At 70.6% G+C, this 109,168-nt stretch carries 114 protein-coding genes, 4 tRNA genes, 2 pseudogenes and 1 riboswitch (2 of these 121 running past the window's edge); of the genes and pseudogenes, 70 read left to right on the forward strand and 50 right to left on the reverse strand.

Annotated elements, in window-relative coordinates; all coding sequences use genetic code 11:
* The 5 genes from gyrA to ACGFH8_RS07875 all read left to right on the forward strand — a co-directional run.
* A protein-coding gene (gene gyrA, locus ACGFH8_RS07855; protein ID WP_393365086.1) for a DNA gyrase subunit A crosses the window boundary here: on the forward strand, positions 1-497 show its final stretch. 2,026 nt of this gene lie to the left of the window's left edge; only the last 497 of its 2,523 coding nucleotides appear in the window; the start codon falls outside the window, past its left edge; its stop codon occupies positions 495-497.
* A gap of 4 nt (positions 498-501) precedes the next feature.
* Positions 502-1,410, forward strand: a complete 909-nt coding sequence (locus ACGFH8_RS07860; protein WP_393365088.1) for a DUF3566 domain-containing protein — start codon at positions 502-504, stop codon at positions 1,408-1,410.
* 151 nt (positions 1,411-1,561) lie between these two features.
* Positions 1,562-1,635: transfer RNA gene (locus ACGFH8_RS07865), tRNA-Ile, on the forward strand.
* Positions 1,636-1,678: 43 nt separating this feature from the next.
* Complete coding sequence (locus ACGFH8_RS07870; RefSeq protein WP_209444550.1) at positions 1,679-1,807, forward strand: DLW-39 family protein; 129 nt, start codon at positions 1,679-1,681, stop codon at positions 1,805-1,807.
* A 42-nt stretch (positions 1,808-1,849) separates the two neighbouring features.
* Positions 1,850-1,925, forward strand: a tRNA-Ala gene (locus ACGFH8_RS07875).
* Positions 1,926-1,980: 55 nt separating this feature from the next.
* Here ACGFH8_RS07875 and ACGFH8_RS07880 read toward each other — a convergent pair.
* The 3 genes and pseudogenes from ACGFH8_RS07880 to ACGFH8_RS07890 all read right to left on the reverse strand — a co-directional run bounded on the left by ACGFH8_RS07880 (position 1,981) and on the right by ACGFH8_RS07890 (position 3,283).
* Entirely contained in the window at positions 1,981-2,409 is a 429-nt protein-coding gene (locus tag ACGFH8_RS07880; RefSeq protein WP_393365090.1) for a tyrosine-type recombinase/integrase, read from the reverse strand.
* A 368-nt stretch (positions 2,410-2,777) separates the two neighbouring features.
* Positions 2,778-3,104: pseudogene (locus tag ACGFH8_RS07885) on the reverse strand (site-specific integrase); the annotation flags it as partial.
* Positions 3,101-3,283 carry a helix-turn-helix domain-containing protein gene (locus ACGFH8_RS07890; protein ID WP_334626924.1) on the reverse strand — a complete coding sequence of 61 codons (183 nt, stop codon included), beginning with the start codon at positions 3,281-3,283 and terminating at the stop codon, positions 3,101-3,103. The gene ACGFH8_RS07890 and the pseudogene ACGFH8_RS07885, both read right to left, overlap by 4 nt.
* Positions 3,284-3,688: 405 nt before the next feature.
* On the opposite strand from ACGFH8_RS07890, the gene ACGFH8_RS07895 reads away from it, so the two are divergent.
* The 4 genes from ACGFH8_RS07895 to ACGFH8_RS07910 all read left to right on the forward strand — a co-directional run bounded on the left by ACGFH8_RS07895 (position 3,689) and on the right by ACGFH8_RS07910 (position 7,213).
* Complete coding sequence (locus tag ACGFH8_RS07895) at positions 3,689-4,351, forward strand: HAD family hydrolase (RefSeq protein ID WP_393365092.1); 663 nt, start codon at positions 3,689-3,691, stop codon at positions 4,349-4,351.
* A 341-nt stretch (positions 4,352-4,692) separates the two neighbouring features.
* Positions 4,693-5,412, forward strand: coding sequence for a hypothetical protein (locus tag ACGFH8_RS07900; RefSeq protein ID WP_393365094.1), 720 nt, complete (start codon positions 4,693-4,695; stop codon positions 5,410-5,412).
* 225 nt (positions 5,413-5,637) lie between these two features.
* The gene (locus tag ACGFH8_RS07905) at positions 5,638-6,369 is read left to right on the forward strand and encodes a hypothetical protein (RefSeq protein ID WP_393365096.1); all 732 of its coding nucleotides are present in this window, start codon (positions 5,638-5,640) and stop codon (positions 6,367-6,369) included.
* Between the two features lie 211 nt (positions 6,370-6,580).
* Positions 6,581-7,213: a LysE family translocator gene (locus ACGFH8_RS07910; protein ID WP_393365098.1), complete on the forward strand. Its 633-nt coding sequence runs from the start codon at positions 6,581-6,583 to the stop codon at positions 7,211-7,213.
* Positions 7,214-7,288: 75 nt separating this feature from the next.
* On the opposite strand, the gene ACGFH8_RS07915 is transcribed toward ACGFH8_RS07910, so the two are convergent.
* Together ACGFH8_RS07915 and ACGFH8_RS07920 are read right to left on the reverse strand one after the other, a co-directional pair.
* Positions 7,289-7,792, reverse strand: coding sequence for an O-acetyl-ADP-ribose deacetylase (locus tag ACGFH8_RS07915; protein ID WP_393365099.1), 504 nt, complete (start codon positions 7,790-7,792; stop codon positions 7,289-7,291).
* 38 nt (positions 7,793-7,830) lie between these two features.
* Complete coding sequence (locus tag ACGFH8_RS07920; RefSeq protein WP_393365100.1) at positions 7,831-8,271, reverse strand: DUF4259 domain-containing protein; 441 nt, start codon at positions 8,269-8,271, stop codon at positions 7,831-7,833.
* Here ACGFH8_RS07920 and ACGFH8_RS07925 point away from each other — a divergent pair.
* A complete protein-coding gene (locus ACGFH8_RS07925) occupies positions 8,264-8,563 on the forward strand; it encodes a hypothetical protein (protein ID WP_393365102.1) in 300 nt (99 codons plus the stop codon). The two genes, ACGFH8_RS07920 and ACGFH8_RS07925, sit on opposite strands and share 8 nt — an antisense overlap.
* Here the strand turns inward: ACGFH8_RS07925 and ACGFH8_RS07930 are convergent, their stop codons facing one another.
* Positions 8,564-9,403, reverse strand: a complete 840-nt coding sequence (locus tag ACGFH8_RS07930) for an inositol monophosphatase family protein (RefSeq protein ID WP_393365103.1) — start codon at positions 9,401-9,403, stop codon at positions 8,564-8,566.
* Positions 9,404-9,484: 81 nt separating this feature from the next.
* Here ACGFH8_RS07930 and ACGFH8_RS07935 point away from each other — a divergent pair, with 81 nt between their 5' ends.
* Complete coding sequence (locus ACGFH8_RS07935) at positions 9,485-9,985, forward strand: YciI family protein (RefSeq protein WP_393365105.1); 501 nt, start codon at positions 9,485-9,487, stop codon at positions 9,983-9,985.
* A 76-nt stretch (positions 9,986-10,061) separates the two neighbouring features.
* On the opposite strand, the gene ACGFH8_RS07940 is transcribed toward ACGFH8_RS07935, so the two are convergent.
* Complete coding sequence (locus tag ACGFH8_RS07940) at positions 10,062-10,862, reverse strand: MBL fold metallo-hydrolase (RefSeq protein WP_393365106.1); 801 nt, start codon at positions 10,860-10,862, stop codon at positions 10,062-10,064.
* A pseudogene (locus tag ACGFH8_RS07945) lies at positions 10,837-15,374 on the reverse strand (HAD-IC family P-type ATPase); the annotation flags it as partial. The pseudogene ACGFH8_RS07945 and the gene ACGFH8_RS07940, both read right to left, overlap by 26 nt.
* A 217-nt stretch (positions 15,375-15,591) precedes the next feature.
* Between ACGFH8_RS07945 and ACGFH8_RS07950 the strand changes: the two are divergent.
* From ACGFH8_RS07950 to ACGFH8_RS07970, 5 genes are all read left to right on the forward strand, one after another.
* A complete protein-coding gene (locus ACGFH8_RS07950; RefSeq protein ID WP_393365108.1) occupies positions 15,592-15,852 on the forward strand; it encodes a hypothetical protein in 261 nt (86 codons plus the stop codon).
* A gap of 58 nt (positions 15,853-15,910) precedes the next feature.
* The gene (locus tag ACGFH8_RS07955; RefSeq protein ID WP_393365109.1) at positions 15,911-17,299 is read left to right on the forward strand and encodes an MFS transporter; all 1,389 of its coding nucleotides are present in this window, start codon (positions 15,911-15,913) and stop codon (positions 17,297-17,299) included.
* Between the two features lie 51 nt (positions 17,300-17,350).
* The gene (locus ACGFH8_RS07960; protein WP_393365111.1) at positions 17,351-18,004 is read left to right on the forward strand and encodes a GAP family protein; all 654 of its coding nucleotides are present in this window, start codon (positions 17,351-17,353) and stop codon (positions 18,002-18,004) included.
* Positions 18,005-18,080: 76 nt separating this feature from the next.
* The gene (locus ACGFH8_RS07965) at positions 18,081-18,275 is read left to right on the forward strand and encodes a hypothetical protein (RefSeq protein WP_393365113.1); all 195 of its coding nucleotides are present in this window, start codon (positions 18,081-18,083) and stop codon (positions 18,273-18,275) included.
* A 95-nt stretch (positions 18,276-18,370) separates the two neighbouring features.
* On the forward strand, positions 18,371-18,919 hold the full coding sequence (locus ACGFH8_RS07970; RefSeq protein WP_393365115.1) for a YbaK/EbsC family protein: 549 nt from the start codon (positions 18,371-18,373) through the stop codon (positions 18,917-18,919).
* 68 nt (positions 18,920-18,987) lie between these two features.
* Here ACGFH8_RS07970 and ACGFH8_RS07975 read toward each other — a convergent pair whose 3' ends face one another.
* From ACGFH8_RS07975 to ACGFH8_RS07990, 4 genes are all read right to left on the reverse strand, one after another.
* Positions 18,988-19,623, reverse strand: a complete 636-nt coding sequence (locus ACGFH8_RS07975; protein ID WP_393365117.1) for a DsbA family protein — start codon at positions 19,621-19,623, stop codon at positions 18,988-18,990.
* A gap of 20 nt (positions 19,624-19,643) precedes the next feature.
* On the reverse strand, positions 19,644-20,072 hold the full coding sequence (locus ACGFH8_RS07980; protein ID WP_357066208.1) for a SufE family protein: 429 nt from the start codon (positions 20,070-20,072) through the stop codon (positions 19,644-19,646).
* A 71-nt stretch (positions 20,073-20,143) separates the two neighbouring features.
* Positions 20,144-20,569, reverse strand: coding sequence for a CBS domain-containing protein (locus ACGFH8_RS07985; RefSeq protein WP_252416973.1), 426 nt, complete (start codon positions 20,567-20,569; stop codon positions 20,144-20,146).
* A gap of 57 nt (positions 20,570-20,626) precedes the next feature.
* Positions 20,627-22,396: a proline--tRNA ligase gene (locus tag ACGFH8_RS07990; protein ID WP_393365119.1), complete on the reverse strand. Its 1,770-nt coding sequence runs from the start codon at positions 22,394-22,396 to the stop codon at positions 20,627-20,629.
* Positions 22,397-22,552: 156 nt separating this feature from the next.
* Between ACGFH8_RS07990 and ACGFH8_RS07995 the strand changes: the two genes are divergently transcribed.
* Complete coding sequence (locus ACGFH8_RS07995; protein WP_393365121.1) at positions 22,553-23,083, forward strand: SigE family RNA polymerase sigma factor; 531 nt, start codon at positions 22,553-22,555, stop codon at positions 23,081-23,083.
* Entirely contained in the window at positions 23,080-24,252 is a 1,173-nt protein-coding gene (locus ACGFH8_RS08000; RefSeq protein ID WP_393365122.1) for a TolB family protein, read from the forward strand. Before ACGFH8_RS07995 ends, ACGFH8_RS08000 begins: the two co-directional genes overlap by 4 nt.
* Before the next feature lie 58 nt (positions 24,253-24,310).
* Here ACGFH8_RS08000 and ACGFH8_RS08005 read toward each other — a convergent pair whose 3' ends face one another.
* Both ACGFH8_RS08005 and ACGFH8_RS08010 read right to left on the reverse strand, forming a co-directional pair.
* Positions 24,311-25,471: a hypothetical protein gene (locus ACGFH8_RS08005; RefSeq protein ID WP_393367014.1), complete on the reverse strand. Its 1,161-nt coding sequence runs from the start codon at positions 25,469-25,471 to the stop codon at positions 24,311-24,313.
* Entirely contained in the window at positions 25,357-26,496 is a 1,140-nt protein-coding gene (locus ACGFH8_RS08010; RefSeq protein WP_393365124.1) for a transporter substrate-binding domain-containing protein, read from the reverse strand. The genes ACGFH8_RS08005 and ACGFH8_RS08010 overlap by 115 nt, the downstream gene beginning before the upstream one ends.
* 241 nt (positions 26,497-26,737) lie before the next feature.
* Between ACGFH8_RS08010 and ACGFH8_RS08015 the strand changes: the two genes are divergently transcribed.
* The 3 genes from ACGFH8_RS08015 (at position 26,738) to ACGFH8_RS08025 (ending at position 28,930) form a co-directional block, all read left to right on the forward strand.
* Positions 26,738-27,505 (forward strand): SGNH/GDSL hydrolase family protein, encoded by a 768-nt coding sequence (locus ACGFH8_RS08015; protein ID WP_393365125.1) that lies wholly within the window; start codon positions 26,738-26,740, stop codon positions 27,503-27,505.
* A 2-nt stretch (positions 27,506-27,507) separates the two neighbouring features.
* Complete coding sequence (locus ACGFH8_RS08020) at positions 27,508-27,954, forward strand: hypothetical protein (protein WP_393365127.1); 447 nt, start codon at positions 27,508-27,510, stop codon at positions 27,952-27,954.
* 73 nt (positions 27,955-28,027) lie between these two features.
* Entirely contained in the window at positions 28,028-28,930 is a 903-nt protein-coding gene (locus ACGFH8_RS08025; protein WP_393365129.1) for a sulfurtransferase, read from the forward strand.
* 82 nt (positions 28,931-29,012) lie between these two features.
* On the opposite strand, the gene ACGFH8_RS08030 is transcribed toward ACGFH8_RS08025, so the two are convergent.
* The 3 genes from ACGFH8_RS08030 to ACGFH8_RS08040 form a co-directional block, all read right to left on the reverse strand.
* Complete coding sequence (locus ACGFH8_RS08030; RefSeq protein WP_393365130.1) at positions 29,013-30,197, reverse strand: hypothetical protein; 1,185 nt, start codon at positions 30,195-30,197, stop codon at positions 29,013-29,015.
* The gene (locus ACGFH8_RS08035) at positions 30,194-30,742 is read right to left on the reverse strand and encodes a SigE family RNA polymerase sigma factor (protein WP_393365131.1); all 549 of its coding nucleotides are present in this window, start codon (positions 30,740-30,742) and stop codon (positions 30,194-30,196) included. The genes ACGFH8_RS08030 and ACGFH8_RS08035 overlap by 4 nt, the downstream gene beginning before the upstream one ends.
* A 67-nt stretch (positions 30,743-30,809) precedes the next feature.
* A complete protein-coding gene (locus ACGFH8_RS08040; protein WP_393365133.1) occupies positions 30,810-31,391 on the reverse strand; it encodes a TetR family transcriptional regulator in 582 nt (193 codons plus the stop codon).
* 86 nt (positions 31,392-31,477) lie between these two features.
* Here ACGFH8_RS08040 and ACGFH8_RS08045 point away from each other — a divergent pair, with 86 nt between their 5' ends.
* Positions 31,478-32,656: an FAD-dependent oxidoreductase gene (locus tag ACGFH8_RS08045; protein WP_393365135.1), complete on the forward strand. Its 1,179-nt coding sequence runs from the start codon at positions 31,478-31,480 to the stop codon at positions 32,654-32,656.
* Here the strand turns inward: ACGFH8_RS08045 and ACGFH8_RS08050 are convergent.
* On the reverse strand, positions 32,653-33,882 hold the full coding sequence (locus tag ACGFH8_RS08050; protein WP_393365137.1) for an MFS transporter: 1,230 nt from the start codon (positions 33,880-33,882) through the stop codon (positions 32,653-32,655). The two genes, ACGFH8_RS08045 and ACGFH8_RS08050, sit on opposite strands and share 4 nt — an antisense overlap.
* Before the next feature lie 82 nt (positions 33,883-33,964).
* Between ACGFH8_RS08050 and ACGFH8_RS08055 the strand changes: the two genes are divergently transcribed.
* The 3 genes from ACGFH8_RS08055 to ACGFH8_RS08065 all read left to right on the forward strand — a co-directional run bounded on the left by ACGFH8_RS08055 (position 33,965) and on the right by ACGFH8_RS08065 (position 36,928).
* Positions 33,965-34,564, forward strand: a complete 600-nt coding sequence (locus tag ACGFH8_RS08055; RefSeq protein WP_393365138.1) for a TetR/AcrR family transcriptional regulator — start codon at positions 33,965-33,967, stop codon at positions 34,562-34,564.
* A gap of 71 nt (positions 34,565-34,635) precedes the next feature.
* On the forward strand, positions 34,636-35,973 hold the full coding sequence (locus tag ACGFH8_RS08060; RefSeq protein ID WP_393365140.1) for an acetyl/propionyl/methylcrotonyl-CoA carboxylase subunit alpha: 1,338 nt from the start codon (positions 34,636-34,638) through the stop codon (positions 35,971-35,973).
* A 43-nt stretch (positions 35,974-36,016) separates the two neighbouring features.
* On the forward strand, positions 36,017-36,928 hold the full coding sequence (locus ACGFH8_RS08065) for a hydroxymethylglutaryl-CoA lyase (RefSeq protein ID WP_393367016.1): 912 nt from the start codon (positions 36,017-36,019) through the stop codon (positions 36,926-36,928).
* 54 nt (positions 36,929-36,982) lie between these two features.
* Here ACGFH8_RS08065 and ACGFH8_RS08070 read toward each other — a convergent pair whose 3' ends face one another.
* Positions 36,983-37,543 (reverse strand): snapalysin family zinc-dependent metalloprotease, encoded by a 561-nt coding sequence (locus tag ACGFH8_RS08070; protein WP_393365141.1) that lies wholly within the window; start codon positions 37,541-37,543, stop codon positions 36,983-36,985.
* Positions 37,544-37,712: 169 nt separating this feature from the next.
* On the opposite strand from ACGFH8_RS08070, the gene ACGFH8_RS08075 reads away from it, so the two are divergent.
* The 3 genes from ACGFH8_RS08075 (at position 37,713) to ACGFH8_RS08085 (ending at position 43,293) form a co-directional block, all read left to right on the forward strand.
* Complete coding sequence (locus ACGFH8_RS08075; RefSeq protein WP_393365143.1) at positions 37,713-39,245, forward strand: acyl-CoA carboxylase subunit beta; 1,533 nt, start codon at positions 37,713-37,715, stop codon at positions 39,243-39,245.
* Positions 39,246-39,320: 75 nt separating this feature from the next.
* Positions 39,321-40,469, forward strand: a complete 1,149-nt coding sequence (locus ACGFH8_RS08080; protein WP_393365144.1) for an acyl-CoA dehydrogenase family protein — start codon at positions 39,321-39,323, stop codon at positions 40,467-40,469.
* Positions 40,470-40,602: 133 nt separating this feature from the next.
* Positions 40,603-43,293 (forward strand): ATP-binding protein, encoded by a 2,691-nt coding sequence (locus ACGFH8_RS08085; protein WP_393365146.1) that lies wholly within the window; start codon positions 40,603-40,605, stop codon positions 43,291-43,293.
* Positions 43,294-43,532: 239 nt separating this feature from the next.
* On the opposite strand, the gene ACGFH8_RS08090 is transcribed toward ACGFH8_RS08085, so the two are convergent.
* Positions 43,533-44,039, reverse strand: a complete 507-nt coding sequence (locus ACGFH8_RS08090; RefSeq protein WP_393365148.1) for a MarR family winged helix-turn-helix transcriptional regulator — start codon at positions 44,037-44,039, stop codon at positions 43,533-43,535.
* Between the two features lie 99 nt (positions 44,040-44,138).
* Between ACGFH8_RS08090 and ACGFH8_RS08095 the strand changes: the two genes are divergently transcribed.
* Both ACGFH8_RS08095 and ACGFH8_RS08100 read left to right on the forward strand, forming a co-directional pair.
* Positions 44,139-44,720 (forward strand): YceI family protein, encoded by a 582-nt coding sequence (locus tag ACGFH8_RS08095; protein ID WP_393365150.1) that lies wholly within the window; start codon positions 44,139-44,141, stop codon positions 44,718-44,720.
* Between the two features lie 294 nt (positions 44,721-45,014).
* Entirely contained in the window at positions 45,015-46,493 is a 1,479-nt protein-coding gene (locus ACGFH8_RS08100) for a glutamate--cysteine ligase (protein WP_393365152.1), read from the forward strand.
* Between the two features lie 172 nt (positions 46,494-46,665).
* On the opposite strand, the gene ACGFH8_RS08105 is transcribed toward ACGFH8_RS08100, so the two are convergent.
* On the reverse strand, positions 46,666-47,874 hold the full coding sequence (locus ACGFH8_RS08105; protein WP_393365154.1) for a hypothetical protein: 1,209 nt from the start codon (positions 47,872-47,874) through the stop codon (positions 46,666-46,668).
* Positions 47,875-48,301: 427 nt separating this feature from the next.
* On the opposite strand from ACGFH8_RS08105, the gene ACGFH8_RS08110 reads away from it, so the two are divergent.
* The gene (locus tag ACGFH8_RS08110) at positions 48,302-48,985 is read left to right on the forward strand and encodes a PASTA domain-containing protein (RefSeq protein WP_393365155.1); all 684 of its coding nucleotides are present in this window, start codon (positions 48,302-48,304) and stop codon (positions 48,983-48,985) included.
* 157 nt (positions 48,986-49,142) lie between these two features.
* Entirely contained in the window at positions 49,143-50,054 is a 912-nt protein-coding gene (locus ACGFH8_RS08115) for a PASTA domain-containing protein (RefSeq protein WP_393365157.1), read from the forward strand.
* A gap of 7 nt (positions 50,055-50,061) precedes the next feature.
* On the opposite strand, the gene ACGFH8_RS08120 is transcribed toward ACGFH8_RS08115, so the two are convergent.
* Together ACGFH8_RS08120 and ACGFH8_RS08125 are read right to left on the reverse strand one after the other, a co-directional pair.
* Positions 50,062-50,517, reverse strand: coding sequence for a hypothetical protein (locus ACGFH8_RS08120; RefSeq protein ID WP_393365159.1), 456 nt, complete (start codon positions 50,515-50,517; stop codon positions 50,062-50,064).
* A 98-nt stretch (positions 50,518-50,615) separates the two neighbouring features.
* Positions 50,616-50,900, reverse strand: coding sequence for a hypothetical protein (locus ACGFH8_RS08125; RefSeq protein ID WP_393365161.1), 285 nt, complete (start codon positions 50,898-50,900; stop codon positions 50,616-50,618).
* A 626-nt stretch (positions 50,901-51,526) separates the two neighbouring features.
* Here ACGFH8_RS08125 and ACGFH8_RS08130 point away from each other — a divergent pair.
* From ACGFH8_RS08130 to ACGFH8_RS08140, 3 genes are all read left to right on the forward strand, one after another.
* Complete coding sequence (locus ACGFH8_RS08130) at positions 51,527-52,408, forward strand: helix-turn-helix transcriptional regulator (RefSeq protein WP_357243174.1); 882 nt, start codon at positions 51,527-51,529, stop codon at positions 52,406-52,408.
* Complete coding sequence (locus ACGFH8_RS08135; RefSeq protein WP_393365162.1) at positions 52,378-52,599, forward strand: DUF397 domain-containing protein; 222 nt, start codon at positions 52,378-52,380, stop codon at positions 52,597-52,599. The genes ACGFH8_RS08130 and ACGFH8_RS08135 overlap by 31 nt, the downstream gene beginning before the upstream one ends.
* Before the next feature lie 209 nt (positions 52,600-52,808).
* Positions 52,809-53,198 (forward strand): hypothetical protein, encoded by a 390-nt coding sequence (locus tag ACGFH8_RS08140; RefSeq protein ID WP_393365164.1) that lies wholly within the window; start codon positions 52,809-52,811, stop codon positions 53,196-53,198.
* Here the strand turns inward: ACGFH8_RS08140 and ACGFH8_RS08145 are convergent.
* Positions 53,166-53,765 (reverse strand): hypothetical protein, encoded by a 600-nt coding sequence (locus ACGFH8_RS08145; protein ID WP_393365165.1) that lies wholly within the window; start codon positions 53,763-53,765, stop codon positions 53,166-53,168. The two genes, ACGFH8_RS08140 and ACGFH8_RS08145, sit on opposite strands and share 33 nt — an antisense overlap.
* Before the next feature lie 215 nt (positions 53,766-53,980).
* On the opposite strand from ACGFH8_RS08145, the gene ACGFH8_RS08150 reads away from it, so the two are divergent.
* Positions 53,981-55,537, forward strand: coding sequence for a S8 family serine peptidase (locus ACGFH8_RS08150; protein WP_393365167.1), 1,557 nt, complete (start codon positions 53,981-53,983; stop codon positions 55,535-55,537).
* 63 nt (positions 55,538-55,600) lie between these two features.
* On the opposite strand, the gene ACGFH8_RS08155 is transcribed toward ACGFH8_RS08150, so the two are convergent.
* The 3 genes from ACGFH8_RS08155 to ACGFH8_RS08165 all read right to left on the reverse strand — a co-directional run bounded on the left by ACGFH8_RS08155 (position 55,601) and on the right by ACGFH8_RS08165 (position 57,669).
* Entirely contained in the window at positions 55,601-56,407 is an 807-nt protein-coding gene (locus ACGFH8_RS08155; protein WP_393365169.1) for a WecB/TagA/CpsF family glycosyltransferase, read from the reverse strand.
* Positions 56,404-57,519: an NAD-dependent epimerase/dehydratase family protein gene (locus ACGFH8_RS08160; RefSeq protein WP_393365171.1), complete on the reverse strand. Its 1,116-nt coding sequence runs from the start codon at positions 57,517-57,519 to the stop codon at positions 56,404-56,406. The genes ACGFH8_RS08155 and ACGFH8_RS08160 overlap by 4 nt, the downstream gene beginning before the upstream one ends.
* 64 nt (positions 57,520-57,583) lie before the next feature.
* Positions 57,584-57,669 (reverse strand) — tRNA-Leu (locus ACGFH8_RS08165).
* 206 nt (positions 57,670-57,875) lie between these two features.
* On the opposite strand from ACGFH8_RS08165, the gene ACGFH8_RS08170 reads away from it, so the two are divergent.
* From ACGFH8_RS08170 to ACGFH8_RS08205, 8 genes are read left to right on the forward strand one after another with little or no spacing between them, the layout of a single operon-like run.
* Positions 57,876-58,664, forward strand: a complete 789-nt coding sequence (locus ACGFH8_RS08170; protein WP_007454122.1) for a DUF3662 and FHA domain-containing protein — start codon at positions 57,876-57,878, stop codon at positions 58,662-58,664.
* Positions 58,665-58,670: 6 nt separating this feature from the next.
* Complete coding sequence (locus ACGFH8_RS08175; RefSeq protein ID WP_393365173.1) at positions 58,671-59,156, forward strand: FHA domain-containing protein; 486 nt, start codon at positions 58,671-58,673, stop codon at positions 59,154-59,156.
* The gene (locus ACGFH8_RS08180; RefSeq protein WP_393365175.1) at positions 59,153-60,616 is read left to right on the forward strand and encodes a PP2C family protein-serine/threonine phosphatase; all 1,464 of its coding nucleotides are present in this window, start codon (positions 59,153-59,155) and stop codon (positions 60,614-60,616) included. The genes ACGFH8_RS08175 and ACGFH8_RS08180 overlap by 4 nt, the downstream gene beginning before the upstream one ends.
* A gap of 30 nt (positions 60,617-60,646) precedes the next feature.
* Positions 60,647-62,137, forward strand: coding sequence for an FtsW/RodA/SpoVE family cell cycle protein (locus ACGFH8_RS08185; protein ID WP_393365177.1), 1,491 nt, complete (start codon positions 60,647-60,649; stop codon positions 62,135-62,137).
* Positions 62,134-63,639: a peptidoglycan D,D-transpeptidase FtsI family protein gene (locus tag ACGFH8_RS08190; protein ID WP_393365179.1), complete on the forward strand. Its 1,506-nt coding sequence runs from the start codon at positions 62,134-62,136 to the stop codon at positions 63,637-63,639. The genes ACGFH8_RS08185 and ACGFH8_RS08190 overlap by 4 nt, the downstream gene beginning before the upstream one ends.
* Before the next feature lies 1 nt (position 63,640).
* Entirely contained in the window at positions 63,641-65,062 is a 1,422-nt protein-coding gene (locus tag ACGFH8_RS08195) for a protein kinase (protein ID WP_393365181.1), read from the forward strand.
* Positions 65,059-66,876, forward strand: coding sequence for a Stk1 family PASTA domain-containing Ser/Thr kinase (pknB, locus tag ACGFH8_RS08200; protein ID WP_393365182.1), 1,818 nt, complete (start codon positions 65,059-65,061; stop codon positions 66,874-66,876). Before ACGFH8_RS08195 ends, pknB begins: the two co-directional genes overlap by 4 nt.
* Before the next feature lie 9 nt (positions 66,877-66,885).
* Positions 66,886-67,629, forward strand: coding sequence for a vancomycin high temperature exclusion protein (locus ACGFH8_RS08205; RefSeq protein ID WP_393365184.1), 744 nt, complete (start codon positions 66,886-66,888; stop codon positions 67,627-67,629).
* Positions 67,630-67,672: 43 nt separating this feature from the next.
* On the opposite strand, the gene ACGFH8_RS08210 is transcribed toward ACGFH8_RS08205, so the two are convergent.
* From ACGFH8_RS08210 to ACGFH8_RS08225, 4 genes are read right to left on the reverse strand one after another with little or no spacing between them, the layout of a single operon-like run.
* A complete protein-coding gene (locus ACGFH8_RS08210) occupies positions 67,673-68,323 on the reverse strand; it encodes an aminodeoxychorismate/anthranilate synthase component II (protein ID WP_393365185.1) in 651 nt (216 codons plus the stop codon).
* Between the two features lie 2 nt (positions 68,324-68,325).
* Positions 68,326-68,598, reverse strand: a complete 273-nt coding sequence (locus tag ACGFH8_RS08215) for a hypothetical protein (protein WP_393365186.1) — start codon at positions 68,596-68,598, stop codon at positions 68,326-68,328.
* 4 nt (positions 68,599-68,602) lie between these two features.
* Positions 68,603-70,147, reverse strand: a complete 1,545-nt coding sequence (locus ACGFH8_RS08220; protein ID WP_393365188.1) for a class E sortase — start codon at positions 70,145-70,147, stop codon at positions 68,603-68,605.
* Positions 70,144-70,944, reverse strand: a complete 801-nt coding sequence (locus ACGFH8_RS08225) for a DUF881 domain-containing protein (protein WP_393365189.1) — start codon at positions 70,942-70,944, stop codon at positions 70,144-70,146. The genes ACGFH8_RS08220 and ACGFH8_RS08225 overlap by 4 nt, the downstream gene beginning before the upstream one ends.
* A 221-nt stretch (positions 70,945-71,165) precedes the next feature.
* Here ACGFH8_RS08225 and ACGFH8_RS08230 point away from each other — a divergent pair, with 221 nt between their 5' ends.
* Both ACGFH8_RS08230 and ACGFH8_RS08235 read left to right on the forward strand, forming a co-directional pair.
* Positions 71,166-71,429: a cell division protein CrgA gene (locus ACGFH8_RS08230; RefSeq protein ID WP_357243225.1), complete on the forward strand. Its 264-nt coding sequence runs from the start codon at positions 71,166-71,168 to the stop codon at positions 71,427-71,429.
* Positions 71,430-71,638: 209 nt separating this feature from the next.
* Complete coding sequence (locus ACGFH8_RS08235) at positions 71,639-73,837, forward strand: (Fe-S)-binding protein (protein ID WP_393367018.1); 2,199 nt, start codon at positions 71,639-71,641, stop codon at positions 73,835-73,837.
* 68 nt (positions 73,838-73,905) lie between these two features.
* On the opposite strand, the gene ACGFH8_RS08240 is transcribed toward ACGFH8_RS08235, so the two are convergent.
* A complete protein-coding gene (locus ACGFH8_RS08240; RefSeq protein ID WP_393365191.1) occupies positions 73,906-74,592 on the reverse strand; it encodes a GPP34 family phosphoprotein in 687 nt (228 codons plus the stop codon).
* 113 nt (positions 74,593-74,705) lie between these two features.
* On the opposite strand from ACGFH8_RS08240, the gene ACGFH8_RS08245 reads away from it, so the two are divergent.
* From ACGFH8_RS08245 to ACGFH8_RS08255, 3 genes are all read left to right on the forward strand, one after another.
* Positions 74,706-76,028 carry a hemolysin family protein gene (locus tag ACGFH8_RS08245; protein WP_393365193.1) on the forward strand — a complete coding sequence of 441 codons (1,323 nt, stop codon included), beginning with the start codon at positions 74,706-74,708 and terminating at the stop codon, positions 76,026-76,028.
* Positions 76,021-77,022, forward strand: coding sequence for a hemolysin family protein (locus ACGFH8_RS08250; RefSeq protein WP_393365195.1), 1,002 nt, complete (start codon positions 76,021-76,023; stop codon positions 77,020-77,022). Before ACGFH8_RS08245 ends, ACGFH8_RS08250 begins: the two co-directional genes overlap by 8 nt.
* A 167-nt stretch (positions 77,023-77,189) precedes the next feature.
* Complete coding sequence (locus tag ACGFH8_RS08255; RefSeq protein ID WP_393365197.1) at positions 77,190-78,200, forward strand: NlpC/P60 family protein; 1,011 nt, start codon at positions 77,190-77,192, stop codon at positions 78,198-78,200.
* Positions 78,201-78,255: 55 nt separating this feature from the next.
* On the opposite strand, the gene ACGFH8_RS08260 is transcribed toward ACGFH8_RS08255, so the two are convergent.
* Positions 78,256-80,232, reverse strand: a complete 1,977-nt coding sequence (locus tag ACGFH8_RS08260) for an N-acetylmuramoyl-L-alanine amidase (protein ID WP_393365199.1) — start codon at positions 80,230-80,232, stop codon at positions 78,256-78,258.
* 235 nt (positions 80,233-80,467) lie between these two features.
* Positions 80,468-80,603: riboswitch (cyclic di-AMP (ydaO/yuaA leader) on the forward strand.
* 67 nt (positions 80,604-80,670) lie between these two features.
* Between ACGFH8_RS08260 and ACGFH8_RS08265 the strand changes: the two genes are divergently transcribed.
* Positions 80,671-81,657 carry an NlpC/P60 family protein gene (locus ACGFH8_RS08265; protein WP_393365200.1) on the forward strand — a complete coding sequence of 329 codons (987 nt, stop codon included), beginning with the start codon at positions 80,671-80,673 and terminating at the stop codon, positions 81,655-81,657.
* Between the two features lie 62 nt (positions 81,658-81,719).
* On the opposite strand, the gene dcd is transcribed toward ACGFH8_RS08265, so the two are convergent.
* The gene (gene dcd / locus ACGFH8_RS08270; RefSeq protein WP_285792496.1) at positions 81,720-82,298 is read right to left on the reverse strand and encodes a dCTP deaminase; all 579 of its coding nucleotides are present in this window, start codon (positions 82,296-82,298) and stop codon (positions 81,720-81,722) included.
* A 99-nt stretch (positions 82,299-82,397) separates the two neighbouring features.
* Between dcd and ACGFH8_RS08275 the strand changes: the two genes are divergently transcribed.
* Together ACGFH8_RS08275 and ACGFH8_RS08280 are read left to right on the forward strand one after the other, a co-directional pair.
* Positions 82,398-82,958, forward strand: a complete 561-nt coding sequence (locus tag ACGFH8_RS08275; RefSeq protein ID WP_393365202.1) for a pyridoxamine 5'-phosphate oxidase family protein — start codon at positions 82,398-82,400, stop codon at positions 82,956-82,958.
* 270 nt (positions 82,959-83,228) lie between these two features.
* Positions 83,229-83,302: transfer RNA gene (locus ACGFH8_RS08280), tRNA-Gly, on the forward strand.
* A gap of 90 nt (positions 83,303-83,392) precedes the next feature.
* On the opposite strand, the gene ACGFH8_RS08285 is transcribed toward ACGFH8_RS08280, so the two are convergent.
* On the reverse strand, positions 83,393-84,142 hold the full coding sequence (locus ACGFH8_RS08285; RefSeq protein ID WP_393365204.1) for a tyrosine-type recombinase/integrase: 750 nt from the start codon (positions 84,140-84,142) through the stop codon (positions 83,393-83,395).
* Between the two features lie 217 nt (positions 84,143-84,359).
* Between ACGFH8_RS08285 and ACGFH8_RS08290 the strand changes: the two genes are divergently transcribed.
* Positions 84,360-85,598, forward strand: coding sequence for a pentapeptide repeat-containing protein (locus ACGFH8_RS08290; RefSeq protein WP_393365205.1), 1,239 nt, complete (start codon positions 84,360-84,362; stop codon positions 85,596-85,598).
* A gap of 183 nt (positions 85,599-85,781) precedes the next feature.
* Complete coding sequence (locus ACGFH8_RS08295) at positions 85,782-87,161, forward strand: AAA family ATPase (RefSeq protein ID WP_393365206.1); 1,380 nt, start codon at positions 85,782-85,784, stop codon at positions 87,159-87,161.
* Positions 87,162-87,486: 325 nt separating this feature from the next.
* On the opposite strand, the gene ACGFH8_RS08300 is transcribed toward ACGFH8_RS08295, so the two are convergent.
* On the reverse strand, positions 87,487-88,302 hold the full coding sequence (locus ACGFH8_RS08300) for a cellulose binding domain-containing protein (RefSeq protein WP_393365208.1): 816 nt from the start codon (positions 88,300-88,302) through the stop codon (positions 87,487-87,489).
* A gap of 205 nt (positions 88,303-88,507) precedes the next feature.
* Here ACGFH8_RS08300 and ACGFH8_RS08305 point away from each other — a divergent pair, with 205 nt between their 5' ends.
* Both ACGFH8_RS08305 and ACGFH8_RS08310 read left to right on the forward strand, forming a co-directional pair.
* Positions 88,508-88,894 (forward strand): hypothetical protein, encoded by a 387-nt coding sequence (locus ACGFH8_RS08305; protein WP_393365210.1) that lies wholly within the window; start codon positions 88,508-88,510, stop codon positions 88,892-88,894.
* 209 nt (positions 88,895-89,103) lie between these two features.
* Complete coding sequence (locus ACGFH8_RS08310; RefSeq protein ID WP_393365212.1) at positions 89,104-89,676, forward strand: DUF3592 domain-containing protein; 573 nt, start codon at positions 89,104-89,106, stop codon at positions 89,674-89,676.
* Positions 89,677-89,724: 48 nt separating this feature from the next.
* Here the strand turns inward: ACGFH8_RS08310 and ACGFH8_RS08315 are convergent, their stop codons facing one another.
* A complete protein-coding gene (locus ACGFH8_RS08315; protein WP_393365214.1) occupies positions 89,725-90,210 on the reverse strand; it encodes an NUDIX domain-containing protein in 486 nt (161 codons plus the stop codon).
* Between the two features lie 153 nt (positions 90,211-90,363).
* Here ACGFH8_RS08315 and ACGFH8_RS08320 point away from each other — a divergent pair, with 153 nt between their 5' ends.
* Entirely contained in the window at positions 90,364-90,912 is a 549-nt protein-coding gene (locus ACGFH8_RS08320) for a hypothetical protein (protein ID WP_393365215.1), read from the forward strand.
* Between the two features lie 12 nt (positions 90,913-90,924).
* Here ACGFH8_RS08320 and ACGFH8_RS08325 read toward each other — a convergent pair whose 3' ends face one another.
* From ACGFH8_RS08325 to ACGFH8_RS08335, 3 genes are read right to left on the reverse strand one after another with little or no spacing between them, the layout of a single operon-like run.
* Positions 90,925-91,974: an LD-carboxypeptidase gene (locus tag ACGFH8_RS08325; RefSeq protein ID WP_393365217.1), complete on the reverse strand. Its 1,050-nt coding sequence runs from the start codon at positions 91,972-91,974 to the stop codon at positions 90,925-90,927.
* Positions 91,975-92,010: 36 nt separating this feature from the next.
* On the reverse strand, positions 92,011-92,433 hold the full coding sequence (locus tag ACGFH8_RS08330) for a nitroreductase family deazaflavin-dependent oxidoreductase (protein ID WP_393365218.1): 423 nt from the start codon (positions 92,431-92,433) through the stop codon (positions 92,011-92,013).
* Positions 92,433-93,056: an NAD(P)-dependent oxidoreductase gene (locus tag ACGFH8_RS08335; RefSeq protein WP_393365219.1), complete on the reverse strand. Its 624-nt coding sequence runs from the start codon at positions 93,054-93,056 to the stop codon at positions 92,433-92,435. The genes ACGFH8_RS08330 and ACGFH8_RS08335 overlap by 1 nt, the downstream gene beginning before the upstream one ends.
* 102 nt (positions 93,057-93,158) lie before the next feature.
* On the opposite strand from ACGFH8_RS08335, the gene ACGFH8_RS08340 reads away from it, so the two are divergent.
* From ACGFH8_RS08340 to ACGFH8_RS08350, 3 genes are all read left to right on the forward strand, one after another.
* Positions 93,159-93,545, forward strand: coding sequence for a winged helix-turn-helix transcriptional regulator (locus tag ACGFH8_RS08340; protein WP_393365220.1), 387 nt, complete (start codon positions 93,159-93,161; stop codon positions 93,543-93,545).
* A gap of 242 nt (positions 93,546-93,787) precedes the next feature.
* A complete protein-coding gene (locus ACGFH8_RS08345) occupies positions 93,788-94,375 on the forward strand; it encodes an RNA polymerase sigma factor (RefSeq protein ID WP_393365221.1) in 588 nt (195 codons plus the stop codon).
* A complete protein-coding gene (locus ACGFH8_RS08350) occupies positions 94,372-95,175 on the forward strand; it encodes a hypothetical protein (protein ID WP_393365222.1) in 804 nt (267 codons plus the stop codon). Before ACGFH8_RS08345 ends, ACGFH8_RS08350 begins: the two co-directional genes overlap by 4 nt.
* A 59-nt stretch (positions 95,176-95,234) precedes the next feature.
* Here the strand turns inward: ACGFH8_RS08350 and ACGFH8_RS08355 are convergent, their stop codons facing one another.
* On the reverse strand, positions 95,235-95,597 hold the full coding sequence (locus tag ACGFH8_RS08355; RefSeq protein ID WP_393365224.1) for a transcriptional regulator: 363 nt from the start codon (positions 95,595-95,597) through the stop codon (positions 95,235-95,237).
* Positions 95,594-96,349 (reverse strand): hypothetical protein, encoded by a 756-nt coding sequence (locus ACGFH8_RS08360; protein ID WP_393365225.1) that lies wholly within the window; start codon positions 96,347-96,349, stop codon positions 95,594-95,596. The genes ACGFH8_RS08355 and ACGFH8_RS08360 overlap by 4 nt, the downstream gene beginning before the upstream one ends.
* 155 nt (positions 96,350-96,504) lie before the next feature.
* Here ACGFH8_RS08360 and ACGFH8_RS08365 point away from each other — a divergent pair, with 155 nt between their 5' ends.
* Positions 96,505-96,873, forward strand: coding sequence for a VOC family protein (locus tag ACGFH8_RS08365; RefSeq protein WP_393365227.1), 369 nt, complete (start codon positions 96,505-96,507; stop codon positions 96,871-96,873).
* Positions 96,874-96,875: 2 nt separating this feature from the next.
* Here ACGFH8_RS08365 and ACGFH8_RS08370 read toward each other — a convergent pair whose 3' ends face one another.
* The 4 genes from ACGFH8_RS08370 to ACGFH8_RS08385 all read right to left on the reverse strand — a co-directional run bounded on the left by ACGFH8_RS08370 (position 96,876) and on the right by ACGFH8_RS08385 (position 98,822).
* Positions 96,876-97,217: a hypothetical protein gene (locus tag ACGFH8_RS08370; RefSeq protein WP_393365229.1), complete on the reverse strand. Its 342-nt coding sequence runs from the start codon at positions 97,215-97,217 to the stop codon at positions 96,876-96,878.
* 31 nt (positions 97,218-97,248) lie between these two features.
* Positions 97,249-97,953, reverse strand: a complete 705-nt coding sequence (locus tag ACGFH8_RS08375) for a dihydrofolate reductase family protein (RefSeq protein WP_393365231.1) — start codon at positions 97,951-97,953, stop codon at positions 97,249-97,251.
* 122 nt (positions 97,954-98,075) lie between these two features.
* Positions 98,076-98,270, reverse strand: coding sequence for a hypothetical protein (locus ACGFH8_RS08380; protein ID WP_393365233.1), 195 nt, complete (start codon positions 98,268-98,270; stop codon positions 98,076-98,078).
* 57 nt (positions 98,271-98,327) lie between these two features.
* Positions 98,328-98,822: a GNAT family N-acetyltransferase gene (locus ACGFH8_RS08385; RefSeq protein WP_393365234.1), complete on the reverse strand. Its 495-nt coding sequence runs from the start codon at positions 98,820-98,822 to the stop codon at positions 98,328-98,330.
* Positions 98,823-98,870: 48 nt separating this feature from the next.
* Here ACGFH8_RS08385 and ACGFH8_RS08390 point away from each other — a divergent pair, with 48 nt between their 5' ends.
* Complete coding sequence (locus tag ACGFH8_RS08390) at positions 98,871-99,752, forward strand: LLM class flavin-dependent oxidoreductase (protein WP_393365236.1); 882 nt, start codon at positions 98,871-98,873, stop codon at positions 99,750-99,752.
* Between the two features lie 10 nt (positions 99,753-99,762).
* On the opposite strand, the gene ACGFH8_RS08395 is transcribed toward ACGFH8_RS08390, so the two are convergent.
* A complete protein-coding gene (locus ACGFH8_RS08395; protein WP_393365238.1) occupies positions 99,763-100,194 on the reverse strand; it encodes an ASCH domain-containing protein in 432 nt (143 codons plus the stop codon).
* Between the two features lie 49 nt (positions 100,195-100,243).
* Positions 100,244-100,795, reverse strand: coding sequence for a phosphoribosyltransferase family protein (locus ACGFH8_RS08400; protein ID WP_393365240.1), 552 nt, complete (start codon positions 100,793-100,795; stop codon positions 100,244-100,246).
* Between the two features lie 187 nt (positions 100,796-100,982).
* On the opposite strand from ACGFH8_RS08400, the gene ACGFH8_RS08405 reads away from it, so the two are divergent.
* The 4 genes from ACGFH8_RS08405 to ACGFH8_RS08420 all read left to right on the forward strand — a co-directional run bounded on the left by ACGFH8_RS08405 (position 100,983) and on the right by ACGFH8_RS08420 (position 105,552).
* Complete coding sequence (locus ACGFH8_RS08405) at positions 100,983-101,615, forward strand: septal ring lytic transglycosylase RlpA family protein (protein WP_393365241.1); 633 nt, start codon at positions 100,983-100,985, stop codon at positions 101,613-101,615.
* Between the two features lie 104 nt (positions 101,616-101,719).
* Positions 101,720-102,844, forward strand: coding sequence for a PP2C family protein-serine/threonine phosphatase (locus ACGFH8_RS08410; protein WP_393367020.1), 1,125 nt, complete (start codon positions 101,720-101,722; stop codon positions 102,842-102,844).
* Between the two features lie 119 nt (positions 102,845-102,963).
* Complete coding sequence (locus ACGFH8_RS08415; RefSeq protein ID WP_393367022.1) at positions 102,964-104,820, forward strand: acyl-CoA dehydrogenase; 1,857 nt, start codon at positions 102,964-102,966, stop codon at positions 104,818-104,820.
* Positions 104,821-105,282: 462 nt separating this feature from the next.
* Positions 105,283-105,552, forward strand: coding sequence for a DUF6458 family protein (locus tag ACGFH8_RS08420; RefSeq protein WP_030487564.1), 270 nt, complete (start codon positions 105,283-105,285; stop codon positions 105,550-105,552).
* 46 nt (positions 105,553-105,598) lie between these two features.
* On the opposite strand, the gene ACGFH8_RS08425 is transcribed toward ACGFH8_RS08420, so the two are convergent.
* Positions 105,599-106,138: a SixA phosphatase family protein gene (locus tag ACGFH8_RS08425; protein ID WP_393365242.1), complete on the reverse strand. Its 540-nt coding sequence runs from the start codon at positions 106,136-106,138 to the stop codon at positions 105,599-105,601.
* 113 nt (positions 106,139-106,251) lie between these two features.
* Between ACGFH8_RS08425 and ACGFH8_RS08430 the strand changes: the two genes are divergently transcribed.
* On the forward strand, positions 106,252-106,539 hold the full coding sequence (locus tag ACGFH8_RS08430; RefSeq protein ID WP_393365244.1) for a DUF6458 family protein: 288 nt from the start codon (positions 106,252-106,254) through the stop codon (positions 106,537-106,539).
* A gap of 116 nt (positions 106,540-106,655) precedes the next feature.
* On the opposite strand, the gene ACGFH8_RS08435 is transcribed toward ACGFH8_RS08430, so the two are convergent.
* Complete coding sequence (locus ACGFH8_RS08435; RefSeq protein WP_393365246.1) at positions 106,656-107,333, reverse strand: hemolysin III family protein; 678 nt, start codon at positions 107,331-107,333, stop codon at positions 106,656-106,658.
* Positions 107,334-107,440: 107 nt separating this feature from the next.
* Between ACGFH8_RS08435 and ACGFH8_RS08440 the strand changes: the two genes are divergently transcribed.
* The 3 genes in view from ACGFH8_RS08440 to ACGFH8_RS08450 are tightly spaced (each overlapping or abutting the next) and all read left to right on the forward strand, a layout consistent with a single transcriptional unit that may run on beyond the window.
* Positions 107,441-108,085: an allophanate hydrolase subunit 1 gene (locus ACGFH8_RS08440; protein ID WP_393365248.1), complete on the forward strand. Its 645-nt coding sequence runs from the start codon at positions 107,441-107,443 to the stop codon at positions 108,083-108,085.
* Positions 108,082-108,945 carry a biotin-dependent carboxyltransferase family protein gene (locus ACGFH8_RS08445; protein WP_393365250.1) on the forward strand — a complete coding sequence of 288 codons (864 nt, stop codon included), beginning with the start codon at positions 108,082-108,084 and terminating at the stop codon, positions 108,943-108,945. Before ACGFH8_RS08440 ends, ACGFH8_RS08445 begins: the two co-directional genes overlap by 4 nt.
* Positions 108,929-109,168, forward strand: the start of a protein-coding gene (locus ACGFH8_RS08450) for a LamB/YcsF family protein (protein ID WP_393365252.1). 510 nt of this gene lie beyond the right edge of the window; the window shows 240 of its 750 coding nt (coding positions 1-240); it begins with the start codon at positions 108,929-108,931; its stop codon lies off the right edge, out of view. The genes ACGFH8_RS08445 and ACGFH8_RS08450 overlap by 17 nt, the downstream gene beginning before the upstream one ends.

Consider the following 109,168-nt stretch of genomic DNA (forward strand, 5'->3'; position numbering starts at 1 on the left):
CGCTGGTTGCGCCGGAGAACGACCTGCTGCTGGTCTCGAAGAAGGCGCAGGCGATCCGGTTCAACGCCTCGGACGAGGCGTTGCGGCCGATGGGCCGGGCCACCTCGGGTGTGATCGGCATGCGCTTCACGGACGACGACGTCCTGCTCGCCATGGAGGTCGTGCGGGAGGGTCTGGACGTTCTGGTGGCCACGAACGGGGGATACGCGAAGCGGACCCCGATCGAGGAATACCCGGTGCAGGGCCGGGGAGGTAAGGGCGTGTTGACTGCAAAGATCACCGAACGGCGCGGTGGTCTGGTTGGCGCGGTGGTGATCGATCCGGACGACGAGTTGTTCGCGATCACCAGCAATGGTGGTGTCATTCGGACTCCGGTGAAGCCTGTACGCCGTACGCGTGACCGGAACACAATGGGGGTCAAGCTGATGGACCTCCCGGACGGCGTGACTATCGTGGCGATTGCTCGCAATGCCGACGAGCCTGACGAACAGGACTAGTTGAATGACGGAGACACAGGCGAAGTCGGGGAACACGGGGACCTCGGCCAACCCGGTCGACGAGGAGGCCGCCAAGGGCGGCACACCAGCGACCGGCCGCGCGGCCGTAGGCCGGGCGACGGTCCCCGCCGACGCGCCTGCCCCGAAATTCACCAGGGCCCCGGGCATGACACCCCCGCCGGAGCCAACCAGCGACGACGCTGGCAAGGGTGACAGGACCGAGGCGTCCGGTGCCGAGGCGCCGACGTCCGCCGCCACACCTTCGGGTGCTGCGGCGGCACCCTCGGCCCGGCCGGCGACCACCCAGCCGATCAACGTCCGGCCCGGCCAGGCGGCGTCGACCGGGTCCACCGGCACTCAGCCGCGGATCACACCCGGCATGACCCAGCCGCCGTCGGACGGGGCGCGTACCTCCGCTGCCGGCCGCCCGGTCAGCGGCGGTGGCCTGCCGCCGGGCATCGGCAACCCGTCGGCGGTCGGGGCTGCCCGCGTCGGTGATGCGGTACGTGCCGCGCGTACGTCGGTCAGCTCGGCCGCGTCCCGCGGACCGCGCCGGGCGCGGCTGAACCTGAAGCGCATCGATCCGTGGTCGGTGATGAAGTTCGCGTTCGCCGTCTCGGTGGTGCTCTTCATCGTCGTGGTGGTCGCCACCTCGGTGCTCTACCTGGCGCTGGACGCGATGGGTGTGTTCAAGAGCGTCAACGAGAGCCTGGGTGACCTGGTCAACGCCGGCGGTGGGCAGAGCACCAGCGGCTTCCAGATCACCGCCAAGGGCGTGATCCTCAGCTCGGCGCTTATCGGCCTGGTAAACGTGGTGCTGTTCACCGCGCTGGCCACGCTGGGAGCGTTCGTCTACAACGTCTGCGCCGACCTCGTCGGCGGGATCGAGCTGACGCTCGCCGAGCGGGACTGAGTGAACGGGACGCCGGGGCACCGCGAAATGCGGTCGCTCCGGCGTCCCGTACTCGGGTAGGTTTTGGCAGGCGGCGACGGCTCAGTTCGCAGACTCGGACCCCGATTTGGGGTCGGCAGAGCGGATGGGTTAATCTTGCTCGTCGCAACGCGGGGCTATAGCTCAGTCGGTTAGAGCGCAGAGCTGATAACTCTGAGGTCGATGGTTCGATTCCATCTAGCCCCACCGCACGGTCGTCCGACGTTAGTCGAGCACGAGGGGTCGCCCCATGTTCAAGAAGCTGCTGATTCTGGCTGGCGTTGTCGGCGTGGCCGCCGTCGTCTTCAACAAGATCAAGGCCTCGAACGACGAGCGTGCCCTCTGGCACGAGGCGACCACCGCACCCGATCTGCGCTGACGTCTGACGCGGCGACGAGCGATCATCGCCGCGGCCGTCCACGGGGCCCTAGCTCAACTGGCAGAGCACTGCCTTTGCAAGGCAGGGGTTAGGGGTTCGAGTCCCCTGGGCTCCACCAGCACTTTCCCCGGTTGACCTCGGTCCGAGTACAGCCATCCGTACAGCCAAGCCGGTCACGCCGTCCCCTCCTGGCCGAGAATCCGGTCAATGGCCGAGGCAGCCTGACGAGCCCGTGCCGGCAGAACGTGGCCGTAGGTGTCGGCCGTCATCCGGATCGTGGAGTGCCCAAGCAACTCCATCACCGTCCGCAGCTCCTCGCCCTGGTCGAGCAGGAACGTGGCGAAGGCGTGCCGCAAGTCGTGCAGGTGCAGCCAATCCAGCCCGGCCGCCGCGCGGAGCTGCTCGAAGCGCCGGTTGACGTTCCGCGGCTCCATCGCAGTGCCGATCGTGCTGGCGAAGACCAGGCCCAGATCCGACCACACCTCCCCGGCCGCGAGCCGTTGCTTGGCCTGGCGCACACGCTGTGCCTCCAACGCCCGCACGGCCAGAGCCGACAGCGGCAGCGGACGGGCCGACCGATGCGTCTTCGGTGGCACGAACACCAACCCGTGATCCGTTCGCTGGAGCGTCTGACGAACAGCGCCCTTCCCGGCAGGTCGACATCCGCCCACCGCAGGCCGGTCGCCAGCGCCAGGACGAACAGTGACTCCAACCGGTCCCCGGTCAGCACCGACAGCAGCGTCTTGGCTTCCTCGGGGGTCATAGCGCGCCGCTCGGTTCTGCCGAGGGCCGGTGGCTTGGCTGCCTTGGCGACGTTGCGCGGGACCAAGTCCATCCGCTCAGCATCGGCCAGGGCGACACGCAGCACCGCGTGCACCTTGATGATGCTGGCCGGTGCGAGCTTGCCCCGCAGCCCGGTAAGGAACCGCTGCACATCGCGAGGCGTTAGCCGGTCGAGCTTCACCCAGCCCAGGCCCGGCATGAGGTGCTTGCTCACGGCCAGGCGGTAGCGCACCAGAGTTGACGGCCGGGTGCCGTCGTGTGCCTTCACGTCCCGCAGCCACTCGGTCAACCAGGCTTCGAGGATCCGAGGCTGCGCAGAGAGGTCGACGCCGAGCTGAAGTTGGCGCCGCAGCTCGTCCCGCTTCCGGACCGCCTCAGCCTCGCTCTTGGCGTAGACGTACTTCCGCTTCCGCTTCCCGTCGATCCAACCGAGGTCGACCACCGCAGCCCACACGCCCGGCCGCTGCTCGTACACCGAGCCCTCACCATGAGAACGCCGACGCCGGCCCGTCATGCCGCGAACTCCTCATCCGCCGCCAAGAACTCATCCAATGCGGACAGCGGAATCAGCCGAGCACGACCCGCCTTGATCGAACGCAGTCGGCCCGATCGCATCAGGACGTACACGGTGTCTCGACAGACGCCGAGCAGGGCCGCAGCCTCAGCCGGGCGGACGCTCTTCTTCTCGCTCATGCTCCGGTCCCTTCCTGCTCTGCGAACTGATGTGAGGTGGTTGCCGAAACGTCGGGTGGGTCGGCCGCACGCCTTGCGGCGTCAAGGCGGCCCGCAAGCGGGCCGCGCCGGCCCGGCCCCGGCCTGCTGGCGACCTCCGGCCGGCATCGGCCGGGCCGGCCGGCCACGCTTGGGGATGACCAGGACTCGAAGACCTCGGGGCTCCGCCCCGAACCCCGGCCCTCCTCAGAGATGCCGCCGCAGATCACCTCGTCGGGCACCACAAGGGCTACCAGCCTCCCCGGACGGGGCCAAGGTCGTTCGTCCGGTAGGGCGCTCCACCTTGTCCCCGTCCGGGGAGGCTGGACGGTCTGACGACTGCCCGACGAGGAGATCCGCTTTACCCGCCCGGTACGGTTGTTGACCATGCAGCGGTTGGCGCTCTTCGATCTCGACAACACGCTCGTGGACCGCTCGGAGGCTTTCCGGCGTTGGGCGGTCGAGTTCTGTGCCGATCGCGAACTGCCGGATGACGCGTTGACCTGGCTGATCAGTACGGATCAGGACGGGTCCGTGCCCCGCGACTGGTTTTTCGGCGAGGTGACCGAGCGTTTCGGACTGGCAGCCTCGGTTGATGAGACATGGAGGCAGTACCGACGCCGGATGCCGGAGTTGGTGAGCTGCCCCCAGGAGGTGCTGGCGTCGCTGGCACTGCTTCGTGACGACGGCTGGAGGGTCGCGATCGTGACCAACGGCCAGGCCGACAACCAGCTAGGGAAGATCAGGCGTACCGGGCTGGACCAATGCGTCGATGCCTGGGCAGTGTCCGGAGAGTTGGGCATCCGGAAGCCAGCACGCGAGATCTTCGGGGCGGCAGCCCGTGGATGCGGTCTAGATCTGTCGGGTGGGGGCTGGGCGATCGGTGACAGCCCTCTACTTGACGTCGGAGGCGGACGCGCGGCAGGGCTTGCCACCCTTTGGGTCAGCCGAGGGAAGGACTGGCCGGCGGCACTTGCCCGACCTGATCGCACTGTTACGGACGTCGTGGCCGCTGTTCAAGTGCTGCGAGACGAGGACGCCGGGTGGTAGCAGTACAGCCATCCGTACAGCCAAGCCCACCGACGATCACGGATCAGAGCCTACGGTAGGCGACACGACGAGCAGCTCAGCAGCAGTGGCCGACGACGACCGACAGCAGTCTTGATCTTTGCAAGGCAGGGGTTAGGGGTTCGAGTCCCCTGGGCTCCACCACACACGGCCTGTGGGCTGCACCGGAGCGAAGTTCGAGATCATCCGGCACAGACCAGGGATGATCCTCTTCGACCGGACCGCCGGCGATGTCGAGCTCCGCATGATGTGTGACGAATCGATGTCAATACGCGTGACACCCCTCGGCTGGGTCTTGGCGTGCGTCCTCGATCATTGCGGCTATGCGCCACGTCCTGGACGATCCTTCGGGGTTGTCGCCGAGAGCCGCCCACTTCCTTCGACACGCTGCGGAGCGAGCGCCGATCGACCTGTCGGATGGACCTACGACGGACGAGCTGCGATCGCTGCTGAGCCGGCTGCCCGACGTGGACGTTCAGGCGACGCTGACCCTGTTTCGGCGAACCGCGGCTCGATACGGAGGGCTGCGTTATCCCAGCCTCGCCTGGTCTTTTAGAGCGGCCGTGACGTTCGTACCGGTCCCGTGGGCAGCAGACGACTACAGCCGCGAAGACCGGGACGCGATGGCCGACCTCATTGAGCACGACGTCGCGCACCCGTACGTGGTCTGGCTGCGCGGCGACGGCAGGGTGGTCTACTGCTTCACTGGCCCCAACTCGTCGCCGTTGGTGCCCGTCTTCCCCAACGTCGACGCGCTGCTCGAAGCCGAGGCGCTCTACCAAGACTGCGCGACATGGATTCCGGTATCGCTCGACGCCGCGCCGGGCCTGGCAGCGGTCGAGGCACACGTGGCACGCCTGACGTTGATACGGGAGGCGCGTGGATACACCGAGCGCTGGTGGGAGCAAGACGGCTTCCGGCTACACGTCTGGAAAACGTTCGCCGCCGTGTTCCCCGGCTCGGGCGCCCGATGGGCAGTGTGGGCGCGTAACCGTTCCGGTGAGCTGGCCGCCCGATCCTTCCTATCCCAGGCAAGGGCGTAGCTACTCTTCCTGAGCTGGTAACCCAGCGCCTGGAAGTGGGAGCCCAAGGGGTCGCCGCAGCACGACAGGCCGTTGATGAGGGAAGTGGTGGGGCGGCAGCCGCCCGGGCCGCGCCGGCCCAAGGTCCGCATGGCATGGCGGGCCGGGTGTGGCCCGCTCCCCAGAGGGCGAGTCGACGGCACACGGGATGGCGCGGAAGCTTGCCCCGAACTGCATCATGGATGAGTGAAGCGACGCGAGCGGCTGCATCGGAACACCGCCAGGTTGAGGCGCGACACTCTCGTCTGTGGCGTGTTCGGAGCGCTTGTCTGGGGGGCAGCGCAGGCGGTTATGGCTAATCCGAATCACCGCTACTACAACAAGGCTCCGCTATTTGAATTCTTCAGCGTGGTCATTGTTGCTTTCTCTCTCATCGCTCTACTTGCTCTCCTTTGGCCCTTCCTGATCGAGGTGGATGACGAAGGGCTGACGCTTCGCCTGCGTGGGTCCACGACTCGGTTGCCCTGGGAGTCGGTCGAATCGCTGGCCGTGGTGAAGATTGGGGAGAGATGGGAGAGCGCGAACCTCGACGTTCGCCTGACTCCCGGCGTGCGGCTCAGGGGACGGTTGGCCAGCAAAAAAGACGGACGGCGTACGTACACGCCGCTCTCCCTCGATGAGTTCACGGTTGCGCCCGAAGAAGTGATCGCGGTTCTCCAACGGTATGGCAGGGGCAGGGTCGATGCTCAGGAGTACCTCCAGATCCGGGCTGCCCGGCGGGCCGTGGCGCGATACATGCTCGGCGACGTAATCCAGGCCGACCAGCATCTGGCCGAGTACATGGCCGAGCAGCGGCGCGTCGAGGTCGAGGAATCCGGGCCGGCCACGGGCGCCGCTGAGGTAGCCGCCGACGTGCGGAACGCACCGGCTGATCGCAGCCGTCGTGCGCGTGCGTGGCGGCGGGAGGCAGGTGACTAATCGGGGTTCCACTCCGAACCTCCTCAGCGATGCTTTGCGGCTCTCCTCGCCGGGTGCCACCGAGGCTGGACGGTCTGGCGACTGCCCCCACGAAGAGATCCTCATCAGCCTGGTCGTTGGTCGCACACCACCCCTCCGGGCTGATTGTGTCCCAGGTCACGATGACGGGCGAGACCTGCCGGGCTGTAGCGATATATGGAACGGTTTCTTCATGCCGATAGATCAGCACCTGCTCGTGGCCTTCACCCTGACCACCATCATCGCGATGGTCAGTCCCGGGCCGGACATGTTGTTCGTCTTGGGGTGTGGGATGCGCGGCGGTCCGCGCGCCGGCCTGCTCGCCACGGCGGGGGTGGCGACGAGCGAGGCCGTTCATGTCGTCGTGGCGGCCGCTGGGCTGGCCGCTCTCTTCGCGGCGGTGCCGACCGCCTTCACTGTGGTGCGGATCGTCGGAGGTGCCTACCTGATCTACCTTGGCGTGCAGATGATTCGGCACCGCAAGAGCGAGCAGGGCGAGTTGCCAGTCGTCGGCGCGGGCATCTCGGGCCGCCGGGCCTACCTCAGTGGGCTGTTGACCAATCTGCTCAACCCGAAGATGGTCACCTTCACGATCGCGTTCCTCCCACAGTTCATCAACCCGCAACTGGGTCAGGTCTGGGTGCAGTTCGCGATCCTCGGCGCCATTCTGATCGTCCTGGAGTTCATCGTCGACGGCACTGTGGGTGTGCTCGCGGGGCGGATCGGGGGGTGGCTCCGTCGCCGGCAGGCCGTTCGCCGCCGAATCGACACAGCCACGGGAGGCGTATTCATCGGGCTGGGCGTGCGACTGGCCGTCGAGCGATGACGCCCCGTCCTCGGCACTCGATGGCGGCTCAGCTTCCATCGGTGAGGCGTCAGGGGTTCGACTCCCCGGCTTCGGTCACGCCTGGACTGCTGCGGTCAGAAGCTGGTACGTCTCTTCGTCGAAGGCGACCAGGCGGACACGCTCGACCTTGGTGGGCGTTGCTCTGATGGTCGAGATCGCGATCTTCGCGGCTTGCGCGGGCGGGAAGCCGTACACGCCGGTGGCGATGGCCGGGAAGGCGACGCTGCGCGCTTCGACCTCGTCGGCAACCTCAAGGCTGCGCCGATAGCACGAGATCAGGAGGTCGACCTCACCGTAGCCACCGCCTTCCCAGACGGGGCCGACGGTGTGGATGACATGGCGCACTGGCGGGTTGAGGTCGAATGCGGGTGTGGCGACCGCGTCGCCGGTAGCGCAGGGTGCGAGCGCGGCGCCGGCCTCGGCCAGTCGCGGTCCGGCCGCTCGGTGAATCGCCCCGTCCACACCGCCGCCACCCAGCAGTGACTCATTGGCGGCGGTAACGATGGCGTCGACGTCCTCGCTTGTGATATCTCCAAGCACAACTTCAATCACGGGCATACCTGAGGATGCACCACGGCACCACGGACGCGCGGCCCTTAGAGCAGCGCGATCTGCCCGGACAGTTCGGGCGGCCCGGACAGCACCGCGCGGAGCTTGGTGATCTGCGGGAACTCACTCACTCCTCCGTCACCCCACAGGCCGCGCCACTCCGAGTTGTCGCCGAGGATCCGGTCAAGTGCCTCGACCGCCAGCAGTGGCAGGTCGTCGTCCAGGTCGAGGGACTCGCCAGCGAGCAGGAAATCCGGCGCGTACGCCGAGGTTATGGGGTCCCCGCCGGGCAGTTGGGACGCGACGATCGCCGCAGCGGCGATGGCCGAGGCGGCATCGTCATAGTCGAGGTAGTCGGTGTTGTGCGCTGCCGTTGTCAGGGCAGCACGAACCATTGCCCCCCGCGCGGACGGATCGGCGTCGTGGAGATCACCGCACCAGTCGGCGGCGCTGTCGTTGTCGAACGGACCGTCATCCCAGGTGCCCATGCTTCTCCTCCACGTTCCCGGTGAGCCGATCATGGAGCCAGGCGGGGAGTGGCGCAAGGGCGGGTCCGACTACGCGTGGGAGTACGAGTTGGTCGGACTGACCGGAGCATCGGGGACCGGGCCGTACCTCAGCGCCCGGATCCCGGACGCGACGCCGGAAGGCGGGCCGTTCACCCCGCGCCCGGCGAGCGAGGTGGTGGTCAGTTGTGGCGGCGACGTCCCCTGGCTGATCCTGCGGCGGTTCATCCACCTGGTCGAATCGTTCGGCGACATCGTCCAGGACCCGACATGATCACCAGCAGACCCGCCGCTCTTGTGGCTGTCGCCGTCGCCCGGCGGGATCAGCGGCCAGGACAGGCGCCAACAGGTCCAGCAGAGCGTCGTGGTGGCGTCCGGTGCTGAGCAGGGCAGTTCCGTCGCCGGCGAGTAGCGGACCACCGTGAAGGTCGGTCGCTGTCCCGCCGGCCTCGTCAAGAATCAGCGGCAGCGGTGCCAGGTCCTCGTAACCCATCTCCGTGCCCGCGATGACCAACGCGTCCACCAGGCCGGTGAGCAGGCCCCCGATGCCACCGAGGTGACCGGTGATGCGGGTATGGCGATGCAGCGTGAGTAACACATCGGCAGGCCAGCCATCCGGATTGACGAGTTCCACACGTGCCGCGGCCAGGTCGGGATCGTCCCGCAGCACCGGTACGAGATCCCTGCCGTCGGTGCGGACACGACACCCCCAGCCACGGCCTGCGTAGATCAGTTGGCGGGCCACCGGCTGATTGATCACGGCAAGGGCTGGTCCGTGCTCGTCCTCAAGCGCGAGGTTGGTGCCGAAGATGGGAATGCGATAGGCGAAGTACCTGGTGCCATCGATCGGATCGATGATCCACCGTCGGTCGGAGGTGCCCGCGGTCGTACCGGTTTCCTCGCCGTAGATCTCATCGGCCGGAAAGCGTGCGGCCAGCTCGTCACGGATCAGCGTTTCGACGGCGAGATCAGCATCCGTGACCTCGCTGCCGTCCGCCTTGATCGCCAGCGCGAAGTCGGCCGCGAAGAATTTCTCGGCGGCGAGCGTGCCCGCGCGTTCGGAGAGCCCGACCGCAAATTCCAGCGTCTGCCGATCGAGCCTTGGCGCATTCACCCGTCCAGATTAGCCACGGCGCTGGTGGGCCCTGAGTCCCTTGACGTGCGGACTCACGCGCGATCTGCTCATCCGACGGACGTGGCGAGCGCCGAGCCGGCGATGATCCCGCGAAGTTTTCCGGTGGAGCGTCGAATCCGGGACGAGTCGTTCGTAGAGGAGACGAGAGGTGGTCGACGTGGCCGCCGGGACATGGGAGTGACCAGGATGACGCGGTACTTGATCTCGTTCAATGACGGCTCGATGGACCACATCCCCGCCGAGGAGATCGCCGACGTGGCCAAGGCTTCGCACGCGGTGGTCCGGGAGGCCATGGACGCGGGCGTGTGGGTGTTCGGCACCGGCCTGGAGAGGCAGCAGGCGACGATCGTGGCCACCGACGGGACGGTCACCGACGGCCCGTACCCGGAGACCAGGGAGGTCATTGGCGGGTTCGCGATCGTCGACGTGGCCTCTCGCGACGACGCGTTGGCGTGGGCCGCCAAGCTTGCGGCCGCCTGCCGCTGTGCGCAGGAGGTCCGGGAGATCATGCCCGACCCCGAGTCGGAGGCGCTGCTCCGTGAGGCTGATCGTCGGCGGTGACATCCCGACGCGTCGATCGCCGCCCACCGGTTCGCCGGTAGGCGGCGATCACCGCGCCGGCCCGTCGCCGTCCACCTCAGGCCGGTGGGGTCAGGGGGGCGGTCTCGCCGCGGGCGATGGTGCGCACCTGCCGCACCCAGCCACGGCGGCGGGCCTCGTCGACGAAGTGCGCGAGCGGGGACCGGAACACCGGATAGTCGTCGTAGTGGATCGGCACGGTCAGCTTCGGGCGGACCAGTTCCACCAGGTCGGCACCCTGGCGAGCATCCATGGTGAGGAGGATCCCGGCGACCTTCGTGCCGCCGAGGTGGATGAGCATCACGTCGATGTCCGGGTAGCGCTCGGGGATGGCGGTGAGCATCGGCCGGTTGAGGGTGTCACCTGTGACGTACAGCCGGAACTCCCGGCGGCCGGCACGTTCCACGTCGATCATCGTGCCCATCACGTCGGGCATCAGCAGGTCGAGGGCACCCGGGCCGTGTTGTCCGGGCATCGAGGTCAGCCGCAGTGTCGCACCGTCGCGGTGTAGCTCCCGGGACGACCAGGTCGGCAGACCCTGGGCGGCCTGGAAGCCCCACCGACGCAGTTTGCGTTCCGCCGCCGGGGTGGTGACGATCGGCAGGTCGCGGTCCAGTTGGCGGCGGGCCACCCGGTCGAAGTGGTCGCCGTGCAGGTGGGAGAGGACCACCGCGTCCAACTCCGGGAGCTGGGCGATCCGCAGCGCCGGGTCCGTGCGCCGGCGCGACCACAGACCCTTTCCCAGGTACGCCCGCTGCCCCCGATGCAGGAAGTTCGGGTCGGTCAGCAGGGTGAACCCGCCGATTCGCAGCACCGTCGTCGCGGTACCGATGAACGTCACCCGAGGTTGTTCGACCACTGTGCCCACCTCCTCCGGCTCCGGTACCCCGGTGAGCCGTCGGCATGCGGCTCAGCCCTTGGTGCCGCTCCCGTCGTCCGTCGACGTGCGGTCGGGGCGGGCCTGGGGCACGTGTTCCATCAGCTTGGTGAGCGCGCCGTTGGCGAAGGTCGCGCCGAGCGCCGAGCCGGCCCCGATGGTCCAGCCGACCGGCCCGAGCGGGGTGCAACCGAAGAACTGGCTCACCCCCGGCGTCTGCACCACCACGACGAGCACGCCGAGCGACGCCGCCGTGGACGCCAGCACGGCCGGGCTGGTGCCGCCGGCCAGGATGGTCTGTCCGAGTTGGGTGCCGACCAGGGAGACGAGTGCGACGGTTCCGGCCCGCTGACGGCGTCCGGTGTACCGGGCCAACTTCCAGCCCGCGGTCGCGCCCAGCGTGGTCGCCGCCGCCCGGAGGCCGATCTCCCGGGTGAGGGTTTCGCCGAGCGCTGCGTCCGGGCCCTCCCGGAGCAGGTTGTCGGTGCGGTCCGACGCGGGTGGCCGGACCGCGATGGCAAGTGCCGGTGCCAGGTCGGTGAGCAGGTTGACCAGCAGCAGTTGTCGGCCGGTGAGCGCGGAGCGGCCGGTCGCCGCTGCGGTCAGCACGCTGAACGCGATCTCACCGAGGTTGCCGCCGACCAGGATGCTGAGCGCGTGCCGCACCGACGACCACATCGCCCGACCCTCGACCAGGGTGGCGATGATGGTTTCCAACCGGTCGTCGGTCACCACCAGGTCGGCTGCGGCCCGTGCCGCCGGGGTGCCCCGTTGGCCGAGGGCGATGCCGACATCGGCCAGCCGGATCGCCGGGGCGTCGTTGGCGCCGTCACCTGTCATCGCGACGGTCCGCCCGCACTTCTGCAACGCCTGGATGATTCGCACCTTGTGCGCCGGGGTGCAGCGGGCCACCACGTCGGTGTGGGCCAACCGCTCGGCGAGCGCCTCGTCGTCCAGTTGGTCCAGCTCACCGGCGGTGACCACCCGCTGCTCGTCGTGCTCGCTGATGGTGGCCGCGATCGCCTCGGCGGTGGCCGGATGATCGCCGGTGATCATGATGGTGTGCACGCCGGCCTGGCGGATGCGGCGTACTGCGGGGGCGGCGCTCTCCCGGACCCCGTCGGCCAGGGCCAGGAAACCCACGAAGGTCAGCCCTCGGACGTCGGCGTCGGTCACCTTCGGGTCGTCCACCTGGCACTCGGCGACGGCCAGGATCCGGTTTCCCGCCCCGGCCCGATCGGCGAGCATCCGCTCCAGCTCCGCGCGCCCGGCGTCGTCCAGCGGCTGCTGACTGCCGTCGGTTCGTCGGGCCGAACAACGCGGCAGCACCGTCTCCGGAGCGCCCTTGACACTCAACAACAGGCGACCGTCGGTCTCACCGATGCTCGCGTGATAGCCACGGGACGGTTCGAACGGCAGCCCGCCGGCAGCCTGCCACCCGGCGGCACCGGTCTGCTCCACCACCCCGGCCACGCCGGCGCCCCGTCGCACCGCCCGGTCGGTCTGCAACGCCAACTCCTCCGGGTTGGCCGCGGCGGGAGTGGCGCGCAGCGCCGCGGCCAGCGTCAACCGGAGCCTGTCGTCCAGCCGGTCCACCGGGGCGTACCGGTCGCCGACGCCGTCGCCGACCCCGGCGAGCAGCAACTGGCCTTCGGTGAGGGTGCCGGTCTTGTCGAAGCAGAGCACGTCCACCCGACCCAGCGCCTCGATGGTGCGGGGGTTGCGCACCAACGCGCCGTGCTCGGCCAACCGCCGGGCGGCGGCCAACTGCGCCGCGCTGACCAGGAACGGCAACCCCTCCGGCACCGACGCCACGGCGAGGTTCGCCGCGGTCGCCGCCGTTTCGGCCAGGGGTACGCCCCGAAGCAGGCCCGCGCCGGCCACCGCCACCGCCGAACCGGCCGCCAACGGGATGGCGGCACGTGTCAACGAACCGAGCCGGGCTTCCACCCCACTTGTCGGTGGTGCCTGCCGAACGAGCGCCAGGCTGCGGCCGGCTTCGGTGTCCGACCCGGTCGCGACCACCACTGCGGTGCCGTGCCCGGCGGCGACCGTGGTGCCCTCGTAGAGCATCGAGTGTCGGTCGGCGATCGCGGCGGCCACCACAGGTCGGTTGGACTTGGCGACCGGCAGTGACTCGCCGGTCAGCGACGATTCGTCGGCCTCCAGGCCCACCGATTCGAGGACGCGGCAGTCGGCGGGCACCGAGTCACCCGGCTCCAGGGCGATGACGTCGCCGAGGACCAGGTCCTCGGCGGCGAGAACCTGCTCGCCGCCGTCGCGGCGGACCCGTGCGGTCACCGCCGAACGGGACAGCAGCTCCGCGAGTGACCGTTCGGTGTTGCGTTCGTGCACCGCGCCGATCAGGGCGGACCCACCGACCACGCTGCCCACGAGCGCGGCGTCGACGAGGGAGCCGAACGACGCGGACAGCACCGCGCCGGCGGCCAGCACCGGGGTCAACGGGTTGGACAACTCGTCCACGAAGGCGCGCAGCAGACCACCGCGTGCCGGTCCGGCATCGCCGTTCCCGCCGGTGCCGTGGTGCCGGCGCTGCGCTTCCGTGCTGGCCAGACCGTCCGGCGTGGTGTGCAGGTGGTCGAGCACGGTACGGACCGGCATCAGGTGCCAGGCGGTCGTCACGGGTGCCGGAGTGTCCGACTGGTCGCGCAGGCGGCGGGCCTGCCAGACCCCGTTCGCGAAGGCCAACCCGGCCGCGCCGTTGACCGCGACGAGCGCCTTGTGCGGCAGTTGGGTAGGCGGAGCGGTGAACGCGCCCAGCGCCCCGAGACCGGTGCCCGCCATGGCCAGCCGGATGTTCTGCTGAGCCGTTCGTCGGGCCACCCCGGTCGCCTCGACCACCAGGGCCACCACCCGCAGGTCGGCGCCCACCAGCAGGTGTGCGCCCCACGGCGGCAGCGCCTCCGGCGGGGCGAGCCCCAGACCGCAGTCGGACGCGCCGAGCGCCTTCCGGTCCGCCGAGACCAGCATCACCACCGCGCCGTCGCGCTGCAACGCGCGTACCGACTCGGTCAGTCGGTCGCCGCCGGGCAACATCGCATCGGCGAAGCCGTACCGCTGTTCGTCGCCGCCGGCCACCACCAGGCGCAGGCCAGCCTGCCGGGCGGCGGCCGGCAGGCCGTCGACGCCGGGCGCGGGTTCCGGCTCGACCCGCAACAGCGCGGCGAGGCGGTCGCCGTGGGCGAGGCCGAGCAGGTGGCCGCCGGCGGAGCGCAGCCGCTCGGCGTCCGGGATGGTCCCGAGGTCGGTGCGGGGCAGCTGGTCCAGCGGTCCGAGCCGCCAGCCGTCCGCCGCGCGGGAGGCAGCCGGATCATCCGGGTCGAACAGCGCGAAGGCCCGCTCCGCCACCTGGTCGACGTCCGCGCCGGGCACCGGCGCCAGATCGGCGAGTACGCCCCGGTCCGAGCCGAGCACGGCGGCGTCCAGCACGAGCGTGTCGATCCGGTCCAGCTCCCGCAGCACGCTGCGGTCCATCGCGATCACGCCGCGCCGGGCCAGCATCCGGCCGAGTTGGGCCGCGTACCCTTCGCGTCCGCTGCCGGGAGCCTTCGGCAGCGTCGACAGGCCCACCGCGATGGCCCTTTTCGGTCCGGCGAACGGCATCGCCGCGGCACCCGCCGCCGCGCCCGCGCCGAGCATGCGGTTGACGTACCGCTCGACCGGGCCGTCCGGCTTCGGCCGGGGACGCTCGATGACCGGCCAACGGGCGGTGGCTCGTTCCGCGTCGCCGGTCAGCCGTGGCTCGGCCCGCTCCCAGGCGGAGAGCTGGGCTCGCGCCTCGCCCCACTGCACCATCCGCTGGGCGCCGTCCAGGACGATCCCGGTCCAACGGCCGGTCAGTCCCTGCACCACCGCTTCGGCCAGCGGGAAGAGGAGGTCGGCGCGGGGGTCGGAGCGCAGTCGTTTGCCGATGAACCCGTGCAGCTTCGGTTGTAGATCAACCGCGGCGAGCAGGCCCGCCACCTCACCGGGCAGCGGCGCGAACGGCAGGATCCGGGTGGCCGCCGAGATGGTCAGGCCCAGCGCGTCCGAGGCGAGCGCGCCGAGGGTACGGGGGGTGCGTGGCCCTTCCTCCGGTGGGTGCGGTGGCGGGATCTCCGGATCCGGTTCGTGGTCACAGGTCCGTTCGATCCGGCTGATCGTGGCGATCAGCTCGCGCAGCGCCGGCTCGGGGGTCTCGACGGCGACCACCACCCGCCCGGACGGGGCGTTGACCCGGGCCCAGGCGACTCCGGGCAGACGCTCCAGCGCGCCCTCCACCTGACGAGCCAACTGGTTCCCGCCGTCCTGGCAGACGCCGTGCACCTCGATGTGGTGTCGGCCGGGCCGGGACCAGACCCGACGCCGCGTCAGCCCGGCCGTCCGGGCCAGCCTGGTCGCGGCCGAGCCGACGGTCCGGGACGCCTCGCCGACCAGATGCGGCATGCCGAAGGACGGCAGGATGCGGCCGGCCGCGCGACCCGCCGCCGTCATCGAGGCGTACGGCTGGACGGACGCGTGTCCGACTCCCTGTTGCTGCTGGTCCTGACCTTGGCCATCTCGTCCTCCCACCGCCGCACGTCCGGCGGCCTGGCTTCCCGACCTGCCGTCCGTTATGCCCCTTCGGCGGTGGAACTTTGCGTCGTCGCCGGCGCATGGACGGGGTGGGCCGTGGAATCCGACGACCATCACCGGACACGGGGAGGCCGGCATGAGCACGCTGACGCGACATCTGAACGGCTCGCACGAGAACGTCCGGATGTACGACCGGCGGGTGGCGTTACCAATACTTGGCGAGATGGCGGTGCCGCCATCGGACAAGGTCGCCTACTACGCGGGGCTCGGTGTGCTCGCCGCCCTACAGGTCATCGAGTGGCCGATCGCCCTGGTGATCACCGCCGGTCACCTGCTGGCCGACCAGCACCTGTCGGGAGTGGTGCGCGGGGTCGGGCAGGCGCTGCAGGACGCCTGACGAGAGCCGGGTCACCGGTGATTGACTTGAATCCAGGTTGAAGTCGCATGCTCGGGTCATGCCGAGCACAGTCGCCACCACCGCACCTGCCGCGCCGGGACTGTTCGCACCCCGGCTGCGCGCGATGACTGTGGGCAGCGTCGCGTTGATCTCGTTGCTCGCGTTCGAGGCGCTGGCGGTCGGTACGGCGATGCCGACCGTCGCCCGCGCCCTCGACGGGGTCGCGCTGTACGGGATCGCGTTCGGTGGCCCGTTCGCCACCGGCGTGCTGGCCATGGTGGTCTCCGGCATCTGGTGTGACGCCAGAGGCCCACGGGGTCCGATGTGGCACGGGGTCGCCTGGTTCGTGGTCGGATTGCTGATCGCCGGCACCGCGCACGCGATGGGTGTGCTGGTCGTCGGGCGGGTGGTGCAGGGGTTCGGCACCGGGCTGCTCTCGGTGGCGCTCTACGTGATCGTCGGGCAGGCGTACCCGCAGGAACTGCACCGGCGGATCTTCGCGGCGTTCGCGGCGGCGTGGGTCGTACCGTCGCTGGTGGGGCCGGCGGTGGCCGGCCTGATCGTGGAGCACCTGGGCTGGCGGTGGGTCTTCCTCGCGGTGCCGGCGGTGGCGGTGCCGGCGGTGTTGCTGATCCACCCCGGCCTGCGGTCGCTGGGGCGGAGCGTGGCCACCCGGCCACCAGTCGGCGCGGTGGGACGGATCGGTTGGGCGTGCGGGGCCGCGGTGAGCGCCGCTCTGCTGCACATCGGGGGACAGCAGCGCGGCGTCACCGCCCTGGCCCTTGTCGCGCTGGCCGTGGTCGGCCTGCTGGTCTGTGCGCCGCGCCTGCTGCCGGCCGGGTTCCTGCGGGCGGCCCGGGGGCTGCCCACGGTGGTGGGGCTGCGAGGGCTGGCGTCGGCGGCCTTCGTGGGCGCCGAGGTGGTCATCCCGTTGATGCTCTCCCGGGAGCGGGGCCTCTCGCCGACCGCGGCCGGGCTGGTCCTCACCGTCGGCGCGCTGGCCTGGTCGGTGGGCTCCTGGTTGCAGGGCCGGATGCCGGTGCCCGCGTCTCGGGCCAGCCTGCCGCGGCTTGGGTTGAGCTGCATCACTGTCGGCACGGCCACGGTGGCGCTCGCCGTGCGGCCCGAGATCCCGGTGGCCGTCGCCGTGCTCGGATGGGCAGCTGCCGGCCTCGGCATGGGGTTGCTCTACCCGTCGTTGTCGGTGCTCACCCTGGAGCTGTCCGCCCCCGGTGAGCAGGGCCGCAACAGCTCCTCCCTGCAACTGGGCGACTCCCTCTTCGCGGCGACGGTGCTCGCGCTGACAGGTGCCGTGCTGGCCGCGGGGAGCGCGCCCGGCCCGGCCAGTTACGCGGCGACGCTGGCGGTCACGGCGGGCCTGGCGCTGCTCGGGGCGCTGTTGGCCGGTCGCGTCGTGGTGCCTGGGAGCGTGCGACCGGGCGGGTGATCCGCGGGTTCGGTCACTCCCGGCCCGGTCGGGCCGGGAGGATGGCGGGCGATGAACTTCCTGACCGTCCTGCCGCTCGCCGTGGTGATGGTCGCCGGGACCCAACTTGTCGTGGCGGTCTTCCTCGCCTCGTCGGACCGGCCCCGGGCGGCGTCACTGGGCTTCCTCGCCGGGGCCGGGCTGGTGGTCACGGCCGGAGTGACGGTGAGCTGGCTGCTGACCCGTTGGGTGGGTGGGCTGGCCGCCGACGCCAGTGCCGCCGCCGGCAGGGTCGATCGCGGTCCCGCCATCGACCTGGTGGTTCTCGCCCTGCTGGTCGGCCTGGCCGTGCTGGTGTGGGTACGGCGGAACCGGTCCGGACCGCCGAGGTGGCTGGGGAGCATCGAGCACGCCGCCCCGCGTACGGCACTGCGACTGGGCGCGTTGCTCTTCGTGCTCACGCCGACCGACGACCTGACCATGGCCGCCGTCGGGGCGAGTGTGGCCCGACACGACCTGCCGTGGTGGCACCTCGTGCCGTTCGTGCTGCTCACCGTGCTCCTGCTCGCCCTGCCGCTGCTGGCGTTGCTGCTGCTCGGGGACCGGGCGGCGCGGGTCCTGACCCGGATGCGGGAGTGGGCCGAGGGGCACGCCTGGATCGTCAACGAGATCGTGATCGCGTTCTTCGCGCTGCTGACCGTGCTGGACCTGGTCCGCTCGGGCTGAGCCGGGGCAGACACGTACGGGGGAACGGGGCGGAAATGAGAGCAACAACGGTTCACGTTCGTCTTACGGTGACGCCATGTTCGCTGTCGTCACCACGGTGATCCTCTACGTCTTCGGTTTCGTCTTCCTCTACGGCGTGATCCGGCTGGGTGTCCGGCACGCGATGGAGGATCTGGAACTGCAACGGGCCAGGGCCCAACGCGAGCAGGAGCTGGCTGCCGCCAGGGACCGCTCCTTCCTGCGCGACAACGCTTTCCTCGCCGGCAGTTGAGCACCGGATCCGTCCGGCCCGGGCCGGTGGCGGCACGAAACGGCACGGGAGCCGTCGGGCGGTTCAGCGTCGCGGATGCGAGGATCGCACCCGTGATGGGAACGCTGAAGACCGAACCCGCCCGCGCCCGCCTCGACCTGCTCGCCCCGCCGGTGGCGGAGGCCATTGCGCAGTGGCCCGCCGACGCGCCGGTCGACGTCAACGACGTGCTGGTCGCACCGATCGACGCCGAGCTCGCCGACACCGCGGCGTTCTGCGCGGCGTACGAGGTGGGGTTGGACGTGTCGGCCAACTGTGTCGTGGTGGCCGGCAAGCGTGAGGGTGTGGTCCGCTACGCGGCCTGCATCGTCCTGGCCACCACCAGGGCCGACGTGAACGGGGTGGCCCGCCGGGCGTTGGACGTCCGCAAGGCGAGCTTCGCCCCGATGACCGACGCGGTCGAGCTGACCGGCATGGAGTACGGCGGCATCACCCCGATCGGGCTGCCGGCGCAGTGGCCGATCCTGGTGGATGCCCGGGTCATCGCCACCCCGCACGTGATCATCGGGTCCGGCGTACGGCACAGCAAGATCGCGCTGCCCGGGCCGGCGCTGGGCGCGTTGCCCGGAGCCCAGGTGGTGGAAGGGCTGGCCAGGCCAGCCTGAACAAACACCGGCATCGATGTTGTTGCACGTGAAACATCGTGATCATCGATGCCGGCTGCGCTGGCTGCTCAGCGGGCTGCGGCCTCGCGTTGCTCGACCTCGCTGAGTGCGGCGAGCAGCGTCTGCACCTCCTGCGCACCGGAGACCGCGTACTTTCCGGCCAGGACGAAGGTCGGCACGCTGCTGATGCCCAGGCCCTGCGCCTCGGCCAGTTGGGCGGAGACGTCGGCGACGCGCTCGTCGGAGTCGAGGAACCGACGCGCGTCGGCGGCGTCCAGGCCGATCTCGCCGGCCAGGGTGGCCAGCGCCTCCCGCGACCCGACGTCGATGCCGTGGTGGAAGTGCGCCTGGTAGAGCGCCTCCACCATCTCGGCCGCCCGGCCCTGGTCGGTGGCCCAGGAGACCAGCCGGTGCGCGTCGAAAGTGTTGGCGATCACCGCGCGGTCGTAGTCCAGCCGCAGCCCGTCACCGGCCGCGACCTGGGTCACGTGGTCGACCATCTGCCGGGCGCGCTCCGGGCCGCCGAACTTCCCGGCCAGCGCCTCCACCAGGGGCAGCGGCTCGGCTACCGGCGACGGGTCGAGTTGGAACGGCCGGTAGCGGACCGTCACCTCGCCCGGATAGCTGGCGAGCGCCTCGTCCAGGCGGCGCTTGCCGATGTAGCACCACGGGCAGATGACGTCCGCGTAGATCTCGATCTCCATGATCGTTGGCAACCTCGCGGTCAGGCCAGTTGTTCCCGCACCTGACGCTTGAGTCGGCCCAGGATCGCCGTGCCGCCGCGGATCCGCAGTGGGCTGATCGCCTGCGCCAGGCCCATCCGCTGGTAGAGGTCGTCCGGCACGGCCAGCACCTCCTCCGGGCTCGCCAGGGCCAGCCCCTCGGCGAGGATCCCGGCGAACGCCCGGGTGGTCGGCGCCTCCGGCGGGCAGTCGAAGATCGTCGCCACGGTGCCCTCCGGGGTCACCTTGGCGCGCAGGAAGAACGACGTCTGGCACTCGGGCACCTGTTCCATGCCCTCGCGTTCGACGGTGCCCTCCGGCAGCACCGGAATGACGTCCGCGTACTCCAGGAGCATCTCCAGCACCAGGTCGCGCGGCGCGGCGGCGAACTCGTCGACGATCTCGGCCAGTCGGGCCGGCATGTCAGCCATGCGTCGAGGCTACCGCCGGCCACCCGCGAACAGGCCGGCGGCACTTACCGTGCGCCGGCCCGGCCCGTTCGTCACACCGTCGGCGACTGCTCGCTGATCTCGCTGAGCGCGCTCGTGGGGTCGAGCTGCATGGCCAGGTCGCCGAGCGAGACGATGCCGACAAGCTTGCGGTCGGTGTCACAGACCAGCACCCGGCGGATGCCCCGGTCCCGCATGAGCGCCGCCGCCTCACCCGCCGTGCAGTGCTGCTCGATCATGACCACCTCGCGGGTGACGATCGAGCCGATGGTGGTGGCCGCGGGGGAACTGTTCTCCGCCACGGCCCGCACCACGATGTCCCGGTCGGTGAGCATGCCGGCGAGGCTTGCGCCGTCGGTGACCACCACGTCACCGATGTCCGCCTCCTTCATCACCCTGGCAGCCTCGTCCAGTGTGGTTTCGGCAGGCAGGTACACGACCTGTTTGGTCATCACGTCACTGACCCGGTAACCGGTCATGAGAGCCTCCGCAAACGTCTTCGGTCGATCCGACTGCACTACCCCGTGACGCAGCAGCTACACCAGGTTCCCACGTTCCTGGCGTACCTCGTGGACAAGTCGGTCCACCAGACCTTCCAGCGGCAGCTCGACGCGCCCGTCGCCGGCCCGCTCGCGCAGCTCGACGTACCCCTCGGCGAGTCGGCGGCCGACCACGACGGCCCGGGGGATGCCGATCAGCTCCGCGTCGGTGAACTTGACCCCGGCCGAGACGTGCGTGCGGTCGTCGACGAGCACCCGCAGGCCGGCGGCGGCGAGGCGCCCGCCCAGCTCCAGCGCCGCGTCGAGCTGCGGGCCCTTGCCCGCCACCACCAGGTGTACGTCGCACGGCGCGATCGCCGCCGGCCAGACCAGTCCCCGGTCGTCGTGGTGCTGTTCGGCGATCGCCGCGACCGCCCGGGACACCCCGATGCCGTAGCAGCCCATCGTCGGCCGGACCGGCTTGCCGGCCGGCCCGAGCACGTCGACGGCGAACGCGTCGGTGTACCGGCGACCGAGCTGGAAGATGTGGCCGATCTCGATGCCCCGCCGGATCGTCAACTCGCCGTCGACGCAGTCGGGGCAGCTGTCCCCGGGGCGTACCTCGGCCGCCTCGATCGTCCCGTCGGGCGTGAAGTCCCGCCCGGAGACGACGTCGGTCGCGTGCCGGCCCGGCTCGTTCGCCCCGGTCAGCCACGCGGAACCGGGCACCACCCGGGGATCGACCAGGTAGCGGATGCCCAGCTTGTCGAGCACCTGCGGCCCGAGATACCCGCGGACCAGTTCCGGATGCTCGGCCCACTCGTCGAAGACGGCCACCTGGGCCGGCGCCAGCGCGGCGGTGACCCGCTTCAGGTCGACCTCCCGGTCCCCGGGCAGCCCGATCACCACCGGCTCGGCCCGGTCGGCACCCGGCTGCCGGACCGACAACACCACGTTCTTCAGGGTGTCGGCGGCGGTCCAGCCGTCCCGATCCCCCAACCGACGGGCGTTCGCCAACTCCACCAGGCTCGCGATCGTCGGGGTTTCCGGGGTGTCGTGCACCTCGACCGCCCGCTGGGTGCTCGGGTCGCCGGCGGCCGGCGCCCGGGTGACCACCGCCTCGGTGTTCGCCGCGTAGTCGCAGGCGGTGCAGCCCACGAACGTGTCCTCGCCGACCGGTGCCGTCGCCAGGAACTCCTCCGACGCGGAGCCACCCATCGCCCCGGACATCGCGTGTACCACCGTGTAGTCCAGGCCCAACCGGTCGAAGATCCGCTGGTACGCCGCGCGATGCCGGGCGTACGCGTCCCGCAGCCCCGCGTCGTCCAGGTCGAAGGAGTACGCGTCCTTCATCAGGAACTCCCGACCGCGCAGCAGCCCGGCCCGGGGCCGCGCCTCGTCGCGGAACTTCGTCTGCACCTGGAACAGCGTCACCGGGAAGTCCCGGTACGAGGTGAACACGTCCTTGACCAGCAGCGCCGCCATCTCCTCGTGGGTGGGCGCCAACAGGTGCTCGGCGCCGCGCCGGTCGGCGAGGGTGAAGATGTCGTCGCCGTACTCGGCCCAGCGGCCGCTCGTCCGGTAGGGGTCGGCCGGCAGCAGCGCCGGGAAGTGCACCTCCTGGTCGCCGATCGCGAACAACTCGCCACGCACCACGTCGGTGATCCGGTCCAGCACCAGCTTGCCCAGTGGCAGCCAGGTGTAGCCGCCCGGTGCGGCGCGGCGGATGTAACCGGCGCGCAGGAGAAGCCGGTGGCTCGGCACCTCCGCGTCGGCCGGGTCCTCGCGCAGGGTCCGGAGCAGCAGGGTCGACATGCGTAGCAGCATGCGCGCAGCGTAGAGGCGTGCCGAGCGCCCGAGCGACCCAATTCGTCAGGCGCGTCGTGAACACGGCGGGTGCGTGCCGGCAACCACTGTGGCCCGGGGCGACGTCTGGAGGGGCAGCACATCCCTCACGCACCACGACCCGAAGGATCGGCCCGTGTGGACCCTCTGCTGAGTGAGTTCGACTCGTTCGTCCGTACCCGCACGCCGGCGTTGCTGCGCTCGGCCTACCTGCTCACCGGTGACCAGCACCTGGCGGAGGATCTCGTCCAGTCGGCGCTGGCCCGGACACACCGGTCCTGGAACCGGCTGCACCACAGCGGCAACGCCGAGGCGTACACCCGGAAGATCATGTACCACCTGCAGGTGTCCTGGTGGCGGCGCCGCCGGGTACCCGAGTCGATGCCGGGCGACCTGCCCGAGCCCCGCGGAGGCGACTCGGCCCCGGACCACGCGCAACAGACGAGTCTGCGGCTGACCCTCCGGTCGGCGCTGGCGAAGCTCTCCCCGAAGCAACGGGCCGTGCTGGTGCTGCGGTTCTTCGAGGACCGCACCGAGGCGGAGACCGCCGACCTGCTCGGCGTCACCGTCGGCACGGTGAAGAGCCAGACGGCCAAGTCGCTCGCCAAGTTACGCGCCGTCGCCCCCGACCTCGCCGAGCTGTACGTCCTGAAGGGGAGCACCCGATGAACGACGAGCGTCTCCGGCTCGACCTGACCGACCTGGCCGATGAGGTCACGGTCGTCGACCTGCGGGACCGGACCCTGCGTACGTCCCGTCGGCTCGGGATCCAGCGCGCCGTGGCCACGTCGGCCGCGGCGCTGGTGCTGGTCGCGGCGGCGGCCGGCACCGCGCTCGCCATCCGGCCCAACGGGTCTCCCGTGCCGCTCCCCGCCGACACCCCGTCGGTGACCGCGACGCCGTCGCCGTCGCCCACCCGGTCGCCGTCGAACAGCCCCAGCGCCCCGCCCAGCGGCGGGTCCAGCGCGATCGCGCCGACGGTGGCGATCGGCAGGCTCTTCTACGGGCCCGCCGAGGTGACCGGCGCGAAGACCGCGAACCTGCGGTCCTGGCGCCCCGGCGACAACCCCGCCCAACTGCTGGCGCTGCCCGATCTCGCGTGGAAGGGCAACGTGAGCGTCTCGTCGGACGGCCGCCGAGTGGCCTGGGTGGACAGCGACGGCAGCAGCAACAACCTGTTCGTCGCGAACGCCGACGGCTCCGACCGGCGGAAGGTGCGCTCGGATGTCGACCCGTACTGCGTCACCACGGTCTGGTCGCCGGACGGGCGGCAACTGCTGTTCCGCGAGACGAAGCCGAACGCGGCGGGTGGACCCGGCCGGTACGGCGTGCTGGAGGCGCGCTCGACGGGGAAGGGCGTGCGTTGGTGGACCACCGAACCTGAGGCATGTCATGCCCTCTGGTCGGCGGACGGTCAGACCATCGCCCTGAACACCGACGCCGGCGTCGCGCTCTACGGCACGGACGGCACGACGAAGCGGGTCGTCCCCGGCTTCTCGCCGGACGGTTGGCGCAGCAACGACATCGCCAGCCTCTCCCCGGACGGCTCCCGCATCGCCCTGCTGCGGAAGAAGGCGGCTGGGGACGCCGGCGACGTCGCTCGCGACCTGCGGGTCAACGTGGTGCTGGACACCCGGACCGGGAAGGAGATCCGGCTGCCACTCGGCGGACGCGAGCTGCGGCAGGTCTACTTCCAGACCGACGGCTCGATGGTCGTACGGGTTCGGGACGGCAGCGGGCACGCGGTGCTGTTGGTCCACGCGAATGGCAGCAAGATCTCCGAGACCGCCGAGCCGGCGAGCCTGAAGGACATGCAGATCCTGGCCGCCGCGGGCTGACGCAGCGGCACGTACGAGGGCGGGCCACCTCCCGGGGTGGCCCGCCCTCGGGCCCGGTTCACCGCGCGCCGGGGAGCCGGCCCTCACAGCGGACGTCCGGATCGACCACCGGCCGCCGGGGCATCATCCAGTTCAGTGCCGTCTCCTCCACCGGCCAACCACGCACCGAGACGAGGCTGTACGGCACCTCCGTCACCTGTGGGCAGAGGACCTGCGACTCGACCCAACCGTTCGGCAGGAACCGCACGCTGGCGGCCCGGTCCAGCACGATCGTCGACGTGTCGGTGACCGCGATGAGCGCGCCGAGCACCACCTCCGGGTCGGCGTCGGCAACCGGTGGCGGCCCGGTCCCGCTGCCCTCGGTCGGCGCGCCGTCACCCGTCGGGGGTGTCGCGGCCGGGGTCGTCCTGGCCGACTCCTTCGGCACCACCTCGATCGCGGCGGTGGGCAACAGCGGCACCCGGAGGAAGACCGCGCCCATCACCACCGGGAGCACGGCGGCGACCGTGAACGCCAGGCCGTGGGTGAGCGTCGGGGCGATCCAGCCGGGGATCGGGCCGGTGAGCAACACGGTGGCGGCGGGTGGCACCGCCAGCAGCGCAGCGGTGGCCAGCTCACGATCCTGGTACGCGGTCCAGATCGCCGGCCCCAGCACGGTGTACGCCAGGATCGCCGCCGCCAGGGGCAGCGCCACACTCACCAGCAGCACCCGGGTCGGCTGGTCCGGGTGTAGATAGCGGGTGCGCAGCGCGAGCAGCCAGAGGGCGAGCATCAGCAGCGACGGCAGGAAGCGGAGCTGCCAGGTGAGCGCCCCCAGCGCGACCGCGGCGCTGATCACCCAGCCCGGGGTACGTGCCGTACCGGAGGCCAGCAGTGACCGTTCCGGGTCGAACCGGTCCGGAGCGCTGAGCCGCAGCAGCCGACCGAGCACCCCGAAGGCGAGCACGACGACGGGGAACGCCCACACCAGGGCGATCAGCAGGGCGCTGAGCAGACCGAGCGGGCTCACGTACTGCACCAGCAGCAGCATCGTGGACATGTCCTGTTGGCTGAGCTGCCACAGCCGCAGCACCAGGAGCAGGACGGGGAAGGCGGGTAGGAGGGTCAGCAGCCACTGCTGCGCCTGGCGCGCCCCCGCCATCCGGCGCGGGCGACGGGTCTCGCCGAAACTGGTGACGACCCGGGGTACGCCGGGGGCGGTAGCGCGATCCTCTCCCACGGCCACTGTCGCACCTTCACCTTCCTCGCCTCGGGTTGCTGCTGTTCCGCGACCGGCTGCGGGAGGTTGTATCGCTGCTGCCACCGGAGGTTGGCGTTGTACGCGTTCTCCCAGGTCGAGTTCTCCTCGTCCAGGGCCGATTCGGAGAGCGCGAGGTCGACCAGGTCGAGCAGGGCCTCGTTGGGGCCGACGTTGATGCCCCACTTCTCCTGCGGTGACGAGCCGATGTCCCAGTGCCGGAGTGGTTTCGGGTTCTTGAGGGTCACCGGGAAGCGTTGCCCGTCGTCGCCCGGCTGGTCGGCCGTGACGAAGCCGGCGAGGATCGCCGCGTCGGTGGTGACGGCCTGCACCTTGCCGTCGTACAGCTCCTGGACGCACTCGCTGATCCGGTTTCGGCCCACCGGCGTGGCGCCGGCCTCGCCGAGGCGCTGAATGGACGTCGAGGTGGTCAGCGAGCAGACCGTCCGCCCACGGAGATCCTCCAGGCTGCTCACCTGCCCCTCGAAGCTTTTCAGGGTGATCGCCGACTGCTCGGTGTGCAGGTACGCGGCGGAGAAGACCGCGCCCTCCTCCTTGCGCTTCTCGTTGATGCTGTACGAGGCGATGACCAGGTCGACGGTGACGAACCCGTCGTTGTCCCGGGCCTGTCGACGGGCCCGGTCCTCGCTCTCGATCGGCAGGAAGCGCACCTGGGAGTGGTCGAAGCCGAGATAGCCCGCGATCATGTAGGCGATGTCGACGTCGAAGCCCTTCCAGACGTTGTTCGCGAGGTGCTGCGAGATGCCCGGTTGGTCGTCCTTCACCCCGATGACGAGTTGCTGTTTTCCCTTGAGGCCGGCCTTCTCCAGCAACTCGTCGCGGGTCGGCGGTCCCATCGCGAGGACGATCGGGACCAGGGCGGCGACCAGGACGGCCAGCACGACGATGAGCCCCACGAGTCGGATCTGACGGGTCCGTGCGCTGCGCGGCGAGGTGGTCGCCGCCGGGGTCGGCCCCGGCGGGCTCGGTTCGCTTGCCTGGCTCAACTAGGCCCTCCCCGCTGCTCGGACCGGTGATCGGCCCCCCATTGTGAGGCCTGGGCGCGAGCCACGACACTCCGCCATAAGCCGGATTGGCGACAGTTGCACCCGATCGATCCCTGTTCCGGTGCCGGACGGATCCGCCGGCCGCATGACCTCCGCCACGTCGCCCGATCGGGGCACTGCCCGCCGCGCCTCCGGTGAAAGACTGGTCGCCGCAGGCAACGAGCGGTGTGAGGGGGCGCGGGTGCGCTGGCGCAGTTTTGTCGCGGTCGGGGACAGTTTCACCGAAGGCATGGATGACGCGTACCCGGACGGCACCTACCGGGGCTGGGCGGACCTGGTGGCGACCCGGCTCGCCGCCGAGGCGGGACCCGACTTCCGGTACGCGAACCTGGCCATCCGGGGTCGGCTCTTCCCCAGCGTGGTGGCCGAGCAGGTGCCGTCGGCGGTGGCCATGAAGCCGGATCTGATCAGCTTCGCGGCCGGCGGCAACGACGTGCTGCGCCGCACCTTCGACCCGGACGCGCTGGTGTCCCGCTTCGACGAGGTGGTCCGGCAGTTGCGTTCGGGCGGCGCGGACGTGCTGCTCTTCCGGTTCGCCGACGTGATGGCCCGGCTGCCCGGCCAGCGCCTCGTCGCCCCCCGGGTGCAGTTGCTCAACCAGGCCGTCGGCGAGACCGCCGAGCGGCACGGCGCCATCATGGTCGACCTGTACGCCGACGACACCTTCCTCAACCCGATGCTGTGGAGCACCGACCGGTTGCACCTCTCCCTGGCCGGCCACCGGCGCGTCGCGGGGCAGGTGTTGAACGCGCTCGGGGTCGACTGCGACGAGGAGTGGCTGCTGGTCCCGCCGCACCCGGCGCCGTCGCCGTGGTTGGCTGCCCGTGCCGCCGACGTGCGGTGGGCCGGTCAGCACCTCGCGCCCTGGCTGAAGCGACGGCTGACCGGCCGGTCGTCAGGTGACAGGCTGACGGCGAAGCGCCCGTCGCTCGGGCCGATCGTCGACTGAACGTGCGTACGCTGCACACCGCGCCACTGCTGCGGCGCACCCCTGGCGGTGAGCCGGTGTCGGAGCACGCCGTGCTGATCAGCGGTGATCGCATCGAGGCCGTCGGCCCGCTGGCCGAGCTGAGCGCGGCGTACGCGGGTGTGCGGGTTCGCGCGTGGCCCGGCACGCTGGGGCCGGGCCTGCTGCACGACGGTCCGTTGCCGACGGCGCCCACCCCGCGCGAGCGGGTGCATGCCCTGCTGTGCAACGGGGTGACGGCGGTGCTGGCGGAGCACCTGACCGACCCGGGGGTGCGGGCCGCCGTCGACCGGGGAGATCTGCTGGTGCTGCCCGCCGCCGTGTCGCCGACGCTGCGGCTGGGCGAGCGCGCCGACCTCGCGGTTCATGACCCCGACGGTGTCTGCCTGGTCACCGTGGTCGCCGGCCGGATCGCGCACCGCCGCGCCTGAGGGCGTCTCGCGTGCGCTGCGTCGCACCCCGATGGCCGTTCACCGGCCCGGGTGACGGCGTAGTTTGGGGATCATGTCTGTGCCGAACGATCCTGATCCCCGCCTTCAGTCGTACGCGGATCCGCAACGGCTGGTCACCACCGAGTGGCTGGCCGAGCACCTGGGCGACGAGGGCCTCGTGGTTGTCGAGTCCGACGAGGACGTGCTGCTCTACGAATCGGGTCACATTCCCGGTGCCGTCAAGGTCGACTGGCACCTGGACCTGAACGACCAGGTGACCCGCGACTATCTGGATGCCGAGCGTTTCGCCGAGTTGTGCGCCGCGAAGGGCATCGGCCGGGGTGACACGGTCGTCTTCTACGGCGACAACTTCAACTGGTGGGCCGCGTACGCCCTCTGGGTTTTCTCGCTCTTCGGCCACGCCGACGTGCGGCTGCTCGACGGCGGCCGGCAGAAGTGGATCGCCGAGGGGCGCGAGGTGACCCGCGACAAGCCGGCTCGTCCCTGCGCCGACTACCCGGTGCCGCTGCGCGACGACGCGCCGCTGCGGGCCTACCGTGAGCAGGTCATGGCGCACATCGCCGCCGGTCGGCCGCTCGTCGACGTCCGGTCGCCGGGTGAGTACACGGGCGAGACGCTGCACATGCCGGACTACCCGCAGGAGGGCGCGCTGCGCGGCGGTCACATCCCGGGCGCGGTCAGCAAGCCGTGGAAGTCGGCCGCCAACGAGGACGGGACGTTCAAGTCCGCCGACGAGCTGAAGGCGATCTACGCCGACCAGCTCGGGCTGAGCCCGGACGACGACGTGATCGCGTACTGCCGGATCGGCGAGCGGTCCAGCCACACCTGGTTCGTGCTGCGGCACCTGCTGGGCTACCCGCAGGTGCGCAACTACGACGGCTCGTGGACCGAGTGGGGCAACCTGGTCCGGGCGCCCGTCGTCAAGGGCGACCAGCCCGGTGGCCTCGCCGCCTGAGCGACGCCGACCTGTCGGCCGCCGGAGCGGCCGGTGGTGTGGACCGTCCCCGCGCGATGCCCTTTCGCGCGGGGACGGTCGTTCAACCGGCGACTGCGATCACGCCACGCAGGTCGCGGATGATGCCGGTGACCTCACCGGTCTCCGGGTTCCAGCGGGCCAGCGCGGCCGGTTCCAACCGGAGCAGCACCGCACCCATGTTGTCCCAGCCGAGCACCTCGCAGCAGCCCTTACCGCGCTCCCGGCCCAGGTCGAGCAGGTGGGACACGGCACCGGTCCGCGCGTCCAGCACCGCCGCCCCCTCGGCGCCGTCGATCTCGTCGCTGGTGATCCACGCGGCGCTGGCCAGCCGCCCGCCGTGCAGCCAGCCCTGGCCGTAGAACTCGTTGATCGCATACGGCGAGGGCAGTCCGTCGCCGGTGATCCGCTGTTCGGAACGGACGGTTGCCTCGCGGGCGGTGCGGCTGCGCAGTGTCAGGCCATCCCGTTCGCCGATCAACTCGACGAGCGGCGCCTCGCGGCCGGCCTCCGGGTCGGGTGCGGCCAAGACCCAGGTCGACACGTCGATCCTGCTCGCCGCCCAGGTGACCCGGTCCACCGCGTACGTCCGGTCGTCGCCCCCGACCAGCACCCGGTCGTTCGCCCAGATGACCAGCTCCAGATAGCCGTCGAGGGGAATCCGGCGCACCTGCGCGGTGGTGAGGTCGACGACGACCAGTTCCTTGGTCTGCGCGAACGCCGCCGACTTGCCGTCCGGCGACAGCACGCCCGGCTTCACGGCGAGTGCCTCGTTGTAGCCCGCATCCCGGGTGGGTTGCAGCGTCACCACGTCGAGGCTGCGTACCACGCCGTCGTTGCCGAGCACCCGCACCGGGCCGTCCGCGCGATTTTCCTCGTCCGTCGGCTGGAACAGCGCCAGCGCCCGCTGGACCGGTCGCTCGGAGAGCGGCACGGTCGCCGGGCCGCCGAGCCGGGCCAGCGGATCGGGTGGGAAGGCCAGCTCGGCGGGCGGGTGCTGCACGGGATCGGCGTGCGTGGGGACGGCGGTCGGAGTCGGCGCCACCGAGTGGTTCGGTGGTGGGTCGGTTGGCCGCAGGACCGCCACCGTGCCACCGCCGACGAGTGTCACGGCCAGGGCGACCACGACGACGACCCGTCGGGTACGCCGCTTGCGCAGGGCCCGGTCCCAACTGGCCACTGCCGGCTGGCTGGGCAGCACGTCCTCGACGGTGATGGTCAGCAACCGGCGCAGGTCCTGCTCGTTCACGGGTTCACCTCCATGCCGGCGGCCAGATCGGCCGAGCCCTGCCGTGGCCGGGCGTCCCGGGCGAGGTCAGGGGCGACCTCGCGGAGGCGGCGTAGCGCCGCGTGACACTGGCTCTTCACGGTGCCGACGGTCACCCCGAGCGCCTCGGCGGTGGCGACCTCGGTCAGGTCTTCGTAGTAGCGCAACACCAGGACGGCCCGCTGCCGGGGCGGCAGCAGGCTCAGTGCGTCGTGCATGGTCAGCCGCAGCGCGCCGTCCCGGTCGTGGGTCGCCCGGTCCGGTGGTGTGGCGCTCAGCCACTCCCGCCGTCGCCGTCGCCACCACGACACCGCGTCCCGGTAGAGGATGGCCCGCACGTACGCGGAGGGGTCGCCGTCGCGGACCGACGCCCAGCGCAGCGCCAGCTTGAGCAGGGCGTCCTGGAGCAGATCCTCGGCCTGGTGCTGGTTGCCGCAGATCAGATAGGCCGCACGGAGCAGCCGGTGTTGGTGGTTCTCCACGAAGGCGAGGTAGCCGTCCCGGCCGTCGTGTCCCGTCGGTGCCATCCGCCCCCTCCCGGCCGCCGCGTTACGCGTCACCTGCCAGACGCACGGCGAGGGGTAAAAGGTTGGGTCAGTTTTCCGGATTCCCGGTCAGGTAGCGCTGCAGGGTCGGCGCGATCCAGGCGACCAGCTCCTCGGCTGGCAGATCCACAACCGGTGGCAGGCGGACGATGTATCGGGTGAAGGCCAGACCGAGGATCTGACTGGCCACCAGACCGGCACGGCGGGCTGTCGTCGCCGGGTCGGTGCCGAACGTGGCCACGGCGGCGGTGAGCTGGTCGGCGAAGATGCCGCGCATGCGCTCCGCGGCGCCCGGATTGGTGCTGGCCGCCCGGAGCAGCGCCACGAGCGTCTCGTCGCCCTCCCATCGGGTGAGGAAGTGCCGGATCAGCACCTCGCCGAGGTGGGCGGGCGGCACCGGGGCCAGATCGGGCAGGCGGAGGTCGAACTCGGCGGCCGCCGCGAAGAGCCCCTCCTTGCTGCCGTAGTAGCGCATCACCATCGACGGGTCGATCTGGGCGTCGGCGGCGATGGCCCGAATCGTGGCGCGCTCGTAACCGTCCGCCGCGAAGCGTTCCCGGGCCGCTCGCAGGATCGCCGCCCGGGTGGCGTCGGAGCGACGGCTGTGGGTCGGTTGGGCGGACGCGGTCATGGCGACGACCGTATGCCAACAACTGTTGACACACAATCGGCAGCGCCCTAGCGTTGCCAACACGTGTTTGCCAACAAGTGTTGGCAATGGCTTCTCCGGAGGTGGCCATGCTGCCCGTGAGCACCGACGTGCTGGTGGTGGGCGCCGGCCCCACCGGTCTCGCCACCGCGCTGACGCTCGCCCGACGCGGGATCGAGGTGACCGTGCTGGACCAACTGGCCGCGCCGCCGACGACCTCCCGCGCGGCGGTCGTGCACGCGTACACCCTGGAGGTGCTGGACCGGATCGGCGCGGCGGCGCCGCTCGTCGCCCAGGGGATGCGGTCGCCGCGCTTCACCGTGCGCGACCGGGACCGGGTGTTGCTGACGGTGCCGTTCCACGAGTTGCCGTCCCGCTTCCCCTACGCGCTGCTGATCTCGCAGTCGGTCACCGAGGCGGTCCTCACCGCACAGTTGGCAGCCCACGGCGTCCGGGTCCGACGGCCGTCCCGGCTGACCGGCCTGAGTACGACCGGCGGCGGCGTGCTCGCGCGGGTCGACGGGGCAGAGCTGCGCGCCCGGTACGTGGTCGGTGCCGACGGCCTGCACAGCACCGTCCGGCAGGCAGCCGGCATCGGCTTCACCGGCCCCCGCGACGAGGAGTCCTTCGTGCTCGCCGACGTACGGGTGGACAGCGCCCTGCCCGGCGACGAGGTGGCGCTCTTCCTCGCCCGGTCCGGTCCGCTGATCTGGGCCCCGCTGCCGGGCGGGGTGGTCCGGCTGGTGGCCGCGGTGGCGAGCGCTCCGCCGGATCCGGCTGCGGCGTACCTCCAGGCGCTGCTCGACGAGCGCGGTCCGGCGCGACGACCCGACCGGGTGACCGAGGTCCTCTGGGGCTCCCGGTTCCGGGTGCACCATCTGATCGCCGACACCTTCCGAGCCGGGTCGGTGCTGCTGGCCGGGGACGCCGGGCACGTACACAGCCCGGCCGGCGGTCAGGGCATGAACCTCGGCATCTGCGACGCGGTCGCCCTCGGCACCGCCGTGGCGGACGTGCTCGACGGAGGCCCGGAGTCGCTGCTCGACGACTACAGCGACGGGCAGCGGCCGATGGCCGAGGACGTGCTGAGTTTCGCCGCCGGGCTGACCCGGCTGGCGACCGTCCCCCCGGCCCACCGACCCGCCCGGGACGTGCTGATCCGGCTGCTCGGCGCACTGCCGCCGGCCCGCCGGAAGGTCGCGCTACGCCTGTCCGGGTTGTCCCACCGGCAGCCGGCGTCAGGCTAGGCAACCACGCTCTGGTTCGGCACGCCGGTCGCGGCCGGCCGCAGTGTCCGCCACGCGGCCACTGTGACAAGCGCGAACGTGCCTGCCGCCGCGCCCGCCACCGGCACCGTGCCGTACGCCGCGGCGGCCAGGCCGGCGAGCACCGCCCCGACCGGTGCGGTGAGCAGACCCACCATCCGCTGCGCCGCACCGACCCGGCCGAGCAGCCCGGCCGGCACGTGCCGCTGCCCGTACGACGCGCACAGGCTGTTCCACACCACGGTCCCGGCGGCGAAGACGGCCAACGCGAGGCCACCCGGCACCGGATCGCGAGCGAGCGCGAACCCGGTCAGTGCCACGGTCTCCACGGCGAGCACGGCGCGAAGCGCCGGCAGCGTGCCGACCCGGGCGGCGAGCCGGCCGGCACCGAGCGCCCCCGCCACACCGCCGACGATGGCGGCCGCGGCGAACAGCCCGTACCCCGCGGGCGGCACCCGCAGCACGTCGAGCGCGTAGAGCACCTGCACCGCCATGATTCCGCTGATCGCCAGGTTGCTGGCGGCGGCGAGCAGGGTGACCCGCCACAGTGTCCGGTGGCCGCGTAGCCACCGCACCCCCTCGGCGATCTCGCTCCACACCGACCCGCGTCGTCCGTGCGCGACCGGGGCCGGAGTCGCAACCGGTGCCAGGGCCAGCACGAGCAGGGCGGCGGCGGCGAAGGTGACGGCGTCGAGAGCGAACGGCAGGGCCGGGGCGACGGCGAAGAGGAGACCGGCGGCGGGTGCGCCGAGGAAGCCGCCGGCCACCGCGGCCCCCGCCTGCAGTCGACCGTTCGCCCGGGGCAGCGCGTCCGGGGGCACCAGCGCCGGAAGCAGGGCGAACGACGCCGAGTCGAAGAGCGTGCCCAACGCGGCGAGGAGGAACGCGGCCAGCAGCAGCACCGCGACACCGATCCGGTCGAGGGCGACCGCGACGGCCAGCGCCGCCACCACGGTGGCGCGTACGCCGTCGACCAGGGACATCGTCCGACGTCGGTCCCAGCGGTCCGCGTACACGCCGCCGAGCAGGCCGAAGAGCAGTGGCGGGAGCTGACCAGCCACGACGACCGCCGCGATGATCCGGGGGTCGCGGGTCACCGTCGCGGCCAGCAGGGCCAGCGCCGGCGTACGCAGCGCGTCCCCGAGCCTCGACGAGACGGCGGCGGACCAGAGCAGCCGGAAATCTCGGCCGAGCGGAGGGGAGGTCATCCGGTGACCGTGCGGGTTCGACCGGGTCGAGGGTCAAGCCGCTGTCCTCCATCGCAGGCAGTTCGCGGTCTAGGCTTGCCCGGTGACGGTGGAGCAGCAGGCACGGGGTGCGGCGGGTACGGGCCGGCGCAGGTCCCGCAAGGACGAGATTCTGGAGATCGCGGTTGGTCTGTTCGCCGCCCGCGGCTACCACGGTGTGTCGATGGACGACATCGGCGCGGCCGCTGGGGTCACCGGTCCGGCGCTCTACCACCACTTTGCCGGCAAGGAGGCGATGCTGGCTGCCGCGCTCATCCCGGTGAGTGAGGGTCTGCTGGCCGGCGGTCGGGAACGCGCGGTCGGGCACCCGGACGATCCCCGCGAGGTGCTGGAGTCCCTTATCGACTTCCATGTCGAGTTCGCGCTGGCCAACCCGGCGGTGATCGCGCTGCACCTGCACGAGCTGGACCGCCTGCCGGAGGAGCCGCGGCGGCGCATCCGCCGGCTGCAACGGCTCTACGTCGAGGAGTGGGTGACGGTGCTCACCGCACTGCACCCGGGCATGCCCGACGGTGAGGCACGGGTGATCGCGCACGCCGCGTTCGGTCTGATGAACTCGACCCCGTTCCTCGGCGGTGAGGTGGATCGGCGGCGTCGCGCCGAGCTGTTGCGCGGGGCGGCCCTGGCCGCGCTGCTCGCCTGAGTCGACTCGTCAGAAGCCGGCCGGTCGTGATTCCCTGACATCGTCCCAACATCCGGACGCCGGGAGGAAACATGATCGAGTCACTGTTGGTCGCCAATCGGGGCGAGATCGCCCGCCGGATCATCCGTACCGCCAAGCGGCTCGGCATCCGCGCGATCGCTGTGTACTCGGAGGCCGACGCCGACCTGCCGTTCGTCGCCGAGGCCGACGAGGCGGTCCTGATCGGCCCGCCGGCTCCGGCGCAGAGTTACCGCAACACCGAGGCGATCCTCGCCGCCGCCACGTCGACAGGCGCGCAGGCCATCCACCCCGGGTACGGCTTCCTGTCGGAGAACGCCGAGTTCGCCCGTACCGTCGAGGCCAGCGGCCTGATCTGGGTCGGGCCCGGCGCGGACGCGATCACCGCGATGGGCGACAAGATCAACGCTCGGAACCTGATGGCGGCGGCCGGCGTTCCGGTCGCGCCCGGCACCACCGACCCGGCCGCCGACCTGGACGCGGCGGTGACGGCCGCCGCCGAGATCGGCTACCCGGTGATGGTCAAGGCCGCGGCCGGTGGCGGCGGCATGGGCATGGGCGTGGCCGTCGACGAGGCGGCGCTGCGCACCGAGTACGACAAGGTGCGCGCGTTCGCCGAGCGGATGTTCGGTGACGGCTCGGTGCTGATCGAGCGGTTCTTCCCCCGGGTGCGGCACGTCGAGGTGCAGATCCTCGGCCTGGCCGACGGTCGGGTGGTGGCGCTCGGCGAGCGGGAGTGCTCGGTGCAGCGGCGTAACCAGAAGCTGGTCGAGGAGTCCCCGTCCCCGGCGGTCTCGCCGGAGCTGCGGTCCCGCCTGCTGGCGGCGGCGGTGCGCGCGGGTGAGGCGGTCGGCTACCGCAACGCCGGCACGGTGGAGTGCCTGCTCGACCCGGCCACCGGCGACTTCTTCTTCCTGGAGATGAACACACGCCTTCAGGTGGAACACCCGGTGACCGAGTACGTGTACGGCATCGACCTGGTCGAGGAGCAGTTGCGGGTGGCGTCCGGGCTGGCCCCGACGTTCGACCCGGACGCGTTGACCTCGCGGGGCCACGCCATCGAGATGCGGGTCAACGCCGAGGACCCGAAGCGCTTCCTGCCCGGTCCCGGTGTGATCAGGACCTGGGTGGAGCCGGCGGGTGACGGTGTCCGGGTGGACTCCGGCTACACCGAGGGCAACACGGTCACCCCGTTCTACGACAGCCTGCTGGCCAAGCTGATCATCACCGGCGCCACCCGGGCGGAGGTGCTGGAACGCGCGAAGGTCGCGGTGGCCGCCTTCCAGATCGCCGGCCCGAAGAACAACCTCCCCTTCTTCACCGAGCTGCTCGACAACGAGGAGTTCCTCTCCGGCGCCTACGACACGGCCATCGTCTCCCGCATGCGCTGACCCCGACCCCGTTGATCAAGAGTGAGGTGACCCCGTGACGGACCTGCCGGGTTTCGTTTCCATTCGTGAGGTTGGGCCACGGGACGGGTTGCAGAACGAGGACCCGATCCCGACCGATGCCAAGGTGCGGCTGCTCGACGCCCTCTCCGGCACCGGGGTGCGCCGGATCGAGGCGGTGTCGTTCGTGCACCCGAGGGCGATTCCGCAGATGGCCGACGCCGACGAGGTGTGGCAGCGGGCGGTGCGGGCCGACGGCGTGCGCTACTCGGCGCTGGTGCCGAACACCCGGGGTGCCCAGCGCGCCCTCGCGGCCGGCTTCACCGAGATCGAGGTGGTGGTCTCGGCCAGCGACACGCACAACCGACGCAACGTCAACCGGTCCACCGACGAGTCGCTCGACGACATCGCCGAGCTGATCGACCTGCTGCACGCCGCCTCCGCGCGGGTCGAGGTGATCGTCGCGACGAGCTTCGGCTGCCCGTACGAGGGGGACATCGACCCGCTGCGGGTGGCCGGCATCGTGGACCGGGTGGTCCGTGACGGCGCGGACCGGGTCGCGTTCGGCGACACCACCGGAATGGGCACCCCACGCCGGGTCCGCGAGCTGCTGACCGCGGTACGCGACCGCAACGCGCACGTGCCGGTGCTGCTGCACTTCCACAACACCAGGGGTACGGCGCTGGCCAACCTGTTGACCGCGCTGGAGCTGGGGGTCACCGAGTTCGACGCCAGCGTCGGTGGTCTGGGCGGTTGCCCGTACGCGCCGGGGGCGAGCGGCAACCTGGCCACCGAGGAGGCCGTGCACATGCTGCACGACATGGGCATCGACACCGGCATCGATCTGCCGGCGCTCATCGAGGCGGCGGAGTTGGCCGAGGAGTTGCTCGGCAAGAAGCTGCCGTCCGGTGTGCTGCGGGCCGGTCCGCGTACCCGGCTGACGCCGCTGCCGAGCTGAGGACGCGACGAAGGGGCCGGCGCGGGCGCCGGCCCCTTCCACCTGCCGAGTCGGTCAGCTCACCGGAGCGACCACGCTCGGCCAGCTGTCCCGGAAGACGTTCGCGTTACGGTCGGTGGCGCTGAACGTGCCGGCGAAGAGACTGCTCACCCGGTTCGCCTCGGCGGTGCTCGGGTACGGGTTGGTGCAGCCGGTGCCGGCGCTGCCGCCGGACATCAGGATCGCGCAGTTGCCGTTGTAGTTGTCCGGCAGGCCGAGGATGTGCCCGATCTCGTGGGTCATGATCCGCAGCACGCTGTACTGCGCCGCCTGCTGGGTGTCGATGTAGACCCGGCCGTTGCCGAGGCTGGTCCGCACGGCGTAGGAACCGCCGCCGGTGATCCGGTAGATCCGCAGGTTGGAGCCGCAGTTCGCGGAGAGCGTCAGGTTCGACGTGGCGTTGTTCCAGATCGAGGCGGACTGGTTGGCGACGCTGGCGTAGCTGCCCGCCTGGCTGGTGTTGTAGCAGATGGTCATGGCGGCGGACGCGGGTGCGGGGTTGGCGACCGTGACGCCGACGGTTGCGAGTGCCGTCGCGAGGAACGCGACCGCGAGCCGATTGAGTCGTGAGGTCATCGCTGACTCCAATCCGGGAGGAGGGGTGCCAGGAGCCTAGCGATAAGGATTCATGTTATTCAATGTCTTGTGTTGGGCCTCGCCGGTCTGATTCGCTCATGGGTCGCGGGTGGTCGCGCCGATGCGCTAGCCTAACGATCGTTCAGGTCAGGATGGCGAGGGAGTCGGCGTGACGCTCGACGGTGAGGCACTGGAGCAGCTGCGCAAGCGGGCCCGATCCGGCGGCGCGGACAAGTACCACGCGGCCAACGCCGCCAAGGGCAAGCTCTTCGCCCGCGAGCGGGTCGCGCTCCTGGTCGACGAGGGCTCGTTCGTCGAGGACGGCCTCTACGCCAACGCGCTCGCCGACGGGCTGCCCGCCGACGGCGTGGTCACCGGCACCGCCACCATCGACGGTCGGCAGGTCTGCCTGATGGCCAACGACTCCACGGTCAAGGCCGGCAGTTGGGGCGCCCGCACCGTCGAGAAGATCATCCGCATCATCGAGCGCGCGTACGGCGCCGGCGTGCCGATGGTCTACCTGGTCGACTCGGCCGGCGCGCGGATCACCGACCAGGTCGACCTCTTCCCCGGCCGCCGCGGCGCCGGCAAGATCTTCTGGAACCAGGTCCGCGCCTCCGGCTCGATCCCGCAGGTGTGCGCGCTGTTCGGCCCGAGTGCCGCCGGAGGGGCGTACATCCCGGCGTTCTGCGACGTGGTCGCCCTGGTCGACGGCAACGCCAGCATGTACCTCGGCTCCGACCGGATGGTCGAGATGGTCACCGGGGAGAAGACCACCCTGGAGGCGATGGGCGGGGCCAAGGTGCACACCGCCGAGTCCGGCGTGGGGCACTTCCTCTGCAAGACCGAGGCCGACGCGCTGGACGTGGTCAAGACCTACCTGTCGTACCTGCCGGCGAACTGGACGCAGGCGCCGCCGGCCGCGCCGGCGGTCGCCGCGCCCGCGAAGGCCGACCTGGCCGCGCTGGTGCCGGCGAGCGAACGGCAGGCGTTCGACATGCGGCGGTACGTCAAGGGCCTGCTCGACGAGGGTTCGTTCTTCGAGATCCAGGCGCTCTGGGCGAAGGAGCTGACCATCGGCTTCGGTCGTCTCGACGGTCAGGTCGTCGGCGTGCTGGGCAACAACTCGATGTTCAAGGGCGGTGTGCTCTTCGTCGACTCGGCCGACAAGGCGACCCGGTTCGTGCAGCTCTGCGACGCGTTCAACGTGCCGCTGCTGTTCCTCAGCGACGTACCCGGCTTCATGGTCGGCAGTGTGGTGGAGAAGCAGGGCATCATCCGGCACGGCGCCAAGATGATCACCGCGATCTCCGAGGCGACGGTGCCGAAGATCTGCGTGGTGGTCCGCAAGGCGTACGGCGCCGGCCTCTACGCGATGGCCGGCCCCGGGTTCGAGCCGGACGCCACGATCGCGCTGCCGAGCGCGAAGATCGCGGTCATGGGCGCCGAGGCCGCCGTGAACGCGGTCTACGCCAACAAGATCGCGGCAATCGAGGACGAGGCCGAACGGGCCGCCTTCGTGGCCGCCAAGCGGGCCGAGTACGAGCAGGACATCGACGTCGTCCGGCTGGCCAGCGAGCTGGTCGTGGACGCCATCGTCGAACCGCACGACCTGCGTACCGAGTTGGTCCGTCGCTTCGCGGCCGCGCGGACGAAGGATCGGCACTTCTCCCGCCGTCGGCACGGCGTCACCCCGGTCTGATCCTCGACCCAGGCCCCACCGCGACCCGTCCCGGCGTCACGAGCGCCCGACGGACCGTCCTTACAGGAGGATGAGATGGACTTCCGGCTCACCGACGATCAAGCGGCGCTGCGGGAGAGCGTGCGGGACTTCGCGCGCCAGGTGGTCGCCCCGGTCATCGCCGAGCACTACGAGCAGCACACCTTCCCGTACGAGGTGATCCGCCAGATGGGCAAGATGGGCCTGTTCGGCCTGCCCTTCGACGAGGAGCACGGCGGCATGGGCGGCGACTACTTCGCGCTCTGCCTGGCCCTGGAGGAGTTGGCCCGGGTCGACTCCAGCGTGGCCATCACGCTGGAGGCGGCGGTCTCACTGGGCGCGATGCCGATCTACCGGTTCGGCACGGCGGAGCAGAAGGCGACGTGGCTGCCCAGGTTGCTCAGCGGCGAGGCGCTGGCCGGGTTCGGTCTCACCGAACCGGGCACCGGCTCGGACGCCGCTGGCACCCAGACGCGGGCGGTGCTCGACGGGGACGAGTGGGTGATCAACGGGTCGAAAGCGTTCATCACCAACTCGGGGACCGACATCACGGCCATGGTGACCGTCACGGCGGTGACCGGCACGAACCCGGACGGCTCCAAGGAGCTGTCGACGATCATCGTGCCGACCGGCACGCCCGGATTCACCGTGGCGCCCGGCTACTCCAAGGTGGGGTGGACCGCCTCGGACACGCACGAGCTGACGTTCGACGACTGCCGGGTGCCGGCGGCCAACCTGCTCGGCGAGCGGGGCCGGGGATTCGCGCAGTTCCTGCGGATCCTCGACGAGGGCCGGATCGCCATCGCCGCCCTGGCGGTCGGCCTCGCCCAGGGCTGCGTCGACGAGTCGATCAAGTACGCGAAGGAGCGGCACGCGTTCGGTCGGTCGATCGGCGCCAACCAGGCCATCCAGTTCAAGATCGCCGACATGGAGCTGAAGGCGCACACCGCCCGACTTGCCTACTACGACGCCGCCGCCCGGATGCTCGCTGGCGAGCCGTTCAAGCGCCAGGCCGCCATCGCCAAACTGCACGCCAGCACGATCGCGGTGGACAACGCCCGGGAGGCCACCCAGATCCACGGCGGATACGGATTCATGAACGAGTACCCGGTGGCCCGCTTCTGGCGGGACTCCAAGATCCTGGAGATCGGCGAGGGCACGAGCGAGGTGCAACGCATGATCATCGCTCGCGATCTGGGTCTCTGAAGGTCCGCCGCGGCGGGCCTTCCGGTCGGTCCGGCAGGGCTGTCCGTAGGGCTGTCGGATTATCGGCGAACGGGCGTCGGTAGCCCGACGTTCGGCTGCCGACGGTCGTAGTCCATCCGTACTCTTCGTGGCCATGACTCCGGATCATGATCGGTCACGGAGCCCGGCTGGTCGTACCTCCCTGCCGGAGCTGCTCCGCGGGCATCGACGTGCCGCCGGCCTGACCCAGGCCGAGCTGGCGTCCCGTGCCGGGGTGGGTGTGCGGACGGTGCGTGACCTGGAGCGGGGCCGTTCGGTCCGGCCGCAACGCACCACCGTCGAGTTGCTCGCCACGGCGTTGGCGCTGACCGGCGCCAGCCGGGCGGCGTTCCTGGCCGCCGCCCGCGGCCCCTCCGGCGCTGACTCACCCCGGCCGGGCACCACCCCGCCCGCGCTCGCGATCGGTGACCAGACGACAGCGCTCGCGGCGGCCACCAACCCGCCGGTCACACTTCCGCCGCCGGTCGCGCTCGTCGGCCGGGAACGCGACCTCACCGAGCTGGCCGAGATGCTGACCGCAAAGCGTGGGCCCCGGCTGGTGAGCCTCGTCGGGTTGGCCGGCGTCGGCAAGACCGCGCTGGCGACGGCGGTGGCACACCTGGTGGCCGTCGCCCACCCGGGCGGTGTGGCCGGAGTGCTTGTGGCGGAGGGCGCGGACGGGCCGGACGTGTTCGCCGCCTCGATGGCCGGACTGAGCGCGGCCCGGCTGCCGGAACTCGTGGCCCGGCTCGCCGGACGGCCGGCGCTGCTGGTGCTGGACGCGGTGGAGCACGCGCCGGGTCCGGCCGCCACGACGCTGCACCGGCTGCTCGGTGCCGTGCCCTCGTTGCGGGTGCTGGTCACCGGTCGGCACCCGGTCGGACTGCCCGGCGAGAGGGTCTGGCCGGTCGCGCCGCTCGACGTGCCGCCACCGGGCGCCGAACGCGCGGGAGCGGCCACGCTCGAATCGTGGCCGGCGGTCGCGTTGTTCACCTCCCGACTGGCTCAGGTCCGCCGGGAGCCGCCCACCCCCGATGAGCTGCCCGCGCTCGTCGCGTTGGTCCGCAGGCTGGGAGGGCTGCCGCTGGCCATCGAGCTGATGGCCGCCCGGGGCCGTCTGCTCGACCTCACCGAACTGCTCGACAGGTACGGCGACCGCGTGCTCGACCTCGCCACTCCCGCCGATCCGGCGGCCCGGCCCGGCTGGGACCCCCCGGACGCGCGTACCCGTCCTTCCCGCGAGTCGGACCCCGCCTCGGCGGCGGTGTCGGTCACCCTGCGGGACGCGGTGGCGACCAGCTACCGGTTGCTGGCACCCGACGAGCGGGCAGCGCTGCGGCAGCTCGCCGTGTTCGGCGACCGCTGGTCGGTGGAGTTGGCCGAGGAGATGCTCGGCGACAAGGCCGACCGGGACGGCACGGTGGCGATCGACCCCGTTCCGCTGCTGGACCGGCTCGTCGAGCTGGGGCTGCTGAGCGTACGCGGCACCGGGCAGTTCCGGTTCCGGCTGCTCGACGCGGTCCGCGACTACGCCGTCGAGCAGGCGGCCGGGGCGGGTGAGTTGACCTGCATCAGGCGTCGGCACGCCGAGGTGATCGCGCGCCTGGTGGCGCGGACGGCGGGTGATCTGGTCGGCCCCCGGCAGCCCGACGCGGTGCACCGACTGGACGAGATGAGCAGTGACATCAGCTCGTCGCTGGCCCACGCGACCACCGACGACCCGCTCACCGCGCTGCGGCTGGCCGCGTGCCTGACCCGCTGGTGGCGGTTCCGTGGGCGCGACGTCGCCGGGCGACAGTGGTTGCGGCGGCTGCTGGCGGACCCGCGGACCGCCGACGCCGATCCGATCCTGCGTGCCTGGGGCGCGCTGGGGATTGCCCGGCTCGCGGTCGAGCACGGTGCGGGCGCCGAGGAACTGTCGACGGCGCGTACGGCGTTGGAGATCTTCCAACAGGTCGGCGATGTCACCGGGGAACTGGAGGCACGAAACGTCCTCGGCACCCTGCTGATCGACGTCGGTGGGCAGGACGAGGCTCGAGAGCAGGCCGAGACGGCGCTGCGGTTGGCCGCCCGGAACGGACGTACCCGGGATCTGGCGGTGGCCCAGAACAGTCTTGCCTGGCACGAGATCCGGACCGGTGACCTGGCCGCCGCCCGTCGCCGGCTCGCCGCGGTGGACCGGCTCGCCGCCGAGAGCGGAGAGCAGCGCCTTCGGGTGCTGGCCTGGGCCAGTCGGGCCGAGGTCGCCCGCCTGGAGGGCTGGTACGCGGACGCCGTCGACCAGGGCCGGCGGACGCTCGCGGCGTTGTCCGAGCTGGGTGATCCGAGGCGACGCCGCCGGGTGCTTGGGAAGATCGGGTTGGCGCTCGCCCAGGACGGGCGTGCCGCGGAGGCGACCGAGGTGCTCACCGAGCTGCGTGCGGGGGCCGCTGAGGCGGCGGCGGCCGAATCACCGCGAGCGCCGGCTCGGCGGGCCGTGATACCGCGCCAACGCTCGGAGGACGCGGCGCTGCCGGCCGGCGGGCCGGAGGCGGGGCTCGGTGCGTTGATCGAGGGAAATCTGGCGCTGCACCGGGGCGATCGCGAGTTGGCCGCCGAGTGGTTCGCCGCCGCCGCCGACGCCAGAGGTCAGGAGCGCCGAGACGTGGTGGAGGCGCTTGTCGGGCTGGCCGCGAGCACCGCGGACCCGGCGGTCCTCGAGCGGCTGGAGCGGGTCTGCGAGGAGAGCGGCATTCGACTGCTGCCGCAGGAATCGGGACTGCTCTACGCGCTGACGGCCGCCCGGAGCGGACCGGAAGCGCCGTAGGAGGGCCGGTGCCGGTGCCCGTGCGTGGGCGTGGGCGTGGTGAGAGTGGCGCGGACGAAGAGCCCCCTTGGTGCTACCCCTCGCTGTTCGCCCGCGCCGTCACCCCCCGGTGATCCCCGGTGCGGGAAGCCTGCCACCCCCACGAGAGCGGAACGTCGGGTTTGGTGGAATTCTCCGGCTTGGCTGGCGCAGTTCTGCCGGTCTTTCTGCCGGTGCTGGCAACCGTCGATCCCGGAGGCTCAGGGCCGGGTGGCGGCGGCCTCCTGCTCGGGGCTGATGTCGTCGCTGCCGGCGGTGGCGCAGGGATGCGCGGCGTCGCGCACCCGGCGCAGCCCGTCGAGCAGGGCTGCCAGCGCCTCCGGGTCGAGTTGGCCGGTGAACCACTGCTCGATCATCTGGAGGTGCCCGGGTAGCGTCTCGTTCAGACGTTGCATCCCGGCGGCGGTGACCACGGCGTACGAGCTGCGCCTGTCGTTCGGGCAGGCCCGGCGGATGAGCAGCCCGTCACGTTCCATCCGGTCCACCACGCGGGTCACGCCGCTTGTCGACAACGAGGTCTGCGCGGCCAGGTCGGTCATTCGTAGTTGGTTGCCCGGCGAGCGGGCCAGTCGGGTGATGACCTCGAACTCGACCGCGGAGAGGCCGTGCTCCTCGAATTGGGCGTTGAACCGGGCTGACAGCCCGGCGTGTGCCTCGAAGAGCAGGCCGACGGCGGTGATCCGGGGATCGTCGAAGACGTTGGTCACTCGTTAATCCTACCAGTACTTGACAGAGGGAATGTTGTTGCGACTATATTTGCTACAGCAGTCGTTGGGCTACTAAACAATCTCCTGGAGGACAGCAGCATGACCAGCAGCATCGATGCGGTTACCCGCGATTGGGACGGTCTCACCATCCCGGCGGCTGGCACCTACGCCCTCGACGTGGCGCACAAGCGGGTGGGCTTCGTCGCACGACACATGATGGTGAGCAAGGTGCGCGGTGAGTTCAAGGAGGCGACCGCCACCATCACCATCGGCGAGGACCCGCTGCAGTCGTCGGTCGTCGCGACCATCCAGGCGGCCAGCATCGACACCACCCAGACCGACCGGGACGCGCACCTGCGCAGCCCCGAGTTCCTGGACTCGGAGAAGTTCCCGACGCTCGAGTTCCGCAGCACCGGGGTCAAGTCCCGTCGTGGCAGCGAGTTCGTGCTCACCGGTGAGCTGAGCATCAAGGACGTCACCCGGCCGGTCGAGCTGGAGGTGGAGTTCGAGGGTGTCGGCCGCAGCCCGTTCGGTCAGGACATCTTCGGTTTCTCCGCGAGCACCGAGATCGACCGCGAGGAGTTCGGCCTGACCTGGAACGTCGCCCTGGAGACCGGGGGCGTGCTGGTCAGCCGCAAGATCAAGATCGAGATCGAGGGCGAGGCCGTACGCCAGGCCTGATCTGCCCCGCAGCACCCGTACCCCGGGCCCACGCCGCACGTCGGCGCGGGCCCGGTGTCGTCTCCGCCTCCGACGCCGACCTCGTGGTATTTGTCACGGGCGGCTCGCCCACCATCGCGTCGGTCGCTCGGTCGAACGGGGTACAGATGGCGCCACGAGTGCGCCCGCCCCGATCGATGTCGGATCACCGACGTCGGCCTCTGGCCCGGTCAGGTGGGCGCTCTTACCGTGAAGGGTTCACAATGCGCTTTCCGGGAGGAAGAATCCCGACCGCGCCGGCTGTCGGGAGGACACATGGGCAAGGACGTCGCGCAGGGCGCCTTCACCCGGGATGAGCGCGTCCGCTACCGGCAGAAGGTGCGACGGTGCCTGGACGTCTTCGCCCTCATGTTGGACGACTTCGGGTTCGACGCCGACCGGCCGATGACCGGCCTGGAGATCGAGCTCAACCTGGTCGACTCGGTGGCCGAACCGGCGATGCGCAACGAGGAGATCCTCGCCGACATCGCCGACCCGCTGTTCCAGACCGAGCTGGGACAGTTCAACCTGGAACTCAACGCCGAACCCCGACTGATCGAGGGCACCGGCTTCGCCGACTACGAACACGACCTGCGCGGCAGCCTCTCCCGGGCCGACGAACGCGCAGCCAAGTCCGACGCGAAGATCGTCCTGGTCGGGATCCTGCCCACCCTCACCGAGGGGCACCTGGTCGAGGACAACCTCTCCACGAACGAGCGCTATCGGGTGCTCAACGACCAGATCGTCGGCGCCCGCGGCGAGGACATCGAGCTGGACATCCGTGGCGTCGAGCAGTTACGGACACACACCGACTCGATCGCCCCCGAGGCTGCCTGCACAAGCCTCCAGTTCCACCTTCAGGTCGCACCGGACAGCTTCGCCGACTACTGGAACGCCTCCCAGGCCATCGCCGGGGTGCAGGTCGCGGTCGGGGCGAACAGCCCCTTCCTGTACGGGCGTCAACTGTGGGCCGAGACCCGGATCGCCCTGTTCCAGCAGGCCACCGACACTCGCCCCGACGAGCTCAAAGCCCAGGGCGTACGCCCCCGGGTGTGGTTCGGCGAACGGTGGATCACCTCGATCTTCGATCTCTTCGAGGAGAACGTCAGGTATTTTCCGCCGCTGCTGCCGATCTGCGAGGACGAGGACCCGGTGGAGGTGCTGCATGCCGGCGGTGTGCCGCAGCTCGGGGAGTTGAGACTGCACAACGGCACGGTCTACCGGTGGAACCGCCCGGTCTACGACATCATGGACGGCCGTCCGCACCTGCGAGTGGAGAACCGGGTGCTGCCGGCCGGCCCGACGGTGGTGGACATGCTCGCCAACGCGGCCTTCTACTTCGGGCTGGCGCGGGGTCTGGCCGAGGAGGACCGCCCGATCTGGAGCCAACTCACCTTCTCCTCCGCCGAGGAGAACTTCCAAGCCGCCGCCCGACGCGGCCTCGACGCCGTGCTGCACTGGCCCGGGCTCGGCGACGTGCCGGTGACCAAGCTGGTGCTGGAGCGGCTGCTGCCCACCGCCGCCGCCGGCCTGGACGGCTTCGGCGTCGCCCCGGCGCAACGGGACCGGCTGCTCGGCATCATCGAGCAACGCTGCCGTACCGGCCGCAACGGAGCCGTCTGGCAGACCGAGACGGTGTGGTCGGCGGAGCGGCGGCACGGCATGGACCGGTCGGCCGCGCTGCACCACATGGTCCAGCGCTACGCGGAACTCCAACGAGCCAACGAACCCGTCCACACCTGGCCAGTCCCCTAACCCACCCCCACCCACCCAACCCCACCCCGGAGCGCGTCACCGAGCGCGTCGATCATGAGGTTATAGGCGCGACACGCCGTGCCGGATGGCTACAACCTCATGATCGACGCGCTCGGGCCGAGGGCGGGGCGAGGCGGGGGCCGGGGCGGGGCGCGGGGGGCGGGGCCGGGGGTTAGTCGGAGGTGGGGCGGGTGGATCGGCGGGATGCGCGGGTGCGGCGGGCGCTTGGTGTCGGATCCTCTGCGAGGGCGGAGGTGGATGGTTCGGTGCGCGGTGCGGGCACCCTCGGTGCGGGCACCCACGGCGTGGCGTCCGCACCTGGCGTGGCGTCCGCACGTGGCGTGGCGTCCGCACGTGGCGTGGCGTCCGCACGTGGCGTGGCGTCCGCACGTGGCGTGGCGTCCGCGCCTGGCGTGGCGTCCGCAGCCGGTGCGGCGCCTGTCGTGGTTGCCCGGGGTGCGGCGTCGGTCCTGCCGCGTCGACCCGGGGTGGCGATGGACGAGCGGGAGGTCGACGGCTCGGAGTCGGGCTCGGCGTTCGGAGCCGGATCGGTCCGTGGGGTCGGCCCGTCGACGGTGACCTGCGTCGAGTCGGCCTGAACTGCCGGGTGCGCCTCGGGTTTCCGCGCTGCGGCAGAGGCGCTTCGGTGGGCAGCCCGACTCCGCTCGCCACGATCGGCGAGGACAGCGGCCAGCATCGAGCCGCCGATCCCCGCGATCACCGCGTACGGGGCGATCAGTTGGGTGGAGAGCTGCGTGGGGCCCAGCGTCGACCAGTGCGGCAGGGTGGTCAGGTAGGCGAGCGCGACAAGCACCGGGCCGGCAGCGCCGGAGGCCGCGGCCCCGACGCGGTGCCCGGCCGACCGGGCCGTCCGCCGGGCGGCCAGCACGCCGATCAGCAGCGCGGGCACGAGTGCCAACAGCGCGCCGGGCCAGTAGAGCTGGTCGGAGATCCAGTACCGCGGGTGGTCCGGATCGAAGTGCCAGGTGCCGAGTTGGGCACCTGTCAGCCCGCGTCCGACGCGTACCCCGTCGATCACCGAGACCACCGCGAGCAGCCAGAGCCAGGCGGCGGTCGCGGTCACGTTGATCGCGGCGGCCCGGGACCGAAGCGCCCAGCCGGCGACGAGCACGCCGATCAGGATGCCCAGCGTCGCCTGCACGGCGGCGGTCCGTTGCGGCGCCCCGGTGTCGGCACCGGTCGCGACCCGCGCCGGCACGGCGATCAGCAGCACGGTGACCAGGCCGCCGATCCCGGCGCTGAGCGCCAGGACCACCCGCCGCAGCAGGCCGTCTCGGTCGGCGGACGCCGCGTCGGTCACCTGCGGCGATCGGCCGTCCGTCGGCTCCGGGCCGGGCCGGTCGGCGGCAGGTGGATCCATGGCGGTCGCCGAGTCGGAAACCTCGGCTGCTGTCGGGCCGGTCAGCGGCGGTTCGGCCGTCGTCGGCGCGCCACGTTGCTGGAGCCGCTGCGCACAGACCGCGCCGAGGACGGTCGAGCTGGCGGCGAGCCAGGTGGCCCAGGCGAGGCCATCGGCCCAGGCCGTGTCGCTGGCGCCCGCTTCGGTGGGCCGTCCAGGTGATGACGCCGAGTCCGTAGCCGAAGCCCAGTTGCGCGGCGCCCGCGCCGGCAGCGATTCCGATCGCGGTCGCGATCGACACTCCCCAGCCCTGTCTGGCCATGCCGGGCAGCGTAACGTCCCGTCGTCGGCGCGGCGAGTCGCAACGACCCGCCGGTATGGACCGACAGTCGGTGCGGCGGATTGGGCGGCGGACGGTACGGTCGCCGGTGATGAGGCGGTGGGCGGTATGACGGACACGAGCACGGGCCCGCAGGATGCCGCGGGCGGCGCGAGCCGGGCCAGCATGTGGCTGGGTGGTGGGTTGGCCGTTGTGCTGCTCGCCGCGATCGGCGCGACCGGCGGCTGGCTGCTGGCCGGCGATGGGGACGGGTCCCAGGGGGATCCGCTGGCCGTGGCGACCACGACCGGCCCGCCGACCAGCCGCGCCACCGCGGCTCGGCCGAGCACCGGTCGGGCCACGCCGTCGGCCGTCCGGACCTCCGCCGCGGCGACCAAGGGAACCGGCCTGACCGTGCCACCGGTCCTCGGCGTCGACTTCGTGCAGGCCCGGGAGATGTTGCGCGAGCGACGGCTGGGTTGGCGGTTGGTATTCGGCGGCGGAGCCGGTAGCAGTGTCGAGAGCGCCGCACCGCCCGTGGGAACCGCGGTGTCCCGGGGTACGACTGTGGAGCTTCAGGTGGCTGGGCCAGCGCCGGCGGCGGAGGTGCCGGACGTGGTCGGAAAGGACTGCGCCAAAGCCGTCGACAAATTGATCGACGAGGGTCTGTACCCGCGGTACATAAGCGGCCGTAGTGGAAAGGTCGCCCGGCAGGAGCCGGTCGAGGGCGGCTCCGCCCGGTGGAACGACGAGGTCAGCATCTGGTGTGGTGCCGGCGCACCCGAACAACCGACGGTGAAGCCCTCCCCCTGAGCTGTGGCTGGTGAGTCGATCGTCGTCGTGGCCGAGGAGGCGCGACGTGCCCGTGACCGGCGCGGCTCGGCCCGCTGATCCCCACCGCCGGCCGGTTGGGCGACTAGGTTGACGGTCGAGGGCCATGACGCCCGTCCGGTTCGGGAAAGGACGTGCGATGAGCGACGACCGCCAGGAGCCTCCCGCCGGCGAGCACGACGACCGGACCCGCCCACTGCCACCGGCCGCCGACCGGGCGGAGCCGCCGCAACCGACCAGACCCACGAGCGGGCCGGACGAGACGGCGCCGATCGACCGGACTGGCCCGGCTCGTTCCGCCGGGTCACCGGACCAGACCATGCCGATCGACAGTCCCGCAGCGACCCCGCCGGGCCGTCCGGGCACGCCGCCCGCCCCGACGCCAGCGGCCACGCCGCCCGCTCCGACCCCACCCGCGGACCAGACGACGCGGCCACCCGCCGACCAGACGACGCGGCTGCCCGTCGAGCGGTCGGCCGTGCCGTCGTGGTCCGGACGGGCCGAGGTCCGGCCGCCCCGGCCGGACGAAGCCGGAGAGTGGTACGTCGAGGAGCAGAGCGCTCGCCGATGGTGGCTCCCGATCCTGTGGGGTGTTCTCGCGCTGCTGCTCGCCGGCCTGCTCGGCGGGGCGCTCTGGCTGGTGCTCGCCAAGCAGGATGACGACCGGGACGATCCAGACTCCACCCCGTCCGTCCCGCCGGCCAGTGCCACAAGTGCCGCGCCGACAAGCGCGCCCCCCACCTCGGCCGCGCCGACAAGCGAGGCACCGAGCAGCCCGCCGCCCAGCAGCGCGCCGGTCGAGGTGCCGGTGCCGCCGCTCGCCGGCCTGCCGCAGGCCACCGCCGAGGGGTTGCTGAGCCGGCTCGGCCTTGCCTACGAGGTGGTGTACCGGCCGTCGGAGCTGCCGCCCGGGACCGTGGTGGGCACCGAGCCGGGAACTGGCACTCCGGTGTCGACCGAGGACGAGGTGCTGTTGATCATCTCCCAGGCGCGGCCCTCGACGGACGTGAGCCCGACGGCGCCGAGCCCGACGGTGACCGGTACGCCCTGACCTGTGGTCACCACAATCGCCGGCGGGTGCCGACCAGGCCGAGGCCGGCCAGTGAGATGGCGAGGCCGAAGATCCCGGACCAGAACAGGGAGCGGCGGGTGTCCGTCGCGGTGTTCCCGGCCGGAGCCGCTTCGCTGAGCTGCTGCTGCTGCTCGCCGCCGGCACCACCGCCGGTCACCGACCCGGTCGGCTCGGTGACGCCGGCACGGTTGCCCCGGGCGTCGGCGCTGAGCCAGTCGGATTCCTCGGCTGCCGGTGGATCGTCGTCCGTCGGCGGGTGGTCGTCGACCACGGTGATCTCCGGTGCGGGCACCGGTGTGGTCAGGCGGGTGGACGACATCGCCGGGTCGCGGGCGAGGACCAGGACGGTGACCATCGCTCCGAGGAGAGCGAGCAGTCCACAGACATAGGCGATACGGGAGCGGTGGTGCCGCCGCAGGGCGGGCTGATTGACCATGACCATCCCAGGGTCAGGGTCCTGGACGCGCGGGTGGAACGGTGCCGGGGTGGGCGTACCAATTCTATGGCGACGGCACGCCCACCGGCGGCGGATCGCGTCGGTCAGCCGACCCGGAGCGGGGTACGGGTGACCGGTCGCCGGGCTCGTACGGTGTGCGGGCGGGGCTCGGGGGCTGCCTGTAGCCGCTCCAGCCCGTCGCGCTGGACGAAGATCGATCGTCGGTTGACCGCGTCGCCCGCGGCGTTCAGCTCGTAGCCGTCGAGCCAGAGCCAGCCGTCGTAGGTGGGCCAGTCCAGCACCCGGATCACCCGGAACTTGATGGGCCTGAGGAACTGGACACTCGCCGCGCGAGTCACGAGCAGTACGTCACCGGTGCGGGGAAGCACATGGGCTCCTGGGGAGGATGGCCGGCGACTGTGCCGGCGGTGCCTGAACGGGGGACGTCTCGGCCGGTGACGGGGTCGTGCCTCGTGAACCGGTGGTGCGGATGGTGATGGTCGGGCCGTACCTCGCTGGTGGCGTGCCGCCACCCGACCACCACCCGGATGCTGCCGGGAACCGCGCCCGCCGCCGCAGCTTGCCGGCTTGCAGCGGCGGGGTCATTACCCCGGAGCAGGTCTCGGTTGTGCCGGCTGGGCCCGCGTCGTGCCGGGCTTCCTCGCCTCGGTGGGGTCACCACTGCGAGGAAGCGGGCCGAGACGCTGAGTAACCCGTGCCATACGGACAGAGTGCATGAGGGACGTGCTTCATGCAAGTTGCACGTCGACTTTTGCCGATACGTGAGCGAGTCCCGCGAAAGGCCTATTGAAGCCTTCCGCGTACGGACGGCACACTGGGAGCCGGTTTCGCCCGTCGCGGCCGGCCGAGGACCGGCACCACCCCCTTCGTCGCGAACGCTCGCCGGACGACGGTCGCGCCCCCGGCGGGTGTCAGCCAGTGGCGCGTCGACCGGAGGTAGCCCGGGTGGGGTCGAGCAACCAGCGGCGGGGATCAGCGACTCACGGGTTGCGCGATGAGTGAGCGGCGCAGTCCCACAATCAGAAGGCGGCGGCTCGGTGCCGAGCTGCGCCGCCAGCGTGAGTCCGCCGGGATCACCATCGAGATGGTCGCCGAGCAGTTGGAGTGCTCGGCGTCGAAGGTCTCCCGGATCGAGACCGGGCACACCACCGCCACCCCGCGCGACGTCCGGGACATGCTGCGGATCTACGGGGTGGTCGGTGCCGAGAGCGACGAGCTCGTGCAGATCGCGCGCGAGGCCCGACAGAAGGGCTGGTGGCATCCGTACAGCACGGTGCTCGTCGGCGCGTACGTCGGGCTGGAGGCGGCGGCGAGTTCGATCCGGGCGTACGAACAGCAGGTCGTGCCGGGCCTTCTGGAGACCGAGGAGTACGCCGGAGCGATGATCCGCGCGGCTCGGCCGGACTTCACCGCCGATCAGGTCCACCAGAGGGTGCGTGTCCGTCTGGGCCGTCAGTCGTTATTGACCCAGGACGATCCGGTCGATCTGTGGGTGGTACTCGATGAGGCGGTGGTACGTCGGCCGGTAGGCGGGGACGAGGTGATGCGTGGCCAACTCAAGCGGTTGGTCGAGGTGGCCGAGTTGCCGAACGTGACGTTGCAGATCCTGCCCTTCGAGGTGGGCGCGCACGCCGGCATGGACGGCACCTTCACGATCCTCAGCTTCCCTGAGCCCGGTGATCCGGATGTTGTGTACGCGGAGAACGCCACGGGTGGGCTTTTCCTCGAGAAGAGCGACGAACTGCAGAAGTACAGCTTCATCTTCGATCACATCCGCGCTGCGGCCATACGTCCAGAGGAGTCCGTCGCACACATCGCAAAACTGGCAGAGGAGCCGTTGTGGAAATGGCGACCAAAAGGTTCCCCGTGGACCTGACGCAGGCAGCATGGTTCAAGAGCTCGAAGAGCGGGCCGAACTGTGACAACTGCGTGGAGGTGGCGTACGTGACGGGGGCGGTCGGAGTGCGGGACTCGAAGGACAAGGCGGGCCCGGCCCTGGTTTTCGCACCGAGTGACTGGCACGCCTTCGTCGGCGGCACCCGAGGCGGTGCGTTCGACGCGGTCTGACCGAGTGGTCAACTGAGGCCTCCGTCCGGATCCGGATCCGGACGGAGGCCTTGCCGTGTCCGGGGCGGTCCGGGCGGGCCGGGAAGGGCCGGCGAGGTTCCGCCGGGATTCCCGTCGCCACAGGCCGCCCGTCTCGTTGAACTGGTCGGTACGGCGCAGGTCGACGACCCGTCGCACCGACCGGCAACCGAGCGAGGTAGGCGAGACGGATGACGACGATCGGGTCAGACAATCTCACCAGCGGTGCGGCCAAACCGGAGCGGTTCGGTGGTAAGTACCGCGGAGCGCGTCGGGACAGCGTGTTGACCGAGGTGGTGTCGACCGACCAGGAGATCGGCGGGCGGGACACGTCGGCCCCCGAGGCGCTCTCACTGCCCTCGCTGGACCCGAACCCACTTGTGGAGCCGTCGTTTCCGCCCACCGGCTGGCCGATGGAGCCCAGCGGTTCGCTGGCCGACCATCCGCTGCTCCGCGGTCTGCTGATGGAGTTGCCGCCGAAGGGCAGCCTGCCGTCGTCGGAGTGGCTGGACCGCTGGTTCGAGGCGACCAGGGCGATCCTGGAACTGCTATACGTGCAGGGGGCCGGCCGTCCGCGCTGATCGCGGAGCGGCGGGCTGTGCCCGCTCGGCGAACCGGCTGTGCCGTAGCGCGTGCCGGACCCCGATGGCGATCACCGCGAGCGCGCCCACGGTGATCGCCGGTCCGGTGACCCCCGGGTCGGCTCCGAGGTCGGTGCCGATCGCCGCGATCACCGCCGGCACCGTGGCCAGGGCGGTCACCTGGAGCGGCAGGCCGACGAGTGGGTGGGCCGCGGCGGCGCGTAGCCCGTGTGGCGCGGGCGTGCCGGGAGCGCTGGCGAACGCGCCCGCCCCGGCCCGCAGCCGGCGGATCCGCCGTAGGGAGCAGACCGTCGTCACCAGCGCTGGACCGGCGGCCAGGGTGAGCCCGGCGGCGGCGTGGTCGACAGGCGCGCTGCCGGCACTGAGCAGACCGCCGCCGAGCACGGCCGCGGTGAGCGCCACGCCGGTGAGGGCCAGCACCAGCAACCATCCGGTACGCCGGCGCAGCATGCGGGTGTTGCGCAGCCGGGGAAGCCCGTCGGCGACGACGCCGGCAGCCAGCCAGACGGCGGCGATCGGAAGCAGGATGGTGAGGTGACTCTCCATGTTCGAGAGTCTTTCCCGAATCACGGCGGAGCGAATCCGGGCCGGTCCCCCGTTCACCCCGGACGCCCGGCCCGTAGGGGTCATCGCACGGAGATATGGATGATCCGGCATGTCCAATGGCCCGGTCGCTGACTTACCCTCAGCTAGATCGGCGATAGTCGATTGATGTTGGGACCGGTGGTCACGTTCCGCCACCGGTCAGAGGGAGGTTGGAGATGGGTCTTCCACGAAGGTCCGTACTGGTCGGGGTGGCCATGGCGACGGTGCTTGCCGTCGGCACGCCAGCCCTGGCCGCCGAACCTGTCGGTGTGGTCAGGGCCGCCGGCGGAGCCACCGCCGTGCCGGACAGCTACATCGTCGTTCTCAAGGACAGCGCCGTGGCCCGGGACCGGGTCGGCGACACCGCGAAGCGGCTCTCCGGCCGCCACGGCGGCACGGTGGCCCGCACCTACGGCGCGGCGCTGCGCGGTTTCGAGGTCACGGTGAGCGCGAGCGCGGCGGCGCGGATCGCGGCCGACCCGGCGGTGGCGTACGTCGAGCAGAACCACACCGTGTCCATCTCCGGCACGCAGGCCAACCCGCCCTCCTGGGGCCTGGACCGGATCGACCAGCGCAACCTGCCGCTGGACAGCTCCTACACCTACCCCAACACGGCGAGCAACGTGCACGCCTACATCATCGACACCGGCATCCGGTTCTCCCACAACGACTTCGGCGGCCGGGCCACCTCCGGCTACGACGCCGTCGACGGCGGGTCGGCCGATGACTGCAACGGGCACGGCACCCACGTCGCCGGCACCGTCGGCGGGTCCAGCTACGGGGTGGCCAAGGCCGTCCAGATCGTCGGTGTACGGGTGCTGAACTGCTCCGGCAGCGGCACCAACGCCGGCGTGATCGCCGGCGTCGACTGGGTCACCGCGAACGCGATCAAGCCGGCGGTGGCGAACATGAGCCTCGGCGGCGGCGCGAACACCTCACTCGACAACGCGGTGCGTAACTCGATCGCCTCGGGAGTGACGTACGGCCTGGCGGCCGGCAACGACAACGGCGCGAACGCGTGCAACACCTCGCCGGCACGTACCACGGAGGCCATCACGGTGGGCTCGACGACCAGCTCGGACGCCCGCTCGTCGTTCTCCAACGTCGGCACCTGCCTGGACCTCTTCGCGCCGGGCTCGTCGATCACCTCGGCCTGGTACAACAGCAACACCGCGACAAACACGATCAGTGGCACCTCGATGGCCACTCCGCACGTGGTCGGAGCGGCGGCCCTGGTGGCCAGCGCCAACCCGAGCTGGACGCCGGCGCAGGTCCGCAACCAACTGGTGGCCAACGCGACGGCCAACGTGGTCGGCAACCCCGGCTCGGGCTCACCGAACCTGCTGCTCTACGTGGGCACCGGCAGCACCCCGCCGCCGCCCACCGGCTGCACCGGCACCAACGGCTCCGACGTGTCGATCCCGGACGCCGGCGCGGCGGTGACCAGCTCCATCACCATCTCCGGCTGCGGACGCAACGCCTCGTCGGCCTCCACCGTCGCGGTGAACATCGTCCACACCTACCGCGGTGACCTGGTCATCGACCTGCTCGCCCCGGACGGCAGCGCGTACCGGCTGAAGAACAGCAGCACCTCGGACAGCGCCGACAACGTGAACGCCACCTACACGGTGAACGTCTCCGGTGAGGCCGCCGACGGCATCTGGCGGCTCCAGGTGCGGGACACCTACTCGGCCGACACCGGCTACATCAACACCTGGACCCTGACCGTCTGACCGTCTGACCCGACCGAGGCCCCATCCGGTGGACCGGGTGGGGCCTCGTGCGTACGGATCGGATCAGACCGAGAAGGTCGTCATCCGCTCGCTGGCCGGCGCCGGCGGGCGGGCCTTCCACAGGCCGATCTTCTGGGCGGCGAGCCGGCTCAGGTAGGCCGGGTTGAGGATGACGTAGCGGCGCCAGAGCCGCTTCGGCTCCAGGCCGAGACGCCAGAACCACTCCAGACCGGCGCGCTGCATCCAGCGCGGGGGCTGGCGGAGCAACCCGGCGTGGTAGTCGAAGGCCGCCCCGACAGCCATCAACGGCATGTCCAGCAGCGGTCGCATGGCGTACGCGAAGACCTCCTGGCGCGGGCAGCCCAGCCCGACCAGGACCAGCCGGGCGCCGCTGGATCGGATGCGGTCGGCGATCTCGACGTCCTCACCCGGCTGGGCGGCCCGAAACTTGGACGGCTCCACCCCGGCGATCTTCAGGGCCGGGAACATCCGCTCCAGCGCCGGGATCAACCGGCCGAGGGTTTCCTCGGTCGAGCCGTACAGGTAGACCGGCAGCCCCTCGTCGGCGAACCGCGACAGCACGTGCAGGGTCAACGTCGGCCCGTAGACCCGGTCGGAGAGCCCGGCGTGGTGCAGCAGGTTGAGCGCCCACCGCACCGGCTGCCCGTCCGGCGTGACCACGTCGAAGGAGTTGAGCCGCGCGTTGTGCGCCGGATCGAGCACCCCGGTCATCACGCCGTGCACGGCCAACGCGGTGAGCGCGAGCGGACGCCGCTCGTGCGCAGCGGTCACCACCGCATCGGTCGCCGTCGCGTAGTCGGTGGCGTCGACCAGGACGCCGAGTACGTTGCGCTTGGTCCGCGCGGTCATGCCTTGAATACCCACTTACCCACGTTGGCCTCGTAGATCTCCCGCAGGATCATCGGCACGTCGTAAGTGATCTTCCAGTCCGGGTACTGCTCCTCGAACCGGGCCATGCTGCTGACATACCACTGGTGGTCGCCTGTGCGGTTCTGCTCGACGTAGTTGATCCGCGCCTCGCGGCCGGTGATCTCCTCCGCGATCCGGAACGCCTCGATGTGGGAGGTGTTGGAGTGCCGACCGCCACCGAGGTTGTAGACCTCGGCGGAGCGCGGGGCACGGAAGAACGCCTCGAACGCGGTGAGCACGTCGTGGGAGTGGATCGCGTCCCGGACCATCTTGCCCTTGTAGCCGAACAGGTTGTATGTCCGGCCCTCCATCACGCAGCGCATCAGGTAGGCAAGGAACCCGTGCAGCTCGGCCGCCGAGTGTGCCGGGCCGGTGAGCGTGCCGCCCCGGAAGCAGGCGGTCTTCATGTCGAAGTAGCGCCCGTACTCCTGGACCATCACGTCCGCCGCGACCTTCGAGGCGCCGAAGACCGAGTGCAGCGAGTGGTCGATCGACATCTCTTCGGTGATGCCCTGGTACCAGCGGTGGTCCTCGGGCAGCTCGTACCGCGTCTCCAGCTCGACCAGGGGCAGGCTGTTGGGCCGGTCGCCGTAGACCTTGTTCGTCGAGCAGTGGATGAACGGCGCGTCGATGGCGTGGCGGCGGGTGTTCTCCAGGATGTTGAGCGTGCCGCCGGCGTTGACGTCGAAGTCCGTGTACGGCTCCTTGGCCGCCCAGTCGTGGCTCGGCTGAGCGGCGCTGTGGATCACCACGGCGATGTCCGAGCCGTACTTCTTGAAAACCTGCTCCAGGCCGTCCCGGTCCCGGATGTCGACCGCGAAATGGGTGTACGAGTTGCCCAGGTCACGAGCGAGCCGCTCCAGGCTCCAGGATGTGGAGCCGTCCTCGCCGAAGAAATACCGGCGCATGTCGTTGTCGATGCCGACGACGTCCAGACCGAGGCCGGCGAAGTGCCGGACCGCCTCGGAGCCGATCAGGCCACCCGACCCTGTCACCAACGCGACACTCACACGCCACTCCTGGTCCATCGGAGACAGAATCCATCGCAGCATAGCTTGGCGCCCGGCCCGCCCCGATATGACGGAAGGGCCCCGCGGTAAGCGGAGCCCTCGTCGGTGGTGGGGATGGGGGGAGTTGAACCCCCACGCCCTTTCGGGCACACGGACCTGAACCGTGCGCGTCTGCCATTCCGCCACATCCCCGTGGCACGACCCGGAACACTGTAGCCGCCCCGGCCCCGCTGTCTCCAGCGGCCTCGGGAATACTACGCTGTCCCAGACGCTCGCCAGGAACGATTACCGTTCGTGGCGGACGAAAGATTAGCACGGCAGTCCCGGCCCTTCCGAACGGGTCGGGAGCAGGTGGCCGAGCGGCGTGTGAGCTGCGCGCGCGCCGGCCGGATACCATCATGTCCTCGGGACCCGAGGAGGAGCCGGTGAGCGTGCTGCAACGCTTCGAGAAGCGTCTGGAAGGCCTGGTCGAAGGGGCCTTCGCCAAGGTCTTCAAAGGGGTGGTCCACCCCGTGGAGATCCTCAACGCCATGCAGCGGGAGGCCGAGGCGCACAAGGCGATCCTGGCCGGTGGGCGCACGTTGGTGCCCAACCGCTACGTGATCGATCTCTCGCCGTTCGACCACAGTCGGCTGGCGCCGTACGCCGCTGCGCTGGCCCAGGAGTTGGCCCAGTCGCAGGCGGAGTTCATCGGCGAGCAGGCCTGGACGGTCTATGGCGACGTGATCGTCGAGATCGAGCGAGGCGAGGGCCTGGACACGGGCATGTTCCGTGTCACGGCCGAGGTCTACACCGGCGGCGAGGTCGCCCCGGTGTCGGCACCCGGCTACGACGCCGGCCCGCCCGCCTACCCCGCGTACGACCAGGGTGGTGGCTACGGCCCTCCGCCCGGGCACGGTGGCGGTCGCAACGTGCGGCTGGTCTCCGGTGACGGTCGCACCTACCCCCTTCAGATGGGGTCGACGGTGATCGGTCGCGGCGATCAGGCCAACCTGCGTCTGCCCGACGTCGGCATCTCCCGGCGACACGCCCGGTTGGATTTCGACGGGGGCCAGGTCGTGCTGACCGATCTGGGGTCGACCAACGGCACCATGGTCAACGGGCAGCGGGTCTCCGCTGTCGCGCTCAACCCTGGTGACATGGTCCAGCTCGGGACGACGACGCTGACCTTCCGCGTGGACGGCTGATCCGCCTTGCCGGAACTGGTCATCACCGTTGCCCGGTTCGGATTCCTGATCCTGCTGTGGATCTTCGTTTTCACGGTGGTGGGCGTGATTCGCCGCGATCTCTTCGCGGGCGCCCGCTCCGGTCGTCTGGTGGCCGCGCCACGCGCGGTCGGCGCCTCGACGGGGCAGGCGGCGAAGCCGGCGAAGGCGAAACGGGGCAGGGCGGCGCACCAGCTGGTAGTGACAGCCGGTCAGCTGGCCGGCACCAAAATCACTCTGGGTGACGCGCAGATCACAATTGGTCGAGCCGAGGACTCCACCCTGGTCATCACCGACGACTATGCCTCCGCGCGACACGCCCGGCTCTTGGCGCGTGACGGGCAGTGGTACGTCGAGGACCTCGGCTCGACTAACGGCACGTACCTTGATCGCGCTAAGGTCACCGGACCAACCCCCGTCCCCCTCGGCGTGCCGATCCGGATCGGCCGCACTTCCCTCGAATTACGGCCATGACTCTGACCCTGCGCTATGCGGCCCACAGCGACCGCGGTCTGATCCGAGACGGTAATCAAGACTCCGTCTACGCCGGGCCGCGGCTACTCGCCGTTGCCGACGGCATGGGCGGCATGGCCGCCGGTGACGTCGCCAGCAACATCGTCATCGGTGCCATGGCGCCGCTCGACGAGGACGTCCCAGGGGACGCTCTCGTCGACGCGTTGCGTTCGGCCGTGGGCACCGCCAACCAACAACTCCGCGACACGGTGGACGCCAACCCGCAGTTGGAGGGGATGGGCACCACGCTGACGGCGACCCTCTTCACCGGCAGCAAGCTGGGGATGGTCCACATCGGCGACTCGCGGGCCTACCTGCTCCGCAACGGCGACTTCGCGCAGATCACCAAGGACGACACGTACGTCCAGATGCTCGTCGACGAGGGCCGGATCAGCGCCGAGGAGGCGAGTAGCCACCCGCAGCGGTCGCTACTCACCCGGGCCCTCGACGGCCGGGACATCGACCCGGAATACTCGGTGCGCCAGGTGCTGCCCGGCGACCGGTACCTGATCTGCAGCGACGGCCTGTCGGGTGTGGTCAGCGCCGAGACCATCGGTGAGACCCTGCGGGAATACACCGACCCGCAGCAGTGCGTCGAGCGGCTGGTGCAGCTCGCGCTGCGCGGCGGCGGACCGGACAACATCACCGTGATCATCGCCGATGCCACGGACCAGGACATCGTCGAGGCGAGCCCGATCGTCGGCGGTGCCGCCGCCCGCGACCGGGGGATGGCGACCTCCGCGGACAACTCGACTCCGGCCGCCCGTGCCTCGGCGCTCGCCGCGCCGCGTCCAGCCGTGCCCGAGGAGCCAGCGGCCTCGGACGACGAACCGGACCGGCCGAAGCGCCGCCCGGTGCGGACCGCCGCCATGGCGGCGGCCCTACTGGTGATCGTCGGTGGCGGCGCCTTCGGGGGCTGGACGTACACCCAGCGGCAGTACTACGTGGGTGCCACCGAGGAGGGCCAGGTCGCCGTCTTCCGTGGCGTCCAGGGTGAGATCGCCGGGATGGACCTCTCCACCGTGCACCGCCGCAGCGGCACCCGGCTCGACGACCTCACGGTCGCGGCGCAGGACACCGTCCGGGTCGGCATCCGAGCCAAGAGCGAGCCGGACGCCGAACGCCAGCTCGCCGAGCTGACGAGCGACACCCCGAGCAACCCCAACCTGAAGCCGCTCTGCCCGCTCGATCCGACCGCACCGACGGGTGGCACGCCGACACCCGCCGATTCCTCGCCGAGCCCGAACGGCAGCCCGAGCATCATCGCGTCGCCGACCTCCAACGGGGTTGTCGGCGCGAGCCCGACAGTCGCTAACACCGCCGCTGTCGGTGCGACCGGTTCGTCCACCACGCCCGACAACACGCCCTCCGACTCGGCCACGCCGGCGCTCGACCCGGCCGCCTGCCGATCTCCTGAGTGAGCGTCGGCTGAGATCCCGAGGATTCCACCTGTGACCGTAGCGGCCACACCGGCACCCTCGCCCGCCACCGCGGGCGAGCAGTCCGGCGTACGCCTGGCGCGGTCGCGCCGCAACGCCGAGCTGTCCCTTCTGCTGCTCGCCATGGCGTTGGTGGCCGCGTACGGGGCGACCGTCGAGGCGAACCTGCTGGACACCGTCACCCCGGACTTCTGGATGCCCGCCGCCGCGCTCGGGGCGGTCTTCCTCGGTCTGCACCTGGTCATCCGATTCCTCGCCCCGTTCGCCGATCCGGCGTTGTTGCCGGCGGTGGCCCTGCTCAACGGGCTCGGGGTGGGCTTCCTCCGCCGGATCGACCTGGGCGACGCCCCGGTGGCCGAGCGGGAGAGTCTGGCCATCTTCGCGGGGCAGGGCGGGCGCCAGTTGGCCTGGACGCTCGGTGCGGTGATCCTCGCCGCCAGCCTGCTCGCCATCATGCGCGACCACCGGTCGATCTCGCGGTACGCGTACACCCTGGGGTTGGCCGGCATCGTGCTGGTGATGCTCCCGGCGGTGCTGCCGGCGAGCATCTCCGAGAGAAACGGCGCGAAGCTCTGGATCGATCTCGGCAGCTTCTCCATCCAGCCGGGTGAGTTCGCCAAGCTGGCGCTGCTGGTCTTCTTCGCCTACTACCTGGTCCGCAAGCGCGAGGTGCTCTCGCTGGCGAGCCGGCGCTTCCTCGGCATCGATTTCCCGCGCGGGCGCGACCTCGGCCCGGTGGTCGGCGTCTGGCTGGTCAGCCTCCTGGTGCTCGTGTTCGAGAAGGATCTCGGCACGTCGCTGTTGTACTTCGGCATGTTCGTGGTGACGCTCTACATCGCCACCGAACGGGTCAGCTGGCTGCTGATCGGTCTCGTCCTCTTCTTCGGTGGGGCCTACCTCGCCTACGTCCTCGGCTCGACGGTCGGCGGCCCGTTCGCCAACTTCTACGTCCGAGCGGAGATCTGGCTCGACCCGTTCGCCGACCCGACCGACAAGGGCTACCAGCTCGTCCAGGGCCTGCTCGCCCTGGGCACGGGTGGGCTCTTCGGCGCCGGGCCGGGCGGCGGTCAGCCGGACATCCTGCCCGAGGTGCAGAACGACTTCATCTTCGCCGGCATGGGCGAGGAGCTCGGCCTCTTCGGTCTCTCCGCCCTGCTTGTCGTCTACCTGTTGATCGTGGAGCGTGGGCTGCGGGCCGCGCTCGCGGTCCGGGACTCGTTCGGCAAGCTCCTCGCCGGCGGTCTGGCGTTCACTCTCGGCCTCCAGGTCTTCGTGATCGTCGGCGGGATCAGCAAGCTCATTCCGTTGACCGGTCAGACCACCCCGTTCCTGTCCGCCGGTGGCTCGTCGTTGATGGCCAACTGGTTGCTCATCGCGGTGCTGTTGCGGGTCTCCGACGGCGCCCGTCGGCCGGTCGGCGGGAGCGCCAGCAAGGCCGCCCGACCCACCGGTGGTGCCCCGGAGCAGCTGCACGGTGCTCCCACGGAGGTGATCAAGCCGTGAACGCACCACTGCGCCGCGTCGGCGTCGTCGTCATGGTCCTGTTCGGCCTGCTCTTCGCCAACCTCAACTGGGTGCAGTTCCAGAAGGCCGACGAGTACCGCACCAGCGACTACAACGGCCGCGTCCAGGTGGCCGACTACAAGCGCAAGCGCGGCAACATCGAGGCTGGCGGCACGGCCCTGGCCACCAGCAAGGAGACCACCGGCAAGCTGAAGTTCCAGCGCACCTACCCGGGCGGTGCGGAGTACGCCCACGTGCTCGGCTACAAGCCGGTCAGCCTGGCCGACAAGGGCATCGAGCAGGTGGAGAACGACTTCCTGGCCGGCACCAGCGACCAGCTGATCGGCGACCGGATCAAGGACATGTTCACCGGCGACGAGAGCGGTGGCGGCAACGTGCTGCTCAGCCTCTCCAAGAAGGCCCAGGACGCGGCGTACAACCAGCTGCGCAACAACCAGGTGGGGGCGAAGCGGGGCGCGGCCATCGCCATCGACCCGCGTACCGGGGCGGTGCAGGCGCTTGTCTCCATGCCCAGCTTCGACCCGAACCCACTGGCCAGCCACACCGACAAGGAGGCGGCCGCGGCGTTCAACAAGCTGGATCAGGACCCGGCTGGCCCCCTGAAGAACCGGGCGCTCAGCGAGACACTGCCGCCGGGCTCCACGTTCAAGATCGTGGTCGCCGCGGCGGCGCTGGAGAACGGCGTCAGCAAGAGCACCCAGATCCCGGCCAGCGCCAGCTACACGCCGCCCACCTCCGGCACCCCGATCCGCAACGCCGATCCGTCGATCTGCCCGCAGGCGAAGGTCACCCTGCTGGACGCGGTCACCTATTCGTGCAACACCGGCTTCGCGCAACTCGGCGTGCGGCTCGGCGCCGACACGATCAAGGAGAAGGCCCGGCAGTTCGGTTTCGAGCAGGAGGACCTCACCGTCGGTCACCTCGGCGAGGACGGTCTGCCCACGGCGGCCAGCCGGACCGGGGACATCCAGAACCCGGACGGCAGCACCGACCAGGCCGCACTGGCCCAGTCCTCGATCGGCCAGAACAACGTCCGGATGACTCCGCTCGAAGGCGCCATGATCGCCAGCGCGATCGCCAACAACGGCAGCCAGATGCGGCCGTACCTGGTGCAGCAGCTGCTCGCTCCGGACCGGACGACAAGCTACTTCACCGCGAAGCCGCGGGAGCTGCGTCAGCCCGTCGAGCCGCAGGTCGCCGCCGACCTGCGCGAGATGATGGTCAGCGTCGTGCAGAACGGCACCGGACGGAAGGCCGCGGTCAGCGGTTACACGGTCGGTGGCAAGACCGGCACCGCGCAGTCCGCGCCGGACCGGCCCGACCACGGCTGGTTCATCGGCTTCGCGCTGGACAAGAACGGCACCCCGATCTCCGCGGTCTGCGTGATGCTCGAGCAGGCCGGTCCCGGCGGCAGCGGCGAGGCGGCGCGGATCGCCGGCCAGATCATCAAGGCCGCCATCGCCGACCCCGGGGGTCGCTGACATGCTCAGCCCCGGCGTCCAGCTCGGCAACCGCTACCGCCTCGACGAGCGGATCGCCAGCGGCGGCATGGGCGACGTCTGGCGCGGCACCGACCAGGTGCTCGGGCGGACGGTCGCGGTCAAGAGCCTGCTCCCCGCCCTGCTCGACGACCCGGACTTCGGCGAGCGGTTCCGTGGCGAGGCCCGCACCATGGCCACGATCAACCATCCCGGCGTGGTGGACGTCTACGACTTCGGCAATGACCAGCAGATCGCCTTCCTGGTCATGGAGTACATCGAGGGCGACGCCCTGTCGTCCACGCTGAGCCGGGTCGGCCGGCTCACCCCGGCCCGGACGATGGCACTGGTCGCGCAGGCCGCGGACGCGTTGCACGCGGCGCACGAGAAGGGCATCGTGCACCGCGACGTGAAGCCGGGCAACCTGCTGGTCCGGCCCAACGGCACGCTCGTGCTCACCGACTTCGGCATCGCCCGCTCCGACCTGGTCGGCCAGCTCACCGCCGCTGGTTCGGTGCTCGGCACCGCCTCGTACATCTCACCCGAGCAGGCCACCGGCGGCGTGGCCACCCCGGCCTCGGATGTGTACGCGCTCGGCGTGGTCGCCTACCAGTGTCTTGCCGGGCGGCGTCCGTTCGAGGGCGACAACCCGCTCGACATCGCGATGCGGCACGTGCGGGAGACGCCCCGGCCGCTGCCCGCCGACATCCCCCCGCAGGTCCGTTCGGTGGTGGAACGGGCGTTGGCCAAGGACCCGGCCGCCCGCTGGCCGAGCGCCGCCGCTCTCGCCGGGGTCGCCCGTCAACTCAAGGCCGCGCTCTCCCAGCAGGCCAGGGCCGGTGGCAACCCCGGGCCGGTCTCCGCGGCGCCGGCCTCGCCGGCCGCGCCCGGTCGGGCCCAGGTGCCGCAGGCGCACCAGATGCGCCCGCCGGCTGCCCGCCCGCCGGCTGCCCGTCCCCCGGCCGCCGGGCCGCGGCCGACAACCGTCGCGCCGGCCCAGCAGCCGCGCCCCACCGCCGTCGCGCCGTCCGTCCCGTCCGCCCGGCCGCCGGCCGCACCGAACGGATACCCGCGCGGTGCCGCGGCGGTGCCATCGGCACCGCCCCGACAGCAGCAACCGGCGGCGTACGCCCGGCAGGCCGTGCCGTCGGCGCCGTCCCCCGAGCCCCGGCGGTCCCGGCCCGGCCTGGTGCTCCTCGCCATCTTGCTGGCCGTGCTGGTCCTGCTCTGCTCCGGCGTGATTTCCTACAACCTGAAGCAGTCGCAGGCCGGTGAACCCGTCGGCACGAGTGCGGGCACCACGCCGGCCGGCGCGCTGCGACTCGACGGACGCGACGATCCGACCCAGACGTCGTACCGTCGGGAGATACGACTCCAGCCGGGCGACGGCGGGACGACGACGAGCGAAGGACGACAGACGCGATGACAGCGCAGGCCCGCCTGCTCGGTGGCAGGTATCAGGTCGGCGAGCTGCTCGGCTACGGCGGCATGGCCGAGGTGCACCGCGGTCGCGATCTCCGGCTCGGTCGGGATGTCGCGATCAAGATGCTTCGGACCGACCTGGCCCGGGACGCGACGTTCCAGATGCGGTTCCGCCGCGAGGCACAGAACGCCGCCTCGCTCAACCACCCGGCCATCGTGGCGGTCTACGACACCGGCGAGGAGACCGCGCCGACCGGCGAGACACTGCCGTTCATCGTGATGGAGTTCGTCAACGGTCGGACGTTGAAGGAGGTCCTCGGCGCCGAGGGCCGGCTGCAGCCGCGCCGGGCGCTGGAGATCTGCGCCGACATGTGCGCCGCGCTGGAGTTCAGCCACCGGCACGGCATCATCCACCGGGACATCAAGCCCGGCAACGTGATGCTCACCCAGACCGGCCAGGTCAAGGTGATGGACTTCGGCATCGCCCGCGCGTTGGCCAGCGGCGCGACCACCATGACGCAGACCAGCGCGGTGATCGGCACGGCGCAGTACCTGTCCCCGGAGCAGGCGCGCGGCGAGGCCGTCGACGCCCGCTCCGATGTGTACGCCGCCGGCTGCGTGCTCTTCGAGCTGGTCTGTGGGCACCCGCCGTTCGTCGGGGACAGCCCGGTGAGCGTCGCCTACCAGCACGTACGGGAGACGCCGCCGACGCCGAGCGACATCAACCCGGACGTCACCCCGGCGGTCGACGCGATCGTGTTGAAGGCGCTGTCGAAGAACCCGCTCAACCGCTACCAGAGCGCCGGCGAGATGCGGGCCGACCTGCTCCGCGCCGCCGCCGGTCGGCCCGTGTTGGCCACTCCGGTGCTGCGCGAGGCGGAGACGGTGGCGATGGCCCCGGCCGGCGGCCGGGGCGGTTACCCGGCTCCCGCCGGTGGGCCGCAGACCGGGCAGATGGCCCGGGTGGGCGATCCGCGCCAGCGCAAGGCGTCCTCCTGGCTGATCGCGACGTTCAGCGCGGTCGGCGTGCTGGCGGTTGTCGCACTTGTCGCTGCCCTGCTCTGGAACCAGCAGCAGGAGAAGGCCAACAAGGTGGTGCCGAGCCTCGTCGGCAAGAGCCAGGCGGTCGCGTTCACCGCGATCCAGGACGCCAAACTCCAGCCGAAGCTGGGTGAACCGGTCCTGGACAACAACTGCACGAAGAACACGGTCGCCAAGCAGGATCCGCCGCCGAACACCAAGCTGAAGCAGTCCGAGACGGTGACCATCCAGCTCTGCGGCGGCAAGCCCGACGTGAAGATCCCTCCGAATCTGGTCAACTCCCAGTACGAGCTGGTCAAGTCCCAGCTCGAGGGCCAGGGGTTGGACGTCCAGGACAAGCAGGTGGAAAACGCGGCGACGAAGGGCACCGTGCTCAAGTTGACTCCCCCGTCGGGGACCACCGTCCCGCAGGGCAGCACGGTGATCGTCGACGTCTCCAGGGGCAACGTCGGCAAGGTACCGAATGTCGTCAATTCCACGAAGGACGAGGCCGCCCAGGAGCTTCGCGAGGCGGGTTACAACGTCGAGTTCCGCGATGGTGACGAGGTGTCGGCGGACCAGGTCGGTCGGGTCCAGAAGCAGAGTCCGAACGCGGGCACCTCACTGGCCAAGGACAAGACCGTGACCCTCGAGATCGGTGTCCCGGAGAAGGTCGTCACCCCGCCGCCGTCCGGCACGCCGACCAGCACGCCGTCGGTCACGCCGACCACGCCCGGCGGCGGCGGCGGCGTCGGCCTGCCGTTCCCGCCCCCGCCGAGCCGGCTCCCCGAGGACTAGGCCCTAGGCGTGTCCGAAGCCCCGGGCCGGCCGGCGGCCAGCCCGGGCGGCGGCACGAGTGACGCCGACGTGTCCGGCGTCGCTTCGGTGGTGAGTCCGCGTCCTCGACGCCGCCGACGCGTGGCCGTCCTGGGAGTCGCCGCGCTGCTGCTCGCCAGTCTTCCGTGGCTGTGGACGACGCTCGCCGCCCGCGACCACGTGTACGCCGAGGCCGACGCGCCAGCCGCCGACGTGGTGATCGTCCTCGGCACCGCCGTGGCACCCGATCGGCAACGGCCCGGTGAACGGCTCGCCGGCCGCCTGGAGACCGCCGCCGAGTTGGTGACCAGCGGGCGGGCAAAGGTCGTGCTCGTGTCGGGCGACGGGGGTGGCACGTCGGGAGACGAGCCCGCGGTGATGACGGCGTATCTCACCGAACTCGGCGTCGACGCGCGTCGCGTGGTGGCCGACCCGTTCGGCCTGGACACGTACGACAGTTGCGCCCGGGCGCGCGAGGTGTACGGCGTCGAGCGGGCCCTGGTCGTGACCCAGTCCTTCCACCTGTCCCGGGCGGTGACGCTGTGCCGGCATCTCGGCCTCGACGTCGACGGGGTCACCGCACGGTGCGACGAGTGCGGCCCGTTGCTGCTCGCCGAGAAGTCGGTCCGGGACTACCTCGCCAGCGGCAAGGCGGCGTGGGACGTGGTGCTTGGTCGCCCGCCGGCGGTCCGCTCGCCCGCGGATCCGGCGGTGCGGAACGCGCTGCGCGGCTGATCCGGCCAGCGTGGCGTCGTGGGCCCGGTGATCGAGCGGCGTCTCAGGTGGTGACGAAGGCCGACCGGCGGCGGGCGTCGACCTCGGCGGCCAGTGCGGGCGCGCGCTCCAACGCCTCCCGGTGACCGCAGCCGGCCAGCCAGTTGGCGAGCATCAGGTGGCCGCCCTCGGTGAGCACGGACTCCGGGTGGAACTGGACGCCCTCGATGGGAAGGGTCCGGTGCCGCATCGCCATCACCACGCCGGAGCCGGTCCAGCCGGTGACCTCCAGCTCGTCCGGGAGTGTGTCGGGCAGCACGGCGAGCGAGTGGTACCGGGTGGCGGTGAACGGGTCGGGCAGGCCGGCGAGTACGCCCACCGACTGGTGCCGTACCTCGGAGGTCTTGCCGTGCAGCAGCTCGGGTGCGCGCGTCACGGTCGCCCCGAACGCCTCGCCGATCGCCTGGTGACCGAGGCAGACGCCGAAGATCGGCAGCTCGCCCGCGTACTGCCGGATGACGTCCAGGCAGATGCCGGCCCGGTCGGGGCTGCCCGGCCCCGGGGAGAGCAGGATGCCGGCCGCGCCCACCCTGCCCACCTCGGCGACGTCGATCTCGTCGTTGCGGCGGACCTCGCAGGTCACGCCGAGCTGGCCGAGGTATTGCACGAGGTTGAAGACGAACGAGTCGTAGTTGTCGATCACCAGGATGCGCATGGTCACCTACTCGGGGAGGGCGGCGCGGGGTTGTTCTGGTCGGTGTCGTACGGCAGGTCGTGCTCGTCGCCGGCCGGGGCGTCGCCGGTCGCCGGGCCGACGTCGCCCGAGTCCGCGGGGGACTCGACCTGCACGTCGTCGAAGGGCAGCAGGGGTTCGGCCCAGGGGAAGGCGACATACCAGAGCAGGGCCACCGTGGCGGCCACCAGCAGTACCGAGCCGATCAGCTTTCCGGCCACGCCGAAGGGCAGTTTGCGCCAGATGAACGCGTACATCGGGTCAGCCCCCCAGCTCCGCCGGGCGGCCCGCCGACTTGGGTTGGGTGCGGTCCAGCTCCGCGTGGATGATCAGCCGCTGGTAGTTGTCCCACTTGGGGTTGCAGGTGGTCAGGGTGAGCATCCGCTTGGTCGGTTTCTTGTTCGGCTCGCCGGGCACCGGTGCCACCACCTCGACCTGGGTGGGTCGGACGATCCGCGACTGCGACACCAGGTAGACGTACCAGTCGGTCTTGCTCTCGACCACGATGGCGTCGCCCTCGCCCAACTCGTCCAGCCGCCAGAAGGTGGCCCGGTTACGGTGCCCGGCGACGGAGAAGTTGCCCACCTGGCCGGGCATCGCGCTCGTCGGGTAGTGGCCCGGGGCGTAGCGGATGTCCTCCTGGGTGACGCCCTCGACCACCACCAGGTTCTTGTCGATCTTCGGGATGTAGAGGCCGGCGAGCGGTTTGCCGCGTACCGGGGGCGACGGTTTGACGCTCGGGCCGGCCGACGGAGCGACAGTCGGGTCGTCGGTCGGGCCCCACTGCTGGGTCAGTGCCTTGTTGAGGTCGTTCTGGTGGGCATCGACGATGGCCGACTTGCCCCACACCTCGTAGCCGGCGAAGAGCAGCACCACCAGGCCGAAGGTGATCAGGATTTCGCCTGTGACACGGACGCCGGTGCGGATTCGGGAGCCGAGCGACGGGCGGGTGAGCTCGGAGTAGACGCTCTTGTAGCCCTCGCCGGTCTGGTGCGGCCGGAGTTGGACCACCCGCTCGCCGCGCCGGGGCCGGGGCGGCTCACCGGGGTTGTCGCCGCCGCCGGTCGGCTCCTGAGGGCCTCCTGTGCGGGGGACGGCACCCATCAGCGCTGTCGAGTCCATTGTCGGTGGGCGGGTGGCGGGGGTGCCGGGCACGGCGGGGATCAACGCGGTGGCGGCCGGGTCGGCGCCACGATCCGGACCGGCGGCGGCGCCACGATCCGGCCCGGCGGCGGGAGCACGGCCCGGCGCGGTCGGTGGCACACGGCCCGGCGCGGTGGGCGGGACACCTGTCGGCCCGGTCGGCGGGACACCTGTCGGCCCGGCGGAGGAGGAGGCATCCGGGCCGGGCGCGGACGGAGCGACCGGGGAGCCGGTCGGGCGCGGGGGCCGGGCGGCGATCTGGGGGATGAGCGCGGTCGGTGAGTCGGCAACCGGTGGGGTCGGGGTGTCGACCGGGGCAGCGGGTCGTAGCGGGCTCGGGGTGGGCGCGGCCGGTCGGCCGGGCGCCGGTGGACCGTCGGACCCTGCGTGCGGGCTCGGTCGGGGGACGGCGCTGCCTGGCCACGGCGGGGGTGCGTCGACGCCTCGCGGGCCGGGGGTCGGGTCGGTCGGGCGGGGAGGCTCGGGCGTGGCCGGCGGGCGCGGGGCGCGGGGCCGGGCGGGCAGCGTCGGCTCGGGCCAGTTGCCGGCCGTGGTCGGCCGGTCCGGCGCCGGCTCGGGCCGGTCGACCTTGGGCAGGAATGCGGTCGGATCGTCGGTCTGGTTACGGTGCCGCCCGTCGCGACGCTCGTCCGGCGTGCTCATTTAGGCACCGTGGCCGAGCGTAGGGCCGTCGAGTCCTCGAACGCGGGGACTCGCACCGTGCCTGCCGTCTCCTTGTAGCCGAGCTGGTAGTCGTCGACCGCGTCCTTGAACCACTGGACTCCCTGAGAGCTGGCGAGTGCCTGCTGAAGGGCAGCGGGGTCGCCGATCGCCACGATCTTGAACGGTGGGGAGTACACCCGGCCATGGAGCAGCAGGGTGTTACCGACGCAGCGTACCGCGCTGGTTGCGAGCACGCGGACGTTCATGATTGAGATGGCCTCGGCTCCACCGGCCCAGAGCGCGTTGACCACTGCCTGCACATCCGCCTGGTGCACCACCAGGTCGTCGTTGTCGGCGTCCGACTGGGTCTGGTCGAGCTGCGGCGCGTCGTTCAGCTCGACCGTGACCCCGGGCCCGCCGAGGGCGGTGAACCCGGCGGCCTGGAGGCTGCCCTGGGCGCGATCCTGCTGATCCTTGATCGGGGCGTCCGAGCCGGCCAGCGTGTTGGTCCGTTGTTGGACCTCGTCGCGGAGTGTGGCGGCCCGGCGTTCGCTCGCCGCCACCTGCTCGCGTCGGTCCTCGATGAGCTGGTTGAGCTGCGGCCGTCGGTCCTCACGCAGCGCGGTGCCGCCAGCGGTGGTCGCGGTGGTGGTGAAGAGCAGCCCCGCCGCGGCGGCGATCAGGGGCACACCGATCGACCAGCCAGGTCGGCGTTGACGCGGTCGCCGGGGCAGCAGCCCGGCGGCGGCCCGTCGGAGGACCTTCTGCCAGGAGGTTGCGCCGGATGTGTACTCCACCGAGCGTTCCTTCCGCGTGTCGGGGGTCGGTCCGCGCCGGCTGGGCCGGTGATGCGAACAGTCCCGCCTTTTTCGGTCACTCCGTGCACCGGCCTGACCCCATTCATGGTCCGGACGGGCAATCGGGACTACGCTAGCTGTCGAACATTATTGGCCATGGACCGTCGCCCCCGCGCCCGGTTGTCAGGCCGGACGAGGTCGTCACCCCTCTGGAGAGCGTCGTGCCCAAGTCTCAGGTCCGCAAGAAGAAGGTGTACACCCCGCCGACGGACGTCCGTCCGACGACGGCGGCGTCGACGCGCAAGCCTAGCCCGGTGTGGTTGCCGGCCACCGCGGTCGCCTTGATCGTCGTCGGAATCGGCTGGCTGGTGCTCTATTACCTGTCGGAGCAGGAGTACCCGGTCGCGGCGTGGGGTTACTGGAACCTCGCGGTCGGCTTCGGCGCGATGGTCGCCTCGCTGGGGTTGCTCTCCCGCTGGCGCTGAGCCGGCTTCGGGGCCGTCGCGTCGGCGGTTCCGCGTCACCCCACCGTGCCCCTGCCCGGCAGGATCGGGTGGGGCCCCCTATGGTGTCCGCAGGCAGCGCGGCCTACTGCGAGATGACTCACGTTACTGCTGGGTAACCTTCGCGTAGGCTGCACTGCATGACCGAGCGAAGCGAGGTCATCAGGCAGCAGACCGGGGAGGCCAACTCGATGGGCAGCGTCCAGATCGTCACCACGATCCTCGCGGCCGCCATCACCGCCGTGGCGGTGTGGCTTGCGGTGCGTGCGGTCCTGAAGATGGTGGCAGTCATCCGGCTCGGGCAGCCCGCGCCGGAACGGTTCACCGACAAGGTCGCTCGCGCCAGGACCATGCTCGTGGAGACCGCCGGCCACACCCGGATGCTCAAGTGGGGCGTGGTGGGCGCCGCGCACTGGTTCGTGATGGTCGGCTTCGTCGTGCTGTCGCTGCTGGTGCTCGAGGCGTACTTCGAGGTGGTCACCACCGACGGTGGCCTCCCGGTCATCGGGCACTGGACGATCTTCGGCCTGGTCACCGAGATCATCGGGGTGTTGGGCCTGGTCGGCATCGTGGTGCTGATGGCGATCCGGCTGCGTAACCGGCCGACCCGGCCGGGCGGGCGGTCCCGGTTCACCGGCTCGACCATGTGGCAGGGCTACTTCGTCGAGTGGATCGTGCTGCTGGTCCTGATCTTCGGGTTCGTGATCCGGGGATTCAAGGTCGCCACGGACCACTTCGAGTTCCCGTTCTGGGCCACCCCGGTCAGTCACGCCGTCGGTGCGGTGCTGCCCGACTGGGCGGACGGGGTCAGCGTCGCCGCGGCCATCAAGATCATCATTTCGATGACCTGGCTGATCGTCATCTCGCTGAACGTCACGATGGGTGTCGCCTGGCACCGCTTCCTGGCGTTCCCCAACATCTTCTTCAAGCGCGAGCCGGCCAGGCCGGCCGGCTCCGGCCTCGGCGCGCTGCGCCCGATGACGAGCCAGGGCAAGCCGCTCGACTTCGAGGAGGCCGACCCGGAGAAGGACCAGTTCGGCGTCGCCCAGGTCGAGCAGTTCAGCTGGAAGGGCCTACTGGACTTCAGCACCTGCACCGAGTGCGGCCGCTGCCAGTCGCAGTGCCCGGCCTGGAACACCGGCAAGCCGCTGTCGCCCAAGCTGCTCATCCTGAGCCTGCGCGACCACGCGTACGCCAAGGCGCCCTACCTGCTGGCCGGCGGCGGCAAGGACCTGACCGGCGAGGAGAAGGCCACCCAGGCGCAGCTCGCGCACCTGGACGTGCTGGCCCTCGCCGAGGCCGACAAGCCGTTGATCGGCACCGCCGAGGAGGGCGGTGTCATCGACCCGGACGTGCTCTGGTCCTGCACCACCTGCGGCGCCTGCGTCGAGCAGTGCCCGGTGGACATCGAGCACGTGGACCACATCGTCGACATGCGCCGCTACCAGGTGCTCATCGAGTCGAGCTTCCCCTCCGAGGCCGGCGTGATGCTGCGCAACCTGGAGAACAAGGGCAACCCGTGGGGCGCGCCGCAGAACACCCGCGAGGACTGGACGAAGGGCCTCGACTTCGAGGTGCCCCGGGTCGGCGAGGTGGACGACTTCGAGTACCTGTTCTGGGTCGGCTGTGCCGGTGCGTTCGAGGACCGGGCCAAGAAGACCACCCGCGCGGTGGCCACGCTGCTCAACGAGGCGGGCGTGTCGTTCGCGATCCTGGGTGAGGGCGAAACCTGCTCGGGCGACCCGGCGCGGCGGATCGGCAACGAGTTCGTCTTCCAGATGCTCGCCCAGCAGAACGTGGAGACGCTGAACGAGGCGTTCGAGGGCCGCGAGAAGGCCAAGCGCAAGATCGTCGCGACCTGCCCGCACTGCTTCAACACCCTGGGCAACGAGTACGGCCAGCTCGGCGGCGAGTTCGAGGTGGTCCACCACACCCAACTGCTCGCGCACCTGGTCGCCACCGGCAAGCTCACGCCGGTGCAGCCGGTCGACGGCGGCGTCACCTACCACGACCCCTGCTACCTCGGCCGGCACAACCGGATCTTCGCGGCCCCCCGGGAGGTTCTCGGTGACGCCATCGCCGGCGAGCTGACCGAGATGCCGCGCAACAGCGAGCGTTCCTTCTGCTGCGGCGCCGGCGGCGCCCGGATGTGGATGGAAGAGAAGATCGGCAAGCGGATCAACGTGGACCGGGTCGAGGAGGCCATGGCCACCGGGACGAAGACCGTCGCGGTCGGCTGCCCGTTCTGCTCGACGATGCTCAACGACGGGGTCAACGGCAAGGGCGCCGGCGAGCAGGTCGAGGTCATCGACGTGGCGAGCGTGCTGCTCCGATCGGTCAAGCCGGAGCAGCCACAGGGCGGCAAGCAGACGGCGCCGGTCGGCGGCTGAGGCGCGCGTACCCCCGAAGGATCCTGGACGGCGGTGGCACCTCCTGGGGTGCCACCGCCGTCGCGTGGTCAGGCCCCGGCTGCGGTGGCTCCCGCGATCGCGGCGGCGGTGGCGGCCGTGGTGGCTGTCAGGAGGGCGGCCTGGGTCTGCTCGATCGCCCGGCGGGTGGCGGCCGACCCCCAGTCGCCCGCGCCGATCTCGTCGAGCCGGCGCTCCACCCGCTGCCGGGGCAGGTCGCCGAAGAGCGTGCGGTGCAGCCGGACGGCGCGGGTGAGACCGAGCAGCGCGGCGGTCCGCGGCGGCACCGGGCCGTCGCCGACGATCGCGGCCCACATCCGCTGCCGGGCCTCGGTCTCCACCACCGGCTCGGTGCCGGTCGGCGAGGGATAGCGGGTACGCGGGACCACCCAGAACACCCGGTCGGACTCGCGGCGCAGCACACCGGCGGCGACCAGCCCGTCCAGCACCCGCCTCGGCAGGTCCTTCGCGAGCCGGGTCACCCAGTCCTGGGGTTTGCGAAGCTTGCGCTCCCCGGCGATCCGCGCCAGGGCGTCGTCCAGCAGCGGCCGGCCCACCGGGGCCGGGTCGGTGACCACCAGCCGGTCGTCGACCAGCTCGACCCGGCCGGCGACGGCCAGGTCGAGGAGCAGGGCGCCGGCCAGACCGTGGTCCAGGCCGGGCCAGCCGAGCCGGTTGGTGCCCGCGTCGTCGTGGGCCAGCAGGGCCAGTTCATCGGCGAGCGTCAGTGCATCCATGCCTTCCACGCTAACTCCGTCCGACCACCCCGCCCGGGGGCGTGCCCCGTGGACGCGGGGCGGCCCGTGCAAGAATCTCGCCGAGGTGAGGCGACATCGACGGCCTGCTCTTGATGACGCTGTTGCCCCTGGTCGGTTTCGCTGCGCTGACCGCGGGCAACGCGTTCTTCGTGGCGGCCGAGTTCGCCCTGGTCACGGTCGACCGTGCGGAGATCGACAGGCGGGCCGCCGCCGGCGACCAGGCCGCCCTGACGGTACGCGCGGCGCTGCGCGACCTGTCCTTCCAGCTCTCCGGCGCGCAGCTCGGCATCACCATCACCGCTCTGCTCACCGGTTACCTGGCCGAGCCGGCCCTGGCGCGGCTCTTCACCCCGCTGCTGCGGCCGGTGGCCGGGGAGAGCACCGAGCGGTTCACCCCGTTCCTGGCGTTGGCCCTGGCCACGCTGCTCTCCATGCTCTTCGGTGAGTTGGTGCCGAAGAACGCGGCGCTGGCCCGGCCCATGCCGGCGGCGCTGGCCACGGCCGGTCCGATGCACACCTTCTCCCGCACGTTCGGCTGGCTGATCCGGGGGTTGAACGGCTCCGCGAACCGGCTGGTCCGGGCGCTCGGTGTCGAGCCGCAGGAGGAGCTGGCCAGTGCCCGCTCGCCGGAGGAGCTGGGCCTGCTGGCGGCCATCTCGGCTCGGGCCGGCGCGCTGCCGACCGACACCGCGATGCTGCTGCGCCGGACCATCCGCTTCGGCGACAAACGGGCCGCCGAGGCGATGACGCCCCGGGTGGACGTGGTCGCGCTGCGCGCCACGGCCACCGTTGCCGAGCTGCTCGAGCAGTCCCGGCAGACCGGGCGGACCCGGTTCCCGGTGTACGAGGAGACCCTGGACCTGGTGACGGGTGTGGCGGGGGTGCCCGACGCGCTGGGCGTGCCGCTCGCCGACCGGGCGTCGACGATTGTCGGCTCGGTGGCCCGGGAGCCGGTGTACGTGCCGGAGAGCCTCAACCTGGACGGCGTGCTGGCCGCGTTGAAGGCGGCCGGTGCCGACCTGGCCATCGTGGTCGACGAGTACGGCGGCACGGACGGCGTGGTGACGATCGAGGACCTCGTCGAGGAGCTGGTCGGGGAGATCGCCGACGAGTTCGACCCGGCGAGTGTGGACGACGCCGACCCGGTCGAGTTGACCGTGCCGGGCGGTGAGCGCACCGTGCTCGTCGACGGCGTGCTCCGCTCCGACGAGGTGGCCGAGCAGACCGGCTTCCGGCTGCCCGAGGGGCCCTACGAGACGTTGGCCGGCTTCCTGATGGCCCAGCTCGGGCACATCCCGCTGGCCGGCGAGACGGTCGAGGCGGACGGCTGGGAGTTCACGGTGGTCGAGGTGGAACGGCACCGGATCGAGCAGGTCCGGGTGGTACGCCCGGCGGAACCGGACGACGATGACTGAGCTGCTGGTGACCGTCCTGCTGCTGCTCGGCAACGGGTTCTTCGTGGGCAGTGAGTTCGCGCTCATCGCGTCCCGCCGGACGGTGATCGAGCCGCTGGCCGCCGGGTCGAAGCGCGCCCGGTGGGCGTTCTCGGCGATGAACCAGATCCCGCTGATGATCGCTGGCGCGCAGCTCGGCATCACGGTCTGCTCGCTGGGCCTGGGCGCGATCGCCGAGCCGGCGTTGGCGCACCTGCTGGAGCCGCCGTTCCACGCGGCCGGCCTGCCCGAGCGGGCGGTGCACCCGGTGGCCTTCGTGTTGGCCCTGGGTGTGGTGGTCTTCCTGCACACGGTCGTCGGGGAGATGGTGCCGAAGAACATCACGCTCGCCGGTCCGGAGGTCTCCGCACTCTGGCTCGGCCCGGCGATGCTGGCGTTCTGTGTGGCCACCAAGCCGCTGCTGCTGGCCATGAAGTGGGCGGCGCGCCGGGTGCTCGCGATCTGGCGGATCGAGGCGTCCGAGGCGGTCAAGACGGTGTTCACCGCCGAGGAGTTGGCCGGGCTCGTCTCGCAGGCGCGCACCGAGGGGTTGCTCGACGAGGAGCAGCATGTCCGGATCACCGGCGCCCTGGCCCTGCACAGCCGCACGGCGGCGGACGCCCTGCAGCCGTGGTCGACGGTGGTGACGGTGGCCGAGGACGTCTCACCGGCGTCGCTGGAGGTGTTGGCGACCCGGACCGGCCGGTCCCGGTTCCCGGTGGTGCAGCGGTCGACCCGTCGGGTGCTCGGCTTCGTGCACGTCAAGGACGTGCTGGGGTACGCCGGGCAGGGTCGCCGGTCGCCGGTGCCGGCCCAGGTCTACCGGCCGCTGGCGGTGGTGCCGCCGGAGCGTACGCTGGCGGACCTGCTGCTGGCCATGCGCCGGGAACGGCGGCACATGGTGCTGGTGAGCGACGGCCGGCGCCCGCTCGGTGTGGTCACTCTTGATGATGTATTGACGGCAATCGTTGGTTGATCCGCCAATACCCTTTGTGTGCAAGCGGTTGCACGACAGTGACGGTTACTCCACTCGCCTTGATTACCGCCCCGCGCTTCCCTAATGTGGGGCACCGACCGCTGTGGGTCGTCTGCCTCGGCCCTTCCCTCACGCGAGGCGCCCGGCGGTCGGTTGCAAAGGAGTCGGTGCCGGTGGCAACCATGCCCCCTCATCGTCACGACCTGTCTGCGTCTGCTCGGCCGGGTGGTCTGCGCCGGGCTGGTCACCGTCTGCTCGTCCTGGTCGCCGCCGCGGTGGTCGGCGCGGGCCTGCTTACCGCCCCGGCGCACGCCGCGCCGACGGTCGACGAGATCGAGGCGCAGATCGACAAGAAGTGGGAGCAGTTGGAGCCCACTATCGAGCAGTACAACAAGGTCAGGGCGCAGCTGAAGGTCAACCGGCAGAAGTCGGTGAACCTGCAGAAGAAGATCGAGCCGCTGGCGTTGCAGAGCGAGTTGGCGCTCAACCGGGTCGGCGATCTCGCCTCCCGCTACTACATCTCGGGCCCGTCGCACGACATTGGCGCGCTGTTGGTCAGCGCCAAGCCGGACACGCTCACCGAGCAGCTCACCATTCTCGACCGCTTGGCCGCGCAGGAGCGCAAGGAGGTCGAGGGCGTCCTCGCCGTGCGGGACAAGTACGACGGCGAGAAGCAGAAGCTGGATGCCCTGATCGTCACCCAGACCAAGCAGCAGAACGAGCTGGCGGCCAAGAAGAAGCAGATCGACGCCGAGATCAAGCAGCTTGAGGCGTCGATGCCGAAGACCACGGTCAAGACCGCCGGCTGCCCGACCATCAACGGTGTGGTTTCCGTGGCCGCCCAGAAGGCGATCAAGACCGCCTGCCAACAGGTCGGCGATCCGTACGTCTGGGGCGCCGTCGGCCCGAACTCGTTCGACTGCTCGGGGCTGACCCAGTACGCCTACAAGTCGGCCGGGATCTCCCTGACCCACCACACCGGAGACCAGTGGAACGAGGGCAAGGCCGTGGCGCGAGCCGAGGCCCGTGCCGGTGACCTGGTCTTCTTCTACTCCGGCCTGAGTCATGTCGGGCTGTATCTGGGTAACAACCAGATGGTGCACGCACCACGTGCCGGTAAACCGGTGCAGGTGTCCAGCATCAACACCATGCCCGTCGCCGGGTTCCGCAGACCCTGATCCACACCGTTCGACACGACGGCCCCCGGTCACCGACCGGGGGCCGTCGCCGTTGTCAGCGGGGTGCGCCCACCGGGGACGGCAGGAGCAGTACGTCGGCCAGGTCGACGTACATGATGCGATGGCCGAACTGGATCTGCGCGTACCGGTTCTTGCCCCGGATCACCGTCCAGTCGCCGGGCGAGGAGCCGTCGACGGTGCTGGCCCGGTAGTACTCGCCCGGCAGCACCGCGCCGACGGCGTACCGCTGCCCGGCGGCCAGGGTGTACTGCAGTGGCGAGATCGTCTGGTAGGGCACGCCGGCCGGATAGGCCGCCTGTTCCGGGTATGCCCGCCCGTACACCGGAATGGTGGCCCGGCCGGGCTTCGGGGTGGCCACCACACCGACGGTCCAACTGGCGGTGGGCCTGGACGCCGGGTTGTGGAACCAGGCCCGTTGCCCGAGGTACCAGATCGCCGTCCAGTCACCCTGCCGGCCGGCCAGCGCGTACGTCTGACCGGCGGAGGCGCGGGCGCCGTGATCCGACACCTCCATGGTGTTCGGGGTGCCGTCGGGGCGGAGCGCGATGTCGTTCACCAGTGGCGCGTCCGCGGCCGGCGCGGAGCGAAGCACCACCGCCGAGGAGCCGCGTGGCGCACACGGGACGCCGACGGTGACGCAGCCGACGAACGCCGGCTGGTTGGTGGCGAAGTCCGGGTCGATCCGGACCAGACCGGTGGACGGGGTGCCGGTGTCCAGGCGGGGCGCGTGCAGCAGCTCGAAGTAGTGGGTCCAGTCCCAGTACGGACCGGTGTCCCAGTGCATCCCACGGACGTTCGCGGCGACGGTGCCGGGCACGTTGTCGTGGCCGATGATGTGCTGGCGGTCCAGCGGGACGCCCAGCCGCAGCGCGAGGTGCCGGACCAGCTTCGCCGAGGTCCGGTACATCGCCTCGGTGTACCAGGTGCCCTGCGCGGCGTAGCCCTCGTGCTCCAGCCCGACCGCCTTGGCGTTGACGTACCAGTTGCCGGCGTGCCAGGCGACATCCTTGGTCCGGACGTGCTGGGCGACGTGCCCGTCCACCGAGCGCAGCGTGTAGTGCCAGCTCACGTACGTCGGATCCTGCACGAGCCGCAGGGTGGTGGCCCAGCTCCCCTCGGTGTCGTGGATGACGATGTACTCGATCTTCTGCCGGGCGGGACGGTCGGACAGGTCGTGGTTGCCGTAGTCACCGTCGCCGAACGCCGCGTAGGGCGCCGGGATCCACTCGCAGGAGATGGTGCGGGGGCATTCCAGGCCGTCCGGGCGGTCGAGCCGGCGCAGACCCAGCCGGTCCAGCCAGGAGCGCTGCGGGCGGATCGCGCGGGCCGGCAGCGTGATCCGCTGGCCGTCGTCGGTCACCCGCGACGCGCCGGCGCCGATGGTGGTGAAGACCTCGTCGGCGAAGGCCGCCGCGGCGTCCGCGCTGTCCGCGCCGGTGTAGCGGGCCACCGCGCCGTACCAGGTGGCCGGGTCGGTGCCGGCACCGACCGGGGCGCCCAACTCCCGCTGGTACGAGGCCAGGAGTGCGGCCCCGCCCCGGATGTTGACGTCGGCGTCGGTGCGCAGCGCGTCGGGAGTCGCGCCGGTCAGCGCGGCGGCGGCATCCACGGTCTGCGACGCGGCGGCGGGTGGCGCCGGGTCCTGGGCCGTCCGGGGTACAGGTGCCAGCGTGGTACGGGAGTCGTCGCCGCGCGGGTCCTCGGTGCCGGTGTCGTGGTGACCACGCACGGGCAGAGCGGTCACGTGTCGGGCGTCGGTCAGGTGCATGGGGCCGTAGCCGCCGCTGGTGCTGGGTGTGCCGGCGTTGCTGTCCCAGCGGGACTCCAGGTAGGAGACGCCGAGCAGCACGTCGGTCGGTACGCCGTACTCGGCGGCCGCGGCGGCGTACCGCTGCTGGCGGTCGACGGTGGGTGCGGCGGCGTGGGCGGGTGCTCCGACCGCGGTCGCGGCGGCGAGCACGGCGACGGCGAGCAGCGCACGCCGGCCGGGCAGCAGGGTTGGATGGCGCATCGAACCCCCTAGATTTCGCGGGTGTGGATGACGCCACCCTCGCGCCGGCCGGGAGTCCGCGTCAATACCTTTCCATGTGTCGACCTGCCAGGAAATAAATCTTCACGTACGGTTCGGTGATCCTCTCCGATCGGTACGGAGTGTCACGGCCGCACGGGTTGCGGAGCGGTAACAAGCGTCTCTACTCTGGTCATTCGTCGGCCCGATAGCAGCTCCGTCCAGCCCGGGCGGTAACGGACCGACACCGCCGAGTCGTTTCCGAACGAACCGGGGACCCATGTCCCCCGGGGTGAATCCGCAGCCACTGCGGTAGGGCGCCGACTTCCCGCCCGAACCCGTCAGCTAACCCGGTAGGCGGTCAGGAAGAAGGAGTACGGAACCCCGGTGGCACTCCATGCCCCGCGGCCGTCGTCCGAGCGGTCGGCAACAGCCGGCCCGATGTCGATTGCGCCGCGCCCACGCTGGTCCCGCTTCACCACCGCGCTCGCCGCACTGGCCGGCGTCGCCGTCGTCCTGACCGGCAGCGCCACGGCGGCCCACGCCGACCCGTCCGTCGCCGAGATCGAGCGCCAGATCGACGCCGACTGGAACAAACTCGAACCGATCATCGAACAGCACAACGCCACCCGGACCGACCTCGCCGCCAAGCGCAAGCAGGCCCAGGCGCTGGCCGCCCGGATCGCCCCGCTGGAGCGCCAGGTCGACGCCGCGATGGACAAGGTCAGTGCCCTGGCCGTGCGCGCGTACAAGGGTGAGAACGTGCTGACCGTCAACGCGGTGCTGGGCAGCCGGTCACCCAGTGAGGTGGTCGGTCAGCTCGAACTGCTCGACCGCTTCGCGCACAACCAGCAGCAGGACGTCCGCGAGGTGGCCGACCTGCGCGACGAGTTGGCCGGGCAGAAGGCGCCGCTCGACGAGATGGTGGCCCAGCTGACCCGTACCGAGGCCCAGTTGGCGGCGAAGAAGAAGCAGATCAACGAGGAGATCGACAAGCTGCAGAAGCTGCGCCTCAAGGTGTACGGCAGCGGTGGCGGCGGTCCGTTGCGCCCCGCGCCCTGCCCCGGCAGCTATCCCGGTGGCGCCGCCGGCACCGCGGTCAAGTTCGCCTGCGCGCAGATCGGCAAGCCCTACGTCTGGGGTGCCGAGGGTCCGAACTCGTACGACTGCTCCGGACTCATGCTCGCCGCCTGGGCGAAGGCCGGGGTGTCACTGCCGCACAACGCCGCAGCCCAGAGCCGCGCCACCAAGAACGTCAGCAAGGCCGACCTGCGCCCCGGCGACCTGGTCTTCTACTACAGCGACATCCACCACGTCGGGATGTACGTCGGTGGCGGCTGGGTGGTGCACGCCTCGCAGGCCGGCGAACCGGTCAAGATGAAGAGGGCCGACGACGGTCAGGTCCACAGCTACGGCCGTCCAGGCTGATCGATCGTGCTGACCGAAGGGCCCGTCGCGATTCGTCGCGGCGGGCCCTCGTCGTCAGCGGTTCAGCGGGTGGGCCAGGTGCGCCAGTGCTGCCAGGCGCGGCTCGGCGTCGGCCCCCGCTGCCCCTGGTAGCGCGAGCCGTAGACCGCCGAGCCGTACGGGTGCTCGGCCGGCGAGGAGAGCCGGAAGATGCAGAGCTGCCCGATCTTCATGCCCGGCCAGAGGGTGATGGGCAGGTTCGCCACGTTCGAGAGTTCGAGCGTGACGTGCCCGGAGAAGCCGGGGTCGATGAAGCCGGCGGTGGAGTGCGTGAGCAGCCCGAGCCGCCCCAGTGAACTCTTGCCCTCCAGCCGGCCGGCGAGTTGGTCACCGAGCGAGATGACCTCAAGCGTCGAGGCGAGCACGAACTCCCCGGGGTGCAGCACGAACGGCTCCCCGTCGGGCACCTCGACCGCCGACGTCAGGTCGTCCTGCTGCATCGCCGGGTCGATGTGTGTGTAAAGGTGGTTGTTGAAGACCCGGAACAGCCGGTCCAGCCGCACGTCGATGCTTGAGGGTTGGACCAGGGTGGGCTCGAACGGCTCCAGGCCCAGCGTGCCGGCCTTGATCTCGGAGACCAGGTCGCGGTCGGAGAGCAGCATCGGACCACCATAGCGGCGGCCCGAAAACCCACCGGATTCGGTGCCGGTGACCAGCGCGTCGAGGTCGCTACTCGTACATTTGTTCGATAGAATGCTCGCATGGCTTCCTGGTCCGAATTCGCCGCCGACGAGCCCCGACTCGCCGACGGGATCCGCGTTCTCCTCCAGCAGTACGGGCCGGGCTTCGGCTACCTGGCCACGGTCCGTGCCGACGGCGGGCCCCGGGTCCATCCGGTCTCCCCGGTCATCACCGACGAGGGTCTGTTCTGCTTCATCATCGACTCCCCGAAGCGCCGTGACCTCGAACGCGACGGCCGCTACGCGCTGCACTCGTTCCCCCCGGAGGAGAGCGACGACGAGGCGTACGTGGCGGGGCGCGCCCGCCCGGTGACCGATCCGGCGCGGGTCGCCCGGTTGGCGCAGGGCGCCCGCGCGGAGCCACAGGTCGACTGGCAACTGTTCGAGTTCACCGTCGACGTGGCGATGCTGACTCGCCGCGAGCAGCACATCGCGGGCATCCCGGGCCTCGCCCCGGCCCGGCCGGCCGTCCGGGTCTGGCTCGACCCGCGGGCCCCCTCGGCGGTGGCTGCCGCGCCGCTCGCCGTGCCGCAGACCCGCCCGACCCGCCGCAGCCGTGACGTCCAGTGCACAGCCGCCTGACCATGGCCCCCAGAGACACCCGGTGCCGGCTCCGCGCTGACGGAGCCGGCATCGCCCGTACGTGCCTGCGCCCGGCGCCCGGCGCCCGGCGGCCCTGCGGCCCGACGCCCGGCGGCCCGGCATGATCGACTCGGTTTCGGTGATTACGCGGTGTCCCGGCCGCTCCAACGCCCCGACTTCCAGGACCCCGAGTGGATCAACCCGAGCCGAGCCGCGGGTCGGGGTGCCTGGGTGCACAGGTTCGACGACTCGGGTACAGTGGTGCCGCTTGCGGGTGTAGTTCAATGGCAGAACATCAGCTTCCCAAGCTGACAGTGCGGGTTCGATTCCCGTCACCCGCTCCACACACAGAAGCTCTGGTCAGGACACACGTCCCGCCAGGGCTTCCGTGGTTCTAGGTCATGCTGAAACAGGGGTGGGCCATTAGTGGGCCATTAGCTCGCCTCGGCGGCCGGTCCGTCGCCCTCGGCAACCCGCTTGACCTTGCGCTTGCTCGGCTTGCGCCGGGCCGCCTTGGCTGCCTTGTCGATCGCGTCGGCGATGCCCTGGTCGGCCTCCCGGTTGGCGTGCTGGTAGATCAGCGCGGCACGCGGGCTGTCGTGCCCCATCCGCGCCATGATGTCGCGCAGGCTCGCGCCCGGTGCCCGCGACGCGAGCGTATTGCCGGTGTGCCGCAGGTCGTGGAAGTGCAGTCCGGGAACACCCACGGCGGCGACCGCCTCGGGCCACTTGACCAACTTGTTGAAGTTGCCGCGCCAGAGGTTCCGGCCGCTCTCGCCAGTGAACACGAAGGCCCCGGGTGCCTCGCCGACGTGGCCGCTCATGTGCTGTTTCAGCACAGGCAGGGCCGCCTTGGGCACGGCGACGGTCCGCACGCCCGCCCGCGACTTTGGCGGCCCGAGGATCAGGCCGGTACCCCGGTGCTCGACGAACGCCTGTCGCACCCGCACCGTGCCGGCGGCCAGGTCGATGTCGCGGCGTTGCAGGGCGACCGCCTCGCCCCACCGCAGGCATCCGAACGTGGTGACCAGGATCAGCGCTTGGAAGCGCTCCGGTATCCGCTCGGCCAGCGCGAAGATCTGCGGAACGGTGAGGACCGGCCGCTCTGCGGGCTTCTCCTGGTCGGCACCGACGACGCGGCACGGGTTGATCTCGATCAGTTCGTCCTCCTTGACGGCGGTCATCAGGACCCCGCAGCAGCCGGTATGCCTCGGCAGCCATGGTTACCGACACACCCTCGGCCAGCAGTCGCGCCCGCCACTCGCGGACCATAGGCGTGTCGATCCGGTTGACCGGCATGCCGCCGAGGTGTGGCGTGATCTGCGAAAGCAAGGGGACAGCCTGATGGCGGGTGTCCCCGCCTGATCCGAATTTGTACGGCGGACGGAAAGAGGTGATGTGGTGCGTAAAAAGGTCTTTAAAGTCGGGTTAGTGCGCCACATACTAATGCTGCTGCTAAGTGCCTTGGTTCTGGCATCGGGAGCATCCTACCTGTTGTGGCTAGCTCTAGGGTCACCCAATTTGCCCAAGGGGGGCACTGCCACTCTCGGAGAGGTCTACAACGGCGTCAAACTGGCGTTAGCGGTAGTAGCTGGTGTCGGCGCTGTGGTCGCCCTAGCTGTCGCGTATCGCAAACAGCGGTTACAAGAGGAAGACGATCGCAGAGCCGAGTTGGATTCTCGGCGTGACGACGTAAAGCTCTACAACGAACGTTTCAAGGCTGCTGCTGAACAACTAGGCTCTGCGAAAGCGGCGGTCCGCCTATCTGGTGTATACGCATTCCAGGCCCTAGCTGACGACTGGGCAGAGGGGCGGCAGATGTGTGTGGAGGTGCTCGCGGCGTATCTCCGCATGCCTTTCTCGGGTCCCTTCGAGAGGCCGAAATCCGAGGTGCAATTCAGCGACAAGGGGCAGGTCTCGATCATCAGCTCGACGGATTCGACCGAGCAGCACGATGGATATGAAGAGCTTCAAGTGCGCCTAACAATCCAGGGCGTTTTTGCTTCACGTTTGCGTAGGCCGAAGGTTACCAACTCCCCAGGCGGTTGGACAAAACGTCTATCCAGGGGGCGCGAAGCTCAGCCGGACGAATACGGCGATCCCGCATGGGCGGACATTAGCGCGGTTCTAAGTGGTGCCACGCTGGTAGACGTAGACTTCCATAACTGCGCTTTCGTCGATCTCGATTGCAAGGGAGCCGTCTTCTACGGGGATGCATCCTTCAGTTGGTGCCACTTTAGGGGGGAAGCGCGATTCGACGGTGCAATTTTTGTGGAGTCAGCAGTGTTCAGTGGTGCGGTATTTGATTCCTATGCGGGCTTCACGGATGTGAACTTCATAGGAGGCGCATACTTTAACAGGATCACCAGGAAATTTGATATGGAGTTCAATTCCAGTTGGTTCCGAGCGGTGGCACAGTTTAATCATATGACAGCCGGATCTAGCGGTGCGCTCTACTTCGCTAACGCAAACTTTAGCGGCCCTACCACGTTCTCGGGAACCCTCTCCTTCCATGAAGGATCGTTCGTCGACGTCAGTGCGAGCAGAAAAGCCTCATTCAAGCATCTGCCGCCTCCTTGGAAAAGCGTTGGAGGCAAGCTGGTAAAAGCTGATCCCAACGATGACCTCCCCGACGCTTAGCTTCCTACACCCATTGGTTGGTCACGACCGAACGCTTCGATCGAGGGACGCGATATCTTGAGTACTGATCCACGAACTCGGCGCTGGCTGCGGTTACTCGCCACCACTACCGACATCCGACTAAGTTCGATCGACGTGCTCAAGTCTGACGTCTTCGCTGCCCAGAGCATCAGGTTTGATCGAGTGACAGCATTGACCGGCTATCACGGAACAGGCAAGACTGTCCTCCTGCTTTCCATCGAGGCGCTTTTTGGATACACGATTCCCTTTGTGTTCCCGCCTTTTATCAAGCAGGACGCGAGCGCCTACAGAAAAGACGCCGAGTTTGTGGACGGTGTCTTTGAAGTCATCGTGGAAACTAGGGATGGTCGCTATAGTCGGGAGGTACGTCTCCGGGACTCAGCCAGCGAGCGAAGATCTCGCTGGCGCGACGCTCTGGTCGATGATGCACCGTTGACCGACACATGGTGGCCGCAGTACTGCGGTCCGGTCTATGCGTTCTCCGAGATGCAGGGCATGAGCGACCATATTCGCTCAGAGAGTGGATTGGTCGACTGCGAGCGCTACGACCTGTCAGCTGACGAGTTGCGCGGCCTTAAAGGCGTTCTTGGGAGGCAATACGATCGCGTGTCTGTCTATCGGCTGTCCACCGACAACCTCGACGGCTGGGACTATCCGATTCCTGCGGTCTATGCTGAGTGGAACGGTCGTGTCATAGACAACCGGAAGATGAGCATCGGGGAACTCTGGGTCCACTATATTCTTTGGTCCCTGCGCGAAATGGAAGACGGCGGCCTTGCCCTAATAGATGAGCCGGAATCACACATCTCTGCGCGGGGGCAGCGAGCGCTGATGGATGAAGTAGCCCGCTACTGCCTGAAGAAGAACCTGCAATTGATCGTCGCGACGCATTCGCCGGAGATCCTTTCGCGTATCCCAATGCAAAATACTTTGATGTGCGTCCCATCTAGTGAAGGGGCGAAGATAGTTCGACCCACGTCTGTCGCACAAATACAGGATACTGTAGGCGTCCTTCCTAGATTAAAAGGAATTGCCTTGGTGGAAGATGATGCGGCAGCCACTATTCTTCTTGCCATTGTCAACAGATTCGATGTATCTCTCGCGCGAGAACTTGAAATAGTGTCGGCGGGCGGCGAAGCTAATGTTCTCGCGGGCCTCCGGAGTATGCGTTCGGCCGCTCGTGTAGCCGTAGTCGGAGTTCTGGACGGCGACCAGCGCACTTCGGGGAGCGACGACATTCGCCTTCACTTCCTACCCGGCACCAGGACGCCGGAAACTGAGCTGCTCGACCTCAACGAAGACGGCCAAATTAGACTCGCCGAGAGGCTTGGTAAGTCCGCTAGCGACGTGAGCGTCGCACTGTCGAATGCAACGATGCTAGATCACCAGTATCAGATCCCTAGATTCGCTGCTGAACTCGCGGTGCCGGAGAAGCTCCTTTGGCATTCGCTGGTCCTAGAGTGGTTGCAGAACCGCGAAATTCAGCAGATGGCGATGGAACTGGTCAACAGCCTGCGCCGGTTGGTGGACCTTCATCCATAGGGGTGCGCCTGATCGGGCGTCTTGGGCCATTAGCGGGCCAGTAGCCGGGGTCAACAGGGGTCATTCCAGGCCACTCGGTAAGGTCGCTGAGCTGGGTACGGCAGGCTTCAGTGGGGATCTTGTACGGTTCCCAAGCTGACAGTGCGGGTTCGATTCCCGTCACCCGCTCCAGGCACGGAAGCCCTGGTCAGGACCGACGGTCCCGCCAGGGCTTCCGTCGTTCTAGACGGCTGAAACAGGCCCCTGTGCCATTAGCCCGCCTCGGCGCCCGTCCCGTCGTCCTCGCGCCCGCGACGCGAGCGTGTTGCCGGGTCCGGTGCGCGGGCTACCCGGCGGCGCAGCTGACGTCGTTGAGCGTGAAGGCGATCGGCACAGCGTCGCTGGCCTGCCAGGTGCCCAGGACGCCGAAGACCACCGAGGCGCCCGGCGCCACCAGCGGGTTGTAGCTGGCGTTCCGGGCCGTGACGGTGGCACCGCTCTGCTGGGCGGTGGCGGACCAGGACTGGACGATGTGCTGGTCACCGGGGAAGGTGAAGCTGAGCGCCCAACCGTCGACCGGCACGGTGCTGGTGTTCTTGATGGTGATCTGGGCGGTGAAGCCTCCCGGCCACTCGCTCCCGGTGCGGTAGCTCACGGTGCAGGGCGCCGCCGGCGGCGGGTCGATCGGCACCGTGGCGGTCTGGGTGAGCCGGGTGCCGGTGGCGGTGTCCTCTAGCAGGACCGTGACCTCCAGGCCGGTGGCCGTACAGTCGGCGGACACCCAGTAACCCTCTCTCCAGCTGAAGGTCGCGCCCGGATCGACGGTGACCGCCCAGCCCGGCAGCGAGGGGAGGGCCGGGCAGCCGGTGGGGATGCCGGGGGTGGAGCCGACGAACCGGCCGTAGATCGCCGTGCCGACCTGTTGCTGTTGGGCTGTGCAGTTCTGCCCGACGGCCGTGGCCCTGACGACCTGGCCCGGAACCACCCGCGGCGGGTCGAAGGTGAGCGACTGGATCTGGACGGTACCGGCGCAGGTGTCGGCCGGGACGGTCGCGCCGGCTGGGGCGGTGCCGGCCGGATCGGCCTGCGCCGCCGCCGCGGGGACAGCCAGTGCACCGGCGGCGCAGACGGCGGCCGCGGCGAGGGTCAGGAGCGTACGCAAGAGGGTCCTCCTGGGTGAGCCGTGGGCTACGGGCGTCGCCAGTTGACCGTACCAATCAATGCCTGTCAATTGAATGGATCGGCGGTCGTCTCCACCATGCGACGCACCGGCTCGCCGCCGGAGACCGCCGTGATCTCCCGACCGGCCCCCTCGGCCTGGCGCTTCAACCGCGTGGGTTGTCGGGCCCCGCGGGCAGACTGCCGCCATGAGTTACGACTTGGCGGTCTGGGAAGGTGAGCAGCCGGCTGACGACGCCGCTGCGGGTGAGGTCTACGACCGGCTCTATGCCACGTACGCGGAGGGCGAGCAACTACCCCCGACCCCACGCATCCGGGCCTACGTCCTCGCCCTGTTGGAGCGGTGGGTAGACCTGTCCTCCGACGACAAGGACGATGCCAGCCCGTGGTCCGCTGGTCCGCTGATGGATGAGGCGTCTGGGCCGTTCGTCTACTTCACCATGCGGTACAGCGTGTGCGAGGAAGTCTCGACCGAGGCTGCTCGGATGGCAGCCGCTCACGGTCTGGTCTGCTACGACCCGCAGTGGGAGCGAGTACGGCCCACCGCTGAGGAGCGGGCGGAGGCGTGCCGTTAGGCCGGACAGTCACGGTCAACCCAGGCCCCCAAGGGTCGCCGCCGTCGACCCTGCTGTCGGGCCTGCGGCGCGTGGTCGAAGCCTTCCCGTGCGTCTGCCCTCAGCCTCGGTCATCCGGAGGGACCAGCCCGTAGATCAGGCAAAGGCTTTGCGCCGCCGCCTACCGTGGGCGCGAACGACCCACCAGGGCGACGTCCACGGGAGGCGGCGTGGTCAAGCGGTACCGCCGACGCGTACGACAGACACGACCATGGACACCCGAACAGTCGGTTGGCTCGGTCCAGCAGGAACCCCGCGGCCGATGGCGTCCCGGCTACTGGCTCCGGCACCCGACCCTCGGCGTTCTCTTCGGCGGACTGCTGGTGATGGCCCTCCTGTACTGCGGCCTCGGCGACCTGCGCCACCGGAACGACCTGGTGGAACGGGGCGAGCGGACGGTCGGGACGGTGCGCGAGCCGCACGGCCGAAAGTGGTGGTTGTCGGTCAGCTTCACCACCCGAGGCGGGGAGACGGTCACCGCCTGGATCAGCCACCCTCCCTGGAACGAGCCGAGCGTCGGGGAGGAGGTCGACGTGATCTACGACCGGGTCGACCCGATCGGCAGCGCCTACCTCTCGGGCGACGAACCGGGCCTGCTCCCCGGAATCCTTGTCCTCGGCGGCGGTGTTGTGCTGGCGCTGGTCTACGCACGGTGGCTGCGGCGGCACTGGAATCGGCTGCGAAGCGAGGCGGAGGCGTGGCGCAGCCGCCACCCCGTGCCTCGACTCGGCGCACGGCGGTAGCGGGGCCGAAAGGCGAACCGCTGCGCAGCCAGGCCAGGACGGCTGGTTTCAGGTTGCCAGAGGTCGGCCCGCATGCGTTTCCAGGGCCGAGTACACCCGCTTGGAGACCGCCGAGCCGGTGGGTAGGTCCGTAAGGTCGACGGCTACCCAACGGGCCCGGGAGATCTCCCCGTTGGGGTTGATCTCGTCGGAGAGCGCGTGCAGGCGGACGACCTTCAGGTAACCCCGTTTGCCCCCGCTGCTGGTCACGTGCTCCTCGAGCACGAGAGCCGACGAGTCCAACGTGACGCCCAGTTCCTCGACGCACTCACGCCTGGCCGCCTGCTCAGGGGTTTCTCGGGCTGGCTTGTATCCGCCTCCGGGCAGGCGCCACAGGGATTGGTCACCGTAGCTGTGTTGGACGAGGAGGACTCGGTGCCCGTCGACCGGGTGGATGATCAGCGCTTGCACGCCGTGGGTGGTCGGCTTGGCGATCCGCCAGTAGAGCCCGCGCAGGCGATGGAGCAGCCTGAACGCGATCGGCGGAATCCTCATCTGTCCATCCCATCGGTGAGCCATGCGGTCCGGAAATGCGGGGGCGGCAGCGGCGCCGGAGACCTTTCAGGCCAAATGGTGGTGATGCCCGGTGCGACCCGAACTGTCGGCGGCAGCGCCAGCTACGTACGACTGCCTTATAGATTGGTCGTCGTGACCGGCACCGCGCTGCCCCGACATCGACAGCACCTCGCCTGGATGCCGCTCCCCGTCGCGGTGCTCACCGTCGGGCTGCTGCTCCGTGCCGCCGTGACCGTCTGGGATCGGCTCCACTTCACCGAGCTGTTCAACTATGGCAACAGCATGAGCGGGTCGCTCGCCGCAGTCGTCGAGAAATCCTTGGCCTATCTGGGGCTGGCCCTGACAGCGGTGCTGGTGCCGATCCTGTGGATCGGGGCGCGGCGGGTCGGCGTCGCCGGATCGAGGTGGCCGGGGACCATCGGGTGGGTCTGCGGGGTGCTGGCCGCCTTCGGCGCTGTCGGGGTGTCGGGCCCGCCGAACGACGGCAGCGACCCGAAGCGACTGGGCATCGTCCACGACAGCGGGACACCGACCTGGGTCAGCGTGCTCGACGTCGTCGCGCCGTACGCGATCCTCATCGGTGCCGGCGGCGCGGTGCTGCTGCTCCTCCTGACGGTCGTGGTCCGGGTGCGGGCGGGCGTCCGTGCCGCGCTCGACGCGGGGCCCGGCACCGACAGCTAGGGGCAACCGCCGCTATCGATAGTCGGCGAACACCCGGCGCTCCACGCCGTCGACGGTGACCGGGCCGCCGTGGGGAAGGATCCACTGCGGTCGGGTGTGGCCGAACGGGATGCCGACGCAGACGACTGCCTCCGGGTTGTAGCGGGTCACCACGTCGACGACCGTGTCGCGCTGCTGCTCGCGTAGCCGTGCCCGATCCTCGGCGGCGGGTCGGCGCGTCTGGTCGGAGGTCGGCGGACGGGCGACCAGGACGGCGTCGACGGCGCTGAGGATGCCGCGTTCACCGAGGGAGCGGACGATGAAGCCGACGTCTCGTGCGGGGAGGAGTTCCTCCGACGTCTCGATGACGAGCACCCCGCCCCGCAGCACCTCCGGAGCAACGGTGAAGCGTCCCGCCGTCAGGATCCACTGGATGACTTCCAGGCACCCGCCCCAGGTGGGGCCGGTGACCGCGCGGCGCGGCCCGTACCAACTCCACGGTTCCGTCGGTTCGCGTTCCCCGAAGGACGTCAACGCCCGCGGATCGGCCCAGTCGATCCCGATGTCCTCGGACTCGCCCGGGTCGGTGATCTCCAGCCGCTCCCCGGTGAGTAACGCCGCTCGCAGCGACCGGATGTGGATGTCGTCAACGGCCGGTCCGGGACCCAGGTGCACCTGGGAGGAGCCGCCGTAGAAGCTGGCGACGCCGAGACCCCAGAGCCAGTGGTGCAGGTTCGTGTTGTCGCTGGTGCCGAGGAAGGGCTTCGGGTCGGCTCGGGCGAGATCCGCGTCCAGATGCGGGACGACGGTGATCTGGTCGTCGCCGCCGAGGACGGCGAGGATGCCGCGTACCTGGGGATCTGCGAAGGCGGCGTTGATGTCCGCCGCCCGCGCCGCCGCTGTCGCACCGACCTGGCGGGTGGTCGGGTATTCGACCGGGACGAGGCCGGTCAGGTCGGCGAGCCGTCGCATGGCCTGCTCGTGAATCTCGGGGAAGGCGCCGGCCGCGGCGAAGGACGGCGAGAGAATCGCGATCTTGTCCCCTGGTCGGGCCTTACGAGGACGAACAAGCTCATGCGTCATGCCGAGATCCAACCGGGCCGCCGGTCCGTACGCATCTCATTTCGAGACGGGTTCCAGGAGAACCACGGGGATCTCCCGCGTGATCCGTTGTTGGTAGGCGGCGTACTCCGACCTGGCCGACACCATCAGGCGCCACAGATGCGGACGCTCCGCGGCCGTGGCGGTGCGCGCGTACGCGCTGAAGGTCTCCGTACCCACCTGCACCGTGACGTACGGATCGGCGAGCAGGTTGAGGTACCACGCGGGGTGGTGGTCTGCGCCACGGTTGGAGGCGGCAAGCACGTAGCGGTCGCCGTCGCGTTCGTAGACGAGTGCGGTGCGGCGCAGTTCGCCGGTCTTGCGGCCTCGGGTCGTCAGGAGCAGGTCGTTCACGCCGGGCAGGGGCCGGCCACCGGTCTCCTCGAACCGGCGGATGTGCTCCGCGACCCAGGAATGTGGGCTGTCGTGGACCTCGGGCATCACACCTCCCGGACACTCGCGGCGGCACGGTGGTGGCGGGGCGCCTCGATCTCGTCGAGCAGTGCGATCGCGAAGTCCGGGTAGCTGATCCGGCTGGCGGGGTCGCCGTGTTCGGCAAAACGGTAGTGGCCGGTACGCGTGCCGTCGTGGTCGAAGTCGCCGGCGGGGGCCAGGTAGGCCCAGTCGAGGTCGGAGTTCCGAAGCTCCGCGAGACCCGCGGCGTGGCCCAGGTAGAAGGACCGGTACTCGTTCGGGTAGCCGGGCTCGTCCATCAGGGCGGCACCGGACGCCCCGGGCATGATCGAGGCGAGCCCGACCACCACCAGCCGACGTACGCCGGCTTCCGCCAGGCTGGTGGCCAGGGCGCGGGACGATGCGGTGAAGAAGTCGTGCGGTGCTGCCGACAGGTCCACGGCGGCGCTGATGGCGGCGTCGTGCCCGGCCGCCGCCTGCGCGATGCTCACGGCGTCGGTGACGTCGCCGGCCACCAGCTGCACATCGGTCAGGTCACGGTGGCCTGCGGGGTCGCGCACCACGGCGGTGACCTGATGGCCTCGCCGACGCGCCTCGGCGACGGTCCGCCGACCGGCCCGGCCGCCCGCGCCGAAGACCACGATCTTCATGAGTTACGCCTCTCCGCAGAGGCCGGAGCCCGTGCGCCCGGCCGGTTCGCCGACGCTATCGAGGGTCGTGGTTACCACCGGGATACCGGTTATTGTTTGGCGATGAGGCAACCTCTGCCCGCCGACATGTTCGACGAGCTGTGCCCGTCCTCGCTCAATCCGATCCGATTCGGCGACAAGTGGGCGGCGCTCATCATCCGCTGTCTTGAGCAGGGGCCTCGCCGGTTCTCGGAGCTGCGCGTGCCGCTTCGCCGCGTCACCCCAAAGGTGCTCACCCAGTCGCTGCGCTCCCTCGAACGGGACGGGCTGATCAAGCGCACCGTCTTCGCCGAGGTCACCCCGCACGTGGAGTACGAGCTGACGCCGGTGGGCCGCAGCATGCTCGAACCGATCGCGGTTGCCTGCGCCTGGACCGAGAGGCATTGGGACCAGTTGCTCGACGCCCGCGAGTCGTACGACAGCGCCACCCGGCCCAACCGCGCTGGTTGACTCGGCGTGGCAGTGGGCCAGGAAAGCCCAGGTCGATGCCGTCGAGCACGACCCTGTCCTTGTACGCCTTTCGCAGCCCGGAGACCGCAATCGCTGAACTCGTCATGCGCCTACGATCGGCGGCCGGTCTGTCACCGCTCTGACGCGACGGTGACACGGTCACTGACACGGTGTCCCACCTCGTTCCGCGTCGACTTCGCGCGGGACTGCAACAGATTCGTCCCGACCGGCAATAGTCAGGTGTGACGAGCCAGATACAACCGTCTGACCAAGACCTGTGGTCGACGATCGCGGCCGGTGACGAGGTCGCCTTCGCCCGGCTTTTCGACAGGTATGCCGGTGCGGTCTACAACCACGTGTTCCGGCTTACCGGCTCCTGGACGCTCGCCGAGGACGTCACGCAGTCGACCTTCCTGGTCGCGTGGCGTAGGCGCGGCGAAGCGGCGGCCCTGGTGGACGGGTTGGTGTTGCCGTGGCTGCTGGTGGTCGCCACCAATACGACCCGCACCGAGTGGCGCTCGGCCCGGCGGTGGTGGGCAGCCCTGCGGAGGTTGCCACCGGAGCGGGAGGCGGACACGGACCCGGCCGGCGACATCGTCGCGCGGCTCGATGACGAACGGCAGATGACGAAGATCTTGGCGGTGGTCCGCCGACTACCTCGCGCGGAGCGGGAGGCGGTGGCCCTGTGTCTGTGGTCCGGGGTGCCGTACGCCGAGGCGGCGACGGTCCTCGGCATCAGCGAAGGCGCGCTCCGTTCGCGCGTGAGCCGCGCACGGGCTCGGCTGGCACGGATGGTTACCGACGGCGACAAGCAGGAGGAAGAGCGATGAAGGACATTCTCGACACGCCGGCCGAGCGTGAACTGCCGCCCGCCAGTGCGGCGCGAATGCGAGCGGACCTGATGACGTCGATCCGCCGGCCTCGGCGCCGCGGGGCCGTACGACTCGGCATCGCCACCGTGGCGACGGCCGCGGCGGTGGTGGCCGGCGTGGCGATGGTGCCGAACGACGGGGAGGTGCGGCACCTGGCGATGGGTTCGAGTGAACTGTCACCGACGCTGCACCGGGCGGTGGAGCGGTGCCTGAAGTGGAACGGGCAGATGGAGCGGCTTCCACTGTCGGTCGACGATGTGGCCGTGGCCGCCGAGCAGGACCACCGCGGCCTGGCGCTGTTCATCACGGACACCGGATATTTCACCTGCGAGGTCACGATGCGGCCGGGTGAGGAGATCAGTGGGGGTGCCACCGGTGCACGTGTCTGGCCGCAACGGGCCTGGTTGCCTGGCCCGGTCCAGCGGCTCCTGCTCATGTCGACCGAAGCCGACGGGGGCGACGTCGGGGTGACCGGCCGGGTCAGCGCCCGGGTGCACCGGCTGGCGCTCGAACACGGCGACGGGCAGACGACCACGGCGCGGTTGGTGAACGGCGTGTTCGGCCTGCTCACCGAGGGTGCCAGCGTCACCAGGGACGCCGAGTTGGTCAGCTATGACACCACCGGAGCCGAGATCGACCGCCGCCTGCTGTTTCGCCCCTCGGACGAGTTCGACAACTGTTACGTGGACTCCTCCGGCACCATCGTCTACGGCGAGCCGGGAACTGACTGCCGACCCGCCGAGCCCTGGGGACGATAGGCAAGCCCGGTGAACGCCCGCGTCGCTATCGGGCGTTCACCGGGATCAGCCGATCGATCTCATCGTGCCGGCGGTAGATGGGGCATTGTCGTCGTCCCCAACTCCCGGTGGCGGCGGAGCAGCTCCTCTAGCGCGTTGATCTCGGCAGCCAGTGCGGCCTTCCCCTGCTCGGTGATCCTGATCCAGGTCTTGGGTCTGCGGCCGTGATAGCCCCGGTCGATCCGGATCAGCTCCGCCTCCTCCAGCACCGCGAGGTGTCGGGAGAGGTTGCCGGCGGTGAGTTCGAGCGCGTCGCGCAGGTAGGCGACCTCCACCTGCTCGGCCTCGGCGGCGATGGTGAGGATGCCGAGACGGTTGCGCTGGTGAACGGTGTCGCTGAGCCCGTTCGTCGGGTGCCCGCCGGACCCGGTGCCGCTGCTCATGTCGACCTCTTACCCGTGGTGAAAAGAGCGATGATGCCACCGACGAGCAGGATCGGCGCCGGCAGCAGGGCCGCCAGCAGGAAGCTGTGGCGGTTCAGGTCGCCGGGCTGGAAGTCCGCGGTCTGGAAGTAGACGTTCACGAGGACGACCGCGACGAGGAAGCACCCGGTCACGGCCGTCAGGCCGCGACTGCGTTCCAGTCGGGCCAGGACCAGCAGCCCCACCGCGATGACCAGATGCGGAAACATGCCGCGGTTGGAGACGCCCAACAGCGGTGTGGTCAGCCAACTTGTCGCACTCGACACCGACGTCGCCGAGTTGAGGAGCAGGAACCGCAGCACGAACGGCAGCACGAGCCCGACAAGCGTGCCGACGATGCCGGCGGCGACGTACGTCCGGGTCGGCGTCCGCACGCCCACCCGTGCGCCGTGCCACCGATACCACCCGAGGCTGAGCAGGTAGCCGCCGATGAGCGCCACCAACCAGTACCACCCGAGGCCCGCCGAGCGGTCGAGGAAGTCCCCACCGAGGCCGGTCAGCGCGGGATTGTTCGGCCTGGGGCGCAGGGCGGGTGGGTCGACGGACTCCACGTACAGGGGTGCCGCCGCCGCGATCAGGAGACCGAACAGCAGGAGCGGCAACCAGTAGGCGTGCCGGGTGACCCGGGTACGCCGACGGAGCGCGGTCACCGACGCGAGGAGCTCCCCGGGGTCGTCTCTGCTGTGCGGCGCGGTGCTCGGTTGCTCCGTCACGGTGACCTCCAGGCCGTTGCCACTGCTGCGTTACCAATAGGTTTGCACCGCAAACCATTCTGCGCAAGAGTTGCGGACAGAATGACGGGACCGTATCGACGGTTGTAGTTCCGCGGCGGCCGTGACGCGGCTAGGGTCCGGCATGGAGGTGGTCCGTGTTCACCGAAGCCTTTCCGATCGTGACGACACCTGACCTGCCACGACTGATCGGGTTCTACCGGGACGTGGTCGGCTTCGAGCTGACCTACCGGTTCCCGCAAGAGGGTGAGCCCGAGTTCGTCGCACTCCGGCTGGGCAACAGTGAGCTCGGCCTGGCCGCCAACCCGGAGGCTGGCGGGCCGGCCGATGCGTACCGCTGGGAGTTGTGCGTCTACGCCGACGACTGCGACGCCGCCGTGACCGCCCTGCGCTCGGCGGGCGCATCGGTCACCGAGGAGCCGGTCGACCAACCGTGGGGCGAGCGCTCTGCCCGGGTCACCGACCCCGACGGCAACCGCATGCTCGTGCTGTCCCGCCTGTCCTAGGGTCAGCGTCGCCAGAACAGCAGGTGGGTGACTCCGCTGGGGCTGGGCACCGACTTGAGGTGGAAGCGGTCGTGGTTCTCCCAGGGGCCACGCTGGGGGCCGAACTTGTTGCGACCCATGATCTCCGCGCCGATGTTGCACTCGGCGTCGCGGGTCAGGTAATCGTCCAGGCCGCGACTGCCGCCCGGCTCGGTGCGGTACACGAAGCTGGCGGTGGCGGCCCGCCAGGAGAACAGCGGGGTGGGGTCCGCGTGGCCGAAGGGCCGTTCCAGGGTCTGCCCCTCTCCGGTGCCGAACCCGTCGCGCGACACGTTGAAGCACTGCACCCGCAACAGTTGCGGCATGGGGATCTCCTCTCGGATCGACCTGTCGGATTCAGTTGGTGGTCGCCGTCGGGCCACCGCCGCGACCCCGATCGTCGAGCACGAGCGGCGCCCGACCGTTCACCTCGTACCGGATGTGGGTGACCTGCGGAGTGTGGATGACCCGGGTCGGCGTCAGCTCGATCGCCTCCTTCTCGCCGAGGTCGAGGTCCGCGTCGAACAGCCGGAGACCGGTGCCGAGCACGACGGGTACGACGTGCAGCTCCAACTCGTCGAGCAGGCCGGCCCCGAGCACCTGCCGCACCAGGCCACCGCCTCCGGCCACGGCCACGTTCTTACCGCCGGCCGCGGCGCGCGCCTGCTCGACGGCGCTGGCCACGCCGTCGGTGACGTAGGTGAAGCTGGTGCCTCCGCCGCGCAGGAGGGTCGGACGGGGGCGGTGCGTGACGACGAAGACCGGCGCGCGAAACGGCGGCTCCTCGCCCCAGGGCACCTCACCGCCGTCGGCCATCCGGCGCCCCATCACGTACGCGCCAGCGGCGCCGAACGACTCGGCGACGACGTCGGAGTTGGTGTCCTGCTCCCCGCCGGCGAAGCCCTGCCGTTCCCGCCACGCCGCCGCCTCGGTCGCCCAGCGGGTCACCCGGAAGAACCCGGCGCTCTCCGCCGAGTCCATCCAGTTGCCGTTCCCGTCGAACTGTGGGCCGGCGTAGAAGCCGTCCATCGACACCGACAGCTGTGCGGTCACCTTCGTCATCGCGGGTCTTTCCTCTCCTCGGACGCACCATCGGTGCCTGCTCAGGGAGAGGTCGGACCCGAACGCGATGACCCTACCGGGTGCCAGTGTGATGCACGTCACCTGCCAATCCGGAGGGGAGGCTACGCCCTCCGGTTGAGGATCGCGGCCTCGATCCGCAGGCCGAGGCCGGTCAGGATGAGAAAGGTGGCGAAGATGTGCGGCTCAAGCCCGCTGTAGTCGGACGCCATCGTGATCAGCGAGGTCATGAAGCCGGCCACCAGCGACACCGTGCCGAACGCTCGTACGGTGTCTACCCGCTGCGCCTGTAGGTCCACAGCGGAACGGTAGCGGGAGCCGCGCCCGAGTGGCGCCCCGCGCGGTGGCGCAGCGAACTAGCCGCTGAGTTGCCTGTTCAGCGAGGTGCCCGCGGGCGCGTAGCCGTGGCGGCGGTAGAAGCGCACCGCACCGTCGTTGCGGTGGTGGATGCCCGCCGACAGGCTGGTGATCGCGTTCTCGGTCGCCCACCGGTCAGCCGCGTCGAGCAGCGCCGAGCCGACCCCGCGCCCCCGGGCCGTACCCGACACCACGGTGTGGATCTGCGCCGACGGCTCCGGGCGCAGGATCTGGTGCGCCGGCGGTTCGGGCAGGCGCAGCACCTCGACCATCCCGACCACCTGCCCGCCCATGTCCGCGACGAGGATCGCGTCCCGGCCGCTCCCGTCGGTAAGCGTGGTCGTGAAGTGGTGGGCGACGGCCTCGCGTTGCGGCAGCCGGTAGACGTCGGGGTCCAGGGCGAGGTGGGCTTCGGCGTTCGCCAGGCGCAGTTCCACAAGTGCCGGCACATCTGACAATTCCGCCGGTCGTACCGTCGGCCCGGTCCTCCGCATCACCGCGATGCTAAGGCACCTCGGTCGGGCAGGACTAGGCTGGCGATCATGCGGATTGGCATCGTGATCCTGCCGGACCAGCGGTGGGCGGAGGCACAGCGTCGGTGGCGGCAGGTCGACGAGTGGGGCTTCGACCACGCCTGGACGTACGACCACCTGGGCTGGCGGGACCTCGTCGACGGCCCGTGGTTCGACTCGATGTCCACGCTGACCGCCGCCGCCTCGGTGACCTCCCGCATCCGGTTGGGCACCCTCGTCGCGTCGCCGAACTTTCGGCACCCCGCCGCGTTCGCCCGCCAGATCACCACTGTGGATGACGTCTCCGCCGGTCGGCTGCTGCTCGGCCTCGGCGCGGGCGGCATCGGTTTCGACTCGGCGGTGCTGGGCGGCGAGACGCTGCCGCCGCGCCAGCGGGTCGAACGGTTCGCCGAGTTCGCCGAGCTGCTGGATCTGATCCTCCGCGAGGACGGCACCACCTGGCGTGGTGACTGGTTCGCCGCCGTGGACGCCCGCAACAACCCCGGCTGCGTACAGCAGCCCCGGGTGCCGTTCGTGATGGCCGCCAACGGGCCCCGGTCGATGCGGCTGGTGGCCCGCTTCGGTCAGGGTTGGGTGACCACCGGCACCGGTGACGACAACGACCTGGCCGGCTGGTGGGACAGCGTGGCGGCACTGTCGGCGCGGATGGACCGGACGTTGGACGAGGCCGACCGTGACCCGGCCACCCTGGACCGTTATCTCTCGCTGGACGCCGCACCCGTGTTCTCGCTCAGCAGTGCGCAGTTCTTCGCCGATCAGGTCGGCAAGGCCACCGACCTCGGCTTCACCGACGTGGTGACGCACTGGCCGCGTGCCAGCAGTTGGTACGCGGGCGACGAGGCCGTCCTGGTGGACGTGGCGACCCGACTGCTCCCGGAGCTGCGCGGCTGAGGTGGTCGGGTCAGGTGCCGAGGTCGCCGCTGGCCACGCCGCCCTCGCCGCCGGAGACCAGCCGTAGGCGGAGGCAGACGATCGGGGTGTCGCCGTCGACCGGGGTGCCGAGCCGCGCCCAGTACGCCGAGTGCCCCGCCCGCCACTCCTCGATCGAGCGGTCACCCTCGCCCTCGGCGTGGGCGAAGTCCCAGGACACGTCCGCGAAGCGGACCACCTCGATCTCGGTGATCTCCACCACGCCGGCCAGCGCGTTGTCGTCGTCGACGAGCGCCAGTCGTTCGCCGACGTGCTCCAACTCCTCGCCCTCTTCCGCGTAGTAGGCGAGCCGCCCGGCCGTCGCGGTCTTCACGCCGGCCAGCACGAGGGTGTTGAGGGTCGCCCGCAGCTCGCCCGGGGTGCCGAGGGCGAGGGTGCGCAGTTCACCGATCCGAGGCCACATCCTGCCGAGGCTAGGCCAGCACGGCGCACGTCGCCTCCGCAATACGCCGTCACGCCGGCAGATCCGCCGCGTTGATCAGGCCGGTGACGCGTAGCGCGGCCGCGACCTCCGGCGGGCAGTCGACGGCCACCACGGCGGTGCCCAGCACCTCGGCGCCGCGTGCGGAGCAGATGTCGTAGAGAGCGTGGAGTTGAGCGCCGGTACGCACCCAGTCGTCCACCACCAGGACCCGGTCCCCGGGGCCGAGGTGCCGGTCCCGGACGGCCAGGTCGACCCGCCGGCCCCGGTAGTCCGGTGGACTCTGCGCCCAGGTGAGCGGCCCGGCCGGCAACCGACCGTCGCCGGACTTGTGGGCGGCCACGAAGCCGACCCCGAGGGCGGTGGCGGCCAACGGCCCGAGCAGCAGCCCGGTGACCGCCGGGGCGAGCACCACGGTCGGCCCGGCGGCGCGGTACGGCGCCACCAGGGCCGGTCCCAGCTCGGCCAGCACCGCCGGATCCCGCCACCAACCGGAGATGTCGCTGACCAGGTGAGTGGCGTCCGGTCCGGGGTCGATCCACTGGAACAGGGCGGCCAGGCGTGCGGTCAGATCGGCGGGCATCCGCTCATCCTGCGGCACCGGTGGCAGGCGCGTCGGCACCCGGGCCGGGCGGCCCACCCCGGGTCGGATGATCGGCTACACGTACCAGTGCAAATACGGGCATACCACGATGATCACGTTGACGTCGGAAGTGCTTCTCTCGTTACGGTCCGACCCGGTTTGTTCAGACGACGAAAGGACCGGGCCGGTGGCAGCCAAGCACTCCCGTACCCGCATTTTCTCCTCTCCGGCGGGCATCGTGGCCACCGCGGCGGTCGGCGTCGCCCTCGCGGTCGGGGGCACGGTCGGTGCCGTGCAGCTCACCTCCGGCTCCGCGCAGTCGGGTCAGGCGACCCTCGACCTCACCCCGACCACCGCCGCCAGCAGCCTCACCCCCAGCTCCCCGGCCGTCTCCCCGACCGCCAGCCCCTCGCCGAGCGTGTCCGCCAGCCCGTCGGCCATCCGGTCGCAGCAGGCCGCCTCCCGGGGCAAGACCCGGACCGCGCCGCCGAAGCCCAAGCCGACCGCGAAGAAGACCACTCCGGCGCCGAAGGTGCTGGAGAGCGGCTCGTGTGGCGCGTCGTTCTACTCCGACGGGCAACTGACCGCAAACGGTGAGTCGTTCAACCCGAGCGCGCTGACCGCCGCCCACAAGACGCTGCCGTTCAACACGAAGGTCCGGGTGACCAACCCGGCCAACGGCAAGTCGGTCGTCGTGCGGATCAACGACCGTGGCCCGTTCATCGACGGCCGCTGCCTGGATCTCTCCCGGGCCGCGTTCGCCACCATCGCCTCGGTCGACGTGGGCGCGCTCACCGTCCGCTACGAGGTCCTCGGCTGACCGGGTCGGGTCGCGCCGATTCGGCCGGTCGACCGGGCCGGCCGGACAGAACATTCTTGGATGACGGGTCAGATTCATTCACCGGTTCACCTGGATCAGGCAAACTGTCAGGCGTACCCACGCGACTCCTCCAGTCGGGCCGTCGCCCGCTGAGCCCCGGATCCCGCGCCGGCCTCGGCGCGGCCCTTGTCCTGCTCGCGATCGTGTCGGCAGTGGAGGCGGCGGACGGCCGTGACGTGCACTACGTCGCGCTCTTGTCGGCCGTGCCGTTGCTTGCCGCCGCCGTGGCGTCCTGGCCGGTGGTGCTGGGGGTGGGCGTCGTGGCGACGCTGACCGGGGCCGGCTTCGCCCTGATCGAGCCGAAGATGTCGATGATCACCTCGGTCAGCGTGGTGGCGGTCGCGGTCTGCACCGGACTGGCGGTGGCGGTGGCGTCGGTCCGGCAACGGCAGGCGGAGCAGATCGTCGAGCTGACCAAGCTCGCGTCGGTGGCCCAGCAGGCGGTGCTGCGTCCGCTCGGGCCGCAGGTCGGGACGCTCTCGGTCGCGGGACGCTACATCTCCTCCACCGCGACGGCCGAGATCGGCGGTGACCTGTACGAGGCGATCGACACGCCCTACGGCGTCCGCATGATCATCGGTGACGTGCGCGGCAAGGGTCTGGACGCGGTTCGGCTGGCGAGCATCGTCCTGGGCTCCTACCGGCACGTGGCGTACGAGCGGGCCGACCTGCGCGCCGTCGTCACCGACCTGGACCGCGCGGTGGCCCGTAACGTCGGCGACGAGGACTTCGTGACCGCGGCACTCGTCGAGGAGCGCGGTGGCACGCTCACCATCGTCAACTGCGGGCATCCGGCGCCGCTGCTGCTGCGCCGCGGCGCGGTGATCTCGCTGGAACCGCCGGCGCCGGCACCCCCGCTCGGGTTCATGCCCGTGGTCCGCCCTCGGGTCGAGCGCCTGGAGCCGGGAGACCGGCTACTGCTGTTCACCGACGGCCTCGGCGAGGCGCGACGCGACGGTGAGTTCTTTCCCACCGCCGACCGCGCCTGGCGGCTGCTCGGTCACGGCACGGTCGCCGACGGGCTGGCCTCGCTGGAGACCGCCCTGATCGAGTGGGTGCACGGCCGGCTCGACGACGACATCGCCCTGGTCCTGATGGAGTACGTCGGTGCCCGTACCGGCGCGGCGGTGGCCGTCCCGAGTTGGGAGGTCGGTGCCGCCGAGAGCTGACCGGCCCACAGGTGTGTAATCGCCGTCACTTGGGTGATCCGCTTGTCGCTGCCTACCCGCGAGTAATACAGTCGGGGTTACTGATCGGTAACACCTGTCCGGAAGCGGGGCCAGTGAGCATGACCCACTACAAGAGCAACCTGCGGGACCTTGAGTTCAACCTGTTCGAGGTCTTTGGTGCCGACCGGTCGTTCGGCCAGGAGCCGTACTCGGATCTCGATGCCGACACCGCCCGCAGCTTCCTCGCCGAGCTTGACCGCCTCGCACGTGAGGACCTGGCCGCCAGCTACACCGACAGTGACCGCAACCCGCCGGTGTTCGACCCGGCCACGCACACCGCGCCGCTGCCGGCGTCGTTCAAGAAGTCCTACCAGGCATTCATGGACTCCGAGTTCTGGCGGCTCGACCTCCCGCCGGCCCTGGGCGGCACGAACGCGCCGCGCGCCCTCTGGTGGGCCCTCGCCGAGCTGGTGCTCGGCTCGAACGCCCCGATCTGGATGTACGCCTCCGGCCCGTCCTTCGCGCACGTGCTGCACGTCGAGGGCACCGAGCGGCAGAAGAAGTGGGCCAAGCTCTTCATCGACAGGCAGTGGGGCTCGACGATGGTCCTCACCGAGCCGGACGCCGGCTCGGACGTGGGCGCCGGCCGTGCCCGCGCGACCCAGCAGCCCGACGGCTCCTGGCACATCGAGGGCGTGAAGCGCTTCATCACCTCCGGTGAGCACGACCTGAGCGACAACATCGTGCACTACGTGCTGGCCCGCCCGGTCGGCGTGGAGGGCGTCGGCGGCCCCGGCACGAAGGGCCTCTCGCTCTTCGTGGTGCCGAAGTTCCACTTCGACGAGACCACCGGCGAGCTGGGCGAGCGCAACGGCGTCTACACCACGAACGTCGAGCACAAGATGGGCCTGAAGGTCTCCAACACCTGCGAGCTGACCTTCGGCGAGCACGGCGTACCGGCCAAGGGTTGGCTGCTCGGCGACAAGCACGACGGCATCCGGCAGATGTTCATGATCATCGAGTACGCCCGGATGCTCGTCGGCACCAAGGCCATCGCCACCCTCTCCACCGGCTACCTCAACGCCCTCGAGTACGCGAAGAGCCGGGTGCAGGGCGCCGACCTGATCCAGCAGGCGGACAAGACCGCCCCGCGGGTCACCATCACCCACCACCCGGACGTCCGCCGCTCGCTGCTGCTGCAGAAGTCGTACGCCGAGGGTCTTCGTGCCCTTGTCCTCTACACCGCCACCTGGCAGGACAAGGTCGCGATCGCCGAGGCCGCCGGCGACGAGAAGGCCACCAAGCTGGCCAAGCGCGTCAACGACCTGCTGTTGCCGCTGGTCAAGGGCGTCGGTTCGGAGCGGGCGTACGAGATGCTCGGCCACGAGGCCCTGCAGACCTTCGGCGGCTCCGGGTTCCTCCAGGACTACCCGCTGGAGCAGTACGTCCGCGACGCCAAGATCGACACCCTGTACGAGGGCACCACCGCCATCCAGAGCCTGGACCTGATCTTCCGCAAGATCGTCCGGGACAACGGCAAGGCGCTGCTGGCGGTCGCCGGCGAGATCCAGGAGTTCATCTCCTCCGAGGCGGGCAACGGCCAGCTCAAGGAGGAGCGGCAGGCGCTCGGCAAGGCGCTCGCCGAGGTGCAGACCATCCTCGGTGTGCTGACCGGCTGGCTGGGTGAGGCGCAGGGTGGCGACACCCGCGCGCTCTACAAGGTCGGGCTGAGCAGCCGGCGGTTCCTGCTGGCGCTCGGCGACCTGGTGGTCGGCTGGCTGCTGCAGCGGCAGGCCGACGTGGCGCTGAAGGCGCTGGCCGGCGAGGTCACCGCACGCGACAAGGCGTTCTACACCGGCAAGGTGGCTGCCGCCCGTTTCTTCGCCCGCGAGGTGCTGCCCCGCATCGGCGCCGACCGGCGGATCATCGAGAGCACCGACCTCGACATCATGGACCTCCCGGAGGAGGCCTTCTAACCGGCACGCTTGACGATCCCGGGTTGCGTCGCAGCACGCGGCACCGACATCGACGGCCGGTGGGGCATCTGCCCCGCCGGCCGTCGCCGCGTCCGTGACTGGGTGGGTGGCCCTTCCCCGGGCCGCCGGCCCCGACCCACCACACCACCCGCAGGTGGTGCTGGCCACGCCGGCCACGCCGGCCACGCCGGCCACGCTTCCCCTCCGCGGGCCGCCGGTTCCCGTCCAGACCCCCTTGCGGCTCCTTTGCTCTGCACCCGCGGAGGCGCCAGCTACGGACCGTGAGCGTCGCCTCCGCGGGTGCAGAGCAAAGGATGGTGGAGAGGTGGGTCAGCCCCGGCGCGGCGAGGGCGGGCAGGTATTCGGCAAGGCTGCTCGGGTATGCCGCTGGCGTGGCGGGTAACCGTCGCGTGACCTCGAAAGGGAACGCCCAGAGCCACCGCACGGGGGAGTGCAGCGCACATGGGTGTAGGAAGCGGCATTTTTCTCATCGCGATCGGCGCGATCCTGACCTTCGCACTGAGGGCCAACGTCTGGTGGATCGACGTACGGGCGGTCGGCTGGGTGTTCATCCTGGCCGGGCTGGCCGTACTGCTGACCACCGTCTGGTTCTGGCAGGACCGACGCAAGCGGGCCCGGACCCTCATCGTGGAGGAGAACCGGCTCTCCCATCCGACGGCGATGATGCCGCCACCGCCAGACCCACCACCACCGACCGCGCCGCCGTCCTGAGGCCGGCACGTACCCCTGAGCCGCCCGTCGATCATCGACGGGCGGCTCAGCCGCGTGCGATGTGCCGTGCCGTGACCGGCGCTCCCGCCCGGCTCAACTCCGCCCAGGCGAACCGGCCACGGTGCACCGCCAACTCGGCGGTCCGCAAACCCTCATCGGGCGCACCCTCCGGGTCGAGAAGGGCCGAGAGCAGCGAGATGCCCGGGTTGTGGGCAATCAGCAGTGCCGTCCGGGCCGCCGCGTCGACCGTACGGACCAGCGCCAACAACTCCTCCGGGTGGGCGTCGTACGCGCCAGGCTCGTAACGAACCGTCGGCCGGGCACCGGCCGGGCCGCCCTCCGGTGGTGTGCCCGTCATCCCCATCGCCACCCCGTGCCAGGTCTGCCGGGTACGGAGCGCCGTCGAGGAGATCACCACGTCGGGCAGCAACCCGTGGTGCGCCAGCCAGGCGCCCGCCGCTGCCGCGTCCGCATGCCCGCGAGCACTGAGCGGGCGCTGGGCGTCATCTGCCGCGTCACTGCCCTGCTCGGCCTTCGCGTGGCGCAGCAACACGAGTGTCCGCGTCTCGGGGTCGGCGTCCGTCATGACCCCAGCTTGCCCGATTGGCGATCTCCGTGCCTGGGTAAGTCGATGGATGCCGCACCCCTACCGACGGCCGCGGCGCGTCCTTACGCCAGGTAAGAGCCGAGGAGCGAGACATGGGCATTGGTGGCAGCATCTTCTTGATCGCGCTGGGCGCGATCCTCGCATTCGCCGTAGAGGCCGATCTGGGCTGGCTGAACCTGTCCGTGGTCGGCTGGGTGCTGATGTTGGCCGGCGTCGCGGGCCTGATCACCACCCTCTACTTCTGGAACAGCCGCCGCCGCACGGTGGTCGCCGCGCCGGTCCGCGAGGAGCGCGTGGTGGCTGACCGGGTCGTGCCGGTCCAGGACAACCAGGTCGTGCAGGAGTACCGCGAGGTGCGTCGGCCGGGCCGCCCGGTCTGATCCTCGCCCGCGAACTCCGGGGTCCCGCAGCGTCGCGGGGCCCCGGCTCGCGTTCAGGCCCGGCGTCGCGCCTGGTCCCCGGCTTGCTCGCGGTTGGGTTCGTCGGTCCAGGCAGCTCAGGCGAACAGCGCGAAGTAGATCGCGATGTGGTGGCAGAGCGCCGCCAGCAGGGTGCAGGCGTGGAAGAACTCGTGGTGACCGAAGACGGTCGGCCACGGGTTGGGCCGGCGCAACGCGTAGAAGACCGCGCCGACGCTGTAGATCAGGCCACCGGCGATCAGCAGCGCCAGTGCCGCGACGCCGCCGCCGTGCAGGATTTCCGGCAGCATGGCAACCGCCACCCAGCCCAGCGCCAGATAGAGCGGCGCGGACACCCAGCGCGGCGCGTGCGGCCAGATCACCTTGACCGCCACTCCGGCCAGCGCGCCACCCCAGACCAGGACCAGCATCACGGTGGCCGGCCGGGGCGCGAGCAGCATCGTGCAGAGCGGTGTGTACGTGCCGGCGATGAACACGAAGATCATCGAGTGGTCCATCCGGCGCATCACCTGGAAGCCGCGCTCCGACCACACTCGACGGTGATAGAGCGCGCTGGTGCCGAAGAGCCCGCACACCGTGACGCTGTAGATCAGGCAACTGACCAGGGGCGCCCATCCGGGCCGGGTGGCGGCGATCGAGCAGAGCACGACGCCGCAGACCAGGGCCACGAAGAAGGCGTACGTGTGCAGCCAGCCGCGCATCCGGGGCTTACCGATGTCGACCGGCTTCAGGCGAAGCGGGGCGGAGGTACTCACGTGATCAGGTTACGGCACCGTAGGTTACTTGGAAGTAGTGGCGTTGGTGACACCCGGCACCGTCATCGTGAACTCCGTATCGGCGCGACATCGGCGAGGATGAGCGGATGCGGATCCGACCCGTCGGGGCGCACGCCCTGCTCCTCGACTGCACCGCCTCCGCCGGCGCTCCCGACGCCGCGCTCGTGGAAGCGTGGCGGGCCGAGTTGTGGCGGCGTCGGGCGCAGGGTGACCTGATCGCCGTCGAGATCGTGCCGGCGGCGAGCACCGTCCTGCTCGACGGCCTGCCCGACCCGACCACCACTGCCGAACAGTTGACCCGATGGGCGTCCGGCGTCGCCGCAGCCGAGGGCGGCGACAGCGACGGCGGCGCGGCGGAGGTGGCCGTACCTGTCTGTTTTGACGGGCCGGACCTGCCGGTGGTGGCCGAGCACTGGGGTGCGGACGTACCCGCCGTGCTGCGCCGGCTGACCGGCACCCGGTTCCGGGTCGCGTTCTGCGGCTTCGCCCCCGGGTTTCCCTACCTGACCGGGCTGCCCGACGAGTTGGCGTTGCCCCGGCTGGCCACGCCTCGCCCTCGGGTGCCGGCCGGGTCGGTGGCGCTGGCCGGCCCGTACGCGGGGATCTACCCGAGCGCCTCTCCCGGCGGTTGGCTGCTGGTCGGCCGCACCGAGCTGGTCCTCTTCGACGTGTACGCCGACCCGCCGGCCCGACTCGGGCCGGGCACCTCGGTGCGGATGGTGGCGGCATGACCCGTGCGGCCGCTGTCGAGGTGCTCCGCGCCGGGGCGCTCACCACCGTGCAGGATCTGGGCCGGCCCGGTTGGGCGCACCTGGGCGTACCGCGCTCCGGCGCCCTCGACCCGGCGGCGCTGCGGCTGGCCAACCGACTGGTCGGCAACCCGGAGCACGCCGCCGGCCTGGAGGTCACCCTGTCCGGTTGCACACTGCGGCTGACCCGGGCCACCACGGTGGCGGTCACCGGAGCCGAGGTGACGGTCCGGGCGGGCGATCGGCCCGGTGACACCGGCCGACCGCTCACCGTGCCGGCCGGGACGGTGCTGCGGATCGGCCCGGCCCGTCGGGGCGTACGGAGTTGGTTGGCGGTGGCGGGTGGCATCGACGTGTCGCCGGTGCTCGGCAGTCGGGCCACCGACACCCTGTCCGGGCTCGGCCCGGCGCCGCTTCGGGACGGCGACCGGCTGCCGCTCGGCGAGCCACACGGCCCACCCGCGCCGGTGGACCTGACCGTCTGCTCCGCGCCGCCTGAAGAGGTGCACCTGACGCTGCGCCCCGGCCCTCGGGACGACTGGTTCACGCCGACCGCGTTCGACCGGCTGTTCGGCACCTCGTACACCGTCAGCCCGGTGAGCAACCGGGTCGGCGCGCGGCTCGCCGGCGCGGCGCTACCCCGCGCGGTGGCCGGCGAACTGCCCAGCGAGGGCATCGTGCTCGGCGCGGTGCAGGTGCCGGCGAACGGACAGCCCCTGATCTTCCTCGCCGACCATCCGACCACAGGTGGATACCCGGTCATCGGAGTGGTCACCGACGTGACCGCGCTCGCGCAGGCCCGCCCAGGTACTACCGTCAGATTCCATGGACCTCAACGCTGACCTGGGCGAGGGATTCGGCATCTGGCGGCTCGGCGACGACGAGGCGCTGTTGAGCCTCGTCACCTCCGCCAACGTCGCCTGCGGTTTCCACGGTGGCGACCCGTCCACCATGCGGCGGGTCTGCGAGGGCGCCGCGCGACGCGGGGTCGCGGTGGGCGCGCAGGTCGGCTACCGGGACCTGGCCGGCTTCGGCCGGCGGCACATCGCGTACGACTTCGCCGAG

Source organism: Micromonospora sp. NPDC049175, assembly GCF_043197345.1.
In the GTDB taxonomy this organism is placed as follows: Bacteria; Actinomycetota; Actinomycetes; order Mycobacteriales; family Micromonosporaceae; genus Micromonospora.

Bases quoted from the DNA above. Each gene is read 5' to 3' on its own strand.
- ACGFH8_RS07915 (WP_393365099.1), bottom strand. From the start codon at position 7,792: ATGCCCGTGATTGAAGTTGTGCTTGGAGATATCACAAGCGAGGACGTC.
- ACGFH8_RS08150 (WP_393365167.1), top strand. From the start codon at position 53,981: ATGGGTCTTCCACGAAGGTCCGTACTGGTCGGGGTGGCCATGGCGACG.
- ACGFH8_RS08170 (WP_007454122.1), top strand. From the start codon at position 57,876: ATGTCCTCGGGACCCGAGGAGGAGCCGGTGAGCGTGCTGCAACGCTTC.
- ACGFH8_RS07870 (WP_209444550.1), top strand. From the start codon at position 1,679: ATGTTCAAGAAGCTGCTGATTCTGGCTGGCGTTGTCGGCGTGGCCGCC.
- ACGFH8_RS08235 (WP_393367018.1), top strand. From the start codon at position 71,639: ATGGGCAGCGTCCAGATCGTCACCACGATCCTCGCGGCCGCCATCACC.
- ACGFH8_RS08025 (WP_393365129.1), top strand. From the start codon at position 28,028: ATGTCTGTGCCGAACGATCCTGATCCCCGCCTTCAGTCGTACGCGGAT.
- ACGFH8_RS08315 (WP_393365214.1), bottom strand. From the start codon at position 90,210: ATGAGGATTCCGCCGATCGCGTTCAGGCTGCTCCATCGCCTGCGCGGG.
- ACGFH8_RS07860 (WP_393365088.1), top strand. From the start codon at position 502: ATGACGGAGACACAGGCGAAGTCGGGGAACACGGGGACCTCGGCCAAC.
- ACGFH8_RS08105 (WP_393365154.1), bottom strand. From the start codon at position 47,874: ATGGATCCACCTGCCGCCGACCGGCCCGGCCCGGAGCCGACGGACGGC.
- ACGFH8_RS08425 (WP_393365242.1), bottom strand. From the start codon at position 106,138: ATGACGGACGCCGACCCCGAGACGCGGACACTCGTGTTGCTGCGCCAC.
- ACGFH8_RS08285 (WP_393365204.1), bottom strand. From the start codon at position 84,142: ATGACCGCCGTCAAGGAGGACGAACTGATCGAGATCAACCCGTGCCGC.
- ACGFH8_RS07975 (WP_393365117.1), bottom strand. From the start codon at position 19,623: ATGGAGATCGAGATCTACGCGGACGTCATCTGCCCGTGGTGCTACATC.
- ACGFH8_RS08430 (WP_393365244.1), top strand. From the start codon at position 106,252: ATGGGCATTGGTGGCAGCATCTTCTTGATCGCGCTGGGCGCGATCCTC.
- ACGFH8_RS07990 (WP_393365119.1), bottom strand. From the start codon at position 22,396: ATGCTGCTACGCATGTCGACCCTGCTGCTCCGGACCCTGCGCGAGGAC.
- ACGFH8_RS08100 (WP_393365152.1), top strand. From the start codon at position 45,015: ATGGGCAAGGACGTCGCGCAGGGCGCCTTCACCCGGGATGAGCGCGTC.
- ACGFH8_RS07960 (WP_393365111.1), top strand. From the start codon at position 17,351: ATGAACTTCCTGACCGTCCTGCCGCTCGCCGTGGTGATGGTCGCCGGG.
- ACGFH8_RS08160 (WP_393365171.1), bottom strand. From the start codon at position 57,519: ATGCTGCGATGGATTCTGTCTCCGATGGACCAGGAGTGGCGTGTGAGT.
- ACGFH8_RS07895 (WP_393365092.1), top strand. From the start codon at position 3,689: ATGCAGCGGTTGGCGCTCTTCGATCTCGACAACACGCTCGTGGACCGC.
- ACGFH8_RS08210 (WP_393365185.1), bottom strand. From the start codon at position 68,323: ATGCGCATCCTGGTGATCGACAACTACGACTCGTTCGTCTTCAACCTC.
- ACGFH8_RS07970 (WP_393365115.1), top strand. From the start codon at position 18,371: ATGGGAACGCTGAAGACCGAACCCGCCCGCGCCCGCCTCGACCTGCTC.
- ACGFH8_RS08330 (WP_393365218.1), bottom strand. From the start codon at position 92,433: ATGCCCGAGGTCCACGACAGCCCACATTCCTGGGTCGCGGAGCACATC.
- ACGFH8_RS07950 (WP_393365108.1), top strand. From the start codon at position 15,592: ATGAGCACGCTGACGCGACATCTGAACGGCTCGCACGAGAACGTCCGG.
- ACGFH8_RS08140 (WP_393365164.1), top strand. From the start codon at position 52,809: ATGACGACGATCGGGTCAGACAATCTCACCAGCGGTGCGGCCAAACCG.
- ACGFH8_RS08275 (WP_393365202.1), top strand. From the start codon at position 82,398: ATGGCTTCCTGGTCCGAATTCGCCGCCGACGAGCCCCGACTCGCCGAC.
- ACGFH8_RS07955 (WP_393365109.1), top strand. From the start codon at position 15,911: ATGCCGAGCACAGTCGCCACCACCGCACCTGCCGCGCCGGGACTGTTC.
- ACGFH8_RS08335 (WP_393365219.1), bottom strand. From the start codon at position 93,056: ATGAAGATCGTGGTCTTCGGCGCGGGCGGCCGGGCCGGTCGGCGGACC.
- ACGFH8_RS08245 (WP_393365193.1), top strand. From the start codon at position 74,706: ATGACGCTGTTGCCCCTGGTCGGTTTCGCTGCGCTGACCGCGGGCAAC.
- ACGFH8_RS08145 (WP_393365165.1), bottom strand. From the start codon at position 53,765: ATGGAGAGTCACCTCACCATCCTGCTTCCGATCGCCGCCGTCTGGCTG.
- ACGFH8_RS08240 (WP_393365191.1), bottom strand. From the start codon at position 74,592: ATGGATGCACTGACGCTCGCCGATGAACTGGCCCTGCTGGCCCACGAC.
- pknB (WP_393365182.1), top strand. From the start codon at position 65,059: ATGACAGCGCAGGCCCGCCTGCTCGGTGGCAGGTATCAGGTCGGCGAG.
- ACGFH8_RS08325 (WP_393365217.1), bottom strand. From the start codon at position 91,974: ATGACGCATGAGCTTGTTCGTCCTCGTAAGGCCCGACCAGGGGACAAG.
- ACGFH8_RS08390 (WP_393365236.1), top strand. From the start codon at position 98,871: ATGCGGATTGGCATCGTGATCCTGCCGGACCAGCGGTGGGCGGAGGCA.
- ACGFH8_RS08115 (WP_393365157.1), top strand. From the start codon at position 49,143: ATGAGCGACGACCGCCAGGAGCCTCCCGCCGGCGAGCACGACGACCGG.
- ACGFH8_RS08385 (WP_393365234.1), bottom strand. From the start codon at position 98,822: ATGCGGAGGACCGGGCCGACGGTACGACCGGCGGAATTGTCAGATGTG.
- ACGFH8_RS08195 (WP_393365181.1), top strand. From the start codon at position 63,641: ATGCTCAGCCCCGGCGTCCAGCTCGGCAACCGCTACCGCCTCGACGAG.
- ACGFH8_RS07890 (WP_334626924.1), bottom strand. From the start codon at position 3,283: ATGAGCGAGAAGAAGAGCGTCCGCCCGGCTGAGGCTGCGGCCCTGCTC.
- ACGFH8_RS08215 (WP_393365186.1), bottom strand. From the start codon at position 68,598: ATGTACGCGTTCATCTGGCGCAAACTGCCCTTCGGCGTGGCCGGAAAG.
- ACGFH8_RS08260 (WP_393365199.1), bottom strand. From the start codon at position 80,232: ATGCGCCATCCAACCCTGCTGCCCGGCCGGCGTGCGCTGCTCGCCGTC.
- ACGFH8_RS08110 (WP_393365155.1), top strand. From the start codon at position 48,302: ATGACGGACACGAGCACGGGCCCGCAGGATGCCGCGGGCGGCGCGAGC.
- ACGFH8_RS08305 (WP_393365210.1), top strand. From the start codon at position 88,508: ATGAGTTACGACTTGGCGGTCTGGGAAGGTGAGCAGCCGGCTGACGAC.
- ACGFH8_RS08085 (WP_393365146.1), top strand. From the start codon at position 40,603: ATGACTCCGGATCATGATCGGTCACGGAGCCCGGCTGGTCGTACCTCC.
- ACGFH8_RS08120 (WP_393365159.1), bottom strand. From the start codon at position 50,517: ATGGTCATGGTCAATCAGCCCGCCCTGCGGCGGCACCACCGCTCCCGT.
- ACGFH8_RS08040 (WP_393365133.1), bottom strand. From the start codon at position 31,391: ATGACCGCGTCCGCCCAACCGACCCACAGCCGTCGCTCCGACGCCACC.
- ACGFH8_RS08445 (WP_393365250.1), top strand. From the start codon at position 108,082: ATGACCCGTGCGGCCGCTGTCGAGGTGCTCCGCGCCGGGGCGCTCACC.
- ACGFH8_RS07965 (WP_393365113.1), top strand. From the start codon at position 18,081: ATGTTCGCTGTCGTCACCACGGTGATCCTCTACGTCTTCGGTTTCGTC.
- ACGFH8_RS08180 (WP_393365175.1), top strand. From the start codon at position 59,153: ATGACTCTGACCCTGCGCTATGCGGCCCACAGCGACCGCGGTCTGATC.
- ACGFH8_RS07910 (WP_393365098.1), top strand. From the start codon at position 6,581: ATGCCGATAGATCAGCACCTGCTCGTGGCCTTCACCCTGACCACCATC.
- ACGFH8_RS07985 (WP_252416973.1), bottom strand. From the start codon at position 20,569: ATGACCGGTTACCGGGTCAGTGACGTGATGACCAAACAGGTCGTGTAC.
- ACGFH8_RS08355 (WP_393365224.1), bottom strand. From the start codon at position 95,597: ATGAGCAGCGGCACCGGGTCCGGCGGGCACCCGACGAACGGGCTCAGC.
- ACGFH8_RS08375 (WP_393365231.1), bottom strand. From the start codon at position 97,953: ATGACGAAGGTGACCGCACAGCTGTCGGTGTCGATGGACGGCTTCTAC.
- dcd (WP_285792496.1), bottom strand. From the start codon at position 82,298: ATGCTGCTCTCCGACCGCGACCTGGTCTCCGAGATCAAGGCCGGCACG.
- ACGFH8_RS08440 (WP_393365248.1), top strand. From the start codon at position 107,441: ATGCGGATCCGACCCGTCGGGGCGCACGCCCTGCTCCTCGACTGCACC.
- ACGFH8_RS08095 (WP_393365150.1), top strand. From the start codon at position 44,139: ATGACCAGCAGCATCGATGCGGTTACCCGCGATTGGGACGGTCTCACC.
- ACGFH8_RS08080 (WP_393365144.1), top strand. From the start codon at position 39,321: ATGGACTTCCGGCTCACCGACGATCAAGCGGCGCTGCGGGAGAGCGTG.
- ACGFH8_RS08350 (WP_393365222.1), top strand. From the start codon at position 94,372: ATGAAGGACATTCTCGACACGCCGGCCGAGCGTGAACTGCCGCCCGCC.
- ACGFH8_RS08035 (WP_393365131.1), bottom strand. From the start codon at position 30,742: ATGGCACCGACGGGACACGACGGCCGGGACGGCTACCTCGCCTTCGTG.
- ACGFH8_RS07980 (WP_357066208.1), bottom strand. From the start codon at position 20,072: ATGGCTGACATGCCGGCCCGACTGGCCGAGATCGTCGACGAGTTCGCC.
- ACGFH8_RS08370 (WP_393365229.1), bottom strand. From the start codon at position 97,217: ATGCCGCAACTGTTGCGGGTGCAGTGCTTCAACGTGTCGCGCGACGGG.
- ACGFH8_RS08400 (WP_393365240.1), bottom strand. From the start codon at position 100,795: ATGCCCGCCGATCTGACCGCACGCCTGGCCGCCCTGTTCCAGTGGATC.
- ACGFH8_RS08220 (WP_393365188.1), bottom strand. From the start codon at position 70,147: ATGAGCACGCCGGACGAGCGTCGCGACGGGCGGCACCGTAACCAGACC.
- ACGFH8_RS08155 (WP_393365169.1), bottom strand. From the start codon at position 56,407: ATGACCGCGCGGACCAAGCGCAACGTACTCGGCGTCCTGGTCGACGCC.
- ACGFH8_RS08340 (WP_393365220.1), top strand. From the start codon at position 93,159: ATGAGGCAACCTCTGCCCGCCGACATGTTCGACGAGCTGTGCCCGTCC.
- ACGFH8_RS08420 (WP_030487564.1), top strand. From the start codon at position 105,283: ATGGGTGTAGGAAGCGGCATTTTTCTCATCGCGATCGGCGCGATCCTG.
- ACGFH8_RS08070 (WP_393365141.1), bottom strand. From the start codon at position 37,543: ATGACCTCACGACTCAATCGGCTCGCGGTCGCGTTCCTCGCGACGGCA.
- ACGFH8_RS08415 (WP_393367022.1), top strand. From the start codon at position 102,964: ATGACCCACTACAAGAGCAACCTGCGGGACCTTGAGTTCAACCTGTTC.
- ACGFH8_RS08395 (WP_393365238.1), bottom strand. From the start codon at position 100,194: ATGTGGCCTCGGATCGGTGAACTGCGCACCCTCGCCCTCGGCACCCCG.
- ACGFH8_RS08045 (WP_393365135.1), top strand. From the start codon at position 31,478: ATGGCTTCTCCGGAGGTGGCCATGCTGCCCGTGAGCACCGACGTGCTG.
- ACGFH8_RS08135 (WP_393365162.1), top strand. From the start codon at position 52,378: ATGGCGACCAAAAGGTTCCCCGTGGACCTGACGCAGGCAGCATGGTTC.
- ACGFH8_RS08130 (WP_357243174.1), top strand. From the start codon at position 51,527: ATGAGTGAGCGGCGCAGTCCCACAATCAGAAGGCGGCGGCTCGGTGCC.
- ACGFH8_RS08050 (WP_393365137.1), bottom strand. From the start codon at position 33,882: ATGACCTCCCCTCCGCTCGGCCGAGATTTCCGGCTGCTCTGGTCCGCC.
- ACGFH8_RS08000 (WP_393365122.1), top strand. From the start codon at position 23,080: ATGAACGACGAGCGTCTCCGGCTCGACCTGACCGACCTGGCCGATGAG.
- ACGFH8_RS08060 (WP_393365140.1), top strand. From the start codon at position 34,636: ATGATCGAGTCACTGTTGGTCGCCAATCGGGGCGAGATCGCCCGCCGG.
- ACGFH8_RS07900 (WP_393365094.1), top strand. From the start codon at position 4,693: ATGCGCCACGTCCTGGACGATCCTTCGGGGTTGTCGCCGAGAGCCGCC.
- ACGFH8_RS08265 (WP_393365200.1), top strand. From the start codon at position 80,671: ATGTCGATTGCGCCGCGCCCACGCTGGTCCCGCTTCACCACCGCGCTC.
- ACGFH8_RS08250 (WP_393365195.1), top strand. From the start codon at position 76,021: ATGACTGAGCTGCTGGTGACCGTCCTGCTGCTGCTCGGCAACGGGTTC.
- ACGFH8_RS07920 (WP_393365100.1), bottom strand. From the start codon at position 8,271: ATGGGCACCTGGGATGACGGTCCGTTCGACAACGACAGCGCCGCCGAC.